This window comes from Acinetobacter sp. 102 (genome assembly GCF_037028485.1).
Lineage (GTDB): Bacteria > Pseudomonadota > Gammaproteobacteria > Pseudomonadales > Moraxellaceae > Acinetobacter > Acinetobacter higginsii.
On sequence record NZ_JAZEZK010000017.1, the window covers coordinates 1 to 96315 of the forward strand.

At 41.6% G+C, this 96315-nt stretch carries 91 protein-coding genes, 6 tRNA genes, 1 other RNA gene, 2 pseudogenes and 1 riboswitch; of the genes and pseudogenes, 49 read left to right on the forward strand and 51 right to left on the reverse strand.

What is annotated here, in order from left to right; genetic code table 11:
• Positions 1–104: 104 nt before the first annotated feature.
• The 4 genes from fusA to WA352_RS16010 all read right to left on the reverse strand — a co-directional run bounded on the left by fusA (position 105) and on the right by WA352_RS16010 (position 4917).
• Positions 105–2243 (reverse strand): elongation factor G, encoded by a 2139-nt coding sequence (gene fusA, locus WA352_RS15995; protein WP_005205454.1) that lies wholly within the window; start codon positions 2241–2243, stop codon positions 105–107.
• 177 nt (positions 2244–2420) lie between these two features.
• The gene (gene rpsG, locus WA352_RS16000; RefSeq protein ID WP_004655203.1) at positions 2421–2891 is read right to left on the reverse strand and encodes a 30S ribosomal protein S7; all 471 of its coding nucleotides are present in this window, start codon (positions 2889–2891) and stop codon (positions 2421–2423) included.
• A gap of 159 nt (positions 2892–3050) precedes the next feature.
• Positions 3051–3425 carry a 30S ribosomal protein S12 gene (gene rpsL, locus WA352_RS16005; protein ID WP_004648013.1) on the reverse strand — a complete coding sequence of 125 codons (375 nt, stop codon included), beginning with the start codon at positions 3423–3425 and terminating at the stop codon, positions 3051–3053.
• Between the two features lie 160 nt (positions 3426–3585).
• Positions 3586–4917: an EcsC family protein gene (locus WA352_RS16010; RefSeq protein WP_005321425.1), complete on the reverse strand. Its 1332-nt coding sequence runs from the start codon at positions 4915–4917 to the stop codon at positions 3586–3588.
• A 291-nt stretch (positions 4918–5208) separates the two neighbouring features.
• Between WA352_RS16010 and WA352_RS16015 the strand changes: the two genes are divergently transcribed.
• On the forward strand, positions 5209–6438 hold the full coding sequence (locus WA352_RS16015) for a beta-ketoacyl-ACP synthase II (protein WP_004805136.1): 1230 nt from the start codon (positions 5209–5211) through the stop codon (positions 6436–6438).
• A 21-nt stretch (positions 6439–6459) separates the two neighbouring features.
• Positions 6460–6912 carry a protoporphyrinogen oxidase HemJ gene (gene hemJ / locus WA352_RS16020; protein WP_004805133.1) on the forward strand — a complete coding sequence of 151 codons (453 nt, stop codon included), beginning with the start codon at positions 6460–6462 and terminating at the stop codon, positions 6910–6912.
• Positions 6913–6991: 79 nt separating this feature from the next.
• Here hemJ and WA352_RS16025 read toward each other — a convergent pair whose 3' ends face one another.
• Both WA352_RS16025 and WA352_RS16030 read right to left on the reverse strand, forming a co-directional pair.
• The gene (locus tag WA352_RS16025; protein WP_033134442.1) at positions 6992–7387 is read right to left on the reverse strand and encodes a hypothetical protein; all 396 of its coding nucleotides are present in this window, start codon (positions 7385–7387) and stop codon (positions 6992–6994) included.
• Positions 7388–7442: 55 nt separating this feature from the next.
• On the reverse strand, positions 7443–8168 hold the full coding sequence (locus tag WA352_RS16030; RefSeq protein WP_033134441.1) for a tetratricopeptide repeat protein: 726 nt from the start codon (positions 8166–8168) through the stop codon (positions 7443–7445).
• Positions 8169–8245: 77 nt separating this feature from the next.
• Between WA352_RS16030 and WA352_RS16035 the strand changes: the two genes are divergently transcribed.
• Positions 8246–8782 carry a hypothetical protein gene (locus WA352_RS16035; RefSeq protein WP_005321396.1) on the forward strand — a complete coding sequence of 179 codons (537 nt, stop codon included), beginning with the start codon at positions 8246–8248 and terminating at the stop codon, positions 8780–8782.
• A 44-nt stretch (positions 8783–8826) separates the two neighbouring features.
• Here WA352_RS16035 and WA352_RS16040 read toward each other — a convergent pair whose 3' ends face one another.
• Complete coding sequence (locus WA352_RS16040) at positions 8827–8988, reverse strand: hypothetical protein (RefSeq protein WP_164467937.1); 162 nt, start codon at positions 8986–8988, stop codon at positions 8827–8829.
• A gap of 863 nt (positions 8989–9851) precedes the next feature.
• On the opposite strand from WA352_RS16040, the gene WA352_RS16045 reads away from it, so the two are divergent.
• Both WA352_RS16045 and WA352_RS16050 read left to right on the forward strand, forming a co-directional pair.
• Positions 9852–11477, forward strand: coding sequence for an NAD+ synthase (locus WA352_RS16045; protein ID WP_033134440.1), 1626 nt, complete (start codon positions 9852–9854; stop codon positions 11475–11477).
• On the forward strand, positions 11470–12501 hold the full coding sequence (locus WA352_RS16050; RefSeq protein WP_033134439.1) for a hypothetical protein: 1032 nt from the start codon (positions 11470–11472) through the stop codon (positions 12499–12501). Before WA352_RS16045 ends, WA352_RS16050 begins: the two co-directional genes overlap by 8 nt.
• Before the next feature lie 114 nt (positions 12502–12615).
• On the opposite strand, the gene WA352_RS16055 is transcribed toward WA352_RS16050, so the two are convergent.
• The 5 genes from WA352_RS16055 to coaD form a co-directional block, all read right to left on the reverse strand.
• Positions 12616–12692 (reverse strand) — tRNA-Met (locus WA352_RS16055).
• A gap of 263 nt (positions 12693–12955) precedes the next feature.
• Positions 12956–13032: transfer RNA gene (locus WA352_RS16060), tRNA-Met, on the reverse strand.
• A 61-nt stretch (positions 13033–13093) separates the two neighbouring features.
• Positions 13094–13449: RNase P RNA component class A (rnpB, locus tag WA352_RS16065), an RNA gene on the reverse strand.
• Between the two features lie 26 nt (positions 13450–13475).
• A complete protein-coding gene (locus tag WA352_RS16070; RefSeq protein WP_005321387.1) occupies positions 13476–13739 on the reverse strand; it encodes a YfhL family 4Fe-4S dicluster ferredoxin in 264 nt (87 codons plus the stop codon).
• 1 nt (position 13740) lies between these two features.
• Positions 13741–14232, reverse strand: coding sequence for a pantetheine-phosphate adenylyltransferase (gene coaD, locus WA352_RS16075; RefSeq protein WP_004805114.1), 492 nt, complete (start codon positions 14230–14232; stop codon positions 13741–13743).
• A 129-nt stretch (positions 14233–14361) separates the two neighbouring features.
• Here coaD and smpB point away from each other — a divergent pair, with 129 nt between their 5' ends.
• Complete coding sequence (gene smpB / locus WA352_RS16080) at positions 14362–14838, forward strand: SsrA-binding protein SmpB (protein ID WP_005210928.1); 477 nt, start codon at positions 14362–14364, stop codon at positions 14836–14838.
• A gap of 39 nt (positions 14839–14877) precedes the next feature.
• On the opposite strand, the gene WA352_RS16085 is transcribed toward smpB, so the two are convergent.
• The 3 genes from WA352_RS16085 to rluD form a co-directional block, all read right to left on the reverse strand.
• Positions 14878–15450 (reverse strand): flavodoxin family protein, encoded by a 573-nt coding sequence (locus WA352_RS16085; protein ID WP_005312685.1) that lies wholly within the window; start codon positions 15448–15450, stop codon positions 14878–14880.
• Positions 15451–15533: 83 nt separating this feature from the next.
• Positions 15534–16274 (reverse strand): peptidoglycan editing factor PgeF, encoded by a 741-nt coding sequence (gene pgeF, locus WA352_RS16090; RefSeq protein WP_033134438.1) that lies wholly within the window; start codon positions 16272–16274, stop codon positions 15534–15536.
• Positions 16275–16346: 72 nt separating this feature from the next.
• Positions 16347–17396, reverse strand: a complete 1050-nt coding sequence (gene rluD / locus WA352_RS16095; protein WP_026057564.1) for a 23S rRNA pseudouridine(1911/1915/1917) synthase RluD — start codon at positions 17394–17396, stop codon at positions 16347–16349.
• A gap of 71 nt (positions 17397–17467) precedes the next feature.
• Between rluD and WA352_RS16100 the strand changes: the two genes are divergently transcribed.
• Positions 17468–18571 carry an outer membrane protein assembly factor BamD gene (locus WA352_RS16100; protein WP_004804977.1) on the forward strand — a complete coding sequence of 368 codons (1104 nt, stop codon included), beginning with the start codon at positions 17468–17470 and terminating at the stop codon, positions 18569–18571.
• 127 nt (positions 18572–18698) lie between these two features.
• On the forward strand, positions 18699–20585 hold the full coding sequence (locus WA352_RS16105) for a DNA primase (protein WP_033134437.1): 1887 nt from the start codon (positions 18699–18701) through the stop codon (positions 20583–20585).
• Positions 20586–20592: 7 nt separating this feature from the next.
• Here WA352_RS16105 and hemA read toward each other — a convergent pair whose 3' ends face one another.
• Complete coding sequence (hemA, locus tag WA352_RS16110) at positions 20593–21876, reverse strand: glutamyl-tRNA reductase (protein ID WP_004804973.1); 1284 nt, start codon at positions 21874–21876, stop codon at positions 20593–20595.
• Between the two features lie 79 nt (positions 21877–21955).
• On the opposite strand from hemA, the gene WA352_RS16115 reads away from it, so the two are divergent.
• From WA352_RS16115 to WA352_RS16170, 12 genes are all read left to right on the forward strand, one after another.
• On the forward strand, positions 21956–23674 hold the full coding sequence (locus tag WA352_RS16115; RefSeq protein WP_033134436.1) for a tetratricopeptide repeat protein: 1719 nt from the start codon (positions 21956–21958) through the stop codon (positions 23672–23674).
• 4 nt (positions 23675–23678) lie between these two features.
• Positions 23679–24260: a lipoprotein insertase outer membrane protein LolB gene (gene lolB, locus WA352_RS16120; RefSeq protein ID WP_033134435.1), complete on the forward strand. Its 582-nt coding sequence runs from the start codon at positions 23679–23681 to the stop codon at positions 24258–24260.
• A 14-nt stretch (positions 24261–24274) separates the two neighbouring features.
• Positions 24275–25108, forward strand: coding sequence for a 4-(cytidine 5'-diphospho)-2-C-methyl-D-erythritol kinase (gene ispE, locus WA352_RS16125; RefSeq protein ID WP_033134434.1), 834 nt, complete (start codon positions 24275–24277; stop codon positions 25106–25108).
• Positions 25107–25181 (forward strand) — tRNA-Gln (locus WA352_RS16130). The genes ispE and WA352_RS16130 overlap by 2 nt, the downstream gene beginning before the upstream one ends.
• Before the next feature lie 29 nt (positions 25182–25210).
• A tRNA-Gln gene (locus tag WA352_RS16135) sits at positions 25211–25285 on the forward strand.
• Between the two features lie 18 nt (positions 25286–25303).
• Positions 25304–25378, forward strand: a tRNA-Gln gene (locus WA352_RS16140).
• 84 nt (positions 25379–25462) lie between these two features.
• Positions 25463–25537 (forward strand) — tRNA-Gln (locus WA352_RS16145).
• Positions 25538–25574: 37 nt separating this feature from the next.
• Positions 25575–26528 (forward strand): ribose-phosphate pyrophosphokinase, encoded by a 954-nt coding sequence (locus WA352_RS16150; RefSeq protein WP_004804966.1) that lies wholly within the window; start codon positions 25575–25577, stop codon positions 26526–26528.
• A 97-nt stretch (positions 26529–26625) separates the two neighbouring features.
• The gene (gene rplY / locus WA352_RS16155; protein WP_004663523.1) at positions 26626–26922 is read left to right on the forward strand and encodes a 50S ribosomal protein L25; all 297 of its coding nucleotides are present in this window, start codon (positions 26626–26628) and stop codon (positions 26920–26922) included.
• 19 nt (positions 26923–26941) lie between these two features.
• Positions 26942–27523, forward strand: coding sequence for an aminoacyl-tRNA hydrolase (gene pth, locus WA352_RS16160; protein WP_004804964.1), 582 nt, complete (start codon positions 26942–26944; stop codon positions 27521–27523).
• A gap of 139 nt (positions 27524–27662) precedes the next feature.
• A complete protein-coding gene (panD, locus tag WA352_RS16165; protein ID WP_004655255.1) occupies positions 27663–28043 on the forward strand; it encodes an aspartate 1-decarboxylase in 381 nt (126 codons plus the stop codon).
• A gap of 188 nt (positions 28044–28231) precedes the next feature.
• Positions 28232–30022, forward strand: coding sequence for a patatin-like phospholipase family protein (locus WA352_RS16170; RefSeq protein ID WP_005312665.1), 1791 nt, complete (start codon positions 28232–28234; stop codon positions 30020–30022).
• Here the strand turns inward: WA352_RS16170 and WA352_RS16175 are convergent.
• A complete protein-coding gene (locus tag WA352_RS16175; RefSeq protein ID WP_004804960.1) occupies positions 30019–31191 on the reverse strand; it encodes a hypothetical protein in 1173 nt (390 codons plus the stop codon). The genes WA352_RS16170 and WA352_RS16175 overlap by 4 nt on opposite strands.
• Position 31192: 1 nt before the next feature.
• The gene (locus WA352_RS16180) at positions 31193–31417 is read right to left on the reverse strand and encodes a hypothetical protein (protein WP_004804958.1); all 225 of its coding nucleotides are present in this window, start codon (positions 31415–31417) and stop codon (positions 31193–31195) included.
• Positions 31418–31602: 185 nt separating this feature from the next.
• Positions 31603–31760: riboswitch (FMN riboswitch) on the forward strand.
• A 98-nt stretch (positions 31761–31858) separates the two neighbouring features.
• Between WA352_RS16180 and ribB the strand changes: the two genes are divergently transcribed.
• Positions 31859–32518 carry a 3,4-dihydroxy-2-butanone-4-phosphate synthase gene (gene ribB, locus WA352_RS16185; protein WP_005205490.1) on the forward strand — a complete coding sequence of 220 codons (660 nt, stop codon included), beginning with the start codon at positions 31859–31861 and terminating at the stop codon, positions 32516–32518.
• Positions 32519–32565: 47 nt separating this feature from the next.
• On the opposite strand, the gene WA352_RS16190 is transcribed toward ribB, so the two are convergent.
• Entirely contained in the window at positions 32566–33240 is a 675-nt protein-coding gene (locus WA352_RS16190) for an HAD-IA family hydrolase (RefSeq protein WP_033134433.1), read from the reverse strand.
• Between the two features lie 93 nt (positions 33241–33333).
• Here WA352_RS16190 and WA352_RS16195 point away from each other — a divergent pair, with 93 nt between their 5' ends.
• The gene (locus WA352_RS16195; RefSeq protein WP_033134432.1) at positions 33334–34101 is read left to right on the forward strand and encodes a hydroxymethylpyrimidine/phosphomethylpyrimidine kinase; all 768 of its coding nucleotides are present in this window, start codon (positions 33334–33336) and stop codon (positions 34099–34101) included.
• 67 nt (positions 34102–34168) lie between these two features.
• On the opposite strand, the gene lysM is transcribed toward WA352_RS16195, so the two are convergent.
• The 6 genes from lysM to WA352_RS16225 all read right to left on the reverse strand — a co-directional run bounded on the left by lysM (position 34169) and on the right by WA352_RS16225 (position 37907).
• Positions 34169–34642, reverse strand: a complete 474-nt coding sequence (gene lysM / locus WA352_RS16200) for a peptidoglycan-binding protein LysM (RefSeq protein WP_004804950.1) — start codon at positions 34640–34642, stop codon at positions 34169–34171.
• Positions 34643–34848: 206 nt separating this feature from the next.
• A complete protein-coding gene (gene acpP, locus WA352_RS16205) occupies positions 34849–35085 on the reverse strand; it encodes an acyl carrier protein (protein WP_004655272.1) in 237 nt (78 codons plus the stop codon).
• 86 nt (positions 35086–35171) lie between these two features.
• Entirely contained in the window at positions 35172–35906 is a 735-nt protein-coding gene (gene fabG, locus WA352_RS16210; protein WP_033134431.1) for a 3-oxoacyl-ACP reductase FabG, read from the reverse strand.
• Complete coding sequence (gene fabD / locus WA352_RS16215; RefSeq protein WP_033134430.1) at positions 35903–36889, reverse strand: ACP S-malonyltransferase; 987 nt, start codon at positions 36887–36889, stop codon at positions 35903–35905. Before fabD ends, fabG begins: the two co-directional genes overlap by 4 nt.
• Before the next feature lie 197 nt (positions 36890–37086).
• Positions 37087–37272: a 50S ribosomal protein L32 gene (gene rpmF, locus WA352_RS16220; protein WP_004638135.1), complete on the reverse strand. Its 186-nt coding sequence runs from the start codon at positions 37270–37272 to the stop codon at positions 37087–37089.
• A gap of 74 nt (positions 37273–37346) precedes the next feature.
• Complete coding sequence (locus WA352_RS16225) at positions 37347–37907, reverse strand: YceD family protein (RefSeq protein WP_005312651.1); 561 nt, start codon at positions 37905–37907, stop codon at positions 37347–37349.
• Between the two features lie 96 nt (positions 37908–38003).
• Here WA352_RS16225 and WA352_RS16230 point away from each other — a divergent pair, with 96 nt between their 5' ends.
• Both WA352_RS16230 and WA352_RS16235 read left to right on the forward strand, forming a co-directional pair.
• On the forward strand, positions 38004–38666 hold the full coding sequence (locus tag WA352_RS16230; RefSeq protein WP_005205499.1) for an elongation factor P hydroxylase: 663 nt from the start codon (positions 38004–38006) through the stop codon (positions 38664–38666).
• Between the two features lie 88 nt (positions 38667–38754).
• Complete coding sequence (locus tag WA352_RS16235; RefSeq protein ID WP_004804938.1) at positions 38755–39372, forward strand: L-threonylcarbamoyladenylate synthase; 618 nt, start codon at positions 38755–38757, stop codon at positions 39370–39372.
• Positions 39373–39484: 112 nt separating this feature from the next.
• Here the strand turns inward: WA352_RS16235 and WA352_RS16240 are convergent, their stop codons facing one another.
• Positions 39485–39982 carry a hypothetical protein gene (locus tag WA352_RS16240; RefSeq protein ID WP_033134429.1) on the reverse strand — a complete coding sequence of 166 codons (498 nt, stop codon included), beginning with the start codon at positions 39980–39982 and terminating at the stop codon, positions 39485–39487.
• A gap of 192 nt (positions 39983–40174) precedes the next feature.
• Positions 40175–40891, reverse strand: a complete 717-nt coding sequence (locus tag WA352_RS16245) for a GNAT family N-acetyltransferase (protein ID WP_033134428.1) — start codon at positions 40889–40891, stop codon at positions 40175–40177.
• Between the two features lie 246 nt (positions 40892–41137).
• On the opposite strand from WA352_RS16245, the gene WA352_RS16250 reads away from it, so the two are divergent.
• From WA352_RS16250 to rluB, 3 genes are read left to right on the forward strand one after another with little or no spacing between them, the layout of a single operon-like run.
• Entirely contained in the window at positions 41138–41932 is a 795-nt protein-coding gene (locus tag WA352_RS16250; RefSeq protein ID WP_004804932.1) for a segregation and condensation protein A, read from the forward strand.
• On the forward strand, positions 41929–42528 hold the full coding sequence (gene scpB, locus WA352_RS16255) for an SMC-Scp complex subunit ScpB (RefSeq protein WP_005205502.1): 600 nt from the start codon (positions 41929–41931) through the stop codon (positions 42526–42528). The genes WA352_RS16250 and scpB overlap by 4 nt, the downstream gene beginning before the upstream one ends.
• A 42-nt stretch (positions 42529–42570) precedes the next feature.
• Positions 42571–43518: a 23S rRNA pseudouridine(2605) synthase RluB gene (rluB, locus tag WA352_RS16260; protein ID WP_004804930.1), complete on the forward strand. Its 948-nt coding sequence runs from the start codon at positions 42571–42573 to the stop codon at positions 43516–43518.
• Positions 43519–43572: 54 nt separating this feature from the next.
• On the opposite strand, the gene WA352_RS16265 is transcribed toward rluB, so the two are convergent.
• The 6 genes from WA352_RS16265 to WA352_RS16290 are packed head-to-tail and all read right to left on the reverse strand — an operon-like array spanning position 43573 to position 53081.
• On the reverse strand, positions 43573–45306 hold the full coding sequence (locus WA352_RS16265) for an ABC transporter ATP-binding protein (protein WP_033134427.1): 1734 nt from the start codon (positions 45304–45306) through the stop codon (positions 43573–43575).
• Between the two features lie 12 nt (positions 45307–45318).
• Complete coding sequence (locus WA352_RS16270; RefSeq protein ID WP_005205504.1) at positions 45319–46461, reverse strand: ABC transporter permease; 1143 nt, start codon at positions 46459–46461, stop codon at positions 45319–45321.
• A gap of 10 nt (positions 46462–46471) precedes the next feature.
• Positions 46472–47410: an ABC transporter permease gene (locus WA352_RS16275; RefSeq protein ID WP_004804925.1), complete on the reverse strand. Its 939-nt coding sequence runs from the start codon at positions 47408–47410 to the stop codon at positions 46472–46474.
• A 12-nt stretch (positions 47411–47422) separates the two neighbouring features.
• Positions 47423–49441 carry a M3 family metallopeptidase gene (locus WA352_RS16280; RefSeq protein ID WP_336143277.1) on the reverse strand — a complete coding sequence of 673 codons (2019 nt, stop codon included), beginning with the start codon at positions 49439–49441 and terminating at the stop codon, positions 47423–47425.
• A gap of 26 nt (positions 49442–49467) precedes the next feature.
• Positions 49468–51285 carry an ABC transporter substrate-binding protein gene (locus WA352_RS16285; protein WP_442892282.1) on the reverse strand — a complete coding sequence of 606 codons (1818 nt, stop codon included), beginning with the start codon at positions 51283–51285 and terminating at the stop codon, positions 49468–49470.
• Between the two features lie 11 nt (positions 51286–51296).
• A complete protein-coding gene (locus tag WA352_RS16290; protein WP_005312633.1) occupies positions 51297–53081 on the reverse strand; it encodes an ABC transporter substrate-binding protein in 1785 nt (594 codons plus the stop codon).
• Positions 53082–53739: 658 nt separating this feature from the next.
• On the opposite strand from WA352_RS16290, the gene WA352_RS16295 reads away from it, so the two are divergent.
• From WA352_RS16295 to WA352_RS16315, 5 genes are all read left to right on the forward strand, one after another.
• Positions 53740–56424 (forward strand): TonB-dependent receptor, encoded by a 2685-nt coding sequence (locus WA352_RS16295; RefSeq protein ID WP_171248676.1) that lies wholly within the window; start codon positions 53740–53742, stop codon positions 56422–56424.
• 153 nt (positions 56425–56577) lie between these two features.
• Positions 56578–57291 carry a TonB family protein gene (locus tag WA352_RS16300; RefSeq protein WP_004804915.1) on the forward strand — a complete coding sequence of 238 codons (714 nt, stop codon included), beginning with the start codon at positions 56578–56580 and terminating at the stop codon, positions 57289–57291.
• 40 nt (positions 57292–57331) lie between these two features.
• Positions 57332–58207: a MotA/TolQ/ExbB proton channel family protein gene (locus WA352_RS16305; protein ID WP_004804913.1), complete on the forward strand. Its 876-nt coding sequence runs from the start codon at positions 57332–57334 to the stop codon at positions 58205–58207.
• An 11-nt stretch (positions 58208–58218) separates the two neighbouring features.
• The gene (locus tag WA352_RS16310; RefSeq protein ID WP_004804911.1) at positions 58219–58647 is read left to right on the forward strand and encodes an ExbD/TolR family protein; all 429 of its coding nucleotides are present in this window, start codon (positions 58219–58221) and stop codon (positions 58645–58647) included.
• A gap of 14 nt (positions 58648–58661) precedes the next feature.
• Positions 58662–59081, forward strand: a complete 420-nt coding sequence (locus WA352_RS16315; RefSeq protein WP_004655303.1) for an ExbD/TolR family protein — start codon at positions 58662–58664, stop codon at positions 59079–59081.
• A gap of 74 nt (positions 59082–59155) precedes the next feature.
• Here WA352_RS16315 and WA352_RS16320 read toward each other — a convergent pair whose 3' ends face one another.
• The 7 genes from WA352_RS16320 to WA352_RS16350 all read right to left on the reverse strand — a co-directional run bounded on the left by WA352_RS16320 (position 59156) and on the right by WA352_RS16350 (position 65341).
• Positions 59156–59821, reverse strand: coding sequence for a hypothetical protein (locus WA352_RS16320; protein ID WP_033134423.1), 666 nt, complete (start codon positions 59819–59821; stop codon positions 59156–59158).
• 235 nt (positions 59822–60056) lie between these two features.
• Positions 60057–60698, reverse strand: a complete 642-nt coding sequence (bioD, locus tag WA352_RS16325) for a dethiobiotin synthase (protein WP_033134419.1) — start codon at positions 60696–60698, stop codon at positions 60057–60059.
• On the reverse strand, positions 60695–61483 hold the full coding sequence (bioC, locus tag WA352_RS16330; protein ID WP_033134422.1) for a malonyl-ACP O-methyltransferase BioC: 789 nt from the start codon (positions 61481–61483) through the stop codon (positions 60695–60697). Before bioC ends, bioD begins: the two co-directional genes overlap by 4 nt.
• Entirely contained in the window at positions 61480–62634 is a 1155-nt protein-coding gene (locus WA352_RS16335) for an 8-amino-7-oxononanoate synthase (protein WP_033134418.1), read from the reverse strand. The genes bioC and WA352_RS16335 overlap by 4 nt, the downstream gene beginning before the upstream one ends.
• A complete protein-coding gene (bioA, locus tag WA352_RS16340; RefSeq protein WP_033134417.1) occupies positions 62621–63916 on the reverse strand; it encodes an adenosylmethionine--8-amino-7-oxononanoate transaminase in 1296 nt (431 codons plus the stop codon). Before bioA ends, WA352_RS16335 begins: the two co-directional genes overlap by 14 nt.
• Before the next feature lie 330 nt (positions 63917–64246).
• Positions 64247–64969, reverse strand: coding sequence for a hydrolase (locus WA352_RS16345; protein WP_033134421.1), 723 nt, complete (start codon positions 64967–64969; stop codon positions 64247–64249).
• A 42-nt stretch (positions 64970–65011) separates the two neighbouring features.
• Positions 65012–65341, reverse strand: a complete 330-nt coding sequence (locus tag WA352_RS16350; RefSeq protein WP_033134416.1) for a DUF6176 family protein — start codon at positions 65339–65341, stop codon at positions 65012–65014.
• A gap of 134 nt (positions 65342–65475) precedes the next feature.
• On the opposite strand from WA352_RS16350, the gene WA352_RS16355 reads away from it, so the two are divergent.
• Positions 65476–66051, forward strand: coding sequence for a peroxiredoxin (locus WA352_RS16355; protein WP_005312598.1), 576 nt, complete (start codon positions 65476–65478; stop codon positions 66049–66051).
• 78 nt (positions 66052–66129) lie between these two features.
• On the opposite strand, the gene WA352_RS16360 is transcribed toward WA352_RS16355, so the two are convergent.
• A complete protein-coding gene (locus tag WA352_RS16360; protein ID WP_005205529.1) occupies positions 66130–67089 on the reverse strand; it encodes a LysR family transcriptional regulator in 960 nt (319 codons plus the stop codon).
• A 249-nt stretch (positions 67090–67338) separates the two neighbouring features.
• On the opposite strand from WA352_RS16360, the gene benA reads away from it, so the two are divergent.
• From benA to WA352_RS16405, 9 genes and pseudogenes are all read left to right on the forward strand, one after another.
• Entirely contained in the window at positions 67339–68721 is a 1383-nt protein-coding gene (gene benA / locus WA352_RS16365) for a benzoate 1,2-dioxygenase large subunit (RefSeq protein WP_005191113.1), read from the forward strand.
• Positions 68718–69218, forward strand: a complete 501-nt coding sequence (gene benB / locus WA352_RS16370; RefSeq protein ID WP_033134415.1) for a benzoate 1,2-dioxygenase small subunit — start codon at positions 68718–68720, stop codon at positions 69216–69218. Before benA ends, benB begins: the two co-directional genes overlap by 4 nt.
• 73 nt (positions 69219–69291) lie before the next feature.
• Positions 69292–69396: pseudogene (locus WA352_RS16375) on the forward strand (benzoate 1,2-dioxygenase electron transfer component BenC); the annotation flags it as partial.
• Positions 69397–69444: 48 nt separating this feature from the next.
• Entirely contained in the window at positions 69445–70122 is a 678-nt protein-coding gene (locus tag WA352_RS16380) for an IS1595 family transposase (RefSeq protein WP_005202474.1), read from the forward strand.
• A gap of 13 nt (positions 70123–70135) precedes the next feature.
• Positions 70136–71053 (forward strand): annotated as a pseudogene (benC, locus tag WA352_RS16385) (benzoate 1,2-dioxygenase electron transfer component BenC); the annotation flags it as partial.
• A 21-nt stretch (positions 71054–71074) separates the two neighbouring features.
• Entirely contained in the window at positions 71075–71860 is a 786-nt protein-coding gene (gene benD / locus WA352_RS16390; RefSeq protein ID WP_033134413.1) for a benzoate diol dehydrogenase BenD, read from the forward strand.
• 56 nt (positions 71861–71916) lie between these two features.
• Positions 71917–73110 carry a benzoate/H(+) symporter BenE gene (benE, locus tag WA352_RS16395; protein WP_033134412.1) on the forward strand — a complete coding sequence of 398 codons (1194 nt, stop codon included), beginning with the start codon at positions 71917–71919 and terminating at the stop codon, positions 73108–73110.
• A gap of 480 nt (positions 73111–73590) precedes the next feature.
• Positions 73591–74949 (forward strand): aromatic acid/H+ symport family MFS transporter, encoded by a 1359-nt coding sequence (locus WA352_RS16400; protein WP_033134411.1) that lies wholly within the window; start codon positions 73591–73593, stop codon positions 74947–74949.
• A gap of 45 nt (positions 74950–74994) precedes the next feature.
• Entirely contained in the window at positions 74995–76263 is a 1269-nt protein-coding gene (locus WA352_RS16405) for an OprD family outer membrane porin (protein ID WP_033134410.1), read from the forward strand.
• A 102-nt stretch (positions 76264–76365) separates the two neighbouring features.
• Here WA352_RS16405 and ftn read toward each other — a convergent pair whose 3' ends face one another.
• Complete coding sequence (gene ftn, locus WA352_RS16410) at positions 76366–76830, reverse strand: heteropolymeric bacterioferritin subunit Ftn (RefSeq protein ID WP_033134409.1); 465 nt, start codon at positions 76828–76830, stop codon at positions 76366–76368.
• 353 nt (positions 76831–77183) lie between these two features.
• Here ftn and WA352_RS16415 point away from each other — a divergent pair, with 353 nt between their 5' ends.
• On the forward strand, positions 77184–78239 hold the full coding sequence (locus tag WA352_RS16415; RefSeq protein WP_033134408.1) for an SDR family oxidoreductase: 1056 nt from the start codon (positions 77184–77186) through the stop codon (positions 78237–78239).
• 70 nt (positions 78240–78309) lie between these two features.
• Here the strand turns inward: WA352_RS16415 and ligA are convergent, their stop codons facing one another.
• The 4 genes from ligA to WA352_RS16435 form a co-directional block, all read right to left on the reverse strand.
• Positions 78310–80337, reverse strand: a complete 2028-nt coding sequence (ligA, locus tag WA352_RS16420) for an NAD-dependent DNA ligase LigA (RefSeq protein ID WP_005312571.1) — start codon at positions 80335–80337, stop codon at positions 78310–78312.
• Between the two features lie 72 nt (positions 80338–80409).
• Positions 80410–81411: a cell division protein ZipA C-terminal FtsZ-binding domain-containing protein gene (locus WA352_RS16425; RefSeq protein ID WP_033134407.1), complete on the reverse strand. Its 1002-nt coding sequence runs from the start codon at positions 81409–81411 to the stop codon at positions 80410–80412.
• A 1-nt stretch (position 81412) separates the two neighbouring features.
• Positions 81413–84916, reverse strand: a complete 3504-nt coding sequence (gene smc, locus WA352_RS16430) for a chromosome segregation protein SMC (protein ID WP_033134406.1) — start codon at positions 84914–84916, stop codon at positions 81413–81415.
• A gap of 10 nt (positions 84917–84926) precedes the next feature.
• A complete protein-coding gene (locus WA352_RS16435) occupies positions 84927–85622 on the reverse strand; it encodes a GntR family transcriptional regulator (RefSeq protein ID WP_004804879.1) in 696 nt (231 codons plus the stop codon).
• A gap of 352 nt (positions 85623–85974) precedes the next feature.
• On the opposite strand from WA352_RS16435, the gene WA352_RS16440 reads away from it, so the two are divergent.
• Together WA352_RS16440 and WA352_RS16445 are read left to right on the forward strand one after the other, a co-directional pair.
• Positions 85975–86940 carry a hypothetical protein gene (locus tag WA352_RS16440; protein ID WP_033134405.1) on the forward strand — a complete coding sequence of 322 codons (966 nt, stop codon included), beginning with the start codon at positions 85975–85977 and terminating at the stop codon, positions 86938–86940.
• Between the two features lie 14 nt (positions 86941–86954).
• Positions 86955–87497, forward strand: a complete 543-nt coding sequence (locus tag WA352_RS16445) for a GTP-binding protein (RefSeq protein ID WP_033134404.1) — start codon at positions 86955–86957, stop codon at positions 87495–87497.
• Positions 87498–87507: 10 nt separating this feature from the next.
• On the opposite strand, the gene WA352_RS16450 is transcribed toward WA352_RS16445, so the two are convergent.
• Positions 87508–88308, reverse strand: coding sequence for a sulfite exporter TauE/SafE family protein (locus tag WA352_RS16450; protein ID WP_004804875.1), 801 nt, complete (start codon positions 88306–88308; stop codon positions 87508–87510).
• A 6-nt stretch (positions 88309–88314) separates the two neighbouring features.
• On the opposite strand from WA352_RS16450, the gene WA352_RS16455 reads away from it, so the two are divergent.
• Both WA352_RS16455 and WA352_RS16460 read left to right on the forward strand, forming a co-directional pair.
• A complete protein-coding gene (locus WA352_RS16455; RefSeq protein WP_033134403.1) occupies positions 88315–89091 on the forward strand; it encodes a biotin--[acetyl-CoA-carboxylase] ligase in 777 nt (258 codons plus the stop codon).
• Positions 89092–89106: 15 nt separating this feature from the next.
• Positions 89107–89850: a pantothenate kinase gene (locus WA352_RS16460; protein WP_033134402.1), complete on the forward strand. Its 744-nt coding sequence runs from the start codon at positions 89107–89109 to the stop codon at positions 89848–89850.
• Here WA352_RS16460 and WA352_RS16465 read toward each other — a convergent pair.
• Both WA352_RS16465 and ffh read right to left on the reverse strand, forming a co-directional pair.
• On the reverse strand, positions 89820–90407 hold the full coding sequence (locus tag WA352_RS16465; RefSeq protein WP_033134401.1) for an RBBP9/YdeN family alpha/beta hydrolase: 588 nt from the start codon (positions 90405–90407) through the stop codon (positions 89820–89822). The genes WA352_RS16460 and WA352_RS16465 overlap by 31 nt on opposite strands.
• 150 nt (positions 90408–90557) lie before the next feature.
• A complete protein-coding gene (ffh, locus tag WA352_RS16470) occupies positions 90558–91970 on the reverse strand; it encodes a signal recognition particle protein (RefSeq protein ID WP_005205566.1) in 1413 nt (470 codons plus the stop codon).
• 147 nt (positions 91971–92117) lie between these two features.
• On the opposite strand from ffh, the gene WA352_RS16475 reads away from it, so the two are divergent.
• Together WA352_RS16475 and WA352_RS16480 are read left to right on the forward strand one after the other, a co-directional pair.
• Positions 92118–92927, forward strand: coding sequence for a cytochrome C assembly family protein (locus WA352_RS16475; RefSeq protein ID WP_005205568.1), 810 nt, complete (start codon positions 92118–92120; stop codon positions 92925–92927).
• A 79-nt stretch (positions 92928–93006) separates the two neighbouring features.
• Positions 93007–93936 carry a tRNA dihydrouridine synthase gene (locus WA352_RS16480; protein WP_033134400.1) on the forward strand — a complete coding sequence of 310 codons (930 nt, stop codon included), beginning with the start codon at positions 93007–93009 and terminating at the stop codon, positions 93934–93936.
• Positions 93937–94012: 76 nt separating this feature from the next.
• On the opposite strand, the gene WA352_RS16485 is transcribed toward WA352_RS16480, so the two are convergent.
• Complete coding sequence (locus WA352_RS16485; protein ID WP_033134399.1) at positions 94013–95032, reverse strand: DUF6160 family protein; 1020 nt, start codon at positions 95030–95032, stop codon at positions 94013–94015.
• Positions 95033–95115: 83 nt separating this feature from the next.
• Positions 95116–96315, reverse strand: a 1200-nt coding sequence (locus tag WA352_RS16490; protein WP_336143292.1) for a tryptophan 7-halogenase, incomplete at its 5' end; no start/stop codon positions are given.

A 96315-nucleotide genomic window follows, 5' to 3' on the forward strand; every position in this document is an offset into this window, starting at 1 on the left:
GGCTTTAGCCATGATGATCTTCCTTTATAAACTGCTCATGAGGGTCGCCCATGAGCACTTGGTTTTTTAACTAAATTTAGTTGGGTAATATAGTAATCGAAAGATTACTCGTCGTCACCTTTTTTACCGCCAGCTTGGAACTTAGCGATGATGCCTTCAGCCACGTTACGTGGTGTTTCAGCGTATTTAGCGAATTCCATAGAATACGTCGCACGACCTTGAGACATAGAACGCATTTGAGTCGCGTAACCAAACATCTCAGCCAATGGAACTTCTGCTTTAATTGCTTTTGTTCCACCAGGAAGATCGTCCATACCTTGAACCATACCACGACGACGGTTTAAGTCACCCATGATATCGCCCATGTAGTCTTCTGGAGTTTCTACTTCAACTTTCATGATTGGTTCAAGAAGGATAGGATCAGCTTTCATGAAACCGTCACGGAAAGCGTATGAACCAGCCATTTTGAACGATAATTCGTCAGAGTCGACATCGTGGTAAGAACCGTCGAATAATGTCGCTTTGATACCCACAACAGGGTAACCAGCCAATACACCATTCTTCATACGTTCTTGAATACCTTTATCAACCGCACCAAAGAATTCTTTAGGTACTGTACCGCCGACAACTTCTTCAGCGAATTGGTATTCTTTACCAGCTTCTTCAACATCCATAGGCTCTAAACGAACATATACATGACCGAATTTACCTTTACCACCTGTTTGACGAACAAACTTACCTTCTTGCTCAACAGACTTTTTGATCGTTTCACGGTAAGCAACCATTGGTTTACCAATGTTCGCTTCAACACCGAATTCACGCTTCATACGGTCAACGATGATGTCAAGGTGAAGCTCACCCATACCAGCAATAATTGTTTGACCAGATTCTTCGTCTGTACGAACGCGGAACGATGGATCTTCTTTCGCCAAACGACCTAAAGCAATTGACATTTTTTCTTGGTCAGCTTTAGTTTTTGGTTCAACAGCCAATGAAATTACTGGCTCTGGGAATTCCATACGCTCAAGAGTAATGATGTTTTTCTCATCACATAATGTATCACCCGTAGTAACGTCTTTAAGACCTACACACGCTGCGATATCACCTGCACGGATTTCTTCAAGATCTTGACGTTCGTTCGCGTGCATTTGCACGATACGACCGATACGTTCACGCTTAGATTTAACTGGGTTATAAACCGGATCACCTTGTTTAAGAACACCAGAATAAACACGTACGAATGTTAAGTTACCTACGAACTTATCGTTCATGATTTTGAACGCAAGTGCAGAGAACGGCGCTTCGTCAGATGCTTCACGAGATGCTTTAGTTTCATCTTTGTCGTCAAGAATACCTTCAATCGCTTTAACTTCTGTAGGAGAAGGCAAGAATTGAATTACAGCATCCAACATACGTTGAACACCTTTGTTCTTGAACGCTGAACCACAAAGCATAACTTGGATTTCAGAAGCCAATGTACGTGTACGAAGACCAGCGATGATTTCTTCTTTAGAAAGATCACCTTCTTCCAAGTACTTGTCCATTAGCTCTTCAGATGCTTCAGCCGCAGCTTCAACCATCTTAGTACGCCATTCTTGAGAAATCTCAACGAGGTCAGCAGGAATATCACCGTATTCGAACTTCATACCTTGAGATGCTTCATCCCAGATAATCGCTTTCATTTCGATAAGGTCAACAACACCTGTGAACGTATCTTCTGCACCGATTGGCACAACGATAGGCACAGGATTACCACCTAAACGAGTTTTAACTTGCTCAACAGCACGGAAGAAGTTTGCACCAGTACGGTCCATCTTGTTCACGAATGCTAAACGAGGCACTTTATATTTGTTCGCTTGACGCCATACAGTTTCAGACTGAGGCTGTACACCACCAACTGCACAGTAAACCATGCACGCACCGTCAAGAACACGCATAGAACGTTCAACTTCGATTGTGAAGTCTACGTGTCCCGGTGTATCAATTACGTTGATACGGTGTTGTTGGAATTGGTTAGCCATACCAGACCAGAAACAAGTTGTAGCAGCAGAGGTAATTGTAATACCACGCTCTTGCTCTTGTTCCATCCAGTCCATTGTTGCTGCACCATCGTGTACTTCACCAATTTTGTGAGATACACCTGTGTAGAACAAAATACGTTCAGTTGTAGTTGTTTTACCTGCGTCAATGTGCGCAGAAATACCGATGTTACGGTAATTACTAATTGGGGTTTGGCGAGCCATGATGTCTACATTCCTAAATGTTATATTTAAAACAGGACGCACCAATTAAATTGATGCGCACGAATATCCAAGCAGGCAACTTAAATACCCGCAAAGCCCCCACTTTGGTAAAGAGCGATGTTGAATCGAGCCGCGGTACGCATGAATATTCTCCTGATTAGGGACTGTTTTATCCGCTTAGAAACGGTAGTGAGAGAAGGCTTTGTTGGCTTCAGCCATACGATGCACGTCTTCACGTTTTTTGATCGCTGCACCTTTACCTTCAGCTGCATCAAGCAACTCACCAGCAAGACGTAAAGCCATCGTTTTTTCAGAACGCTTAGCAGCAGCATCTACTAACCAACGCATAGCTAGAGCAGTACGACGGGATGGGCGTACTTCCATAGGTACTTGATAAGTAGCACCACCAACACGGCGTGCTTTTACTTCAACCATAGGACGAACTTTTTCAAGAGTAGTCTCGAAAAATTCAACCGGGTCTACTTTGTTTTTTTCTTGAACGCGGTCTAAAGCACCGTAAACGATACTTTCAGCAATAGATTTTTTACCATCTTGCATTACGTGGTTCATGAATTTAGCGATTGTTTGGCTGCTAAATTTTGGATCTGGAAGGATCTCACGAGCAGCGACTACGCGACGTCTTGGCATTTTAATACACCTAATAATATGACACTTCAGGATAATCCAGCAGTTTGTACGAGTGTCATGTACTTTCGCTGGCCTTACTATACGTCGCTTGAATTACAAAACTATGAAGAATTCAAACAAGCGAAACGCTAAAGGGTTATTTGGACTAGTTTCCTAGAATTACTTCTTAGGACGCTTAGTACCGTATTTAGAACGTGACTGGTTACGATCTTTAACGCCAGCACAGTCTAAAGAACCACGAACGGTATGGTAACGTACACCTGGTAAGTCTTTAACACGACCACCACGGATAAGAACAACACTGTGCTCTTGTAGGTTATGACCTTCACCACCGATATAGCTAGATACTTCAAAACCTGAAGTTAAGCGAACACGGCAAACCTTACGCATTGCTGAGTTAGGTTTTTTAGGTGTAGTAGTATAAACACGTGTACATACACCACGACGTTGTGGACAAGCCTTCAACGCAGGAACTTTAGATTTTTCAATCAAAGTTGTACGACCCTTACGGATCAACTGATTTGTTGTTGCCATTTGGCAATTCTCCCGTTATTAAACAACCTTAAAAAAAGGAAAGAACCTCTTTTTAAGGGCACATAATTGTAAGCTAAGAAGTAAAAATGGTCAACATTTGAAGTGTCGACCATTTCTGATGTTTGTTGTGTTTTTTATGTCTAAAACATTACAGCCAGATTTAGCTATGTTTTGTTGAGGCAGGTTCTATATCAATTGATTTTTGCTCAGCCTCAATATCCTCAAAAGTTTCATCTTGCTGTACTTTTAATGCTGGCTGTTGTTCCGCATGGGGATGTTCAACCACATGTTGTTCTGCAAGCTGCTGAATTCCCTCTTCTACCTTGTCACCCACAGCGACTGTCGAAGCTTTATTTGCTTTCACTTGAACCGTCACTTTAGTAATCACATCATTCTGTTCATCTGATGCTGTGGTTTTGTTGGCTTCTGCCGCTGCACTTAATAAACGTGGGCTCGCCTTTTTCAATAAAGCTTCCGCCTTAAAATATGCATCTAGTGGCGAAATTTTTTCATGGGGATGTTCATTAATATAGAAGCGAGCTGCACCAAAAATAGATTGCGATTTGTGCCCAACATCCTCTAATAGTCTCCAACTATAGAAACCACCTAGCGCTGCACCTGCAACAGGTGTCAATTTACTAAGCACAGAAGCTTGAGGAATCCGATTGAGCCAGTTCCATTTAAACTCACCACTTTCATCCACTAACCATTTTTTCACCAACTCAATATCATTATTTGAACCTAACAATTGCTGAAACTGTTGCAAATCATGCGTTTCCAACATGGATTTCAACGCTTTTAACGCAACTAACAAGGTTTGTTTTTCCGCAACTAAACTCAAATCAATTTCTTTAAAGATGAAAGCAACAATTTCTTGATCTGTATCCTCAGATAAATCAAAACCATGTGAACGACCAGTTTGATAAATCGTTCTCAAGGTCAAAACAATAGATGCTGGAATATCGATCGCTGCACCCCAGACTCCCGTTGCACCTGTAATCGCTCCTTGTGCTGCAGCCAATAATTTATTTTGCTCAATTAATGCCTGACTTAGGCGCTGTGAACGTCCTGTATCTGTGGTCAGTTCCATAATATCTTTGACCCCTGCTTCCTCAAGGATTTTTTCAGTCAAAGAACTATTTGAACTAAACTCATTTAACCATTGGAATAAATAGTCTGAGACCTTATCGCCCAAATCTGGTGATACAAACGAAGCCACACTATTCACTCGGTTATAATGACGACCTAACAATTGATGAGATAGTTTTGGAAATTGTTGACGTAGCATTTGCTGAGGATTTTCGTATTTTTCGACCTCAAATGGACTTTTGAAACGTGCTTTTCCTTCAACAATATTGGATGAATTCGCGAGTTCCGCACCCGATGTGGTTGGGGCAACTTGAAATTTCTGCAATTCTGAACTGAGCTTTTTAGCCACTCCAAAGGCTTGTGCAAATAAACCTGAAGATTGCTTGTTTTTAGATTTTGTCATCAAGTACCTCTGTTGTGTAATCTGTGCATTTCTAGGTAAATACTAGGTTGAATGCAGATTTATCTCAACTTTTATCTGTGTTCTTTCTTTACGTTTCGTCACAACATCGCGAATATTTACGAATATTTACACAACTGGAAATAGGCATAAGATTTGCCATAAGAAATAAAAAACCTTTCTGCTATCATGGTGTCATTCACTCATAAGCCATTTTAATCGTTATTTTTCTCCTGATCTGTATTCATAGCGAGATGCACAGGGCTTAAGTATTACCATAAAAGGGATCTGTAAATGAAACGTGTTGTAATCACTGGTATGGGCATTAACTCATGTATCGGTAACTCTTTAGAAGAGGTCACTCATTCTTTAAAAAATGGAATCTCAGGCACACGTTTAAATCCAACTTATGCAGAACTGAATTTCAAAAGCCATGTCAGCGCTGCAGCTGAACAGGATTTTGATGGTATTGATCGCAAACTGAAACGCTTTATGGGCGTCTGTGCGATGTATGCGTATAACGCAGCTGTCGCAGCTGTTGAACATGCTGGACTGAAACAAGAAGATTTGGCAAACAATCCACGTTACGGTATCGCTGGCGGTTCTGGTGGTAACTCAACTGCATCTGTTGCAGAAATGATCAAACTATTAGAGGAAAAAGGTGCGCGTAAAATCGGTCCTTTCTTTGTACCTCGTAATATGAGTAACACCATTACCGCGAACGTTGGCGTTGCATTCAAACTGCAAGGCGTAGCGCACTCGATTACCAGTGCATGTGCAACGTCTGCCGATGCGATTGGTTATGCCTACAACCTGATTCAATTGGGTAAACAAGATTTAATGCTTGCTGGCGGTGGTGAAGAAGATCACTGGTCACAAAGCTTATTGTTTGATGCGATGGGCGCATTGTGTTCAAAATACAATGACACACCTGAAACTGCATCACGCCCATACTCAAAAGACCGTGACGGTTTCGTGATTGCTGGTGGTGGTGGTTTCGTGGTGCTTGAGTCACTTGAACATGCGCAAGCACGTGGCGCGAATATCCTCGCTGAAGTGATTGGCTATGCTGCAAACAGTGATGGTGCTGACATGGTTGCGCCAAGTGGCGAAGGTGCAACACGTTGTATCATCATGGCGTTGGATGAAGCAAAACAGCATGGTGTAGAGCAAATTGACTATGTCAACACACACGGTACTTCAACACCAGCGGGTGACGTAACTGAGCTTAAAGCAATGGAACGTGCATTTGGTGAAGGACAAGTTCCTCCACTCAGCTCGACCAAATCGATGACGGGTCATAGCTTAGGTGCTGCGGGCGTTCAGGAAGCAATTTATTCTGTCTTGATGATGCAAAATGACTTTATTGCGCCAAACATCAACGTGACTGAGCTTGATGAAGGCGCACAAGGTTTCGATATTGTACTTGAAAAACGTGATGCAAAACTGAATACTGTCATGAGTAACAGTTTTGGCTTTGGCGGTGTTAACGCCTGCCTTATTTTCAAGAAGTGGGACGCATAATCCCATTTAGCAGGATTATCGATGGATGCACCTTCTGATGCTTTCTTATGGGTAAAAGCATTACATATTATTGCTGTGGTTTGCTGGTTCGCTGCATTGTTCTACTTACCACGCCTTTATGTCTACCATGCCATGAGTGAAGATGCAGTTAGCCATCAACGCTTTGAAGTCATGGAACGTAAGTTGTATCGCGGTATTATGTGGCCGTCTATGATTGCCACACTTATTACCGCCCACTTTCTGGTTGATTGGGGCGATGCAACCCGACATTATCATGAAGCTTTATGGTTCTACCTTAAAGTCGGTCTAGTCGGTTTATTGGTGATTTACCATTTTGTTTGTGGTTATTACCGTAAAAAACTGATTGGCAATGCTCACTATAAATCACACAAGTTTTGGCGCTTCTTTAATGAGATGCCGACCTTGATCTTATTTGCAGTGGTGATTTTAGTCGTAGTAAAACCTCAGTTCTAAGACAACAAGTCTTGTTTTCTAATGCTGTAATTTTCTTCAAAAACAATTACAGCATTCGTTTCCGATCTAGGCATCCAGACTACAAACAGCTTATCCCCTTCAAATTCAAAGACACTTGCTCAAAATGTGTCTCTTTTTTTGTTTTCAGATTACGATAACTTACACCATAAAGAATATAGCCCTGCGACACAAAGGTATATTGCCCTGTCACTTTGCCATCAATCAGCTCATTCATGGTCTTATAAACTTCGGGCTGAGCGACTTCACCCATCTCAACCTCTTCAATATAGACTGGCTCAGAAAGCTTGATATCTTTGAGATAGGGATAATACTTAATCGTTTGTGTCTTTTGATATTGTGGTGAAACCAATAAAATTGATTTTTTGCCATTAGCAAAACAGTAATATTCATTACTTGCATAGGCCTGTACACACACAGATAAAAACAGGCACAACCATAAAGTTTGTTTCATCATTCATTTCATCTCTTGCTGCAAATGATTGATCTGTATTTCTGCGCTCGCCATCAGATCATAAATATTTTTTTATTCTTAACGGGACTTTGTTGGATAAGCCCAACTTTTTCATTTGATCAGCATACATCATGTAATTTTTTCTGGCTTGACCTATATTTTTTAAAGCTAAATAAGCATCCGCTCGATTTAAGTAAGCCACAGTTCTATTCGGATCTAATTTTATGACATGGTTTAAAAATCTTAATGAAGCATCATAATAACCCAATTGATAAAGGAAAAATGCAGAATCGTTTAGTTCTGCTGCATCCTGTTTTCTATAGGTAGATAATTGGCAATCAATGCTCCCAACAATTTGCTGTATCTCAGAAACATCTCTTTTATTGAGTTGCTTTAACTGTTCCGAAGCTAAGTAGTGAAAGTAGTTAACCCCATCTTTTCCCCCACCAATATCAGCCATCCAAACCGGTGTATGACTTTGTTTATCCCATTGTCCACTGCAACTGTTAGAAATCATGCTGGGTATGGTATCTAAAATCACGTTTCGGTTTTGATCAACAATAAAACACTGCGTCATTTCAGTTTCAGATGCATCCAAGATTGCAGCATAGTTGTATTGATTATTTTTATAAGCATCAATGGTTAAGAAAAAAAGCGTGCTATTAGCTTGTAACGCTTTCAATGGTGATCCCGTACAATTTGTATAGTGCTGTATGTCTAAATTTGCAAAAGCTGCGCAGCTCATCCAACAGAGTGAAAAAACCATTAATTTAATGCTTCGCATACCAAAATTCACCCTGTTTAGTTTGCTTTTATTCTAGAATAAACTAGATCTTCACGTTTTTCAGATGCCTAGTTCAGATGAACAAACCAATACAGCATGCTCTACCAAAATTGAAAGCTCGATTCATTGCCAGCCTAATCTTTTACCTCAAAATGAATCAATTCCAATATCGTGGTTTGACGTCTGGTGAAATCGAAATGGCACGCCCTGTCTTTGGCGATCTTATCGATTATGCACAAATAAAGATTTTTAATATTCCCTACCTACCTTGGCAACCTACTAATATTTTTATGGCACCCAATGGCAATCTATTTGTGCATCAGAAATACTTTAGCCCTGACTATTCAACATGCTCCACATCCTTGCAGGGAATCTTTATTCACGAACTAGCGCATATTTTACAGTTTCAGCAAGGAATCAATGTGGTTGTTAAAGGTGCAATCCTTCAAGTTGGCTATTACCTCAGTTTTAAGCAATACAATCCATATCGATATCAATTTATAAAAAACAAAGCCTTTTCTAGTTATAACATCGAACAACAAGGTGATATTGCACGAGATGTGTTTTTCCACAAAATCCCCAACATTATTCTAAAAAATAAAAAAGCCCTGTAAGTTTTAACTACAGAGCTTTTTAAGTAAGCATTGTGCAAGAAAAATTATGCAGCAGTGCCTTTTTGAGTTTCATTATTAAGTTCATGACTATCATCCATATCAGTCGTAAAATCTACACGCATCGCATCCTTAACAATGGTACCAATACGCCCAACACCAATAGCGAATACCAAGGCGATTACAGGCAATAAAATTGTTGAAGTCATAATTTCGCACCTCTTTATTTAAAATGACTATTTAAAAACTAGGTTAGGCCTGCTGATCTTGTTCGCGAAACATTACTGTTCCAATACGACCAACAACCACAGCTAAACCAAAAGCAATTACCGGAAATAATAAAACTGACATTGTTCGTTACCTCATCAAAAATGAATCAAAATTTAATGATCAATTAAACTTGTTGATCTTTTTCTTGGAACATTACTGTACCCACACGACCAACGACTACAGCCAAACCAAAAGCAATTACAGGAAATAATAAAACTGACATTGTTGTTACCTCTTCATTTTACGTGCTTGGTTACACTTGATGAGTATCAAAGTGCACATCCGTTCACATTAATTAGGATAATAGCAGTGCACAAATGTACACTCAAGTGTCGCAAAGATATTCCCGATAAACGGTATAAAAAACACACAATATAATTTTAAATTATTGAACAATAACATCTTTCAAAAAAGTACAACTGTTTTAAATATTTTTAAATGTAAAGTAAAAACCTAAAGTTGTTCTTTTTTCTCAATTTTTTATTGTTTGTTGATCTTGTAATTAGGGTGTCATGCTTACATGCGAAAATGACATGAAAAAAACTTTATATGACTCTATTCAATTTATTTATAATCATGCACCATAATCACGCAAACATTGAGAAATGTTGCTGTTTTATACAGAAAAACTTGTTATTTTTACGCAGAAAAATGTGCATTTAGTATATATTAGTAAACTTGTCATTTTTCTTTAAGATATAAAATGTTTGGCGCCATGATATACACTTGTTTTAAATAATTATACCCATATAAATCAACAACTTGTATATCAGAACTTGTTAAGACTTAGGATTAGGTTTGAATGAAAAATTTTAAAGTTGCCCTTGCTCAATTCTCTCCGCACATTGGCAATATTGATGCAAATACTCAAAAGATGGTTGAGCAAGCAAATTTAGCGAAACAACAACAGGCTGATTTGATCATCTTCCCTGAACTTTCTACGCTTGGTTACCCTGCTGAAGACCTATTACTCCGACCAAATCTACAAAAGCGCACTCAAAAAGCGTTTGCCCAATTAAGCGAAGTAAAAGATATCTTGATGGTATTCGGTTTTGTGCACCAAACTGAGGATGGTCATCGCTATAACTCCGCTGCTGTCATGAAAGACGGGCAAGTTTTAGGTGTTTATAACAAACAAAACCTGCCAAATTATGGCGTGTTCGATGAGAAACGCTATTTCCAAGAAGGTCATCAACATCTTGTTTTTGAATATCTAGGCCATAAATTCGGTGTCTTGATTTGTGAAGATGTTTGGTCACTGAATACCGTTAAACAACTCAGTCAATTGAATGTTGAAACAGTTCTGGTCTTAAATGCTTCACCGTATGAAGTGGGCAAACCACAACACCGCATTCAAACCCTCAATGAACTTGCAAAACAATTGAGTCTAAATATTGTCTATGTCAACCAAGTGGGTGGACAAGACGACCTTATTTTTGATGGTTCAAGCTTTGTCAGCAATAATAGCGGCCAACTTGCACTGCAAGTACCAAGCTTTCAAGAAGCGCTTGCTTACGCTGAATATGATGCAGAACAAAAACAGTTCAAAGCAACTGATGCGATTCCTACATTAGAAACTTTTGCCGAGATTTATCAAGCTTTAGTGATGGCAACACGTGACTACGTGCAACGCTCTGGCTTCCCAGGTGTGATTCTTGGCTTATCTGGCGGAATCGATTCAGCTTTAACATTGGCCATTGCGGTTGATGCCATTGGTGCAGATAAAGTACAGGCTGTAATGATGCCTTATACCTACACCTCACAAATGAGTGTAGAAGATGCAACTGAACAAGCACGTCGTATGGGCGTCACCTTTGGTATTGCCGAGATTCACCCAATCGTAAATAGCTTCATGCAAACCTTGTTCCCATTCTTTGGTAATACCCCTGCTGATGCAACTGAAGAAAATTTACAAGCACGTACTCGCGGTACTTTACTGATGGGTTTATCTAATAAATTTGGTAATCTCGTGCTATCTACAGGCAACAAGTCTGAAATCTCGGTAGGCTATTGCACCCTCTATGGCGATATGGTTGGTGGTTTTTCAGTGCTGAAAGACGTGTATAAAACCATTGTATTTGAATTAGCAAAATACCGTAACACGCTTGAAGAAACACCTGTGATTCCAGAGCGTGTGATTACTCGTCCACCATCAGCAGAACTTCGTCCAGATCAAAAAGACCAAGATTCATTACCTGCTTATGATGTACTTGATGCCATCTTATATGCTTATATTGAAGAAGATCTCAGCCAAGCAGATATTATCGCCAAAGGCTACGAAGCTGAAGTGGTCGAAAAAGTCATTCGCTTGGTAGATCGTAATGAATACAAGCGTCGTCAGGGTGCGATTGGACCACGTATTAGTTCACGTGCCTTCAGTCGTGAGCGACGCTACCCGATCGTCAATGGATGGACCGCGAATGACTGAAAAAATTGTTTCTGAAAAGTCACAATTACTTGCTCAAGCTTTAATGCTTGAGCAAGTTTCATTTTATAAAAATCAACTCACCACTCAACTTTCTGCTGATTTTTTCCAGCAATTTATTCAACTTTTTCTCCAACATGCACCTAATATTCAGCTCAAGGAAGTGGTTGAATTAGAACAAATTCAGGCGGTTGTAAAACGCTATGCATTTGAAATGCAACTCGGTGCAGGTCTGTTAGAATTTATTGGAGAAATTGCACAAAGACTGCATGTCTTTTCTTTACAGTCATCTGCACAGTTACAAGACGTATTCTCAGATCACCAGTTTGAAATGTGGCTATCCAAGTTTTTAGAGCTGGAAAATATTCGCCATTATTTAAATCAGTTTTTAAAAGAAAGCCCTTCGATTCAGCAGTTGTGCCAATACATCGCCACCACAACACTACAAAACAAATTACCAAAATTATTTGCTCAGTCAGATGAAGCGCATATTTCTGAAAGCAAATACGAATGGCAACAAAAACTAAAAAGCTTTTCGCATCGCCAACAGCAGCGTATTGAACAAAAGATTGAAGAAAGTATTGGTCGATTCATTCAAGAACAACTGGTTGATCTCAGCTTGCTTTCAAATGATGACCTTGAGAGCCTTGCGCGCAATATCTGGGACGACAACAAAGCCCAGCCTTTATCAGAATACACCAAACAAGTGACACCACTGGATGTAGAAGAGTTCTTCGTGATGATTTACGAGTACTGGAAAGAATTACGCCAGTCCACGTTCATACAAGATTTGATTTTATACGGTGTTAAGGTGTTTTATGACTTCTATAAAGATGAAAGTCTGGAAGATGTTTTTGCTGCAATTGGCTTAGAAGAAACTGACCTGCTGAATGAGGCTGTGCGATTCTATCCAAAAGTTGTGAAAGCATTAGATGAGCACGGCGTATTAGAACCGATTATTACGCTGATCCTAAAACCGTTCTATGAAAGCCCACAAACCCTCGCCAGCATCGAAAAGCATCTATAAAAAATAAAGCCTGTAAATGAATAACTCATTTACAGGCTTTTGCATATCTGATGCATTATTTTTTCGAGCAAAATCCAGACAAAAAGAAACCACGCAGGAGCGTGGTTTTTAAAATGGTGGCTATGACGAGACTTGAACTTGTGACCCCCGCATTATGAGTGCGGTGCTCTAACCAACTGAGCTACATAGCCGTAAACTGTGTGCGCATTATCTAGTTTTCGATTCAGTTGGTCAAGTCTATGACCTTGAAAATATAGAACATATGAACAGTTTTTATGCTATCAGCCATCAATTGATCAAATTTCAACAGATCTCTGCGTCAACGACAAAATTGAGTCATGAATGAGCTTTTATTCAATTAAAAATAACCAGAGAATCTAGTGTCAAAAGATTATTTTGAAGATTACAAAAACTACAGACAAAAAGAGACCACGCAGGAGCGTGGTCTATAAAATGGTGGCTATGACGAGACTTGAACTTGTGACCCCCGCATTATGAGTGCGGTGCTCTAACCAACTGAGCTACATAGCCGAAAACTGTGGGCGCATTATCTTAACTTTCAATACACACGTCAAGCACAATTTTAAAAAATTTGAGAAGTGGGCCTATAAGCCGGGTTCTGTCGAGGACGATCATTCCTCTAGGCGTACAATCACTCATACGCTCAAGCGACCTACCCGAATCCAGCACGGGCCGTGCCTCAGGATTCCTATTTGGTCTTGCTTCTGGTGGGGTTTACCTTGCCGTGAACTGTTACCAGACACGCGGTGCGCTCTTACCGCACCCTTTCACCCTTACCTCACGAATGAGGCGGTCTACTCTCTGCTGCACTTGCCGTCGGCTTTCGCCGCCCAGGCGTTACCTGGCACCTTGCCCTATGAAGCCCGGACTTTCCTCCCCTGTTTCAGTCACGGAGACCTCCACAGCAGCGACCGTCCAGCCCACTTCGTGGCGCATCTTATCAAAGATCGAAATTAATTGCTCGCATTTTTTTGCGCAGTTAACTTTTTGTATTTCGCCATCAAGTCATCATGCGATTCGACATGTTGCGGATCGAGCGGAATACAATCAACTGGACAAAACAACTGACACTGTGGCTGATCATGATGACCGATGCATTCTGTACAGAGTGCAGGATCGATCTCATAAATCAGCTCACCCATATAAATGGCTTCATTGGGACAAACAGGTTCACAGACATCACAGTTAATGCATTCATCTGTAATATATAAAGACACGCTACCAACCTTGTTGATGTTTACGTTCAAAGGCCTCAACCACAATGGCAGGCACAAATTTGGTCACATCACCTTTTAAACGAGCAATTTCTCTTACCAATGTCGATGAGATAAATGAATATTGCTCAGAGGGAGTTAAAAAGACTGATTCAAAATGTGGATCAAGTTGACGGTTCATATTCGCCAATTGAAATTCATATTCAAAATCAGAAATTGCTCTTAAACCACGGAGTACGGCTGTTGCACGCTGTTCACGGAAGAAATTAACCAGTAAACCATCAAAACCAACAAACTCAACATTGGTCAAATGACTCAATGATGCTTTGGCTAATTCAACACGCTCTTCTAAACTAAACACAGGATTCTTATGATGACCAATCGCGATTGCAACCACAACTTCATCAAACATTTTTGATGCTCTTGCAACCAAATCAACATGTCCATTGGTAATTGGATCAAAAGTCCCCGGATAAATCACACGTGTTTTAGACATGCGTTGTACTCTAGTTAATGAGATAAGGAGCGTATTTTAACAAATCTTGGCTCTAAACGCGAAATTCCTAAACATTGGAAAAAGGTTGCGTTTTACGGCACAATAGCTGTAATTGTGGAAGTTTGAATTATGGCGCAAGCAACAGTTGTAAAAAAACATAATGGTGGCACGATTGCTCAAAATAAAAGAGCGCGTCACGATTACTTTATCGAAGAAAAATTTGAAGCAGGCATGTCCCTCCAAGGCTGGGAAGTAAAGTCTTTGCGTGCAGGACGTATGACCCTCACTGAAAGCTATGTGATTTTTAAAAATGGCGAAGCTTTTTTGCTGGGCTCACAAATTCAGCCGTTATTGTCTGCATCAACCCATGTGGTTCCAGAAGCAACACGTACGCGTAAGTTGCTACTCTCTCGTCGTGAGCTAGAAAAGCTTTTGGGTGCAGTGAATCAAAAAGGCTATTCATGTGTGCCGTTGGCTTGTTACTGGAAAGGCCGTTTGGTTAAGTTGGAAATTGCGCTGGTGAAAGGTAAGCAATTACACGACAAACGTGCCACAGAAAAAGACCGTGATTGGCAACGTGATAAATCTCGTCTGCTGTATAAATGAAAAAAACCTCCAATTATTGGAGGTTTTTTTCATTCAAGATTAAACTGGGATATGCGTCAATCTTAATTCAGCTAAATATTTTCCGAACTTGCGTGCAGTTTCCAAATCACCTTCAGGTGGAGTAATTTCAACACTGGCATTATCTGACTGAGTCATTAAGCCCAGAAAGCTCGACATACGGTTAATATCTAAAGCGCTTCTTCCCGTTGGCATAAATGGCAAACCAGCCCACACCATGCCATGTTGCATCGCAAATAAGTTAATTTGCTGCAATACCGCCAATTTATCGCCACTAAGACCGCCCCCATTGGTAAAACCAGCAGCCAGTTTGCCTTGCCATGCCCGTGCCAACCAGCGTTTAGATGAATCTTCCATAAACTGTTTCAATGCAGCTGTGAGACTGCCCATATAGGTTGGACAACCAATAACAATCACATCTGCTTGGTCTAATAAGTCCCACTGTGGCGCAGCCACAGAAATGAGATGCACCTCTGCACCCGCCTGCTCGGCACCCTGAGTAATATATTGCGCAACTTTGGCCGTATGCCCATAAGGGCTATGATAAACCACACAAACTTTAACTTGGGGAGTAATTTGCTCAATAACAGACATGGAGAATTTTAAAAACCAATGAATTAGATCAAGTTTAACATTTTCACTACGACATGGCGAATCAACAACACAAGGGATGCAATTTATTGCATGAATACAAAAGTTGCCATTCGTCCTGTTTTTGTATCACGACGATAAGAAAAATAATCTTCGGCTTGTTGATAAGAGCACTGATCTCCGCCTAAAACAGTTTCCACGCCCAAACGGTTTAAAATAAAGCGAGCAATCGCATAAAGATCCGCATGATATTTACCCATCACTTGACCAGCAACAAAAGCAGTTTCGAGTTCAGGATATTTTTCACAAAAAGCGGCTTTGACTTCTGCACCTATTTCAAAACACGGTTGGCTAATCGCAGCACCCAACCATGCCCAACTCGGCTGAGACTGCAATTCAGCGACTGTATTTTCGATAATCCCATTAGCCAAGCCACGCCAACCAGCATGTAGATTGGCAACCTCAGTCCCTTCGGCATTGCCCAAGACTACAGGCAGGCAATCAGCTGTCATCATCATTAAAGCATGACCTGCTTTTTGTGTAACCAAGCCATCGCCTTCAAGCGCAATAAATGGAATTTGTTCATTTACGGTATGACAAATCGTGCTATGGGTTTGCGTCATCCATGTGATTTTATCTACACCAAATACAGATAACTGATTCAACAAGACCATACGATGCTGCTGAACACGTTGTGCATCATCATTGACATGCAACGCCAGATTAAACCCAGACAGATTTTCATTTGCTGTTGCAATGGTTTGAGCATGTTCAATTCGTGTTTGCCCAACATAAACACCATTAGGCAGACCTTTTACAAATTCCATAAAATCCCTCCCAACCTCCCTTTTCAAAGGGAGGATCTGAACAAATCATCCTTTATTAAAAAGGAACTTTACTTAATACGCTTCATTTTCACTACGTAGGACTTCAAGCAACTGAGTAAAATCTTCAGGCCAAGGCGCTTCAAACATCATTTCTTCACCTGTACGTGGATGTACCAAACCGAGTTTGGCTGCATGTAGAGCTTGACGCTTAAAGCTACGTAACTTATCGGTTAATGTTTCTGATGCACCTGCTGGGAAACGCACGCGATTGACATAAACAGGATCGCCAACCAAACCATGCCCAAGATAACTAAAGTGCACACGAATTTGATGGGTACGCCCTGTTTCAAGTTGTGCCTGAATACGGGTAAAGTCACGGAAGCGTTCTTTCACATTATAATGTGTTACCGCATCACGCCCACCCGGTAAGATCGCCATTTTGACACGGTCTACAGGATGACGCTTAATCGGTTCATCAATGGTGCCACCCGCAATGACATTACCATACACAACTAAATCATAAACGCGATAAACGGTTTTCTTGGCTAACTGCTTGCTCAGAGAAAATTGAGCTTCCAGATTTTTTGCAACCACCAATAGACCACTGGTGTCTTTATCAATACGGTGTACCAAGCCTGCACGAGACAGCTCTGCCAATTTTGGCGCATGATAAAGTAACGCATTCACTAAGGTTCCAGTTGGATTGCCTGCGCCTGGATGAACGACCATCCCCACTTCTTTATTGATTACAATAATATCGTCATCTTCATAGACAATATTTAATGGAATATTTTCAGGTTGGCTCGAAGTTTGTGTCTCAAGTTCAACTTCAAGCGTAAGCAGCTCATTGCCTTCACAACGGTACTTCGGTTTAACAATGTTACCATTTACCAACAGATGACCGTCTTTCATCCATTGCTTGAGTTTTTCACGAGAAAACTCGCTCCAAACCAATGCGGCAACCTGATCAATACGTTGACCTAAATAGTTTTCATCAAGTTGAATTTGCAACGATAAACGTGTTGCAGTTGAGTCGGAATTATGATTATCTGCATCCACAGAATCTTCGAGTAAGAAATCTGTTTCAGAGATGTTTGAATTGGAAGATTGTGCTGAAGTCATTTGATGATCGGTACAAAAATGGTTTAATAGCACCATTGTAGCTCATTGCCCAGAATAACAGAGGAGTTTTTATGTCGCTACCACGTTATAAAATTACGGTGCTTGCACTATCTTTAGGTGTAGCGTCTGCATTTGTGGGCTGTAGCAGCAATCCAAGTAAGAAAGATGTGGTGGATAAAGGACCACAATCAAGTGAACAAGTTTATTTTGAAAAAGCCATAAAATCGCTTGAACGCAATCAATATACCGATGCAGTAAAGTCACTTGAAGCTTTAGACACGTACTATCCAACTGGGCAATATACGCAACAAGCTCAACTTGAGCTGCTTTATGCAAAATTCAAGCAAAAAGATTATGAAGGTACGATTGCACTTGCAGATCGTTTCATTCGATTAAATCCTCAACATCCAAATGTTGATTATGCCTACTATGTTCGTGGCGTAGCCAACATGGAAATGAATTACGACAGTTTGATTCGCTATACTTCTTTACAGCAATCACACCGTGATGTGAGCTATGTCAAAGTTGCTTATCAAAACTTCGTAGAACTGATTCGTCGCTTCCCAAGTAGCCAATATTCTGTTGATGCTGCACAGCGTATGAAGTTTATTGGTCAAGAACTGGCTGAAAGCGAAATGAACGCAGCGCGTTTCAACATTGAACGTAAAGCATGGCTTGCTGCTGCTGAGCGCGCGCAATGGGTGATTGAACACTATCCGCAAACACCACAAACGCCTGAAGCATTAGCGACTTTGGCTTATAGCTATCAAAAACTTGGCGATAATGCGACCTCTCAGCAATATATTGATATCTTAAAACTCAACTATCCAAATCTCGTAAAATCGAATGGTGAAGTGAATTTACGTGCTGCACGTAAAGAAGGTAGTTGGGTGAATCGTGCAACTTTAGGTTTATTGGGTCGCGAATCTAAAACGGTTCAAACGAAAAAAGATGAAGTAAGCAGCGATACTGAACAACGCAGCTTAACCAACCGTTTAAGCTTCGGTTTGTTTGATAAACCTGAAACTGAACAAGCCACACCTGCTCCAGTGGTAGCACCTGAAGCACCAGCAGCAACCACGGAAAATAAACCGAGTTGGAAAAACCGTTTAAGCTTTGGCCTACTCGATAAGCCAGAAGCGAGCAATACATCTGAGGACGATGCTGCAAACTAATTTGCAATCATCTGATACATCAAACAGGCAAGTCTCCCTTGCCTGTTTTTTATTTTATGCAACAATGATTCCTGACATTTTGCAGTGCAACAATGTTCTACTCCCAGTCTTAAATGGTTAAACACACATGGCAATTCCACAACATACGATTGATCAAATTTTAGATCGAACCGACATTGTCGATCTGATCGGTCAACGTGTGAAGTTAAAAAAGACGGGACGTACTTATTCGGGTTGCTGTCCTTTCCATCAGGAAAAGTCACCTTCATTCCATGTTTATCGAGATAAGCAGTACTATCATTGCTTCGGTTGCCAAGCCAATGGCAATGCCATTCGCTTTTTGATGGACATTGATAGCCGTAACTTTGTCGATGTAATGAAAGATTTATCTAATCAGACAGGCATCGAATTACCCAAAGATAATCACGACAATAAAAAATTATCCTATAAACGCAGCCCACAACAGGCTGTAGCTCCGCAAATCACACAAACCCCGCAAGAGCAATCAACAGCACCAGCTCCTTCTATCCAGGAAGCGCTGGACGATCATTTTGTTGATATGGATCACTATATGGATGATCCTTTTGCGCAGTTTGATCCTTCATTTAACATTCAAGAACAAGTACAAGAAGGTAATCTCTACGACTTGTTAGAAAATGTCGCCCAATTTTATGAACGCCAACTCCCTAATAGTCAAAAGGCACAAAACTATTTTAAACAACGTGGCTTATCCCCACAAACCATTCAATTTTGGCGTTTGGGTTATGCCCCAGAAGACTGGCAACATTTAGAAAAAGCCTTCCCACAAGATATTGAAGGGTTAAAACAACTGGGCTTAATTCGTTCCAGTGATAGCGGTCGAGATTTCGATTTATTGCGTGAACGAGTGATTTTCCCGATCCGTGATCATAAAGGACGTGTAGTAGGTTTTGGTGGTCGTGCCTTAAACGATGAGATTAAACCCAAATATATCAACTCACCTGATTCTGAAGTATTCCATAAAAACCAGCTGCTCTATGGTCTATACGAAGGTCGTAAACTCAAAGCCAATGATTGGTTGATGGTCGAAGGTTATATGGACGTCATTGCCTTACAGCAATATGGGATCAATGGTGCAGTGGCGACACTGGGAACGGCCAGTAATGCCGATCATTTAACCACCCTGTTTAAACAAAATTCTCGAATTACGATTGCCTTTGATGGAGATGCCGCAGGTCAAAAAGCAGCTCGACGCACCTTGGAAATTGCATTGCCACTACTCAATGATGGTCGTGAACTAAAATTCTTTGTGCTTCCGAATGAGCACGATCCAGACTCGCTGATTCGTCGTGAAGGCTTAGAAAATTTCCAAAAATTATTACAGCAAGCACCACTGTTATCAGACTTTGTGTTTGCCCATTTAACAGGACAGCATGACGTCAGTACACCCGAAGGTAAAAGTCTGGTCATGGGTGAACTGCGTGAATTAACAGAACTACTACCCAAACATGGTTCATTTCGTTATCTACTGAGTCAGTCTTTCCGTGAAAAACTCGGTCTAGGCAAACGCTTCACGCCACAAATCAGCCACGATGCCTCTTTATCTTTTAATATTCAGACCAAGGATGAAGATTTTGCAGTGGCAATTTTAATGCACCACCCCTTCCTGTATATTCATTTTGAAGAGCTACGCGCGGTGATTGATCAAAATGAATTATTGGCGAAGATTTTAGCGGCACTGAATATTGTATTTGATGATCTTCCTGATGATCAGGAACTTGCAACCTATTATGTGCTGGGCGCTTGTAGTAGTTATAGCCATGAACTGGCGGATATTATGCAGCGTACCAATATCCAATCCTTAACCCAAGCACCTGAAGTTGCCGATAAACTTGCAAAAGAATATGCGCTAGGGCTACAAGAGAAGTATTTGCGCTTAAAGCTCAAATCGCCAATTTCTTTAATTGAATCGCGTAATTTACGTCAACAACTGAATGAATTGACCAAACAGATTAGTTTGCGTTTATTGTCTTAATTGTCCATTACTGGCGTGGCTTACGCTCATGTTCAAACACATCTTGTAGATGTTGCTGTAGCCATTCAAAGTAATCTGGATTTTCAGCTTTAGCTGCTTCTCTAAGTAAAATTGAGGTTGGGTGCATCAACTTTTGGGTCAGACGATGTGCAAACTCTTGTAAGACCTGTTCAGCAGTATTTCCATGTTGCAACGATTCTAAAGCATGCGCCAATTCTTTTTGACTGACTTCTTCACTATGTTGACGATAAGCTTGAATGGTACCACTGGCTTCTTTGACCTTTTGTTGGGTCATTAATTGGGTTGCCAATTGATTGACCATGATTTCAGCTTCAACTGCGGCCTGACGACGTTGCGCTAGGTTTTCATCAATTACACTTTGTAAGTCATCAACACCATACAAATACACGTTATCCAATGATTCCACTTTCGGATCAATGTCACGCGGAACAGCTAAATCGACCATCAACATTTGTTGATAGCGACGCTTTTTTAATGCAGCTTTAACGTCTGAATATTCAATCACTTGATGCAAACTACCTGTACAGCTAGAGACGACATCCGCTCTATGCAAGTTTTGTGCAAGCTCAGCAAAGGGAATAATTTCCACATCAACTTGATGGGCAATTTCTTGTGCCAACAGATCTGCACGTTCGCGGCTACGGTTACAAATCAGGATTTTAGCAACCCCCATTTCGGCCAAATGTTTGGCAACCAAGGTGTTCATCTCGCCTGCCGCGACCACCATCACTGTGAGTTTTTCCGTGTGGCTAAACACTTGTGAGGCCAGTTGCGCAACCGCATAACCCATTGAAACAGCATGACTTCCTACCGAGGTTTCAGAACGGACGCGCTTTGCTGCATAAAAGGCATATTCAAAGACACTATTCAATTCAGGCGAAACAGTTTCTGCATCTTTTGACAGCGCCAATGCACTTTTCACTTGCCCTAAAATTTGCGGCTCACCCAGCATCAGCGAGTCTAAACCACTGGCAACACGCATTAAATGTGTAACTGCTTGGGCATTTTCGTAACGATAAACATGATGAATTAACTGTTTTACATCAATATTATTCACTTGGGCCAGCCAACTCAGGACGCTATCCGCATCCTCAGTCATGGCATACACTTCGGTACGATTGCAGGTCGACACCACCACTAAATCATTCAGTGATGCATGTTGGTTTTGCTCAAGCAATAGCGCAGCTAATCGCTCTGCATTGAAAGCAATTTGTTCGCGAAGTTCAACAGAGGCTGTTTGATGGTTGACGCCCAATGCAAAGAAAGACATATCAGATCATCATTTCGCTAAATTTATGTTATTGTGCAACATCGGTGTCATAAAAAGCATTACTTTGGATCAATAAAAATTGCGTCAGCTATATCGCCGTACCCTTTTTAGCGGCAAGACGATTAGACGGTATTCTACCACAATCTTGTTGTTAGGTAGCATGAGCTCTTATGTCTCTGCACAAGCAATACACGACATGTATGCAGATAAGAGCTTTGAGCATGCACTGCAACAGAGCATGATTGCTGAATTTTCTCTTGCTTATGACGATATTGCAACGGCACTACATAATTATACTGTGCTTGCGATTCGTAGTAACTCAACCACCATTAAACAACGTGCCTTAGACATTGCTTTAGAATACAATGATTTACAAGCTGCTTTAAATATTGCCACGCATTGGGTTGAACAAGAACCCAAAGATGTTCCAGCCCTGTTCTATTTGTCTCATATCGCGTTAAAAACACATGAATATGAGTTAGCAGCCAAGACGCTGGATAAGATTCTCAATATTGATCCTACTGCCGATCTTGAACAGATTTTGGCGGGTATTGCACCTGAACAAGCACAAGATCGTGAGATTCTACTCAATGCGCTCCGTGCCAGTGAGGAGCGCAACAATCCCTCTATTCTCGCTTTAATTGCAGGTTTAGAAGCGCAAGATGGTTTGTATGAACAAGCACTGAATAATATTAATCGTGCATTACGCAAGCGTTCAAAATCAACCAGTTTTATTCTAATGAAAGCCAACCTATTAATGGCTTTGCAGAATGATGAAGAAACCAAACAATGGTTTGAAAAAGCTAGTCGCAAAAACAAGAACAATATTGATGTTCGCATGGCAGAAGCACGTTATTACATTCAAATTAATCAGCAACAAGAAGCCTTGGATAAACTTGAAGATATTATTAAAGATCATCCCAAGGCAGAAGAAGCGCTCTTTATTGCAGGCTTGACCAGTATTGACTTAAAGCAATACGAAAAAGCCGAACAATATCTGGTTGAATTGCGCTCATCGGCAAAATACCAAAATGAGGCTTATTATTACCTTGCGATCAATGCACAACGTAAACAACATTATGAAACTGCAAAAGCATACTATCGCCTAGTCGATGGTAGTTTATATATCGTTTCTCGACGCAATATGATTGCGATCTTTGAAAAACAAGGTCAACTGAATGATGCCTTACGCTTCTTGACCCAAGAACGAGTCAACTATCCACAACATGCCAGTTTCTTATATCAAGCACAGGCCGATATTTTAAAGAAGATGGATAATAAAAAGGCGGCTTTGGCCTTACTGGATGAAGCAATTAAGAGTCTACCCGACGATCCTGAATTGATTTATGCCGAAGTATTATTACTCGACCCATATACCGATCGAGATAAATTAGACAAAACATTAAAGCAACTCTTAATAATTGAGCCCAATAGCCCAACCTATCTCAATGCTTATGCCTATACACTGGCACTACAAAACCGTCGCCTTAAAGAAGCACGTAAATATGCAGAACTAGCGTTAGATTTTGCCCCAGAACAGGCATCTATCCTAGACACCTTAGGCTATATCGCCTTTTTACAAAATGATTTCGATACCGCATCCAAAGTCTTGGGCCAAGCGTATTCGCTGAGTGAGAATGTCAATATTGGTATTCGTTATGCTAAAGCCCTATATATGCAAGGCGCACTCACGCAATTTAGCGAGGTGTTACAGCAATTGAAACAAAAACATGCCAATGCCCCACAATTACAACAACTTGATAGCTTAATCTTACCCATCACCGTAAAAAAGAGTTAAATTCATGCGCTTGTTTTCAAAATTATGCATCACCGTTTGTAGTAGTAGCGTTCTATTTTTAACTGGTTGCCAACATTTAAGTCAGCCAAATAAAGTGATTGCATCACCACAAGTTCAAGATGAAAATAATTTTAGCTTACAAGGTAAAATCGGTGTCCGCACACCACAACAATCTGGCAGTGCTTTTTTCACATGGGTTCAACAACAGGATCAGTTTGATATTGAACTCACTGGAATTTTAGGAGTTGGTAAAACCCAGATCGAAGGTAAACCGGGTGAAGTGACATTAAACAGTGCCAAAACAGGTCTAATTACGGCTGAAACACCTGAAGAGTTACTTGAGAAAGCAACTGGTTGGCAAGCACCGATTATGCATCTCGCTTATTGGGTACAAGCTAAGCCTGCGACTCAAGATGCACAAGTGAATAAAGATGAAAATAATCGTCTAAAGCAGTTAGTTGAAGATGGCTGGACGGTTGATTTTAGCTATAACGATGCGCAAACCCTTCCCAATAAACTTTTATTGAAGCAAGCACTTGTCGATAACAAAGAAAACCGTATTACAATGGTGATTCAAAACCGATGATTTAGATTGTTTTTATGATTAGAGTGCCTTCCCCTGCAAAATTGAACTTGTTTCTGCATATTACAGGTCGTCGTGACAATGGTTATCATGAATTACAGACTATTTTTCAACTGATTGATCTATATGACTGGATGACTTTTGAGCAATGCTCAGAGCAAATCATTCAAATTGAGGGTCTGAACGAAGTCACTCTTGAACAAAACTTAATCTATCGTGCTGCACAGCTACTCAAACCACATGCAAAAAAAATCTGTGGGCTAACTATCAGCATTGAAAAAAACATTCCAATGGGCGCTGGTCTCGGTGGTGGTTCATCCAATGCAGCAACCACACTGATTGTACTGAATCAGCTCTGGCAATGCGGCTTAGATGAACAGCAATTAGCCGATTATGGCGTACAGCTTGGGGCAGATGTTCCGATCTTTGTTTTAGGTCGTAATGCATGGGCAGAAGGCATCGGTGAACATTTATCATTCATAGACTTAGCTCAAAAAAAATTCATAATCTTAAAACCTGACTGTTTTATCAGCACTCAACAGCTTTTTTCACAAAAAACATTGACAAGAGATTCTAAGATCACTACATTTTGCGCCTATCAGTTACAACCTTCTAATTTTGGAAATAACTTTGAACCTCTGGCTCGACAGTTATACCCTGAAGTAGATGAAGCAATGCAATATTTAGATCAATTTGGTCTAGCAAAGCTTACAGGTACAGGTGCTTGTGTTTTTACTGAAGTAACCGATGAAATGAATATAGAGCAAATTTTGCAAAACGCGCCTTGTAAAGCTTACTTGGTCAACAGTTTAGCAGAATCACCTCTAAGACATTTTGAAGTTACCTGTTAGGGGCGTCGCCAAGTGGTAAGGCACCGGGTTTTGATCTCGGCATCCGTTGGTTCGAATCCAGCCGCCCCTGCCAATTTTCATCTGTAGATACATGTAATATTTAGGGGCGTCGCCAAGTGGTAAGGCACCGGGTTTTGATCTCGGCATCCGTTGGTTCGAATCCAGCCGCCCCTGCCATTACATAGTATCGAATTTAGGGGCGTCGCCAAGTGGTAAGGCACCGGGTTTTGATCTCGGCATCCGTTGGTTCGAATCCAGCCGCCCCTGCCATATCTTAGACAGACTTGTTTTATATTGATATTTGCTCAAATATATTGACATTATCTTTTAAAACCTTTAAAGTTCTGCCGCATTAGGGGCGTCGCCAAGTGGTAAGGCACCGGGTTTTGATCTCGGCATCCGTTGGTTCGAATCCAGCCGCCCCTGCCATCCAAATTCATTATAAGCCAACCGCCAAGGGTGCTTCATGCCCAATCTTGTCGTTTTTAGTGGAAGTGCTCATCCACATTTCGCTCAAAAAGTCGTAAGCCATTTACATATTCCTTTAGGTGCTGCTTCTGTTAGCAAGTTCTCTGATGGTGAAATTTCAGTTGAAATTACTGAGAATGTTCGTGGTAAAGACGTTTTTGTCGTCCAGTCTACTTGTGCCCCTACCAATGATAACCTAATGGAAATCTTGGTGATGGCTGATGCTTTGCGTCGTGCAAGTGCTGGTCGTATCACTGCTGTCATTCCTTACTTTGGTTATGCTCGCCAAGATCGTCGTCCACGCTCTGCTCGTGTACCGATTACTGCGAAAGTTGTTGCAGACATGCTGACAACTGTTGGTATTGACCGTGTAGTAATGATTGACTTGCACGCAGACCAAATTCAAGGTTTCTTCGATATCCCTGTTGATAACATCTATGGTACGCCAGCATTACTCGCTGACCTACGCCAGCAACAACACCACAATCTTGTGGTTGTTTCACCTGACGTTGGTGGTGTGGTTCGTGCCCGTGCTGTTGCTAAACAAATGGGTGATATCGATTTGGCTATCATTGATAAACGTCGTCAAAAAGCAAATGAATCACAAGTGATGCATTTGATTGGTGATGTTAAAGATCGCGACTGTGTGATCGTCGATGACATGGTAGATACAGCAGGTACGCTTTGCAAAGCGGCCGATGCACTAAAACAATTTGGTGCTCGTCGTGTTGTTGCTTATGCAACTCACCCTGTTTTATCTGGCAAAGCCATTGATAACCTTCGTAACTCTGTCATTGATGAACTTGTTGTTACTGACACAATTCCTCTTTCAGATGAAGCACTAAGCTTAGGTAAAATTCGCCAAGTTTCTGTTGCTAGCATGGTTGCTGAAACAATTCGTCGTATCAATAACGAAGAATCTATTAGCGCAATGTTCGATAGTTATCTATAATAGCCCAGCTTTTTTTCTTAAACCCTAGCTCGCTAGGGTTTTTCTATCACTAAACTGGTCGCAAGTTTAGTTACTCAAACTCAATGAGGATATGCCCATGGCAAACTTCGTATTAAACGCTCAAGCACGTGAAGTAGCACAACAAGGGAAAGGTTCGAGCCGCCGCCTTCGCCACGCTGCTCAAATCCCAGCAATCATCTATGGTGGTAGCGCTGAGCCTGTAGCCGTTACTTTAGAGCTTCGTGAAATCGTTAAAGCTTTAGAAAACAACGCTTTCTTCGAAGAAGTTATCGAAATCAAAATCGGTGACAAAGTTGAAAACGTTAAAATCCAAGCGTTACAACGCCACCCTGCTAAAAACACGCCTATGCACGCTGACTTCAAACGCGCATAAGTGTTAAAGGCGTAAATTAGTGTCAAATATTTCGCTAATTGTTGGTTTGGGCAATCCTGGAAAGGAATATGCCCAAACCCGCCATAATGCAGGTTTCTGGTTCGTTGAACAGCTTGCAGATCGTTATGGCATTTCTTTAAAAGCTGATCCAAAGTTTCATGGATACAGTGGTCGTGGCCAAATCGAAGGTCATGATGTCCGTTTATTACTTCCTACCACTTTTATGAACCGTTCTGGTCAAAGTGTTGTCCCTTTCGCTAAATTTTATCAAGTTGCACCTGAAGCAATCCTGATTGCGCATGATGAACTGGATATGAATCCTGGCATTATTCGCTTGAAAACAGGTGGCGGACACGGTGGACATAATGGTCTCCGCGATATCGTCCCGCATATCGGTGCTAATTTCCATCGTCTACGTATTGGAATTGGTCATCCGGGTGCCAAAGAACGCGTTTCTGGTCATGTGCTTGGTAAAGCACCTAGCAGTGAACAAGGCTTAATGGATGCAGCCATTGACCATGCCCTATCTCAAGTGAAAATGCTTGTTGATGGACAAGTGTCACAGGCAATGAATCAAATTAACGCTTACAAACCCGCTTAAACTGAATTGTTGATCAATCCCGCTTGCCATATTGCATTTTTAAGCGCAAAATGCGCATCAAACCGCCTATAGCCCGCGGAAAACGTGACAAGTCAACCATAAGATAATCATCTTAGGTCTTACTCAGGAGACGCTAGCCATGCTATCTCGTTTATTAAAATGTAAAATTCACCGTGCAGTTGTGACTCATGCAGAGCTTCATTATGAAGGTTCTTGTGCAATTGATGGCGTATTAATGGACTTAGCAGGGATTCGTGAATACGAAGAAATCCACGTATGGAACGTCACTAACGGCAAACGTTTCACCACCTATGCAATCCGTGGTGAAGATGACTCAGGTATTATTTCAGTGAATGGTGGCGCAGCCCATCAAGCTGATGTTGGTGATTTAGTGATTATTGCGACTTTCGGTGACTTTACTGAAGTCGAAGCCAATCTTCACAAACCACGTTTAGTTTATGCAAACCCAGACAATACAGTGAACCACACTGCAAACTGTATTCCTGTACAAATTGCATAAGACCTATAAAGATTCTCAAAAAGCCAGTCAATATGAACTGGCTTTTTTATTGCACAAACACAGCCCATTCATCCTCTAGGGCAAAATACAAAAACACTGAAAAATAAGGCCAAGTTTTACGCAAGCAAACTTGTAAAACAGCACCAAAATTTGTTCAATAAGAAGACAATAATGATAATTTGAACAATATGGATATTACTCATCTTCTTAGCAAAGTTAGCCTCTTTGCTGATTCCGATCACACCACCCTAGAAAGCTTGGTGCCTCACTGTCATATTCGTCATTTACAAACAGGACAGCAGCTTTATTGTGCACATGATATTGCCGATTATGTGTATATTGTTGCTTATGGTCGGGTCAAATTGACCACTTCGGCAGGCTTACTGACGTATTTTGGTCGCCATGATATTGTTGGCGAAACAGGTGTCATTTCCAATCAACCTCATCAAGGTACAGTCAATGCAGTCCGTGACACTGCTCTACTCGGTATTCCACAACAACAATTTCTAGATTTCATTCACCAACACCCCAAAGTGTTATTTGCTTTATCTCGACTCATCATTCACCGCTCGCAACCCGAATTACAACATTGTCATGCAATGGGACACAGTCGTACACTTTCAGTAATTCCTGTATCCGCACATATCCCTGCCACACATCTGGCAGAAAAACTGACCGAGCACTTACAACGTTGGCCTCAAGTTCGTTTAGTCACTGCTGCACATATTGATGCGTTATTTGGGGTAGGTTTTAGCCAAACCCCATTAGATTACAGTAGTGAAGATTTAAAACTACGCCAATGGCTGGCCAATTTAGAGGAAAAACACTGTTATGTACTCTATGCTGCGGATTGCAGTGATGATGAATGGTCGAAACGCTGTTTACATCAAGCTGATCGAATATTGATTTTGGCGGAGGCCAACCAAACACCCACTCAAACCAGACTATCGGATGTATTGAATCAGCATGATTGGCAAAGTCCAATTGAATTGGTTTTACTGCGTTCCGAAGGAGACCCATCTCCGCATACATTGATTTGGAAACAGCTCTATCATGCCCGCGCCCACTACTTTATTCACCCATGGGCACAGGCCGATATCTGCGCCGTCGCTCGTCAGATCTCCAGCCAAGGCGTTGGCTTGGTACTTGGTGGTGGTGGTGCACGTGGCTTTGCCCATATTGGTTTAATTCGTGCGCTTGAACAACTACATATCCCGATTGATATTGTTGGGGGCACCAGTATGGGGGCATTTGTGGCGGCGCTAGTCGCCTGTGGTTTTGATAGTGTGGAAATGACCCATATTGCTTATGAAACTTTTGTCGCACGAAATTACCTCAATGATTACACCATGCCTCGCGTTTCACTGATTCGTGGGCAACGTTTCCATACCCGATTACAGGCCATCTTTGGAAGTCGCAGAATTGAAGAGCTCAGACAGACCTATTACTGTATTTCAACCAACCTTACGACAGGTCAAGCGGTGATTCATGATCAAGGTGAACTGGCGACTTGGGTTGGAACCAGCATGAGTGTGCCGGGTGTTGCTCCTCCTGTTGCTTGGCATGAAAACCTGCTCTGTGATGGCGGTGTAATTAACAATCTCCCCACAGATGTTATGCAAAACTTAGAGCGAGGCACCATTATTGCTAGCAATGTCAGCTTGCATGATGATATTCGAGTCCCAGGAATTGGTTTAGAAGAACCAGATCAAAGTGCATTATTGAACTGGAATAAAATCATCAAAGATAAGCTTCTACATGCACCACGTTTGGCAGAGATTTTGATGCGTACCGCGACCCTTGCGAGTGATACCATGATACAAACAGCGGCAATTGAACGCGCCAATTTACATATCCGCATGCCCATTGAAGGTATCGGTATGTTTGACTGGCATAAATTAGATGAACTAATCGAACGCGGCTATGAGCATGCTCTAGAAACCTTATTGCCAATTCGAGAAACGTTGCCTAGTGCTTAAGCCGAATGAATCTGATAACGATCCAATAGCCCATCTAAATATTGATAAGTTTCTGGATCTAATTGCTGCATATAACCATCTAGAATACGATGACATAGCTGCTGCTTGTCGATTGGCATACGTCGCATAATATCGAAAGTAACTTCCCATTGTGAGCGTAATAATGATGCATAGGCAATATGATGCAGGACCTGCTCATCAATTTGGGCAATCGCCGTGGCAACAACCTCCCTTGCCTCATCTTGCATATAATTCACAATAACCAACATATCCGTCCATAAATCACAACGATCAGCCGCCTCTACAATACTCCGAATAATCTCTACTCTTCTTAATGTCGGTAAATTAGCAACAAAGCTCTGTGCTTGCGCCGACAAACAGGCCACGACAGGCAACATGTCTTCCCACAATTGGTCTTCCTGTGTGGCTTGAATAATCGCATTCACAACGGATTCCCCTTGCTGAACCGCTAAATCACCAAGCTCCTGCTTAAGTCCATAACTGATATAACTCATTAAAGCCAAAACTTTAGGCCATACCAGTCGCTGGGCTGGATCACCCACAATCAATAAGGCTTGCTCAATGCGCTGCTTGGGCAAAACATGCACCAGATGATCGATTTGCTCTCGGGACTCAATATAAAAAGCTATTTCTAACAGATCACTTTCACTCTCGACCACTTGCGCCACATCTTGTAATACCGCATCTGACAACATACTGACAAAACGACCAATTGTCACAAAGTCCCGCTGCTCCAATAGAACTTGAGTAATGTCGGTAATTTGATGTGTAGTAAGATAACCAAGTAGTTCTCTTGCCAATCGAGGATCTAAATAAACAGCAATTGCAGCTATGGTTTTTGCAGGTAAATGCTTCGCTATTCGATAAGAATTTTCTGTAGATAAATACACTGCAATCTGGGCGACAATAAAGGGTTCTAAAAAGTGTTTAACCATAAAAACACTTACCCAACGTGGTAACCAACTCACCCATGCTGCTAGGTAACGGAAACGCTTTTTCTGACGATTTTGTAGTCGTTCTAATATCGCAAACCGAAACTGTCTAAGGTTTTCAGGGGCCAAAAACTGCATAAACTCTAATTCTTGCTCTGAGACCTGCAAAATGCGAGCGAGCTTAATCAGCTCTGCCTGTACTGCCAATCGAGTCATGCTATTCCCTCATTTTATTTTTTCGAAACAGCCAACGAAGGAAAAAAGGTGTTTGGTACACACTACGATTCATTTTCTGATCCTCATTTTTGATGGCCTGTTGTAATTGTTGATTGAGCCAAGCCAAATCATGATTAGAAAGTTGTGAAAATGGTTGAAGACTCATCACAGGCCGACGTAATTGTTGTGCCAATCGTTCTAATTCTGTCTTATCTGCTTGCTCCATTTATCGACTCCTTGAATTATTGTTATTTTATCTTTCGAGTGTATGCTCAATTTAAATCCATTGCCAGTTTCACAGATCGATAGAAAAACTAGAGCTACTTCTCAGCAAATTTTTTCATTTTTATAGAACGATTCATTCTATAAAAAGTTGCCTTTTCTCATAAAAATCCGACTATAATCGAAGCACATCGCTTCAGGGCGGGGTGAAATTCCCCACCGGTGGTAAGTTAGGCATTCTAATCAAATGACCTAATCAGCCCACGAGCCTGTATATATTTTTATATACTCGCAGATTTGGTGAGAGACCAAAGCCGACGGTATAGTCCGGATGAAAGAAGACGAAACCACTGAAATACGCTTTTTGCGTTGTTTTTGTGCACGCTTATTTTTTACATCAGTCCTGAAATGTTCAACCGTATCCAATTTACGAGAGCGTTTCATTATGTCTAGTTTAATCCAACCCGAACTTTTCTTTTCAGCCCTTTCCCCTGCTGAACAACGTATTCAACAAGCTTTAGAAGATATCCGCCAAGGCAAACCTGTATTGGTGATGGATGATTTTGATCGTGAAAACGAAGCTGACTTGATTATTGCTGCTGAAACTTTAACTGTCGAAACCATGGCGCAAATGATTCGTGATGGTTCAGGTATTGTTTGCTTATGCTTAACAGAAGCCTTAGCTGATCATTTAGAACTTCCACCCATGGTCGTCGACAATTCCAGCCAATTTAAAACAGCATTTACAGTAACGATTGAAGCGGCACAAGGTGTAACCACAGGCGTGTCTGCCAAAGACCGTGTCACCACAGTTTTAGCTGCAACCAAAGATGGCGCAGTAGCGAGTGACTTAAGCCGTCCAGGTCATGTATTTCCTTTACGTGCGCGTGAAGGCGGTGTGTTAAGCCGTCGTGGTCACACGGAAGGTACAATTGATTTAGCACGTCTAGCAGGTTTAAAACCATCTGGGGTATTGTGTGAATTGACCAATCCTGATGGCTCTATGGCTTCTGGTATTCAAGTGCTTGCTTATGCACAAACCCATGGTTTAACTGTGATTAGCATTGAAGAACTGGTGCAATACCGCTTAAAACACAATGTCTAATTAGAGATAAAAAAGCCTCGAATCATCGAGGCTTTTTACAATTCGTTTTATGAAACTTTTCGCTCGGCGTTCAATTCAGCAACAGCTTCAATCAACTGACTAAATTGCGAAATTTGGATCACAGGTTGTGCTTGAGCCAACTCTTCTGCCGTGCCATAACCATAATTCACAGCAATGGTTTCAATCTCATTGGCACGTGCACCAATAATGTCATATTGGCGATCACCCACCATAATACATTGCTGTGCATCTAACTGCTGTTGTTCCAGAATATAAGCGATTAAATCCGCCTTATTGGTTCTCTCACCAGTCAATTCACTGCCATACATTTCGGTAAAATACCGAGCTAGATCAAAATGAATCAAAATTTGCTTCGCATAAACTGTAGGCTTTGCTGTCGCCAAAAACAAAGCATAGCCTTGTGATTGCAATTGCTGCAACGTCTCAACGACCGTTGGATATACTTCATTTTCAAATAAACCAGTCACTGAGAAACGCTCACGATAAGCCAGCAATGCCTGCTCAGCCAGATCATCATCTTGAGTATTGAGTAATTTTGCCAGAGATGCTTTTAAAGGTGGGCCAATCGTCCAATCCAAATTTATGTCATTTGCCAAAGGTTGACCTAATTTTTCTAGCGCAAAACGAATTGAACCATGAATCCCAGCTTTAGGGTCTGTTAAGGTTCCATCTAAATCGATGAGAATATTTTTGATCGTCATTCGTTCAATCTCTTACAGTCTTACACAACGCAGTCGAGAGTTTCTCGAAACTTCCCTATACTACCGTAGATTGCAGAATAAAAGGAAATTGCAGTGCGTCCGACCGTACTTTGTTTTTCAGGACTAGATCCATCTGGTGGTGCTGGCTTACAAGCAGATATTGAAGCAATTGGGCAAAGTGGTGCGCATGCTGCCATTGCATGTACCGCGCTGACGATTCAAAACTCACAGCAAGTATTTGGTTTTGAAGCCACTTCAAAGGAATTATTGCTGGCACAAGCCAATGCCGTGGTCAGCGACTTACCGATTAAATGTGTAAAGTCAGGCATGTTAGGCACAACTGATAATATTGCTGCATTAGCCGAGTTTTTACGAGAACATCCAGATTATTTATATGTCCTAGATCCCGTTTTAGTGGCAAATAGCGGCGGTTCATTGGGTGACCAAGCAACCTTGGTCAAAGCCTTCGTGGAGTTGATTCCTTTAGCAACGGTGATTACCCCCAATACGGTTGAGTTAAGAGCCTTAACAGGTCTTGATGATATTGAACAGGCCACACATAAACTGTTTAAAATGGGTGCAAAAGCAGTATTGGTCAAAGGTGGGCACGAAGATACGCCTGATCATATCCGCAACGTGCTCTATGCTGATGGCAAAATGCTTGCAGAAAGCCGCTGCCCACGCTTAGAAGGTCAATACCACGGTTCAGGTTGTTCATTGGCAAGCTTTATTGCAGGACGTTTAGCACTCGGTGATTCGCTTAAAATTGCGGTTCAACATGCTGAAACATGGTTATTTGGAGTGTTAAAACATGCTGAGACACCTGTACCAAATGGGCAAAAGATTCCAAAACGTTTTTAAATCATCCCTGAACAAATGAATCTTCAATAAAAAAGGCGCATCTCGCGCCTTTTTTATTTCGGATCAATTACTGTGGAATACGGAGTACTTGACCAGGGAAAATATCATCTGCATTTTTGAGTAATGGACGATTGGCTTCAAAAATTTTATTGTACTGGTTTGGATCACCATAATACTCTTTTGAAATCTTAGACAGATTGTCTCCTGATTTCACGGTATAAAACTTACTTTCTGGCTCAGGTGTTTCCACGGTAAGTTGATCATCAACTTGTGCAACATGATCAATGTTTCCGACAGCAAGTACGATCTTTTCTTTATCTGCTTGGGTTTTAACCTGCCCTTTAATGGTTGCTGTATCGGTATTGCCATTATATGTGACCGATAAACCATCAATCGGAAGACCTAAACTTTTAATCAAACCTAATAATTTATTCGCAATCTCTTGAGCTGATGGTTCAGCTGGCGTTGCTGGTGCAGCTTGCGGTTCAGCTGGTGCTGTATTTTTCTTACCAATACCTTTAACAAAATCAAAAAGACCCATTGTTATTTCCTCTGTAATTATTAATGCATAATAGTCAAAATAGACCTACATCTAGTTATACAGAAAAAATAAAACACTCGAGTTTCAATTTAACGCGGTCTTGTAAATATATGTATATTCGATAGAACTTAATGAAAAACATTCTGTTGCAAAACGTACAAACACAAAAAAGCCACCTTGCGGTGGCTTTTGATCATGCAAGATGATTAACCAAGTTTCTTAGTTACGTAATCGATTGCAGATTGAACAGTTGTGATTTCATTTGAATCTTCATCTGGAATCGTGATGTCAAAATCATTTTCAAAAGACATTACAAGTTCAACCAAATCTAAAGAGTCAGCACCTAAGTCATCCATGAAAGATGCTTCGTTTTTAATCTCTTCAGCACGCATACCTAATTGTTCAGCTACTGCTTGTTTGATGCGTTGTTCGATATCGCTCACAGGAATTCTCCTCATTGCTTGTGGCGTTTTAATTTGCCACTAGTTTAATTGAATATAAGATTTTTTAAAAGTTTATACATCGCCACTTAGGCCATGTATAGACCACCATTTACGTGTAAAACTGTACCAGTAATGTAACTAGCCTTATCGCTCGCCAAGAAACTCACTGCATTTGCAATATCTTGAGGTTCACCTAGACGATTTAAAGCTACTTGATCAATCATTTTTTTACGAATATCTTCGCTTAACTGATCAGTCATTTCAGTGGCAATGAAACCAGGTGCAACACTGTTCACTGTAATCTGACGACTACCCATCTCTTTGGCTAAACTACGACTGAATGCTTCAATCCCTGCTTTTGCTGCCGAGTAGTTCGCTTGCCCAGGGTTGGCAAAATGTGCAACCACTGAACTAATATTAATAATGCGGCCAAAACGTGCTTTGGTCATACCTTTCAATACACGCTTAGACAAACGATAAACCGCTTTTAGATGAATATTGAGAATATCGTCCCAATCATCTTCTGACATACGCAGCAGCAAGTTGTCTTTGGTAATGCCTGCATTGTTGACCAAGATCAACACTGAGCCATATTTTTGCTCGATGTCTGAAACCAGTGCATCAATCGCTTCGCCATTGCGAACATCAAGTACAGCACCTGTCCCATGTTCAGCAAAGCTTTCTGTCAGCTTTTGCGCGCCTGCTTCAGAAGTTGCGGTACCAACCACAAAAAAACCGTCTTGAATGAGTTGCTGTGCAATTGCTGCGCCAATGCCTCGGCTTGCTCCTGTCACTAACGCAACTTTTCGTTGTTGTGTCATGCAATTTTTCCTTCTGCCACTAACACTGCGTTTAGGGCATCTTCCATACGTGCTTTGCTATCAAGGGCAAATGCTTTTTCTATGTTCGGTAATCGCTTAGCAAGATTACTCAGTACCGTACCCGGGCCACATTCAACCACGTACTGGATACCCTGATCTTGCAGATATTGCATCGTACGCGTCCATTGTACTGATTGGTACAATTGAGCGGTTAACGCCTGACGTAATTGAGCAACATCTGTCGCGATTTCCGCGTTGACATTTTGTATTACAGGAAGGCATGGTAGCTCAATGGCAGTTTGTTCCAAAGCTTCGGCAAACTTTTCCGCCGCTGGTTTCATTAATGTGCAATGAGAGGGAACAGAAACAGGCAATGCAATTGCTTTCCCTGATTGTTCTTTTGCTTCTGCCATTACCTGCTGAACCAATGCTGTACTACCGGCGATTACGACTTGGCCTTGAGCATTATAATTTGCGGCTTCAACTGAACCTTGACCTGTAGCAGAAGCATTTTTACAAAGCTCGACCACTTTCTCATCAGCCAAACCGAGAATTGCAGCCATTGCACCTTCACCTGAAGGAACAGCACTCTGCATCAGTTTGCCACGTAAATGAACCAGTTTAACTGCATCAGCCAAGCTCATTGCTTCCGCTGCAACAAGCGCACTGTATTCTCCCAAAGAGTGTCCAGCCAAGTATTTCGGCACAATACCACCCAGCTCTAACCATACACGCCATAGCGCGATACTTGCGGTCAGTAACACAGGTTGGGTATTTTCAGTTTGGTCCAAGCCTTCACCCGTTTGGGCAATCTGCCAAAGGTCAAAACCTAGTGCAGCTGATGCCTCAGCAAATGTATCTTGAACGACACTAAACTGCTCTGCAAGTTCAGCCAGCATACCTGCTTTTTGAGAACCCTGACCAGGAAAAACAAATGCTGTTTTTGTTGCTTGAGCAGCCTGCTCAAGTCGTTTAGTCGACATATAAAAATCCTTAAATTAGTCTACCGCCAATTTTATCAATACTCATAATTCTACATGAGAATGACAATAGACTCTTTAGCGATGCGGCAATTTAACACTGATTAATTCTTTTTATAATTGCGAAAAACAACAAAAAAGGGAGCTTTCGCTCCCATTTTTTCTATACTTTAAGCTAACGCTTAATGCATATAGTTCAATTATTCAGCATCAGCTGCTTTAGCGAATAATTGACGACCACGGTAAATACCGTCTTTAGTCACGTGGTGACGACGATGAGTTTCACCAGTAGTTTGGTCTACAGATAATGCATTCTCGGTTAAAGCGTCATGTGAACGGCGCATGTCACGGCGAGAGCGACTTTTACGGTTTTGCTGAACGGCCATGATGGCTCCTTACAAAGATCGAAAAAATGGATCAGAACAAATTCAGTTGTCTTAACTCAACATTATAACATAAATTATGAGTTAAGTTTACCCTTCAGACCTGCCAAAACATCAAACGGATTATCCCGTTTCTCTTCGACAACATCTGGAGTGGTAGGTTGATGCTTATGCTCACAAGCATCATGCTTAGGAGATAAAGGCACCAACAATAACAGCTCATCTTCTAATAGTGCGAGCAAATCTATCACTGCTGGTGCATCAAAATCACCTTTTTTTGAAGATTCACTTTCACCTAGAACGATGAAATCAGCATCCTCATCCAATCGCTCTATCAGTGACTCATCATCAATCAAAGCTAAATGAAAATCTGAAACCAATTCAATTTCAACGGCTTCCAAACAACGTTGGCACACCATTGGAACTTTTGCTTCAGTATGTCCATCTAACCATACAATACGATGATAGATATCCATTGATAGCTTACAGTCTATGTTGATCAATTGATCATCAATTGAACCAACAGCTTCTCGAGCAATACGAGCAAAGCGAGACAATGGCAGTGTTCCTGACCATGTAAAGCCCTGTTCAGCCCATTTAAATGGCTCGATTTGGCTTGGAAAAGTATTTGCTGACATAATTAAGGCGGCAATTCTACAAATTCATCGGTACTCTGTCAAAGATTAAGATACAATTTTGTACTTCTTTAGACAGAACTCGGGGTAAATTAAGCAATGTACCTGTTGCAGCCGCAACTTGAAGTAACATCTTCATTACTTGTTAGCACCCATTCAACCTCTGTTCCTGTGTTAGCGCTAGATCAAGTGCAACGTTCATCTTGGCAAAAGTTAACAACAGAACCAGAACAGGTCGATTGGCTTATTTTACACTTTAATCACTGGTTTTCCCACCATAATGTCACACTTGTTAAAGGTGATTTTGAACCAGAATATTTCCCAGCCACTTCTGAGCAGCCTGCAAAGATCCAATTTGCCCATGGTTTCTTCAATAGTGCTCTACATGAAATCAGCCATTGGAGCATTGCTGGTGAGCAACGCCGCCTACTTTCCGACCTTGGCTATTGGTATGCACCTGATGGGCGAAGTTCAGAACAACAGGCCCTGTTTGAACAAGTTGAAATTAAACCTCAAGCCATAGAATGGCTATTTGCGACTGCCTTTGGTCGGAAATTTCGTGTGTCACTGGATAACTTAACAGGCGATGGCGGTAATGGAGATCAATTTAAAGATCATGTCTTTGCGCAAGTACAACGTTATTTTTCTGGGGAAGCAAAATTACCCCGCGATGCCGCACATTTCATTCATTACATCTGCGTGTCTACCCGCAATGGAACACCATTACAACTCGATGAATTTAAACGTGAATACCTTGATTAAATGACAAAATTATCACATCTAAGACTTGCAACATGCCCCTAACAAGTTTCATACTGAATTTAGCCGTATAAATCAGGGAGTTAAAATAATGTTGCATTTACATATTCATCCTGAAAATCCACAGGCTCGCTTAATTACACAAGCAGTAGAACGTATTCGTGCTGGTGATGTTGTGGTCTATCCAACAGATGCTGCATACGCGATCGGTTGTCAAATCGGAAATAAGAGCGCAATGGAACGGATTGCACAAATTCGTGGTCTGGGACCAAAGCACCAGTATGCGATTATGTGTTGTGATTTATCCGATATTGCGACCTATGCCAAAGTCGATAACGCGATGTATCGTCTATTAAAAAATAATACACCAGCGGTTACGACTTTTATTTTGCCCGCGACCAGCGAAGTACCAAAACGTTTAATGCATCCTAAGAAAAAAACCATTGGTCTACGTATTCCAAGTAATCCCGTTGCACAGGCTTTATTAAAAGAACTTGGTGAACCATTGTTAACCAGTACCTTAATTTTGCCTGATCAAAAAGATCCGTTGGATGATCCATTTGATATTGAAAACCAGTTGGGTAAACGTATTGATGTGTTTATCGATAGTGGATTCGGAACCTTATCCACCACCAGTATCGTAGATTTATCTGGAGAAAACCCTGAAGTCGTACGTCGTGGTGTCGGTGATGTCAGTGCTTTTGAGTAAATGTTGTATAAAACGCAGCTTGGGTGCAGAAAGCGTCGTAAGCTGCTAGAGGTCTCCAACAGAAAACGCAGCGTCTGCCTATAGTCATATTCAATTCACTTAAATCAAAATGCTATACAATAGTTTGTTTTAATTTTAAAAACTCAGAACACTCTGAAAGTATCTGTTTTTTTTCATACAACACATTGCCATCATAAGTTTTAAAAAAATAAGTTGTGGCTGGCTGATCCTCTTCTATAACTTTCACAACCCCTTTGCCAATATCTTTATATTTGTCGCTGGCTTCTTTTTCCTGAATATAATCAAAATAACCGCATGTCATTTGATGATGTGCTTTTTCCATTTCCCCTCTTAGATCATCTCTATTTACGTTTTCTGTCATTGGTTCAGTTAAAGTGACATAAACTAAAATATGAGGGTATTGATTGAGTGCATCCACTTTAATCGGGTAGCCCGCTCGACGCATAGCCTCATTCATTTGCTGTACAAAAGCCATACTTTTGAAATGGTTTCTGGCCTGCTGTTCAAACTGCTTAGCCCAATATATCTCAGTCCCCCAAAATAGAGCACCAATAATTATTAGGCCCGTTGCAACAAATTTAATATTCATATTAGCCCTCATTATTTAATTTTATAGTCTATGAGTTCTCACTCATTTAATAATCGAGCTATTATTTATAAATATTTATTAAATTCAACAAAATAAATCAAAAAACCTTACTTTCCGATGACTAGAAAATCAACGGTTGCTTTATGATGAATTATTTTAAAAAAGGCATAAGCGAATTTTAATAATCGCTCATTAGCCTTCAAAAAAGTCAGACAATCGCTGTTTTTGAAAACCTTGCGCATCAAAATTATCAGGACTGAGCCATTGTTGATAGATTTTTTCTAAATCAGGCCATTCTTCATCAATGATTGAAAACCATGCAGTATTACGGTTATGCCCTTTAGTCATCCGATCTTGACGAAATAAACCTTCATACTGAAAACCAAAACGTAAGGCTGCGGCTTTAGACGGTGCATTACAATCATCACATTTCCACTCTACACGCCTAAAACCATGGGCAAAGCATCGTTGTAACAGTAAAAAGATTACCTCCGTTGATGCTTTGGACTTTTTCATTCGATGGGAAAAGTAAACATTGCCTATTTCGATCGCGCCCTGTTCCAGCCTTGGATTTAACAAAGCAATCCAACCTTGGGTCTCGCCATCAATTTCAATTAAAAAATGAGTTGAGCCTTTAAAACCAAATAGATTTTGCAAATCCTGTTTTAACAAAAATTGGCTTTGCGGTGCGGCATAAGGCAAATACGTCCAGCAGGCCGCATCCTTTTCCGTTGCAACAGCATCCCAAATTTGATTCGCAGCCTGATCAGAAATTTCACCAGCAATATGAATCAATTTGACAGATTGCCCATCTAAATTATGTTTAATCGGTTGATTGGGTTGATGATCAATGGCAAAGCCTACGGTTTGCCCAAACTGGTTCTGTTGTGTTTTTAAATAATGTTTCATGATGATTTATAATTGAAAAAAAGAATGATTTCCGTTGCTAATTTAAGCATAAGTTTTTTCTATGACCTATGGAATCTTGCATAAATACAGAAAATACCCTGAGAACTTTAAGGTTTTTGTAAGTAGGTAATTTATTAAATTGGCAATTTCGATTAGAATAGAGCTGCTCTTGGTAGCATGTGCCTCTCTTTGCACAAAAAATTATATCTTTCATGCTTTTGAAAATTCGCGTGGCTTATAACGGTAATGAACCAAATTCTCCCCCAAACTTTGGAGTCCACTCCTTCCATTCGCGTGCTTGACGAGTGGCAGGAAGTCATACCTGAAGATTTATATATACCGCCCGCCGCGTTTGAAATCTTACTGGAACAATTTGAAGGCCCGTTAGACTTTCTGATTTACCTGATTCAAAAAAATGGCTTTGATTTATTACAGGTCGATATTTCTCCGATTGCCACTCAATATCTGTCCTATATGGATAGTATGAAATCACTGAATATTGAGCTCACGGCTGATTATATGGTCATGGCAGCATTACTTGCAGATTTGAAATCGCGTTTACTGCTCCCGAAACCAGTCGCTGTTGATCAATTTGAAAAAGATCCAAAACAAGAGTTAATTGACCGTTTAGAAACCTATCTACGTATAAAGCAAGCTGCGGAACGATTGGGACAGATGCCAATCTTCGAACGCGATACTTTTAGCGCTAACGTGAGTATTGGTCACATTGCCCCTATTTATGAAGGCTATGATGTTGAAGCCTTGCATGATGCTTTATTTTGCGTATTCAACCGCCCTGAGCCCATCACTCATGTTGTGGCACAAGAGCCTGTATTATTGGAAGAACGTATAGCCTTTATTGAAAGCCAACTTGCGTCAGGTGAGGCATTGAGTTTTATTGAATTATTAAATCCCATGCAAGGTCGTATGGGGATGGTGGTCACTTTTATGGCGGTGCTTGAACTGACACGTCAGCAAAGAATTCAGATTATCCATACAGGTATTGAAGCTCCTTTAACCATTCAAGGAGTTGCTGCATGAGTTTAGATCAATTTGAGCAAAATGAAGGTATGTCGTTTGAGGACATTCATCATGAGGTTTTATTGCAACTTGAAGCGATTTTATTCGCCAGTGACTCACCAGTCTCTCTTGCACGTCTAAAAGAGGCTTTTCAAAACCAATATAATAAGCAGCAATTACGCACATTTTTACAGCAACTGGCGATGTTACAGCATGGCCGTTCAATCGAATTAATTGAAACTGCGCAAGGTTTTCGATTTCAAGTACGTGCCAAATATCGAAATGTTATTGCACAGGTTTGGCCAGAGCGCCCAACCAAGTTGTCACCCTCTTTACTCGAAACTGTCGCAGTGATTGCTTACCATCAACCAGTCACACGTGCCGATATTGAGCAGATTCGTGGTGTATCCAACAATAGCCAGAATTTAAGAACGCTTTTTGACTGGAACTGGATTAAAGAATCTGGTTTCAGAGATTTACCCGGAAGACCTGCGTTGTTAGTCACAACGCCCCAATTTTTAAATGCATTTGGTTTAGCTTCGCTAGGTCAATTGCCTCCCCTGCAGAACGCCAAGGAAGCATTCATGACACTCGACGCACATGCGCCGAAGTCCTGAGAAAGGTGAACTGTTGATCATTATGTCTAAGGTTGTGCTGTCATGAGTGAAAAATTACAAAAGGTTTTAGCGAGAGTCGGGTTAGGCTCGCGTCGCTATATGGAGGAAGTCATTGCTGCTGGTCGTGTCAGTATCAATGGTCAGATTGCCCAAGTTGGCGAACGTATCGAACCAGGTGATGAACTTCGTATCGATGGTCGTAAAGTACAATTCCAAATTGAAGATGAAATTCGCCGCCGCGTATTAATTTACTATAAACCAGAAGGTGAAATCTGTTCACGTAATGACCCTGAAAAGCGTCCTACGGTATTTGATCATTTGCCTCAAATTGCCAACGACCGTTGGGTCATGGTGGGTCGTCTGGATATTAACAGTACTGGCTTATTGTTATTCACCAATGATGGTGAACTTGCCAACCGTTTAATGCACCCTTCAAACGAAGTTGAGCGTGAATATGCTGTTCGCGTGATGGGCGAAGTAACCCCACAAATTCGCAATAATATGCTGAAAGGTGTTGAGCTTGAAGATGGTCCAGCCAAGTTTGAATCATTCTCAGAAATTGGTGGCGATGGTATTAACCGTTGGTATCAAGTGGTGGTTAAAGAAGGTCGTAACCGTGAAGTCCGTCGTATCTTTGAATCACAAAGCTTAAAAGTCAGCCGCTTATTGCGTACTCGTTACGGCACTGTCATTTTGCCACGCGAGTTACGTACAGGTCGTTGGATGGAATTGGATAAAAGCGATATCGATAACTTGGCAAAATCAGTGGAATTAAAACCACGTCAAGGTACAGGTCTATTTGGTATGGCAAAACGCCGTACTGAACGTATGTCTGAAAAGCCAATGGCAGCACGTCGTGGCGGTTACTTACGCCAACAACGTCGTGATGATGAACAAGATCAGTCACAGCAACAACGTCCAAGTGGCAATGCCAATAATAACAATGGTCGTAAAACCATTGGTTTCAATAAAGGCTTTAAGAAGTTCTAATTCTTGATCCTAAAAAATAAAAAAACGCTCTAATAAGAGCGTTTTTTATTGGCTTTAACTATGCTGAACAATGCCTTGCGGGATCGCATTCAGCAGTTTTTTGGTATATTCATGCTGTGGATGTAAATACAGTTCGTCCGAGTTAGCAATCTCAACTAATTCGCCATGATTCATGACCATGACTTGATCAGAAATGTATTTCACGACAGATAAATCATGTGAAATAAAGATATAACTCAGACCAAACTCGTCCTGTAAATCCTGCAACAAATTCAACACCTGCGCCTGTACCGAAACATCCAGTGCAGAAACAGACTCATCGCAGATTAAAATCTCAGGTTTCAAGGTTAAACAACGTGCGATCGCAATCCTCTGTCGTTGACCACCAGAAAACTCATGTGGATAACGGTCATAGGCTTGAACAGGCAAACTGACGCGCTCTAACAATTCGAATGCCATCTTTTTACGCTCAGCATCATTTTGACCTATGCCATGAATCCGCATCGGTTCCAATAAAATCTGCCCGATAGTAAAGCGTGGATTGAGTGAAGCATAAGGGTTCTGGAAAATGATTTGAATTTTGCGCTGGTACTGACAAAACTCTTTCTCACTCATGGCCAGAATATCTTTTCCACCAATCAAGGCTTGCCCGCCTGTGGCTTCATGTAAGCGCATCAATAGCAGACCAATCGTGGTTTTACCTGAACCCGACTCGCCAACTAGGCCCAAGGTTTTACCTTTGGCCAATTGAAAAGAGACACCTTTAACCGCTTGAAATTCGTCTTGTCCCCACAAACCCTTACGACTATAAAATGACTTTTTCAGATCTTTTACATCGAGCACAATCGGCTCATCGCCAGTCAGACCACGGACACGTTGTTTCAGGTTTAAATCAGACAGATTGGTGGCTTCGATCAGTTGTCCATTTTCGTCCTGCTGCATAAAATCACTGGTCACAGGCAAACGGTATGGACGAGTCGCCAACTGTGGACGACAATGCAGCAAAGCACGCGTATACACATCTTGTGGTTGTTCCAGCACCTGTTCAACAGGGCCACTTTCCCGAATCTCACCATGACGCATCACAATCACTTCATCTGCAATTTCACCCACCAAGGCTAAATCATGGGTAATAAACAGCATCGACATTTCATGGCGTTGTCGTAATGACTCTAATAAATCAATGATCTGCTTTTGGATGGTGACATCTAAGGCTGTGGTTGGCTCATCGGCAATCAGCAACTTCGGCTCACAGGCAATTGCCATCGCAATCATGACCCGTTGTTGTTGCCCACCTGAAAGCTGACTCGGATAAGCATCGATCTTGGTTTCTGGTGCAGGAATACCAACTTCTTTCAGCAACTCAAGTACCCGTGCTCTGGCCTGCTTACGTCCCATGCCTAAATGAATACATAACACCTCAGCAATTTGATCCCCCACGGTAAAGACAGGATTCAACGAGGACATCGGTTCCTGAAAAATCATGGCAATGTCTTTACCACAAATTTTGCGAATCTCTTTGGCCGATAAGTTGAGTAAGTCTTTACCTTCAAAGCAAATTTGACTCTGTTCGGCAATTTGACTTTGCCCTTTTGGCAACAGCCCCATCACCGCTAGGGAAGTGACCGATTTACCACTGCCCGACTCACCAACCAGTGCTACAGTTTTATTTTTAGGAATTGAAAATGAAATCCCTTTGACTGTTTCAATCCACTGCTTATTTTCACCCTTAAAGCTGACACGGAGATCATCGACACGTAATAGCGTTGTTTCATTCTGATATTGCATTTTATCTCTCCGCTATTTCAACTTAGGATCTAAAGCATCACGTAAGGCATCTGTAAACATCGAGAATGCAGTGACTAACACCGCCATTGCGATAGATGCCGCAGCCAATTGCCACCATTTACCTAAGATCAGCTCACTTTGCGCTTCATTCAACATACTGCCCCAAGACACCACGCCGACAGGTACACCAAAACCAAGGAAGCTCAGAATGACTTCAGATTTAATGAATGACACCACCAAAATCGAAATCTGTACCAAGGCAATATGACTCACGTTTGGGAAGATATGTACAAACATACGACGTAGATGACTCACTCCAATGGCTTTGGCTGCCAGAACATATTCGCGCGATTTATGTTTCATATATTCGGCACGAATCAGACGGAACACCCCCGTCCAACCAGTTAAACCCAAGATCAACACAATCGACAGAATGCCTTTTTGTTGCAGGACAGCCGCAATGGCCAACACCAACAACAGATAAGGAATCGAGGTAAAAATGTTATAGAACCAGTTCAAAACATCATCAACCCAGCCACCAAAATAACCTGCAATTGCACCCAAAAAAGTACCAATCACCACCGCCAATAGCGCAGACAATAAACCGACCAGAATTGAAGTTTCAGCACCTTTGATGGTTTTTAGCAACACATCTTGTCCCCACTTATCCGCCCCAAAAGGCAAAGTGGTTTTGAGCTCTTGCTTTTGATCGAGTAAATGCCCACCGAGTTGCTGATCAATCTGCTGCATATCCTCAGCCAAAGGATCAACCACGCCATAATTATCAATGACTGAGCCACCTTGCTGTTCAGCTTGAATTTCCGCATTCAGCTGCTGAATCACGTCTTTCAGAGGATCAACAGGATTTTCAGGCAAAGTTGCTGTGTTTTCTGTAGTTGCCTTAATTTGATCTGACTCTGTATCCGCACCCAAGAAAGTGGGTGGTGCATAACTGACTGCAACTTCTTTATTCCAATTAGAGGCTATTACCCCTGTCATCGATAAAGCGAGCAGGATGAAATAAAATAAAACCACCAAAAAAGACACCACGGCGATTCGATCTGACTTCAATCGATTCAAGGCCAAATGCCACAATCCTGTTGACGCAGAAGATTCATTCGAGGCAGCTTTGCTTTTAAAAATTGTACTGAGCATCGTCATCCTCCTATTTCAACTGCACACGAGGATCGAGGAGCTTATAAATCAGATCGGCGATCAAGTTAAAAATCATGGTGACTGCAGCGATATATACGGTGATGGCTTTAATCACAGGAAAATCACTGCGTTCAACCGCAATAATAATTTCTCGACCAATGCCCGGAATACCAAAGAAACGTTCAATCAGGAAAGCACCAATCAATAAGGCAGGCAGACTGGCCATCACTTCGGTGACAATGGGAATCGAAGCATTACGCAATACATGCACACCCAGTACCCGAGACTCCCCCACACCTTTAGCACGCGCAGTCCGCACATAATCTTGGTTAATTTCATCTAAGACGAAGCTTCGATATAAACGTAGCGTTGGAGCAATACTGACCACCAACATGATTAAGATCGGCAACAAGGCATAATGGAATAAATTTTGACTAAAACTATCACTCCAGCCTTGTACGGGGAACCAACTTAACTGATAGGCCAAAACATATTGGAAGATGATGATATACACCAAGATACTGATCGACATGCCAATGGTACACAGCATCATCACCATACGATCGGTCAATGAACCACGCACTGATGCAACCGCTAGTGCCAAGATGATTGAGATCACAGTTTGTAAAATGGTTAGAGGAATCAATAAAGTTAGTGAGGGCCCTAAACGAGTCAAGATAATCTGTGAGACAGATTCGCCTGTACTCCAACTGGCACCATAATCAAAAGTCAGAATCTGTTTAATAAAAATCCACAACTGCACATAATAAGGTTGATCAACCCCCAACTGTTTACGGATGTTTTCAATTTGCTCAGGGTTGGACATTTTTCCTGCCAAGATATATGCAGGATCGCCCCCCACCCAGTTAAACAAGAAGAAAATCAGCAAAATGACACCCAACATGGTCGGGATCATTTGCCATAGTCTACGCACGACATAAGCAAGCATAATGGCAAATCCTTATTTGACCCGTTGACCTGTAATTTCATTAAAGAAGGCTTTGTTATCTGGTTCTCTGCCTAAGAAGTCTTTAACCAGTTGTGCTGCATTCTTTTGACTGCCTTGTGACAAAATCGCCTGACGGTAGCGTTGTCCTACTTCTGGATTATTCAGGTTATCGCCAAAAGCCGACAACATATCTAAGGCTAAGACTTCAGACCACATATAGCCATAATAGCCCGCTTGATAACCCATCAGATGGCCAAACTGTCCAGGGAACTCGGTGTTCGGTACATAGCCTAATGCGGTTGCCGATTCCATTTTTTTCCAGACATCCATCGGCTGTACTTTCAGCGCATCCGCACCGTGTAAAGCCATGTCATATTGTGCATATAGGGTTTGACGTGCATAACGCAAACCACGTCCATAGTTATGTACCGATTTAAGGCGTGCAATTAGGGCATCGTCTACACGTGGACAAGCTGGATTACAATAATCGGCCACTTTAGACAAGGTTTCCTTACGACGCGCCCACTCTTCATACATTTGTGATGGTGCTTCGACAAAGTCGCGCTCTACCGATGTACCCGACTGTCCCGAATAACGGGTTTTCGATAAAATGCCATGTAGGGCATGACCAAACTCATGTACAAAGGTTTCCAGCTCGTCACTATTTAAACCTTTGCGGTTAAAGTTGGTGACCAACACTGAAATTGGTTTACGCTTGCTCAGCGTACTGCCACCATATACTCCCCAGACCGCTGCATGTCCATACTTGCCTTCACGTGGAAATTTATCCATGTATAGACCACCGAGAACTTCACCTGTTTTTTTGTCAGTGACATCATAATATTCAACTTCATCTTGCCATGCATCGACTTTGGCTGGCTTAAATTCAATCCCATAAAGATCAGATGAAATCGCAAATAACCACTTTTGTGCCGCTAAGGTCGGGAAATAATCACGCAGTTTTTCTTGGTCTATCTGGTATTTGTCTTTACGGAGTTTTTCACTCCAATAGTTCACATTCCAACGGTTAATTTCAGCTTTTTCTAAAGTTGTGTTCAAGGTTTTGGCTTTAAATGCACGGAGTTCTTCCACTTCTTTTTGCTCAAGTGGTGCAACAACGTTGTGTACATCAGCCAAGAAGGTGTTAACCGTTTTTGGCGTTTTCGCCATACGTTTTTTTAACGCCCAATCGGCATAGCTTGGTTGACCAAACAGCTGCGCCAATTCATAACGTAAGTCAATAATCTGTTTAAGCAAGACTAAGTTCTTTTCTGTACCACGACGTGTAAATGCAGTTTGATAACGTTTGCGTGCATCATCACTGTCGGCCAACTCCATAAACGGTTGGTACTCTGGATATTCAAACCCTAATAAATAATTGCCTTTGTCATTTTTCTTTAGGCCTGAAATATAACTATCTGGTAAGCCTTTTAGCTCGGCAGGCGTAAATTCTAATTTTTCTGGGTTATCAGGAATATTGCGGGAGAATTCTTGCGAAAGTTTGGTCAACTCATCAAAAATTGTTTTGACCCGTGCTCTTTTTTCGGGTGAAAGTTGTACCCCTGTATCTTCAAAGGCATCAAGAATATCTTGGCGGTACTTAGTATCAATTGCATCGTTGGCTTTGGTGTTTTTAAAACGTTGGTATAACTTCGGATTCTGATAAATTTCGGTTTGTAGTTGATTCAACTTAACTTCGCAATCTTCAGCAGCTTGGCGTAATTTAGCATCTGGATCAACATTGCTATACAGGCTAATCGGCCCAGCAAAATTCTCGAAAGTTGCCATTAATTGATCCCACTCTGCCAACACAGGTGCAGCATCGGATTGCGGTTTAATGCTTTGTTTTTCCAGTTGAGAAATACGCTGCTTTAAAGTCTGTAAATTAGCATCGCACCATTGTGCGCTTTCACTGCTTTTTAAAATCGGTAACGTGGTTCGTGTGCTTTCAGCCCAAATGCCTTGACTCATCCCCGTGACTGCCATCGATAACAGTCCCAGTGTCGACAACTTCAATATTCTTTTCGCCATGCGCTTTCTCCAATTTAATCTGTTTGTTATTTCTTGTCTTGAATATCGATATACATCCACTCTGCTGGCAGAACAGGATGTTTTTTATAACCAATCACACGTGGTTGAGCGACCACGGTACGGTAACGCGTCGACATAAATTGTACGGGCGAATAAAACTCTAACAACCGTGACATTTTGCGGTACAGCATATCGCGCTCAGGGCCATCCTCAAGTCTCAATGATTGCTCATAGAGACGGTCATATTCGGGTAATTTGAAGCAGGTATGATTGGTTGCATGAATATTTTTGCCATAGAACAACTGCACAAAATTATCTGCGTCAGGATAATCTGCAATCCAAGCCGAAGCCTTAAACATGGTTTTACATTGTTTCTCCGCTTTTAAACCTTCTGCGAAAGGAACAGGCTTCGAGACCATATTAATTTTAATATTGGTTAAATCTTTCTTGAGTAACTCGGCCATTTGCATACTTCGTGCACTGCTGGTCGATGGCATAAATTCAATCACTAAAGGCTTTCCGTCAGGTAAAGTTCGCCAACCATCTTTACCTACTTTGTAGTTGTAGCGATCCAATAGCAAATTGGCTGCCTTTACAGAATAAGGAATACTGCTTTTATAATTTGGATCATGCCCTGCTACACCATATGGAATCGGTGATTCTAATTTTTGGGCATTGCCTTTGGCCAAGACCGCGATAAATTTTTCTTTAGAAACTGCCATGGACATCGCGCGGCGCAATGCAATCTTATCTTTACTAAAACCACCGACCACAGGGTTTTGGATATTCCAATACAAATAATCAATCGAAGGATCTGAAATACGAGACAGTTGGATGCCCTTCTGAGCAAGTTCAGGTTTTAATGAACCATCGGATTGCAAAGCCTGTGCAGGTAATTCACCATCAAGTGTAAATAAATCCAAACCATCTTTTTGGAATGACAGCCAACCCGATTGTGATTCTTCAATGACTTGAATATCGACCACACCGATTTGTGGCATTTTTTTGCCTTGCATCTGTTGTACGATTTTTTGATCTTCAGGAGTGCTGGCCTTAAAGTCCCATGTAAAACCACGATAATCTGGATTTGCCTTCAATATAATCCGTGAACCTGGTGTCCAATGTGACAGCATATAAGGACCTGTTCCCACAGGACGTCCCATCACATAGCCCGCCTTATCACGATATTTTTCAATCACTTCACGTGCCACTGCACCCGTGGGTTGATGCGCCAACAGCATCGGAAAATTATGATTCGGTTCTTTTAAACGAATCACCAAAGTATAACGATCAGGCGTTTGTAGTCCCGCGATCGGCTGATCATAATTAAACTTTCCTGTTTTACTGGCTTGTTGAATAAGTGGTTCAATGCCCACAATTTTATCTTCAAATAACCAGCTGTTAGGAGAATGCAGATTTGGATCAAGTAAGCGTTTAAATGAATACGCATAATCAGCAGTGGTGAGTTCACGTGACTTGCCTTTAAATGCAGGATCAGGTGTGAAATAAATCCCTTTCTGAATCCGAATGGTATAGGTCAACCCATCCGCACTCACTTCAGGTAATGCCACTGCCGTTTTTGGCACCAACTTGGCAGGCGAAGCTAAATAATCGTAGGTATAGAGCGTTTCAAAAATAGAATATAAGACATGAGCCGAATACAGGTCTTGTGTCGCTACGGGATCAAATCCCGTTTCTGCCACTGGAAAGGCATAACGTAAGACTTTTTTTGAATCGGCAGGGCTTTTCGCTTCTGTAATCGTTACCCCTAGACTTAATGTTGTCCCCAATAACAGCGCCAGACTAGTCCGTTGCATCGAAAGTTTAAAATTTTGCTTCATCATAAAAACATCACTTATTTTTGATTTGGTGAAACAATATCTAAGTATTGCCAGTTGGTATTCATAATTGGATGAGCTTTAAATCCCTGCACCTCAGGTTGAATCAACCAGTTCCGAATCCGTGTATCTTGTAAAATCCACGTTCCATCTGCTTCAATTTGACGACTCATTTTTTCATAGAATGGCATACGTTTTTCAGGGGCTTGCTGCATCGCCTGTTTATATAAATTGTCATAAGCAGCTGACTGATAACAGGATTGATTACCACGACCAACATTCGGACCATAAAGCAATTGCGTGAAATTTTCACCCTCTGGATAATCCGCATGCCATGCGCCACTCCACATCATGTATTGACACTGGGTTGCGGCTTTTAAGTTATCGGCAAAATTACTGACTTTAAAGTCTGCCCGAATCCCGATTGCATCTAGATTTTTCTTCCACAATTCAGAATACATCACGGAAGATGTCCCACTCTCGGTATTTATTTTTAAGGTTAAAGGCTTGCCATTGGGCAGATTACGATAGCCATCTGGGCCTTTTTTATAGCCGAAATGATCCAATAATTTATTGGCTAAAACAGGATTGTAACCAATGCTACTGCGATAATTCGGGTTATGACCATTAATGCCTGCAGGTACCAGCATTTCAGCCTTAACCGCCTGACCTTTTCTTAAGATGCGAATATATTCATTGACATTAAAAGACATCGCAATTGCACGTCTTAACGCAATTTTATCTAAGCTATTACCACCAACAACAGGATCACGCATATTCAACATTGAATAAGTGATCTCTGCCTCTTTATTGGCATACAGACGTATACCCTGCTTTTGCATTTCTGCTTTTAACTGATTATTTTGATCAAGCACTTTAGGAATTGCACTGGAAGTGACCTTATCAAAATCCAGTTGTTTGGACTGAAAAGCGAGCCAACGTGATTGTTCTTCTTCGATAATGCTAATATTGACTTTGCCAATTTGCGGCATTTGCTTGCCACTCATTTCTTTAACCAGCTGGTTATCCCATGCCGTGCCTGTCGATTTAAAATTCCAGACAAAACCGCGATAATCAGGATTTGCAACTAATTCGATCTTGCTGCGGGGTACATATTTGCTCAGCATATAAGGCCCTGTTCCCACAGGATGCATGGCTAATCGATCTTTATAGTATTCAACCACTTCCCGTGCAGTCGCACCAAAGGTGCTATAGGCCAAAATATAAGGGAAATTATAATCAGGTTGCGTCAGGGTAAATTGAATCGTATATTTATCCAGTGCTTTAACGCCGTCAATCTTGGCATCATAGTTAAATGTGCCCGTTTTTTTGGCTTGGTCCACCAGTGCATTTGCACCCACAATTTTATTATCAATAAAAGAAAATGCTGAGGCATGATTTTTAGGATCTAATATCCGCTTAATGGAATAGACATAATCCTCTGCAACCAGCTCTCTGCGTTTACCTTTAAATGCAGGATCATCGGTAAAATAAATCCCTGGCTTTATTTTAAATATATAAACCTGACCATTTTTTTCAATCACAGGTAGGCTTTCTGCTGTAGATGGAACCAATTTTACTGGGTTAGCGAGATAATCGTATTGAAGCAATCTTTCAAAAATTACATCGGCGACATTTCCGCTGTAAAAATTAAAAGTTTTAACCATATCAAAACCATCATCTGGGGCTTCAAAAGCAACACGGAGTACTTTATCTGCCTGAGCAGGTGTTTTTGCATACCCCATCGGCATAAATGCAATAACGGTTGATAATACAGTGACCGTAAAAAAAGTTGACTTCAAATCAGTGCTCACATCATCGTTTTTTAATAAATACTAGACTTTTGCATAGCATTCAACACTACAACCGTTTCCCTTTCAGCGTGTCTCATTCCAACTTTTTATTAAAAAATCATTTATTTAATGATGTTTTACCAGTTGGAAAAATTAAGTTAAAAGAAAAACCCCTTAAAGATTGAAAATTACCTTGCTAATTTCATGCCACTTTTCAAATAAAAAAATTATGTTTATTTTTTAATCAAAACGTATTCTTAGCAGATCTAGTTTTCACGCATCTTAAATAAAAGTAACTTTATGCCAAATCATATTTTTATATATTATTTTCCATTTCAATGAAATAAAAATAATAAACCATATGTTTTATAACAACAAAAGATGATTTGCACCACAAAAAAGCAAAAATAAAACTTTATGATTCATTTTAATGCATTACAAAAACATACCTTATTTGGAACTTTATGTTAACCAATCCACATTTAAAATTATTTCAATATTTTTAATATTTAGTAAAAATATGAAAAGCTTATATATAAAAACTAAAACACTTTTACACATTTTATTCTACATTAAGCGAAATCTAAAAATAGGGTTTGGCACAGCTCTTGCTAAAACGGATTTATTGAATTTTTAGAGTGGCAATCCATTAGGGGTTAAATAATCAATGAAAAAAGCCAACTTCGCTCAACCAAGTGCTCTGCCAAAAGCGGGCAAAACCATACTCAAACTCAGTACGCTTAGTTTAAGTATGTTGTGTTTAACCATGGCTCACGCTGCAGAGGCAGAATCACCATCCGAGGAAAAAGCAGCCAAAGTCGTAAAAGTTGCGGTTACAGGTTCATCCATCAAAGGCGTTGCAGCACAGAGTGCTTCACCGATTACCATTGTCAAAGTGGATGAAATTCTAAAACAAGGGGTCACAACAACCGAAGAAGCACTCTCAAAAATTACAGCCAATCAATCAAATTTTGTCACGGCTTCAAATGTAGGAACCAGTAAAACACAGGGATCTGCTGCAAATTTAAGGGGAATTGGTGCCAACAAGACCTTGGTTTTGCTCAATGGTCGTCGTTTGGCAGCCAATGCCTATGACAGCGGTGTGACCAATTTAAATATCATTCCACTGGCGATGCTTGATCGTATTGAAGTGCTGAAAGATGGTGCATCAGCGATCTATGGTACCGATGCGATTGGCGGTGTAGTCAACTTTATTACTAAAAAACAATTTAGCGGTTTAAATTTCAGTGCCGACTATCAAAAACCAGAACAAACAGGTGGCGAGCAACAAAACTATTCCATTTTTGGTGGTTATGGTGATTTAGAAGAAAATGGATTCAATGTTTTCGGGGTTGTTGATTATCGACATGGTGATGAAGTCATGGCAAAAGACCGTAAGGTCAGCCGTCGTGGGGGTGTATTACCCGAATTAGGTGTCAATCGAACCAGTAGTGGTTCTTTCCCGGCAAATTTATACGATACAGAGACAGGTACATTCGGCAGTCCTTATGCCAAAACAGGATGTGGCGATAATCCGCTATTCTTCAGTAATGATGGAGTGACCTGCCGTTATAACAGTCAAGCTGTGATTGGCATTATTCCTAAAACAGAGGACGTTTCTGTCATGGGTCGTGTAACCGCAAAAATTAATGATCATTTCAATGCGATTGGTGAGTACGTTTACGCACGTAGTGAAGTGACTACATCCGTTGCACCTGACGTATTTTTTGACTTACCGATGAACCCATCAAGCAAATATTATCCTGGGAATGGTATTACACCTGCCATGGATAATGTCAGTGGCCCACTAGAATTATATTTACGTTCACAAGCAGGTAATCGTATCAGCAATAGCGTAAATGATTCACACCGGATTTTTGCTGGTCTTGAAGGTGATGCGTATGGTTGGGATATTAATACTGGCGTAACCTATGCCCGTAGTAATGCTGCCGATAACGTTCTAAATGGTTATCTTAATTACAATAAAACCGCTGCAGCATTATTAGATGGCACTCTCAATCCCTTTGGTGCACAAAGCTCAGCCGATGGTGATGTATGGAATGGCTTAAGCGTTAAAGGTAAATATCTAGATGCTAAATTAGACTCAACCACAGTCGATTTCACTGCAAGCCGCCCGATCTATACTTTACCTGCTGGTGATGTCGGTTTTGCTGTTGGTGCAAGTTATCGCCGTGATGATTGGCAATCAAAAACACTGGCTGAAATTGCAAGTGTTGCACCAAGTACTGGGGTAGATCCGAATGAGCCAGTAAATGAAGGCTCGCGCAATATCAAAGCTGTCTTCACAGAACTACATATCCCTTTGCATAAGACTTTAGAAGCTCAACTTGCAGCTCGATACGATGATTACAGTGATTTTGGAGATACATTTAATCCAAAAGTGTCGCTTCGTTGGGAACCAATTAAACAGGTCATGTTTAGAACCAGCTATACCAAAGGTTTTAGAGCACCGACATTACAAGAAATGCATTCACCTAAATCCGTCACCAATACAGCTGCAACGTATAATGATCCGCTACTTTGCCCTGGTGGTGTTCCAGCAGCGGGTGCATTACCTGCACGTGACTGTGGTATGCAATTTGATCGACAAAATGGTGGTAACCAAAACCTAGAGCCTGAAAAATCAGATTCATTTACCGCTGGCATGGTATTTGAGCCCATCAAAAACTTGGTCTTCACGCTCGATTATTTCGATATCAAAGTCAAAAATCAGATTACCACCATTTCAGAGACTGCCATTTTTGCTGACCCAGTGAAATATGCAGATAAATTCATCCGTAATGCAGATGGATCGCTGAACTATATCAATACAACCAATCAAAATTTAGGTGGTATCAAAACCTCAGGATTTGATGTCGGTGCAGCTTGGCGCTCTCCAATGACCAGCACAGGCCAATTTGGTCTCAGTATTGATGGTACTTATGTAACAGATTACCAATACCAAGAAAACAAAGGCATGCCATGGATTGGTGTTGCTGGAAGCTATGCAGGCTTGGATTATCAGGCAATCGTTTTACGCTGGAAACATACAGCTAATTTAGATTGGCGCTATGAGAACTGGGCACTCAACTTACAGCAAAACTTCTCTAAAGGTTATAAAGACCAAAACTCTAATGGGCAAGACCATTCCGTAGGCGACTATACCACTTATAACCTTTCAGGCACTTATAAAGGTTTCAAGAACCTAGAACTCACACTTGGTCTTAAAAATATATTTGATGCTGAACCACCGGCTTCAAATGTCGTCGATAACTTCCAAATGGGTTATGACCCGCGTTATGCAGATGCTGTTGGTCGTAGCTATTTCGTTCGCGGTACCTATAAATTTTAATGCGTTTCATCACTACGGCATGAATATTGTTCTGTCGTAGTGATTCACCGTAATCCTCTGTTTCATCACATTCCAAGCGGTTGTTGTCAGTCTAAATCGATATAAGCCGCCCCTAATGGATATGAATTACTGATTACAATTTCAGGAGTATTTATGGGCATCCCCTTTTCTGAGAGTGAAAATCAACCAGCCAAACGCCTTGTCGGTATTGGTCTGGTGTTATTTCTACATCTCATTATCGCCTATATTCTGATGACAAGTTTAGCGACCGACTTTAGCAAGCCTGTCGATAAGCCTGTAGAACTACAGATTATTCAGGACATCAAACCACCACCGCCTCCAAAACCAGAGGAACCAAAACCTAAAGAAAAGCCACCCGAGCCACCGAAAATGGTCGAAAAAGTGGCCAAGATGCCTGACCCACCTAAACAGGTGGAGAAAGTCACACCTGTGCAAAAACCAGCACCTGCTCAACCGACCAAAACGGCTGTTGCGACACCAACACCTACGCCTGCTGCAGCAAGTCCGAGCCCTGTTGCTGCTCCAACAGCGCCAGCCGCACCTGCGACTCCAGCAAAACCCGCAGGAATTTCACGCGGTGTTTCTGAAGGAGAAGCGGGCTGCCAAAAACCTGAATACCCTCGTGAAGCCTTGATGAATGAAGAAGAAGGTACAGTGCGTATTCGTGTGCTGGTTGATGGTTCAGGCAAAGTGATCGACTCAAAAGTTAAAAAATCGAGTGGTAGTAAAAGCCTAGATAAAGCAGCTGTCAAAGCCTATAGCCTGTGCACATTTAAACCTGCAATGAAAGACGGTGTACCACAACAAGAATGGTACGAAATCGAATATCCATTCACGATTTCCTAATTAAATACATTGAACAAACAAGTTTTTGGAGAATTTAAAGATGACAAACACAGCAAAACGTATTTCTCGAATCGCAGCAATTGGCCTCATCGCAGGAACGACCTTACTTCCAGTTGCAACCGTGTGGGCGGATGAAACCACGCAAACCACAGCCGTAACGACGGTAGCGACTGATGCCGCAGCACAAGCAGCACCAACCCCGCCTCCATTACCTGCAACTGTTGAAAAAGTACATAACCCTTATGGTTTAGAAGCCCTATGGCGCGAAGGTGACTTGGTCGCAAAATCAACATTATTTATCTTGGTACTAATGTCGATTGGAACGTGGTACATCATTCTGTCGAAAGTGTTCCAACAAAGTAAGATCAAACGCCATGGCACAGAAGCTGAACGCCATTTTTGGGAAGCGGAGTCTTTAAATAGCGCTGCAGAAAGTTTAAATAGCAATAGTAGCTACCGTTATATTGCTGAAAAAGGCATTCGCTCAACCAAACATCACGATGGCACCTTATTAGAACGTATTGATTTCAACACATGGGTGACGATCTCAATCCAACGTGCAATCGAAAAAGTGCAAAGTCACTTAAGCAATGGTTTAGCCTTCCTTGCTACTGTGGGTTCAACCGCGCCATTTGTCGGCTTATTTGGAACAGTTTGGGGGATTTATCACGCGCTTACTGCGATCGGTATTTCAGGCCAAGCATCAATTGATAAAGTTGCTGGACCTGTGGGTGAAGCACTGATTATGACCGCAATTGGCCTTGCAGTCGCGGTTCCTGCTGTACTTGGTTATAACTGGTTAACCCGTCGCAATAAAGCGGTGATGGACAATGTCCGTTCATTTGGTTCAGACCTACATGCCGTACTCCTCAGCGGTGACCTAAACAGTAATCACCCAAACCGTGATTCTAAATAAGGAACACCATTATGGGCATGATGATTAATTCAGATCAAAGTGACGATGATGTCATCGGGACGATTAACACGACTCCGCTGGTCGACATCATGCTGGTGCTGCTGATTATCTTTTTAATCACAGTTCCAGTGGTCACACACACTGTTCCGGTAAAACTACCTGAAGAAAAAAATACACCTTATGCCACCACACCACAAAATATCCAGCTTTCCGTCAATAAAACGGGGGATATTTTTTGGAATGAACAACACGTTGCAAATAAAGAAACGTTACTTGCCCGTTTACAAGCTGAAGCGCAAAAACGTCCACAGCCTGAGGTTCATATTCGTGGCGATCAACAGACACATTATGAAGCGATAGATCAGGTGATCAGCACAACACAGCAAGCAGGGATTGGCAAAATCGCTTTTGTTACGACTCCCCCTGCTTCTACACCATAATAGGAGAATCACACATGGGTATGAATGTGGGTTCAAAAAATGATGAAGAAGATGTGATGCTTGACGTCAACATGACACCGCTGATTGATGTCATGTTGGTGCTGCTGATTATGTTCATTATCACCATCCCGATTCCAAACAATGCCATTAACATTAATTTGCCAAATGGCACACCACCACCGCCAACAGATCAGAAGCCCCCCGAAACTATTAATTTACGGGTTGATGCGCAAGGGCATATTTTTTGGAATGATCAAGCGGTTGCTGATCGTTCAGCCTTAAAAGCCTTGTTTGATTCGGTTGCTCAAAAAGCTGATCAGGATCAGATTAAGTTTAAGCCTGATGCACAGGCTGAATATAAGAATATCGCGATGGTGATGGCACTCGCTCAACAGAGCAATATCACCAAAATCGGTATCGTCAGTAATAACTAAATAATAAAAACAAAAAATTAATCAGATAACTACAATTTTACTCCTGAGCTAACAAGTTCGCTTGTTAGCTTTTTTTATTTTATTTCATTGATGACAACAGGAATAAGCTTACTGCTCACCTTATAACCTTGTGGTTTGTTATTACAGGCATCCCCTGTCACGGTGGTTCGAATGACATAAGGAGAATAAGGCATCACATTTAAATAGCCCGAATTATCTCGGCCAGTACGACAGTCTTCTGCCCCCATTTTTTCATCATAGCGACCGTCATAAGAAGATTCCTCTACTTCTGCAATCAGTTTGCTGGTCCACTGAGTGAAATAAACCAAACTTTTACTCGACTCGACCGTCCCCTGTCCTGAACCTGCACTTTCAATTTCGATCAGTTGAATCGGTTTACCTTTATAAACGGTTGAATGCACTTTAAAGCTATTCGATTGACCACCAAACTCTTTTAGGATTCGCGCCTGCTTTAATTTTGGACGGGTTAACACATAGCCAGCCCAAAAATTACGTCCTGCATTTTCAAAACTCACACCCGATAAATAGGCTTCTTCTCCTGAGATCAGTTTTACTGCTTCGGTAGAATCGATCTGAATGGCTTGGGGTGGATTGGCATTTGAATCTTGTAAGTTAGTGATCCAACTGATAATGGTTTTATCTGGAGGTACAGCAGCATGAGTAGTCGAGATTAGACCTGACAGGCAGAGGGTTATAAAAATAAAATTCTTTTTATTCATTGTTAGTCACCTTAAATTTATTAATTAAATGGCTTCCAAAATCTATTAGCTATCGTGACGGCGGCATGGATGCCGCCCGTAGGGCTGCGGTATAAGGATATACCGTCAGCCCTACAAAGGATTTTTGTTACTTTTCATCCCTGAAAAGTAAGATAATGTGGTATTCATTTGAGAAAACTCGGGAAGACGCTGTGGTTCACCCTATTGAATAAGATTCTAAATTTAATGAATTAAATTAGAATTTTTCCAACTCAACCCATTCTGCTTCTGGAAAATGCTTTGCCAAATAAGCTTTTAAATAATCTGCGGTATCTTTCGAAATAAGTGGATCTTTCGACTCATCCCTTAAGTTATACACCAAAGCATGCAAACTCAAACCACGCTGCTTTAAAGCCTCTAAACTCAACAAAGTATGATTAATACTTCCTAAACGCCCAGAAGTCACTAAAATCACAGGAAATTGATGCTGAACGATATAATCAATCGTCAACAACTCTGTAGTTAAAGGCACCATCAAACCACCAGCACCTTCTAACAACACCACCTCAAACCGCTGAGCCAACTCTTTGGTTGCAGCTTCGATCTTGGCAAAATTCAGATCACGTCCATCCAAACGTGTAGCTAAATGCGGCGAGGCCGGATAAGTAAAAATTTCAGGCATAGTCAGCTTTTCATGATCTTCCTGAAACCAACCACTGCCCATAATTTCACGATGTTTTTCGATATCTTCGGAGATATCTACATTCCCCGTTTGTACTAATTTTTGGGTAATGACACGCTGTCCCTGTTCGGTCCAAAGTTTGGCGAGATAACCAGTGGCATAAGTTTTACCAATTTCAGTATCGATACCACTGACAAAATAAATTGCTGCACTCATGCTGTTCTCCGTGCAATCACATAAATCGGATGATAAGTCAGACGAAACCCCTGCTCATCATAAAACTGTTGATAATCTAAATAAAACTGCTGCAAGGATTGCTTGGTCCAACGATGTGATTGAGCTGTTGCGGTCACGCCTGTGGCTTTTAAATGCTGCAATACAGATTTTGGATGATCAAAATAAACCTGCTTATGATCTTGATGTATCAATAGAATTTCAAAGCCTTGCTGTTCAAGCTGTCGCTTTAAAGATTCTAAGTCAACATAAGTTAAACCTTGTCCTGTTAACTGCTTAATTTCAGTCAAATTGTCAGGCCCAAAAGTAGAAAAACCGAAAAATGCATTGGGTTTTAATGCCGCATAAATTCGCTGCAATAAAGCAGGTAGGTCAATCATCCACTGTAATGCTGAACTGGAAATCACTGCATCCAAACATTGCGGTAACATCAGTTGCTCAATATCACCGATCAACCAATCAACCTTAGGTCTCCCCTTAACAAAGGGGAGATTTAGAGGGGATTTAAAATTTGAAAAATGCTGATCGACATCTGCATATAAATCATTTAAGAACAGTTGCTCAACCTGAAAATAAGACTCACATAAATAGGTGAGATTGCCTGAACCACAGCCAATCTCTAGGACTGAATCCAAGTTTTGCGGACAATACTCTTTAAGGTATTCAAATAACTGCGCACTAATCTGTTTCTGTACCACAGCATGCTCGACATAGCTTTGCCCTGCTTTGGCAAAACGTTGGGCCACCAGTGCTTTATTGATGCTCACAAACACTCCACCAATTGTTCCAATTCATTTTTTTGCACCAAAGAAGTTAATGAAATACGCAGGCGTGAACTATTCTGTGGCACTGTTGGTGGGCGTACTGGCATGGCATAAAAACCTTGTTGTTGTACATAGCGTGCTTTTTCAATCGCAGCTTGGCTTTCACCCAAGATAATCGGAATGATATGACTGCTAGATGGGCTCGAGAAACCTTTTGCAATCACAGCCTGTTGTAAATATTGACTGATCTTAGCCAGATGCTGACGCTGTTGCTGCATGCTCAGCACTTTATTAAAAATAAAATCTGACCATGCTATCGAAATCGGTGGTAAAGCGGTACTAAAAATCAATGGGCGCATTTTATTGATCAGATAATCACGAATGATTGAATCACAAATGATATAGCCGCCTACCGAGGCAATTGCTTTACCAAAGGTACCCACCAAGAAATCAATCTGATCCAACACCCCATATTGTTCAGCACAACCCAGACCTTGCTCACCCCTGACGCCGATCGCATGGGCTTCATCGACATACAACATGGTTTTGGCAAAGCGTTGCTTTAACTGCGCCAATGCAGCTAAATCCGTCTCGTCCCCATCCATACTAAAAATACTTTCGGTCACCACAAGAATGCGTTCAACTTGCTCATCTTGATGATACTTTTGCAATAACTGTTCCAGATGCTGCAAATCATTATGGCGATAACGTACATATTGAGCAGTCGAAAGTCGAATGCCATCAATCATACTGGCATGTACCAGTTTATCGGCCAGAATCACGGTTTTGCTATCACATAAAGCAGGCAAAATACCGATATTCATGTGGTAGCCACTATTAAAGAGTAAGGCAGCACGACCAAAGGCTTTGCTTAGGCTATTTTCAAATTGTTCATATTCTGCAAAATTACCCGTCAGCAAGCGTGAAGAAGATGAACTAAAGAGCGCTCGTTCGATTTTCAACGTATCAAGAAATTCTTCTCTTAAAGTTAAATCAGCGGCCAAACCTAAATAATCATTGGATGCGAGATTCAACATGGCTCGATCTTGAATCGTGATCCATCGTCCAGATTGCTCATTTGCAGTGAATTTACGGAAATTACCCTGTTGCTTAAGTAAGTCAAGCTGCTCGGCATAATGATCAAGCAAGGACATTGGCATTTACTCCTTGCATATTTTTTACCACTTCACTCATCTGTGCTAATAAATAATGGAGTTCATCATCGCTAATCACATACGGCGGCATCACGTAGACCAATTTTCCAAATGGTCGTACCCAAATCCCCCGTTCAACAAACTGTTGCTGTAAGGTTTTCATGTCGACATTGGTGGTTAACTCAACCACGCCAATCGCCCCTAAAACCCGTACATCAGCAACATGATCGAGCTGTGCTAAATCCGTTAACTGTTCAGCCAGAATCTGTTCAATTCGTTGAATATTGGCTTGCCAATCCTGTTCCACCAGCAGTTGTGTACTTCTTAATGCAACCGCACAGGCCAGTGGATTCGCCATAAAGGTTGGGCCATGCATAAACACGCCTGCTTCACCACGACTAATGCTTTCAGCCACTTGCTTGGTGGTTAAGGTCGCAGACAATGTCATATAACCACCTGTTAAGCCCTTACCAATACACATGATATCGGGTTCGACCTGCGCGTGTTCCCATGCAAACATTTTGCCTGTACGTCCAAAACCCGTGGCAATCTCATCAAAGATCAGCAATAAATTGTATTCCTCACACAATGCTTTGGCTTGACGTAAATATTCAGGATGATAAAAACGCATCCCACCTGCACCCTGAACAATTGGCTCGATAATCAATGCAGCAATACTGTGATGATGCTGTTCAATCTGCTGTTTGAGTTGCTGAATATCTTGCGGATTCCATTCGCCATCAAAACGGCTTTGTGGCGCGGGTACAAAAATTCGATTCGGTAAACTTGTACCAAAAATTTGATGCATCCCCGTGACTGGGTCACAGACAGACATCGCATTCCAGGTATCGCCATGATAGCCAGAACGGGTGGTAATAAAATTGGTTTTTTCTGGTTTGTTTAATGCAGCCCAATATTGAACTGCCATTTTTAACGCTACTTCTACGGCAACCGAACCTGAGTCTGCGTAGAAAATCTTATCTAAATTCGGCGGCGTGATTTTTAATAATAATTTGCCTAATTCAATTGCAGGTTCATGGGTCAGACCGCCAAACATGATATGCGCCATGTTCTGCAATTGATCTGTAACCGCTTGGTTGAGTTCAGGATGGTTATAGCCATGAATCGCACACCACCATGACGACATGCCATCAACCAAAGCTCGACCATCTTCCAGTTCGATGGTTGCGCCATAAGCACGTTTGACTTTAAAGGTTGGCAGTGGATTTAACATCGAAGTATAGGGATGCCATATATGTTCTAAATCAAATGGGTCTGTCATCCTTTACCTCTGTAAATTCAATATTTAATGATGTGCTGTACAGTGTCATTCCGAGTACTCATCCAATTTCAGGATAAGCCTTCAGCTGGACCTACTTTTCTTTCGGGAAAAGTAGGCAAAACCATTCGTCATCCACAAAACCTGTTCACTTCTTGATCCCATCCAAGTATATCTACTCATCCATATTCATCACTTTTACGATAACCACGCAGGTTGTGGATGACCTTACCGAGTATCAATTTTTTGGAAAATTCATACAGAAGAACTTGTGAACATCTTAAACGTGTCAAAATCTAAAATATATTGCGAGAACTTTCAATTCAAGCAAGATTAAACCGTCTGTTGAATAAAATCTTCAATTATTTGCACAGTCTGCTCAACCATAAAACATGGAAAACCATGTGAAGCTCCATCGATCGAAACAACAGATAGATTCTTTGCAGCTAAATCTTCAGTTTTTTGCACAATTTGGTAAGGAACTAAAGCATCATACTCAGCAAAGACATGCAACTGCCTACCCTGATAATTTTTATACAACTCAACCAAGTTTAATTGCTCCAGCAACTGTAACCCATCTCTAAGCAATGCAATCGGTTGTGGACGAATCAATTTCTGCATAGCTACGAAATCTTTCTTTGCCGAACTTGCACCCTGACACACCAATAAACCAAACCGTTTTAGCGTGGTAATTGCATCCTGTTCAAATGATTGTTTAAACTGGATAAAGGTTTCAACAGGCATCGCAGTTGTCCAATCTGCTTTAACCACAAAACATGGATTCGACGCTAAAGTGATTAAAACTTTCGGTTCAGCATATTGTTGTTGAATTTGATCGACCAGTAAGGTTGCCAGTTGTCCACCAAGCGACCATCCAATAATCACATCAAACTTCACTGCAAGTTCGACATGCTGTTGCAATATCTCATCATCCAGCGCATTAAAGATATTAAGCCGCTCAACGCTATGTCCCTTTTGTTCTAAAGCCTCATGTAAAGGTTTTAATAATTCGGCACCACCGCCCCATCCTGTGATAAGTAGAATCTTATAGGTCACGTGCTTGCTCATTTCCAAAAACATCAACGCAGTATACCCTGATTAACACTCCTCATTATTTTCCAAATCTACCAAAAGATGCGCTGGAATCACTTGCTCCCAATGTTGCTTGAACTGTCGATGAACTTGATCAATATCCAAGCAACTATTTCTCGCCACCTGCTGAGCATGAGCAATATCTTTGGCACGCATATAGGCGAGCAAATAATGATCGCCATTCAATTCAAGTTGAAACCAAGATTCAACGGTTACCCCTTCTGCTTGAAGTGTTTGAATGGCTTCTACTTTGCGTTGTTGAATTTCTCGCTGCCAAGCCTCGACCTCAGCCTGCCTATTTGCTTTTAATTTAATCAGAACTGCACCAACATCCATTGATTTTCCTTTTCTTTTTCTAAATCGCTATTCAATTGAAATATATAAAGCAGAGCAAAACCCTGTAAAGAATTTTCTACCCCATCCAATCTCTAAATTTGCTAAAGTAGCTGCTATTACACTTTGAGATCAACATGATGAATACGATAAAGTCCAAAGTTCTCGTTTTATGTAGTTCACTTTTTTTACTCAGCTCACCAACACTTAGTAGCGCACAAAGTACCTTATTTTCAAAGCAAGATACCGCTCAAAAAGAATGGGTTGGGCAATCTGCACCAGACTTTAAACTGCAAGATCAAACTGGCAAATGGCATACCTTAAATCAATATAAAGGCAAATGGGTGGTACTTTATTTCTATCCTAAAGACAACACTGCAGGCTGTACCCAAGAAGCTAATCAATTTAAATCACTGTATCCACAATTTACCAAATCAAATGCTGTGGTACTGGGTGTCAGTCTGGATGATGTTGCATCACATCAAAAATTCTCAGAAAAACTTGGCCTACCGTTCCCAATTCTTGCAGATGATCAGGGTGAACTAGCCACTAAATTTGGCATCGTACGAAACTTGGGTATTACTAAAATTGCCAAACGTGAGAGTTTTTTGATTAATCCTCAAGGCGCGGTGATGTATCACTACACCAGCGTGAATACTCAAACTCATGCCGATCAAGTGTTGAAAGATTTAAAAACCTTACAAAGCAAATAATCGCTTTGAAGATTCTGAGTCAAGTTATCGAGTGATCATCTGCCTAGCTGTTTGAAGTCTAGGCATTTTTATACATGTTTAATAATCAATGCCATTGGAATCATCAATCGGGTTCTGATCCAGTGTAAACACGGTACGTTGATACGGAATACCTTCCAGATCATAGACCTGATAAACACAATCAAATAACAGCTGTAGGTCTTCACTGCGATCCATTGCCCGTGCAGTCAGAAAAATTGGGCTGACGGCGCCATTGTCTAAAATCGGAATATAGTTCAAATGAGGAAAGCGAATGGTATCGGCACTGGCAGGAATCACACACAAGCCTTCACCTGCGGCTACCAACCCTAAGGCCAGTTGAATTTCCCGTACTTCATGCATATTTTTTGGCACGAGGCTATGCTCGGCAAAGATATTCAAAAGCTGCGTCGAAAAATTAGGCTTCGGCGAAGTGGGATACATAAACATCTTTTCATCAATTAGATCTGCCAGATAAACCCCTTCCGTCCGCTGTGCAATGGGATGACTGGTATGCGCCGCCACAACCAATCGCTCCTTCCGCAATAAAATCCGTCTGACCGCAGGATCACTAATCCTCAAGCGTCCAAAGCCCACATCAATGCGTCCTTCCTTTAAAGCTTGCAGTTGTTCTGTGGTGCTCATTTCAACCAGTTGAATATTGAGATGTGGCTGCTGTTGTCTGAATAAATAGATGATCCGTGGCAAAAGACCATAAAGCAGCGACCCGACAAAACCGATGGTGACACTGCGTTCAATCAGCCCAATCCGTTTTGCCATACTTTTAATTTCTTCAGCATTAGACAAAAGTTTAATCGCGTGCTGATAAAAGAAATGTCCCGCAGGTGTGGTTTGTAGAGGTCGACTACCCCGCTCAAACAGTTGAATACCCAACTCACTTTCCAAGTTTTGAATCTGTCGACTCAAAGGGGGTTGAGCAATAAATAGTTTTTCTGCGGCCTTGGTGAAGCTCTGTTCTTCAACAACTGCAACAAAATACCGTAAATGACGTAATTCCATGAGGTTTCCATACCTTTAAGATATATAAAAATATAAATTCGGTCTTAGACAGAGTTTACTCATTCTTTTAAGGTATAGACAAGAGATAAACCGATGAAGTTATGAATCGCTTCCGCTAGATTCCAGCTGCCCACATTCATCCTTATCGGTTCAAGCCACAACACTCGCCACATTCAACTTATTAGGATATCGAGACGCTTTTAGCGCAACTCGATGACTTCCACAGTTTTGGAAAGTCGGAGAACGGACATGCCACGTATTCCTGTAATCAATACCAGCCATCTTGACCGCATTGATGAATTACTGGTCGATAATATCGACACGGGTGAATTTAAACTGCATCGCTCAGTATTTACCGATCAAGCCCTATTTGATCTCGAAATGAAATACATTTTCGAAGGCAATTGGGTGTATCTTGCGCACGAAAGCCAAATCCCCAATAACAACGATTTCTACACCACACATATTGGTCGTCAACCAGTCATCATCGCGCGCAACCGTAACGGCGAGCTGAATGCCATGATCAATGCTTGTTCACATCGTGGTGCCCAACTTTGTCGTCATAAACGCGGTAACAAAGCCACTTACACTTGCCCTTTCCATGGTTGGACCTTTAACAACTCAGGCAAACTCCTCAAAGTTAAAGACCCAAGTGAAGCAGGTTATTCAGATTGCTTTAACCAAGACGGTTCGCATGATCTGAAAAAAGTCGCACGGTTTGAGAACTACAAAGGTTTCTTGTTTGGCAGCCTCAATCCAGATGTACCGTCGCTTGAAGAATTTTTGGGTGAAACCAGCAAAATTATCGACATGATTGTTGATCAATCCGAGCATGGTTTAGAAGTTCTGCGCGGCACCTCCTCTTATACCTATGAAGGGAACTGGAAACTCACGGCTGAAAATGGGGCTGATGGTTATCACGTTTCAGCGGTGCACTGGAACTATGCCGCAACCACACAACATCGCAAAGAAACACAAGCTGCCGATAATATTCGTGCCATGAGCGCTGGGTCTTGGGGCAAGCAAGGTGGTGGTTCTTATGGTTTTGAAAATGGTCATATGTTGCTATGGACACAATGGGCCAATCCAGAAGATCGTCCAAACTTCCCGAAAGCAGATGAATATACCGAGAAATATGGTGCAGCCATGTCGAAATGGATGATCGAACGTTCGCGCAATCTCTGTCTCTATCCAAACGTCTATTTAATGGATCAGTTCGGTTCACAAATTCGGGTGTTACGTCCTATCTCAGTCGATCGCACTGAAGTCACGATTTACTGTATTGCACCGAAAGGGGAAGCCCCAGAGGCACGTGCGCGTCGTATTCGTCAATACGAAGACTTCTTCAATGCCTCTGGTATGGCGACACCCGATGACCTAGAAGAATTCCGTGCTTGTCAGGCTGGTTATGCAGGTATCGCGCTGGAATGGAATGACATGTGCCGTGGTTCAAAACACTGGATTTATGGCCCTGATGATGCAGCCAATGAAATTGGGCTTAAACCGATGTTAAGCGGAATTAAAACCGAAGATGAAGGCCTCTATCTGGCACAACATCAGTACTGGTTGCATACCATGAAACACGCCATTGTCGCTGAGAAGCAAATTGCTGCTCAAGGAGAAAACGCATGAGTATTCAAGATAAAAGCAGCTTGGAAAATATTGCCCAATTCCTCTATCGCGAAGCACGCTTTTTAGATGATGAACAATGGGATGATTGGCTGAGTTGCTATGCGCCTGAAGCCAGTTTTTGGATGCCAGCGTGGGATGACAATGATCAGCTCACCGAAGATCCACAGTCTGAAATTTCCCTGATTTATTATCCAGATCGCCAAGGTTTAGAAGATCGTGTGTTCCGAATCAAAACCGAACGCTCTTCTGCCACCATGCCTGATACCCGTACTTGCCACAATATTGCCAATATTGAAGTGATTGAACGCGACGGCGATAAACTCACGGTTCGCTTCAACTGGAATACCTTGAGCTTCCGCTACAAAACCACCTATAGCTACTTTGGCATGTCACGTTATGTGATTGATTGTTCGGGTGATGAACCGAAAATCCTGAGCAAATATGTGGTGCTTAAAAATGACTATATTAATCAAGTGATTGATATCTACCACCTGTAAAAAATAGGTCACCTCAGCCAAATGGACTGTTGGTTGGGGCCCCAAATTTAAATTATTTTGTAGGATACGTCTCATGTCAAACCACAATGTAGCACTTCAATTTGAAGATGGTGTGACACGTTTTATCAGTGTTACTCAAGGCGAAACCCTGTCTGATGCAGCTTATCGTCAAAAAATTAGGGGCTTAGGAAGTTAAGCATATTAAAAAGTATGGTAACTTCCTTATATGAAAGCAAAAAATAGATACTATTCCCGTTCAAGAATCACAGAAGCAAAATTCAGGCAGATCATTCGCTTTTTTGCCATGGATTTTACTGCTTCAGATACCGCTAAACTCACCAATATTTCTGTACGTTCTATCAATACAATTTATATCAAATTGCGTAAAAAGATTGCTATCCAATGTGAAGAAATATCTCCCTTCAATGGTATCGTTGAATTGGATGAATCTTACTTTGGTGCTCGTCGTGTTCGTGGTAAACGAGGTCGTGGGGCGTCAGGAAAGACCATTGTATTTGGTTTGCTTAAACGAGATGGAAATGTATACACAGAAATTGTACCAGATTGCTCCAAAGCTACGCTACAAGGCATTATCCGTGGGCATATAGAACTTGATTCAGTCATTAATACAGATGGATGGCGGGGATATGATGGTTTAGTAGATATTGGCTTTGATAAGCACTTAAGAGTAAATCATGGTGACAATGAATTTGCCTGTGGAGAGCGTCATATCAACGGTATAGAATCATTCTGGGGCTATGCTAAGAAAAGGCTTATTAAGTTTAATGGGATTGACAAAAAGATGTTTTATCTACATCTTAAAGAAACGGAGTATCGCTTCAATCATCGGCATAGTAATTTATACCTCGATTTGCTGAAACTACTCCGCAATGATCCTCTTTAACTTCCTAAGCCCCAAAATTAATATCCCGTTGGACTGTCGTGATGGTGCCTGTGGTACTTGCCGTGCATTCTGCGAATCTGGCAGTTATGACATGCCAGAAGAAAGCTATATCGAAGATGCCCTTACCCCAGAAGAAGCAGAGCAAGGTTATATTTTGGCGTGCCAATGTCGTCCAAGCTCAGATGCTGTATTCCAAATTCAGGCGTCATCAGATGTCTGTAAAACCGAAATTCATTCTTTCCAAGGCACATTGGCTCGGGTCGAAAATCTTTCTGACTCAACCATCACTTTTGATATTCAACTGGATGAAGGTCAACCCGATATTCATTTCCTTGCAGGGCAGTATGTCAATGTCGCTATTCCTGAAACAGGCGAAACCCGTTCATATTCATTTAGCTCAAAGCCGGGCAACCGCCTCACTGGCTTTGTTGTGCGTAATGTTCCAAATGGCAAAATGAGCGATTTCTTAAGCAAGGCTGCGCAGGCAGGCGACAAGATGAGCTTTACCGGACCATTCGGCAGTTTCTATCTGCGTAATGTCACTCGTCCTGTGCTGATGCTGGCAGGTGGAACAGGCATTGCTCCTTTTATGTCCATGCTGCAGGTACTGGAAGAAAAAGGTTCAACCCAACCTGTACGTTTAGTGTTTGGCGTGACCAACGATTTTGATCTGGTGGCTTTGGAAAAATTAGCCGAATTACAGGCGAAATTCCCTTGGTTTGAATATCGAACAGTCGTTGCACATCCTGACAGTCAGCATGCACGTAAAGGCTATGTCACAGGACATATCGAATCTGAATGGCTAAACAGTGGCGATGTTGATGTTTATCTGTGTGGCCCCGTACCGATGGTCGAAGCCGTTCGTGGCTGGTTAGATGCTGAACAGATCAAACCAGCCAATTTCCTGTTCGAAAAGTTCTCTGCGAATTAATAGCTACAGGAAAACCAAGCCATGTCTCAAACTCAAAGATTTAAGCATAAAGTGGTAATTGTCACAGGCAGTGCTCAGGGCATTGGTCGTGGTGTTGCACTACGACTGGCGGCAGAAGGTGCGCAACTGGTTCTGGCTGATCTTTCCGATTATGTGCAAGAGGTACTAGCCGAAGTCAAAGCCTTAGGGGCTGATGCCATGACCATTCAAGCCGATCTGGAAAGCTTTGCAGGTGCGCAAAGTATGGTTGCCAAAACCATTGAACAGTTTGGCCGAGTTGATGTGCTGATCAACAATGTCGGTGGTGCAATCTGGATGAAACCTTTTCAGGAATTTTCTGAACAGGAAATTATCAAGGAAGTGAATCGCTCTTTGTTTCCAACTTTATGGTGCTGTCGAGCCGTCTTGCCTGCAATGATTCAACAACAGGCAGGCGTGATCGTCAATGTTTCATCGATTGCGACTCGCGGAATTAACCGTATTCCCTACTCTGCAGCCAAAGGTGGCGTTAATGCACTGACGGCATCGCTGGCCTTTGAACATGCCAAAGATGGAATTCGCGTCAATGCCATTGCCACAGGCGGAACCGAAGCCCCACCACGTAAAGTGCCGCGTAATAGCAACCCACTCAGTCAAAATGAAAAAGACTGGATGCAACAAGTGGTGGATCAAACCATAGATCGCACCTTCATGGGACGTTATGGCAGTATTGAGGAACAGGTCAAAGCGATTGTCTTTATTGCATCCGATGATGCCTCCTATATCACAGGCAGCGTCATCCCAGTTGGAGGTGGAGATCAGGGTTAGCCCTGATCTTTTGCATTTCAGATAAAGTACAGGATGTGCATGGAGGCCATCACCCAATGACAACTTTATTCAAAACATTAAAACAAGATTGGTCAATTTCGGCCACGATTGCGGGTTTTCTTGCGGTGCTGATTTCCTATTCAGGGCCACTGATTATTTTCTTTCAGGCGGCACAACGTGCCCATGTCTCAACAGAGATGATGGTGTCATGGATTTGGGGCATTTCAATAGGTGCGGCAGTTGCAGGGATTTATCTCTCCATTAAATATAAAACCCCCGTCATTACCGCGTGGTCTGCCCCAGGAACGGCGTTATTGGTCACGCTATTTCCTGATATTTCGCTAAATGAAGCAGTCGCCGCTTATATCACTTCTGCGATTGTGATTTTTCTGATCGGGATTACAGGCTGTTTTGACAAACTACTGAAATGGATTCCTCAAGATGTTGCCGCAGGTATGATGGCAGGCATCTTGTTCCAATTTGGCATTAATCTGTTTACAGCCACAGATAGCATGCCACTGATTGTGTTTAGCATGTTGATTGTGTTTCTGATCGCTAAACGGCTGATGCCTCGCTACACCATGATTTGGGTATTGGCTGCTGGAATTTTTTTGAGCTTGGTTCTGGGTAAAATGAATCCTGTTGAAATCAGTTTTAACCTTGCCATTCCACAATGGATCAGCCCTGAATGGACATGGGGTTCGACCTTGAATCTGGCACTGCCCTTGATTTTGGTGAGTCTAACAGGTCAATTTTTACCGGGTATGGCGATTATGAAACTGAGTGGCTATGACACGCCTGCCAAACCAATTATTGCTGCAACCAGTATTGCCTCTTTAGCCGTGGCTTGTGTTGGCGGTATTACCATTGTACTCGCTTCCATTACAGCAGCATTATGTATGGGTAAAGATGCGCATGAACTGAAAGAAAAACGCTATATCGCAGGGATTGCCAATGGAATTTTCTATATTCTCGGTGGGCTGTTTGCGGGCAGTATTGTGATGCTGTTTAGCTTACTGCCGAAAGAATTGGTTGCTGCGTTAGCAGGCTTGGCTTTGTTGGGTGCAATTTCCACCAATATTGCCGTTGCTATGAAAAATGACCAACAGCGCGATGCCGCACTGATTACCTTTCTTGCCACAGCTTCAGGGATGCATTTTTTAGGATTAAGCTCAGTGTTTTGGGGCATTTGTATTGGGGTGATTGCTCATTTCATTCTCACCCAGCGTAAGCCAACACAATCTGCATAAGAAAAAAGAGAACAACTCCCTCGACTCTCCGCCTTACTCTCGAATAACAGACTGCTTTGCCCACTAAAGCTAAGCAATCAAAATTCAGTAAGGCAATTTTAAAAATCTCACTTTAAAGTCTCCCCCTCATTCAACTTAATTAAATGCTCATCATTATTTTTATTATTTTAACCAATAGGTAAAATAAAATAATCTGACTTATTTTAATCACGCTATAAGTTTATTTAGTGATTTTTCAATTGCAAAAATGAGATTTAAACATCATAAAATAGTTAAAATTCTCACCATTTAATATTTCACCCATATTTAAAAATAAATTAAAACAAAAACAATAAATTCATAAATTTCAATATATTAATCAAATAAAGTCACAATACCTTAAAGACATAAAGATATATCAATTAGGTTTTTGACTCTCACCCAATAACAAAATAGCTTAATAAAAAATAACTCGGTACTTCACAAATTGGAGGTGAAGCAATGGATACACATAAGGTCAATATTAATGACATTATTGATAAAGCCCGTTTTACGGCATTCCACTGGAAAGTATTAATCTGGTGTCTCATCATTATTATTTTTGACGGTTATGATCTGGTGATTTACGGGGTAGCTCTACCCTTGTTGATGCAGCAATGGTCACTGACTGCAGTGCAAGCGGGATTGCTTGCCAGCGCAGCTTTGTTCGGGATGATGTTTGGTGCCATGATTTTTGGCACGCTTTCAGACAAACTGGGGCGTAAAAAAACCATTATGATCTGTGTCACTTTATTTAGTGGCTTTACCTTCTTGGGTGCTTTTGCGAAAAGCCCCACTGAATTTGCCATTTTACGATTTATCGCAGGGCTTGGCATTGGTGGTGTAATGCCGAATGTCGTGGCTCTGATGACTGAATATGCGCCGAAAAAAATCCGCAGTACCTTAGTCGCACTGATGTTTAGTGGCTATGCCATAGGCGGGATGAGTTCTGCCTTACTGGGTGCATGGTTAGTCAAAGATATGGGTTGGCAGATCATGTTTTTAATTGCGGGCATTCCGCTGTTACTGTTGCCTGTGATCTGGAAATTTCTGCCTGAATCACTGGCTTTCTTAGTGAAATCGAATCATCACGATCAAGCCAAAATGATTGTCAGTAAAATCGCACCCGAAACTGAATTAAGCAATCATTCTGAACTGGTTCTAAATGAAACTACCACGACTGATGCGCCCGTTCGCGCCCTATTCCAACAAGGTCGTAGTTTCAGCACCTTTATGTTTTGGGTAGCCTTCTTTATGTGTCTGTTGATGGTCTATGCATTAGGTAGTTGGTTACCAAAACTGATGTTACAGGCGGGTTATTCTTTAGGTGCCAGTATGCTGTTCCTGTTTGCACTGAATATTGGAGGTATGGTTGGCGCGATTGGCGGTGGTGCATTAGCGGATAAATTCCACTTAAAACCCGTGATTACCAGCATGTTTGTGATCGGCGCGGCTGCCCTGATCTTACTTGGTTTTAATAGCCCACAATTTATTTTATACAGCCTGATTGCAATCGCAGGCGCAGCTACGATTGGCTCACAGATTCTGCTCTATACCTTTGTGGCGCAATTCTACCCAACCGCAGTACGTTCAACTGGGATGGGATGGGCTTCGGGTATTGGCCGAATCGGTGCCATCATCGGCCCTGTCCTAACTGGTGCTCTGCTGACCTTTGAATTGCCTCATCAAATGAATTTTCTCGCCATCGCGATTCCCGGCATTATTGCGGCTCTCGCCATCTTCTTGGTGAATTTAAAAGTCTCGGTAGCGGCTCAACCTGCGACGAGCTTTAACCCACAATCTTCACTGACTCAGCAATAAAACCATGTGCGCCGAGGACTGGCGCACTGACTTCGGATATGGACTATGAAATTATTACAGCGCTTTTCCCCTACGCGTTTAACGGTTGCAACCCTATTGGCAATGGGTAGCTGGTCTAGCTCGGTTGCTTTGGCTGCGGAGACAGCTCAGCCAACTCAAGATCAATGGAAATTCACACTTAAAAATGCCTATATTAATCGTGACTATGACAATCCAAGCCTGAAAGATACCGGTAGCTGGTCACAGGCAGCGTCTTTATTCTACAAATCAAATATGCAGGATACTCCCCTACAAATCGCAGACAAAGCAATCACCATCGGGGCGGATGCTTCGGTGCAATATGCAGTACGTTTAAGCAAAGACAAGCATGTGGCGGATACGGTGTTGCCCTTTGATCCCCAAACCCAATCACAAGCATCTGACTATTTAAAATATGGCGCGACCCTCAAACTGGGTTACGACAAAACACTGCTCAGTGTCGGTGAACTCTGGCTGGATCTTCCTGTGACGGCGGTGGATGCCAGTCGCCAGTTGTTGGCATCATATTGGGGGACTAATTTAAAGTCACAGCTTTCTGATCAGCTCTATGCCGAAATAGGCCGAGTGACCAAAGTGTCACCGCGTAATGAAGAAGATTTTAAGAAATTTTCTTTTACTGCCAATGGCAAAACTGAATATTCTGATGGTTTGAATTATCTGGATCTGCGTTATCAACTCACGCCATCGCTGAAGGCCGAATACTACTTTGGTAATTTAGAAGACCTCTACAATAAACACTACCTTGGGCTAGACCATACATGGAAACAAGCCAACTTCACGCTGAATTCTAAGTTTAAATATTTCAATGCCAAAAATGACGGTAGCAACTTTGATATTGATGCGCAAAATATTGGAATCTTGGAAATGCTGAAAGTGAATAATCAGTCTTTTGGTTTGGGCTATCAACAGATTATCGGAGAGTCTGCCTATCCGTTACCTGATGGTTTCCTGCCTGAAACCTATTTTATCAACTGGAATGCCACAGGCTTCTTCAAAAAAAATGAAAAGTCTTATCACCTGATCTATGGCTATGATTTTAAGGACTATGTGCCTGGGCTAAATGCGATGGTGAAATATGTCTATGGTCATGATTTTAAGGCAGCCAATGGTGACAAAAATCATGAAACCGAGTCCAATATTATTGTGAACTATACTTTTCAGCAGCCTTATCTCAAAGGTTTTGCACTACAGTACATTCGCATTGACTATGATGTGAAACATGGCAATGACTTTGGCGAAGATCGTTTATTCGTGAACTATAGTAAAAAATTCTAAGTCTTAGTCTGACAGTAGAGTAAACAATTTATCCCCCCTAAAATAAAAAGAGAACTCCATTTGAAGTTCTCTTTTTATGCATCACAATTTCAATCTAATCGATTAAATTTGTGATTGAATATAGTTCTGCAAACCAATCAATTCAATTAAACGTAATTGCTTTTCTAACCAATAGGTATGATCTTCTTCTGTGTCAGAAAGTTGCTGACGCAACATATCACGGCTGATAAAGTCGCCTTTTTCTTCACACAGTTTGATACCTGTCGCAAGTTTTTCACGTACATGATATTCAAGTGCCAAATCCGCTTTTAAGCAACTAACAACATCGTTGCCGACATTAATATCTTCACGATTCATGTTCGGTTGAGCACCTAAGAACAACACACGACGAATGATTGAATCCGCATGAGATGCTTCTTCTTGCATTTCATGGTCAATACGCTCGTAGATTTTGCTCAGGCCCCAATCTTCGTACATTCTTGAATGAATTAAATATTGATCACGAGCAGCCAATTCACCGCCAATGAGCATATTTAAATAGTCGATGACTTCGGGATTGCCACGCATAATACTTACTCCTATCGAATGACAATATTATGGCCAAGTTACAATAGAATTGCAAAAATAAAAGTGTGTAAGTTTATGATTTTTATAAAATTAAAATGAGAAACATACGCATTTACAGTTCTAATTAGCCCAATTTATCTAAATAAAATAAGCCCTTGCATATCATTTATCACTTTAAAAAGAGATAATTCCATTGAAAATCATTTGTTTGATTTTTTGTAACGATTAGCAATGCTTCTTATTTCGCCGATGTTTTGATCAAAAAAGCATAAAAAATGACTGCTCAGCTGTTGTTTGTTTAAGCAAAATTCGGTAAATAACAGCAATCACAAAAACATAATGTGGAAACCACAATGGATAAAAGCAAACCAATTTTGGTCACTGGCGCGACGGGTTATATTGCAGGCTGGATTATTGAACGTCTGTTGAATCAAGGCTATACGGTTCATGCTACAGTGCGTGACCCATCAAAGAAAAATAAGATTCAGCATTTATATAATCTGGCAGATCAATCTTCTGGGAAGATTGAATTTTTTAAAGCAGATTTGCTTGAACCGCGTTCATTTGATGATGCAATGCAAGATTGTGAAATCGTGATTCATACCGCATCTCCATTTGTGGTGACCAATTATAAAGATGCAGTCAAAGACATTATTGAGCCTGCGGTGAAAGGCACAGAAAACGTATTAGACAGTGTCAATCGCACTGAATCGGTCAAACGTGTGGTGCTGACATCAAGCATTGCTTCAACCTATGGCGATGCAGTTGAGATTCAAAATACCGCCAATAATGAATTTGATGAGAGCCATTGGAACAATACCAGTAGTGAAACCCATCAGCCCTACCCTTATTCAAAAGTTGCTGCTGAGCGCAAAGCATGGGAAATGGCTGAACAACAAAGTCGTTGGGATTTAGTCTGTATTAATCCCGCCTTAGTGATGGGGCCTTCCCTCACCGATGCGAGCCAGTCAGGTAGTATTGAAGTATTACAACAGTTTGGTAATGGCACCACCTTATTTGGTGTACCGCCGATGTGGAATGGTATTGTCGATGTACGTGATGTTGCGGATGCACATGTGGCGGCAGCACTGAATCCAAAAGCACAAGGCCGTTATATTATTTGTGGTGGCACACTCAGCTTATTGGATATGGGCAAAGCACTCACACAAAAGTTTGGTTATAAATTCCCATTGCCACACTTTACTGTGCCAAAGACCGCTTTTGCTTTTGTGGCGCCAATCCTCGGTCATTCACGTGAGTTTGTAAAATTAAATATGGGTTATCCAATCTATTTTAATGCGCAACGTAGCGTCAAAGAACTCGGCATTGAATATCGCGATGTGCGTGAGAGTGTCTGTGAGCATTTCCAGCAATTGCTGGATGATGGCATTGTGAAAAAATATATTTAATATCAGAAAAAGGCGGCATAAATGCCGCCTTTTTTATCAGTTCGTGTTGACTCAAAATTTAGATAGAGAATCAGACTTCATACTGCTGCAAAAACTCTAAAAACTCTTGCTCATTCAACACTCGAATTTCAAGTTTTTGCGCTTTATCCAGCTTACTACCTGCTTTCTCACCAGCAACCACACATTTGGTTTTACTAGACACACTACCACTGACACGCGCACCCAAGGCTTGAAGTTTCTGCGTTGCTTCGTCACGCCCCATACTTTCCAATGTACCTGTGACCACCCAACTCTCACCATTCAAAGGCTGACGCGTTGGTGCAGTCGGTGCATCCCAATGAATGCCTGCTGCCATCAAACGATCCAACACTTCGATGTTATGCGGTGCTTGGAAAAAGTCGGCAATCCATTCTGCAGTAATATCACCGACATCAGGGGTTTTCTTGAGGGCTTCAATATCCGCAGCTTTCAACGCTTCAAGCGTCTGGAAGGTATTGGCCAACATACGTGCTGTGGTTTCACCAACACCACGAATCCCCAAGGCATAGATAAAACGCGCCAAAGTGGTTTTCTTGCTCGCTTCAATCGCATCAATCAAGTTCTGAACTGATTTCTCACCCATTTTTTCGATGGTCAATAAGGTGTCACGATGCTCGTGTAAATGATAAATATCAGCCACATCTTTGAGCAAGTCGAGATGCAAAAGTGACTCGACCCAACGATCACCCAAGCCCTCAATATCCAGCGCTTTACGTGAAACAAAGTGACGAATGGCTTCGATCCGTTGTGCTGCACAATACAGGCCACCTGAACAACGTGCTAAGGCCTCACCTTCTGGCATCACCACGGGTGAATCACAAACTGGACAATTGGTCGGAAGATGAACCATCTCCGCATCGGCAGGTCGGAACTCAGCCCAAACTTTCTCAACTTTTGGAATCACATCACCGGTACGGTAGACACTCACAGTATCGCCAACACGCACATCTAAACGATGGATTTCACCAATATTATGCAAGGTCACATTTGATACGGTTACCCCACCAACAAAGACGGGTGCTAAACGCGCGACAGGTGTTAGTGTGCCTGTACGCCCCACTTGCCAATCAATATTTTCAACTTTGGTGAGTGCAGCCTGAGCTGGGAATTTATAGGCCGTTGCCCAACGCGGTTCACGACTCAGAAAGCCGAGCTGTTGTTGCTGTTTAAGGCTGTCCACCTTAATCACCATACCGTCAATTTCAACCTTGAGGTCTGGGCGTTCTTGCTGAATCTGTTCATAACGTTGTTGTACTTCTTCAATCGAAGCACACAGAAATTGACGTTCTGCAATTTCAAAACCAAATCGGGTTAACCAGTGCAAACTGTCATGCATGGTTTCAAGACCATGATTCGGTACACACTGCGCAATTCCATAAGCATAGAACGCCAATGGACGTGAAGCTGCAATATTTGGATCAAGCTGACGCAAGCTTCCTGCTGCAGCGTTACGCGGATTGGCAAAGGTCTTGTCACCTTTGGCTTCCTGATCAGCATTGAGCTTTTCAAAGCCTTGCTTTGGCATCAATACTTCACCACGAACCTCCAGAAACTCTGGAATCGCTTGATGTTGACTGGATAATACTTTCGGCAAATTCCGAATGGTTTTAACATTCTGGGTAATATCCTCGCCTGTCTCACCGTCACCACGAGTGACACCACGAACCAAGACACCATTTTCATACCACAGTGAAATCGCTAAACCATCGAGTTTCAGTTCAACGTCATACTGGACTTTTTGATTCGGTAAACGTTCATCAATACGGCGCGCAAAGGCAAACAGATCTTCCTGATTAAAGACATTGCCCAATGACAGCATTGGCACCGCATGAGTCACACTTTCAAATTTTGACAGCGCTTGACCACCGACTTTATTGGTCGGTGTATCCGCCTGAATACATTCTGGATGTTGTTGTTCTAAGGCTTTCAGTTGATGAAATAAATGGTCATATTCACTATCAGAAATGGAGGGTTGATCCATCACATAGTAAGCATGATTGTGTTTTGCAATCAGTTGAATCAACTGACGCATTTGCTCAATGACTGAGTTGTGTTCCATTTAAATTTCACCATATAAAAGGGCGGAAAAACCGCCCTATAACTTTTCACTGAATTTATTATAAAAGATTCATTAAGCTGTTGCTTGATTTGGACGATAATCAATCACGTGATGACGCCAATGTTCTTTTAACTGCGGCGTAAATTCCAGATTATTTTCATCATAGACCTTACCATCGACTTCACGCGCAATTAAACCCGCAATACTGGTCATCATGTCATAACCCGTAACCGCCTTGCTGTTTGGTAATGCCAAGAAGAATGCAAGACCTTGCACCTGCTCACCAGATAAGGTTTCCAGATCAAAACCAGCTGGGCCATTATCCGTCATACGCAATACTGAGAACATCAAGGCACTTGGTTCATCGGTATTTTCATAACGATGGAAACATGACATTTCACCGAAACGTAAACCGTATTTCAATAATACTTTAAGTGCTTTATCACCTGACAAGGCACGGCGTGGATTCGGATAAACATTCAGGGCAATGATTTGCTCTGCAGTTGCTAAAGCACTTTCATCATCATAGCGTTGCTGTTCATGTAAATGCACATCCAGAATATTACTTTCGCCATCAAACTCTTCAATCGCGACGGTTTCAATATTTGGATTTAAGCTCAGCTCAGCTTCCGCTTTGCTTTCCTCTGCTTTCTCTGTAGCTTCTACATTTTCAGAGACGATTGCTGTTTCTGCTTCGGCTGCTACTGTCTCATCTTTTCGAGCCGCTTCCAGCTCTGCTACAGCTTCAACAGCCTCATCTGCTTTAGCAGTTTCTACTTCCGTCGTTTTGGTTTCAACACTAGTTGCATCAACGGCTTGCTCTGCCACATGCTCCGATACAATTGCTTCAGTATTTAAACTTGGCTCAACACGCTCAGTTGTGGTCACTACTTCATTTTGTAAAAGCTGGTCACGTACGTGACGTGGGATCACAGGTTGCTGACTTTCAGGATTAATATGTAACTCTGCTTCTAATGACGGCTCAACTGGTTTTGGTTTTCTTAAAATCATGATTAAACCAACGAGCATAATCGCAACGGCGGCAACAATGCCTATTATTGTATTCATTTCCATACTAAGACTCCGCAACTAACCCGTATTCTTTTGCCTGTTCTAAATCGACAGTCACTAATTTTGATGTACCTGGCTCTGGCATGGTGACTCCAAGTAAATCAGTTGCCATTGTCATCGCCAATTTATTATGTGTAATGTAAATGAATTGCACTTGTTCAGAAAGCTCTTTTACCAAATTACAATACCGTTGTACATTGGCATCATCAAGTGGCGCATCAACTTCGTCCAGTACGCAGAACGGTGCAGGGTTCAATCTAAAGATTGCAAACACCAAAGCCAAAGCGGTTAAGGTCTTTTCACCACCTGAAAGCAAGGCCAAGGAACTGTTACGCTTGCCGGGTGGACGCGCCATCAGTTTGACCCCAGACTGCCAATCATCTTCAAGGCTTAGAGTCGCTTCACCACCACCAAACACCTTTGGAAATAGCAGTTGTAACTCTTGATTGACCTGATCAAAAGTCGTCATAAACAGTTTACGGGTTTCCTGATCAATGCTTTTCATCGCATCTTTGAGCTGATCAACCGTAATTTGTAGATCCTGCATCTGATGACTCAACTCATCAAAACGTTGCGACACTTCCTCATATTCCAATGAAGCCGCCAAATTGACTGCACCGATTTTCTCGAATTGCTGCTGGGCTTTTTCCAGTTTCTGCTGATGATCTTTAATTTCAATTGACAGATCAGATAAAGCTTCCGCATTAAGTTCTTTCAACTGTTCCAGATAATGTTCACGATCTGATTTCGCCGCCTGCCAAGCCAAGCGCTTTTGTTCCAGCTGCTCGCGCACCTGCTCATCTTTTTGTTGGGCTAGATGGCGTTGTTCCGTCAGTTGCTGCTGTTTCTCTTGCACTTGATTGAGTTCAAGTTGCCATTCATTCCAGGTTTTTTGCAGCTTTTCGGTTTGCTGGAATTGCTGTTGGAATTGCGATTCCAAGTTTGGTAGCTCAAGCTGAATCGGATCAACAAACTTCTTGGCCTGCTCGATTTGTTCAATGATTTGACGATATTGCGTTTTCAGGAACGAGATATCTTTCTCTAACAATTCAATTTGTTGATTGGCTTGCGAGGTTTGACGACGTAAAGCTTCACGTTGCTGCTGTTGCTGACTCAACTGCTGTTGTTGCTCATCCAACTGTTCATTCAAGTTTTCAACCTGAAATTGCAAAGTTTTATAATTCGGCAATACAGCTTCTAATTTGATTGCTAATGCATGCAGATCAATTTCTAGATCATCACGCTGCATGGCATCTTCTTCAAGCTGCGCATCAAGTTGTTTCAGTTGATCTGCCAATTGCTGTTGCTGCAACACAAAGGCCTGTGCCGTACTTTGCAGTTTGGCAATTTGCACATCCAGCTGTTGTAACTCTTTTTGCTTTTGTTTCAAACTCTGCTGTTGTTGCTGCAAAGTCTGCTGCTTCTGTTGCAACGTTTGCTGCTGTTGAGAAAACTGATGTTCCAAATCAAGCAACTGCGGTTGTTGCTGTGCCAGTTGCTGTTCAATTTCTTCTAAACGGACTCGATGACTGAGCATGCCCTGCGCAGTTTGACTGTCTTCATCATAGTGCAGCGCAATCACCCAATCGGCGCCGACATGATAACCATCAAGCGTTAAAATGGATTGTGTATGCTGGAGATCCGCTTGACGTTCCAACGCAATCGCTAAATTCTCTGCAACGGCTACATTGGCCCAGAGTGAAGATTGTGGGGCTTCGATCCAATCTGATAGATATTTTAAATCTCCCCTAACCCCTCTTTGAGAAAGAGGGAAACTCCTCCCTTTATCAAAGGGATGAGGAACGGTTGTAGTTCCGCAAGAGGGATTCTTTAACTGTCGAGCCACACCTTCCTGAAATGACTGTTCACCATCCAGTAAATGCGCTTGCAGCCACTTGGCCAAGAACTTCTCAATAATGTTTGCATGCGCTTTAGCTTGAGTGCTTAAACGTAGGCTTTGCATCAATCGAACTGCATTTTGATCATGCTTCAGACTTTGCTTTGCGACGAGCTGAGTTAAGTTCTTTTGTTCAGACAATAAAACCTGAATCTCGGTTTTCAGACTCTGCACATCAGCCTTCTGCAACTGTTGTTGATCTTGCTGGGTCTGAACATCCTGCTGTAATTGCTCAATCGCGGTTTCTAACGCAATTATTTCCTGTTGCAGTTGCTGCTGTAATTGTTCTAACTGCGCCTGTTCATCATCCTGAACCTGAGCACGAATCTGAGTGCTTTGCGTTTGCAAGGTCTGCTTTTGCTGCTCAATCCGCAGAACATTCTTACCCAACTGCTCAATTTGCGCTGCCATCTGCAACTTTTTCTGTTGTTGCTGATCGACTTGGGCTTTCAGTTGTTCAAATTGCTGTTGTGCTTGCTTGTGCTGTGCCTGAACATCAGTAAAATTTTGCTCAGCCGTTTGTGTCTGCTGCTCTAAGGCAAGCAAGCTTTCATTTTGCTCATCAAATTGAGTGCTTAAGGTTTCAACCTGTAATTCAGAGAGTTGCAGACGATCTTTGGTTTGTACTTTCTGCTGTTCAAGTTGCAGCAAGCTGGTACTGTTTTGCTGGAATAAACTCTGTTTTTGTTCCAAGGTCATTTTTAATTCAGACAGTTTTTTCTCGGCCTGTTGCCATTCATGCTGCAAGGGTGAAGACTGCTGAATTAAGCGTTGGAATAAAGCACTGGTGGCTTCAAGATCGTGTTCAATTGTTTGAGATTCTGAACGAACTAACTTAAAGTTTTCACCCAATGCCGTCATTTCAACGGTATATTCTTGTTGTAGCTTTTGACTTTGATTGGCTTGGAACGAAAGAATTTCAATTTTTAAAGTTCGAATCTGCCCTTCTAAGGTCTTATATTGAATTGCGGCTTCAGACTGGCGCTTTAAGCTTCTCAGTTGGGATTTTAGTTCAGCAGCAATATCGTCTAAACGCGCCAGATTTTGCTCAGTATGCTCTAAGTGCTGCAAGGTTTCACGACGACGCGCCTGATACCGAGACACTCCTGCCGCTTCTTCAATAAACACGCGCATTTCTTCAGGCTTGGCATCGACCAGACGGTTAATCATGCCCTGCTCAATCACCGCATAAGAGCGCGGCCCTAAACCTGTACCCAAGAAAATATCAGTGATATCACGACGACGGCAACGTGTGCCATTTAAGAAATATTCAGATTTACCTTCACGGGTGACTTGGCGACGGACAGCCAGCTCGCTATAAGCATTATAAGCACCACCTAATTTGCCATAGGTATTGTCAAAACGAAGTTCAACACTGGCAACCCCGACAGGTTTGCGTTTGGCTGTTCCGGTAAAAATGACATCCTGCATACTGCCACCGCGCAATTGACGTGCGTTGGACTCGCCCATAACCCAGCGAATTGCATCGATGACATTTGATTTACCACAACCGTTCGGCCCAACCACTGCAGTACGGTTGGCCTTAAAATGTAATGTTGTACTATCGGCGAAAGATTTAAAGCCTGAAAGTTTTAAACTGCTTAAACGCATACTGCCCTAACTAGCGGCGTGAGCGTCTAGCCCAAGCCAATTCAATCTGTTTCATACGTGTCAGAGATTCCAACACAAGGTTGCGCAAGTGTCGACAAAAATCTTCCATAAATAAAGCAGCTTGTTGTGATTTTCGGATCAAAATAGCATCAATCACTAACTTAAACAGGGTAAACGATTCTTGTAGCTCTCGACGTGAAGTATTTAAGGTCAAAAAATAGCTACGGCGTAACGATGGCAGTAGTTCTTTATAGAATTGCATCAAATAGGGATTCGCCACCATTTCATGCTGGTCTGCCAGATATTTAAAGATTGCATCGTAAAATTTTTCGATATCGCCCGCACGAACAAACTCGACCAGTTGATCCAATAACGCTTGCAGTTGCTCCGCCTCATTGACTCGCCAGGTTTCGCTAATCCGCTGCACAATATGCCCGAGTACCATCACATTGGTATCAAATAGAGCTTTGACCTGTTGCGCTGACATTTCAGAGACGATCGCGCCACGACGTGGAAAAATTTCAATTAAATAAGTCCGCTCCAGTAACAACAGTGCTTCGCGAACCGAGCCTCGACTGACATCTAATTCTTTGGCAATGCGCAACTCTTGAATGCGTTCGCCTTCAACCAGCTCACCACTAATAATTTGTTCACTAATATACTTTGCAATCTGTTCAGAAAGACTATCAGCCTCTTCGAGATTCATGAGCCCCTCGCTATCTTTGTTATACGCATTGATTCAATGCTGTTTGCGCTTTTTTGTTTTAACTGATCTCGCCCCATAAATTCTATATCATTGTCTGACAATTTTATTGCTTTTTAAGCCAATTGCGCTAAAAAATCGCAATATAATTCTCAATATGTACTAAACACTCAGTTTTTCTATATTGAATATCAAATATTTATGCTTGCGCCTGATATTTAACCACACATCTGAAAAGACATTCTCTTATCGCTTTTTAATTGATACATGTCACAAAAAATAATATTTTCATTAATGGTATCGCATTTTAAATCTCCTACTGAATTGCTCAGTACATACATAGATGAGTCATAACATGGGTGTTCATCAAGCCGTCAATATTGCCATTTTTGGACTCAGTCTCAGAGCCTTGAATGAGTTAAAACAACAAGTTCAAACGGCTGTGCCGCAGCATGTCCAAATCAATTGGAGCAATATTGCCGAGCCACAACTTGATATTCTCATGATTCACCAAGTATTTTTTGACTCACCCAATATCAAGAGCCTACTGCAAAACAATAAAATCAATGTGCTGAAAATTGCCAATGATGCTGATAAAAATAGCGCCATCGAAGATGACACCCTATTTCTGCCCTTGAACCATCTTCATTCCTTGCATCACTGGCTGAGCCTTCATCTGGATGAACGCTTAAATCAAGCATCAGAAAATATCGAAACTGAAGATGTGCCAATCTTTCATCGCAAACAAATTAAAGACGTGTTGCAAGAAATTCAAAATCCTAAGAATGGCAAGATTCAGCTGTTTGATAACCAAGGACTACTCGCCATTGCCGACCCACGCAATCAATGGCTGTGGCAACATCCTGAATTTCATTCCTTTCAAACCGACCCAAGCCTGAACTATACCTATGCCACACAGAATAATTTGCATTGGATTGCAGATGCAGCTCAGCAAGACTTACAACAATGGCTTTGGCATTTACTTTGGACCTCTATGGATTTTGAGGAACTCTGTCCAACCTTTGCCTCAAGTTTTTATCTGCAATTCTGGCCACAACCCAAAAACAAACATGATCGCCAAGATATCTTGCGGATGGCAGCCTGTTTTGCACAAGGTGCACAGATCAGCATAGTTGCCCAACAACTTAACCTCCCCGAACAGAAAGTCAGACACTTTGTTGCAGCATGCTTGGGTGCACAGTGTGGAACGCTAATTAAAGATCAACAGGCAAAATATCGCCCGCAAACTCAGCAAAGTGAAACAGAACAGCATTTTATGAAAAAACTATTTGGTCGCTTACGCCATCGTTTAGGCTTTTAATCGAGGATACTTCTATGATTCTACATCAATATAAAATTGTCTTCGGTGGCACCATGGGTTCAGGTAAATCCACGGCGATCAAAGCGTTGTCTGAAATTGAGGTACTCAGTACCGAAGCATTGAACACCGATACCGAGTCCCATGACAAATTACTGACCACTGTTGGCATTGATTATGGTGAGCTAACGTTGGACGATGGTGTTAAGGTTGGTTTATATGGTACGCCTGGGCAAGACCGCTTTGATTTTATTTGGGCAGTGATCTGTAAGGGCGCAATCGGAACAATCGTCATGATTGACCATGCTGCTGAAAATCCTTTACTGGATTTAGAGCAATATCTTCAAGCATTTCAGCCCTTTGGTCATAATATTGTGATTGCAATTACCCATATTGACCGTATGCCAGAACGCACCTTATCCATGTATCGTGATTGGCTGGCAGCCAGAGAACTGAATTATCCGCTATTCTTTATCGATGCACGCCAGCAAGATGATGTACTTCTTCTGGTCGAAACCTTGATTGCCACCATTGAAGTACATTATGGCCTTACTCAATAAAAAAATTAGATCAGATCAGGCCTTTATAAATAAAATAGCTGCCAACCACCACCAATAGACCTGCAAAACATTTTTTCAGCATGGCTGGCGACAAACGATGTGCAACTTTGGCGCCAAATTTTGCGGTGATAAAACTCATCACACTAATACCCAAGAAAGCATAGATATGCACATAACCAATCGTGTTCGGCACTTCAATCTGCTCTTTGGCACCAAACCACATAAAGCCAATTGCTCCCGCAACTGCGATGGGTAAGCCACAGGCTGCGGAGGTCGCCACTGCCTTTTGCATCACCACACCATGTCGATTGAGATAAGGTACGGTGAGGCTACCCCCACCAATGCCAAAAATCGCGGATGCCACCCCAATGCCACCACCCGCGGCAAGTTGTAAAGGCGCTGACGGTAAATGACGATTTGGATCAACCACTGCATTTGCACCTCTAAACATCTTGTAAGCCATCCAGACGGCGAAGACACCAATCACCAACTGTAAATGCTGTCCTGACATCAGATCAGCCACACCCGCCCCCAGAAACGAACCGAGCACCAAGCCTGGTGCTAAATTGCGGAACACAGGCCATAACACTGCCCCTTTTTTATGATGTGCCATCACCGAACTGATCGAGGTCACAATAATGGTTGCCAATGAAGTTCCAACTGCAATATGCATAATCACATTCGGGTCATAATTCATTTGGGTAAAGACAATATATAAAATTGGCACAATAATTAAGCCACCACCCACACCGAATAGCCCCGCAGCAAATCCAGCAATTGCGCCAATCAGCAAATATATGATTAACTCCATAAACACATGACCACTCTACTTGTAAAAATGATGGATGATTTCGCAACCCGCCAGCTTCAGCAATTATTGAACGCAAAAAATCAATATCCAGAAGTGGTGCTACTCAAAACAACCACAACCTCGACCAATGATGATATGCGTGAAATTGCGCAAAAAGGCATAACGACAGGATTGGTCTGCAGTGCACTACAAACACAAGGTCGAGGTCAACACCAACGACAATGGGCCTCTCCTGAAGGCAATATTTATTTAAGCACACTGATTCAAAGCAAAACTGCACTGGATGGTCGCCTTGCCCTTGAAGTTGCTCTGAATATTTTACAGATGCCAAGCTTGCATGGCTTAACATTACAAGTCAAATGGCCAAATGATTTATATAGCCCACAAGGAAAATGGGGCGGAATTCTGGTTGAACCGCTTTCCCCTCATCAAGCAATTGTCGGTGTCGGCATTAACCTAAACACGCCCCCTGTGGAAAATGCAGATCAACCGATTAGCTCTTTGGAGATGCTCGGTTTAGCCAACATTGATCGTTTAACCCTGATTGCTGAACTGTATACCGCAATCCAGCAGGCAGCACAGTGGTTTGAACACGGTAGTTATAATTTAGCTGAACGTTTTAATCATCATGCGATTTGGCTGAATCAACAAGTTGAATTTGAATATACCCAAGGTAAAGTTCAGGGACTTTTTCAAGGAATTTCCAATGATGGTGCGGTACTGATCAAAACGGATCAAACCCAACAATTCTATCAAGGTCGTTTACGTCTCGCTTCGATTTGAGGAAATGATTATTCTATGAAAAGTTTATGGCTGGATATCGGCAATACCCGCTTAAAATATTGGATCACTGCACATGATCAAGTCATTGAACATGCGGCCGAATTACACCTGCAATCCCCTGCAGATTTATTGCTCGGCTTGATTCAGCACTTCCGCCATCAAAATTTAAGTCGTGTCGGGATTTCTTCGGTTCTGGATTCGGAAAATAACCAACGTATTCACATAATTCTAGATATTTTGGATATTCCGATTATTTTTGCCAAAGTCCATGCTGAATATGCAGGTTTAAAGTGTGGCTATGATGTTCCAAGTCAACTGGGGATTGACCGCTGGTTACAAGTCTTGGCCATGGCAAAGCCAGATGCAAACTTTTGTGTGATTGGCTGTGGCACTGCCCTGACCATTGATCTAGTCGAAGGATTGCAACATCTGGGTGGTTATATTCTACCCAACTTGTATCTGCAACGAGACTCGCTGATTCAAAATACCAAAGGCATTAAGATTCCTGACTCTGCCTTTGATAATTTAAAACCTGGACATAATACGGTGGATGCGGTGCATCATGGTATTTTGCTGGGCTTGATCAGTACCATTGATCAAATTATGCAGCAATCCCCTAAAAAGCTGATTTTGACTGGCGGTGATGCTACTTTATTCGCCAAGTTCCTCAGCCATTATCAGCCCCAAGTTGAATCCGATTTATTGCTCAAGGGCTTACGTCACTATGTTCAACTAAACTCAGCTTTGAGCAAAGTTTGAAGTACCTGTAGTAATTGTGGAAACTCACTAAAACCATCTTCTGCCCGAAAATGCCCAGCTTGAGCCACCTCAATCAGTTGGGCATTGAGTAAATTAGAAAATTTAAAAGTCAGTGGTACAGGCACAATGGGATCATTACTGGAAAAGAAAACCAAACGTCTTTGAATATTGGCACGCAATACACCACTCTCAAAAGTTGAATGTTCAATAAAGGTATTGAACTCAGAATCTCGTGAAATCGGATCATTAAAAGCTGCGATAAACACCCCTGCTTTCAAGGTAGTTTGCTTCAGTTTCTTTGCTAGAAATCGAGCTACCGCAACACAGGACAAACCATGTGCCACCACAATACTCTGCTCATTTAGCGCTTTTAACTGTGCATCCAAACAGGTTTGCCAAATCTCCGCTTCAGGGTGACTCGCATCAGCCAGAAAAATCCGCTCAACCGCAACTGCTTCACTTTTCAATTGCTGTTCTAGCCAGTGATACCAATGTTGTTCTGGATCTGCATGCTCACAATGTATAATAAACACCTTATTTTTTGAATTATGTGACATATTCAACACTACTTTTCAATGTAAAACATAGACTTATTTTTAATTTTCTTCCTTTTAAAGCAGCTTGAATGTTGATGTTTTGTATTAAATTTATACAGCACGCTCGCATTAAAAAAGGCGCATCAAGCGCCTTTTTAGGATGTATAGAGCTTACTTTTTCTGGTCATTACTGCCAAACAAAGGCCCCATATTACCGCCACCACCACCAAATTGTTTTTGCATATTGCCTAATGATTTCAGCATTTTGCTCATACCCGATGGATTGGCAAATTTCTTCATCATCTTCGCCATTTGCGCTTGTTGCTTGATCAACTTATTGACCTCAGCCACATCCATACCACAACCGGCTGCAATACGTTTTTTACGGCTTGGATTCATCAAATCAGGATTACGACGCTCTTTGATCGTCATCGACTGAATGATGGCTTCCATACGCTTAACTTGTTTTTCAGGGTTGGCTTTTTCAATCGCATCCTGAATACCCGCATTGCTCATACCAGGCAACTTGTCCAAGAAGCCCATCATGCCGCCCATTTTGCTCATTTGCTCAAATTGCATCAGCATATCTTCAAAGTTGAAGGTTCCGCCTTTCTGCAATTTCTTCGCCATTTTTTCGGCTTTTTCTTTGTCGATTTTGCGTTCAACTTCTTCGACCAAAGAAAGGACGTCACCCATGCCCAAGATACGTTGTGCAACACGATCTGGATGGAATGGCTCAAGTGCATCTAGCTTTTCACCAATCCCTAAGAATTTAATTGGCTTGCCTGTGATGGCACGAACAGAAAGTGCCGCACCACCGCGTGCATCACCATCCGTTTTAGTCAGGATCACACCAGTTAAAGCTAAAGCATCATTAAAGGCTTTCGCTGTATTGGCCGCATCCTGACCTGTCATCGCATCGACAACAAATAAGGTCTCAGTTGGTTTAACCGCAGCATGTAATTCTTTGATCTCGTCCATCATGTCTTCATCGACATGCAGACGGCCTGCAGTATCGACAATCAAAACATCAGCGAATTGGATTTTCGCTTGTTCAATGGCACGATTCACAATATCAATTGGCTTTTCAGTTGCTTCTGAAGCAATAAAACCCACACCAACTTCATTGGATACAGTTTCTAACTGCTTGATCGCTGCTGGACGATACACGTCAGCAGAAACAGTCATGACTTTTTTCTTTTGGCGTTCTTTTAGGAAGCGCGCTAATTTTGCAGCCGTTGTGGTTTTACCCGCACCTTGCAAACCTGCAAGCAGAACAACAACAGGTGGTTTTGCACTTAAATCTAGTGTTTCATTGGCCTCACCCATCATCTTGGTGAGTTCATCATAGACAATCTTTACAAATGCCTGACCAGGGGAAAGCTGAGTCATCACCTCTTGACCGAGCGCTTCTTCCTTAACCTTCGCGATAAATTCACGAGTTACAGGTAACGCCACATCGGCTTCAAGAAGTGCCATACGTACTTCACGTAAGGTATCTTTAATATTGTCTTCGGTCAGCTGCCCTGAGCCAGTAACATTTCTTAAACTCTGTGTGAGTCGTTCTGTTAAGGTATCAAACATTGCGAAATCCGCTTAAAATGGCTAGTTGCAAAAAAATCTTTCTTAAAATAGAAAATTTATGCGTAAGATGCTATAGGATACTGTAGTTCGAAGCGAATTTATATCTTATATGGTGAATATTATTCATCCTCCTGCAAAAGGTTTGACATGATCAGTCTCCCCTTGGTTTACACAATTTTGGCACTCATCGCCTATACCAGTTCATTTTGGTATTTGTTTATTCGATTGATGTCAAAACGTAGTCCAAATCTTTGGTGTTATGGTCTTATGGTTGGACTAGGGTTAGTACTGCATAGTACTGTGCTCTACCAAGACATGATGACACCGATTGGGGTGAATTATGATGTCTTTAACCTGATGTCATTTACTTCAGGACTGATGTTAGCGCTGAGTTTGATTTTGAGCCTGATCCGCCCAATTCTGCCACTCAACCTGATCGGTACACCTGTTGCCGCTTTTGGTTTAATCTTAGGTTTTGCCTTTAGCCAACCGAATCAAATTATTGAACAACATAGCTTAGGCTTAGATTTACATATTATTCTGTCATTATCGGCCTATGCAGTTTTGCTCATGGCAACCATTCATGCTGTGTTGCTCTGGTTCCAAGATCGGGAACTAAAAAAGAAGCAAAAACGACGGATTTGGGTGAACTTACTGCCGCCATTTCAAGTGATGGAGTCCCTGTTATTTGACTTGATTATCACAGGTTTTGGTCTACTGACAGCAGCCTTGTTATTTGGTTTCTTCACCATTGATAATTTCTTTGCTCAGCATCTGGCACATAAAACCGCCTTTAGTATTATTTCATGGTTCTTATACGGCGCCTTGCTCATCGGGCATTACAAATTTGGCTGGCGTGGCCGTAAAGCCATTCGTTTTACCATTACTGGTTTTGTCCTGCTCGCCATTGGTTTTATGGGCAGTAAATTTGTTTTAGAAATGATTTTAGGACGCTAGTTCTTACATTTTAATAAAAACTAGACAGCCTATCTGAAAATGCGTATAACGCTGTTTTCGCTTATCTAGGTAAAAAATCGTGAAACTTGTACTCGCTCCAATGGAAGGTCTGACTGATCCGATCATGCGTGACGTGCTCACTCATGTTGGCAGTTTTGATTGGTGCGTGACTGAGTTTATCCGTATTACCGATAGCATCCTGCCAGATCATATCTACGATAGTTTTTGCCCTGAATTAAAAAATGGAGGCAAAACTGCAGCAGGTACACCTGTACATGTACAGTTTCTTGGTAACAACCCCGATATGCTCGCTGCCAATGCCGCCAAAGTCGTGGAACTGGGCGCACCCGCTATTGATCTGAATTTTGGTTGTCCAGCCAAAACAGTGAATCGCCATCGTGGTGGTTCTGTTCTACTGGATGAGCCTGAAACCGTACATCAATTGGTCAAAGCTGTTCGTGATGCAGTGCCTGGACACATTCCTGTTTCAGCCAAAATGCGTTTGGGCTATCTGGATGAAAATCATACTTTGGATAATGCACATGCGATTGAAGATGCAGGTGCAAGTTGGCTCACGGTTCATGCACGGACTAAGGCTGATGGCTATACCCCACCAGCCTACTGGGAAAAAATTCAGCCCATTACAGAAGCATTAAACATCAATGTGATTGCCAACGGCGAGATCTGGAACAATGCTGATGCGAAAGCCTGTTTAGCGCAATCACATTGCCAAGATCTCATGATCGGACGTGGTGCTGTGACGACCCCTGATTTAACCTTGTGTGTACGTCAAGATATGGATCAAGCATTGCTGTCTTGGCCAGATTTGGTGGAATTACAACTTCGCTTCTTAAGTGGTCAATATAAGACTGAAATTGGCATGGTAGGACGCTACAAGCAGTGGCTAGGGATGATGACCAAAGCCTATCCTGAAGCACAAGCCCTGTGGGGGCAAGTGAAAAAAATCAAGCAATTAGACGAGATTATCCAATTTTTAAAACAAAGCTAAAGTTAGAGTTATCCCTATGTAATAAAAAAGCGGCCTAAGCCGCTTTAAAATTTATTTTATGATCTAAGCGATGTAACTACATCCCGCTCACTTTCATTTGTAGATTTGTTACAGAGGCACCTGTTACACCAATATTACCAATAGAAGCATTGGGTAAATTATTAAAAGTACCTGCTTGTTGAGCACCACTTGTACCTAACAGAACATTATTTAACTGTAAATCGAACTTATTACTTGTTCCTGTATTTCCAAAAATCACGCCACCTTTATCCGTTGTCCCTGTTGGACCATAAATTCCAGCATAGAATCCTTTTAAACCAAAAGGATTACCATTATTTCCAGTCAATTTAAAGTTAAAACTCGCCCCAACAGGCGCCGTAGTCGAATTTCCAGACGTTGCATAGTCCGAGACTAGCATAATATTACAGCCAGTACCTGTGCCACAAATTGACTCGATTGCGCCATCAAACATCACCATATGGCCTTGTGGAGCCGCACCCATTTGAATATTTATACTTGGCTTATTCGATGCAAAAACAATATCAATGCCGCCAACACGAAGTAATTCTTTTACATCACTTTTAAGTAGTGTACCTGAACTAAAAATAGAATTGCGCGTATAGGTACTTCCACTCGAATTAGAAAGCGAACCTGATCCAACGGTATAAATAGAAAAGGGAGAAATTCGAATCCCTGTTACATTGTTATTCAAACCCAATGCAATATTGGCAAAAGCGCCACCTGTGGCAGCGGTTCCTGCATCAGTATCAACAAGTGCCTTAAAGCCTAATGTCGTTTCAGTGGTACCATTTAAAGCAGTTACCTTAACAGGCATTGCTGTCGCTTGTCCCGCCACACCTGCAATGACCAAACCTGCTCGATTGGTATAAGATGGTGAAGTATAACCGCCATATGATAAGCCATCATTATCAATGATCGCCAACTGATTGAATTGAACATTCGCCTGAACACCAATGGTTAAGCCATTCTGTCCAGTCATGGCAGAAAGACTTTGGTCATCCATCGGTTGCATTGCCATAGTCAATGGACTTAATAACAATAACGACAAACATCCTAATTTTTTGTTTTTATTCATTGTCCTCATCCATAGACAAATGTTTAAAATATATACAAAACTTAGTCTAACATAAATTCTATAAATCACAATATTAAATCATGCTAACTTAACTTTTGCTTCATCTTATGTAAATGTTGGGCTAATTTTCTCTTTTGATCTATAGATAAAGCATACAACTCAGCTGCCGTTGATTCAGGTTTTATAACTCCTGTTCCAACTCCAACAGCAAACCAATTTGGTACACCAAACATAAGTGTTCCACTTAAACTATATTCAGCAAAATCTATCAATCGAGGTGTTCGATGTTTCCAACACTCTTTTAATTCTTTATATTCAGGTGAGATTGGCACATTTTTCATCTCTTTCCAAAAAGGTGTATCCTCTCTTGGGGTATCATAATGCATACGAATGAAATCCCCAATCCCACGCCAATATTGTCCATTCTGCTTATTAAAATAATTTATATTTTGTTCAGAAATAACCCCATGATTGTGTAGGATAAAGTTTGATAATGTTTCTAACTGTGTGACCATTTGTCCAATAGAGGTCGCCTCTAGAGGCTCTACAAAACCAGAAGCTAGGCCAAGAGCCACAACATTTTTGACCCATACCTTTTGAAAATATCCTGCCTCAAATTTAATTACACGTATTGGATCAATTTTTTCCCCTAGCCATTTTTCAACTTCATCATGAGCTTGATCATCTGACAAAAATTGGTCATTAAATACATAGCCAGCTCCTATTCTTTCCTGTAATGGAATTTGCCAAACCCAGCCAGAACTTAAAGCAGTTGCTCGTGTTACTAACTCTATTTCTTTTTTATGTGATAAATGAAAAGGCAGTGCTCTATTCATAATTAATGTATCTGCAAAGGATATCCAATCAGTCTTAAACTTCCCCCCAATTAAAAGTCTAGAAAATCCTGAAGCATCTATTACAAAATCGCAATCAATTTTTCTATTTTGACACTGAATTGAAGTTACAGAACCCTTTTCAGCATCTAAACAAAAATCCTCTACCTTATCTTCAACATGAATAATACTTCTTTGTAATGCAATTTCTTTAAGATATTGCCCAACTTTAAAAGTATCAAAATGTAAAGAAGCTGTGAAATTATGATTCCCCGAAATTAATAAATCAATGACTTTGTTAAAAGGTACTTTATTCTCACATAATTCCAATGCTTCCATATAGCTATTAATATTTAAGCCATTATTTAACAATAGAGATAAAAAGGGATAATATCTATTTTCATCCCACATTTCTGGTGTATCGATATTTGGAAAAAGATGGTAATAGTA

What these genes read in the sequence shown, in the direction of transcription:
- fusA (WP_005205454.1), bottom strand. Translation starts at nt 2,243, where the DNA reads ATGGCTCGCCAAACCCCAATTAGTAATTACCGTAACATCGGTATTTCT.
- rpsG (WP_004655203.1), bottom strand. Translation starts at nt 2,891, where the DNA reads ATGCCAAGACGTCGCGTAGTCGCTGCTCGTGAGATCCTTCCAGATCCA.
- rpsL (WP_004648013.1), bottom strand. Translation starts at nt 3,425, where the DNA reads ATGGCAACAACAAATCAGTTGATCCGTAAGGGTCGTACAACTTTGATT.
- WA352_RS16010 (WP_005321425.1), bottom strand. Translation starts at nt 4,917, where the DNA reads ATGACAAAATCTAAAAACAAGCAATCTTCAGGTTTATTTGCACAAGCC.
- WA352_RS16015 (WP_004805136.1), top strand. Translation starts at nt 5,209, where the DNA reads ATGAAACGTGTTGTAATCACTGGTATGGGCATTAACTCATGTATCGGT.
- hemJ (WP_004805133.1), top strand. Translation starts at nt 6,460, where the DNA reads ATGGATGCACCTTCTGATGCTTTCTTATGGGTAAAAGCATTACATATT.
- WA352_RS16025 (WP_033134442.1), bottom strand. Translation starts at nt 7,387, where the DNA reads ATGATGAAACAAACTTTATGGTTGTGCCTGTTTTTATCTGTGTGTGTA.
- WA352_RS16030 (WP_033134441.1), bottom strand. Translation starts at nt 8,168, where the DNA reads ATGCGAAGCATTAAATTAATGGTTTTTTCACTCTGTTGGATGAGCTGC.
- WA352_RS16035 (WP_005321396.1), top strand. Translation starts at nt 8,246, where the DNA reads ATGAACAAACCAATACAGCATGCTCTACCAAAATTGAAAGCTCGATTC.
- WA352_RS16040 (WP_164467937.1), bottom strand. Translation starts at nt 8,988, where the DNA reads ATGACTTCAACAATTTTATTGCCTGTAATCGCCTTGGTATTCGCTATT.
- WA352_RS16045 (WP_033134440.1), top strand. Translation starts at nt 9,852, where the DNA reads ATGAAAAATTTTAAAGTTGCCCTTGCTCAATTCTCTCCGCACATTGGC.
- WA352_RS16050 (WP_033134439.1), top strand. Translation starts at nt 11,470, where the DNA reads ATGACTGAAAAAATTGTTTCTGAAAAGTCACAATTACTTGCTCAAGCT.
- coaD (WP_004805114.1), bottom strand. Translation starts at nt 14,232, where the DNA reads ATGTCTAAAACACGTGTGATTTATCCGGGGACTTTTGATCCAATTACC.
- smpB (WP_005210928.1), top strand. Translation starts at nt 14,362, where the DNA reads ATGGCGCAAGCAACAGTTGTAAAAAAACATAATGGTGGCACGATTGCT.
- WA352_RS16085 (WP_005312685.1), bottom strand. Translation starts at nt 15,450, where the DNA reads ATGTCTGTTATTGAGCAAATTACTCCCCAAGTTAAAGTTTGTGTGGTT.
- pgeF (WP_033134438.1), bottom strand. Translation starts at nt 16,274, where the DNA reads ATGGAATTTGTAAAAGGTCTGCCTAATGGTGTTTATGTTGGGCAAACA.
- rluD (WP_026057564.1), bottom strand. Translation starts at nt 17,396, where the DNA reads ATGACTTCAGCACAATCTTCCAATTCAAACATCTCTGAAACAGATTTC.
- WA352_RS16100 (WP_004804977.1), top strand. Translation starts at nt 17,468, where the DNA reads ATGTCGCTACCACGTTATAAAATTACGGTGCTTGCACTATCTTTAGGT.
- WA352_RS16105 (WP_033134437.1), top strand. Translation starts at nt 18,699, where the DNA reads ATGGCAATTCCACAACATACGATTGATCAAATTTTAGATCGAACCGAC.
- hemA (WP_004804973.1), bottom strand. Translation starts at nt 21,876, where the DNA reads ATGTCTTTCTTTGCATTGGGCGTCAACCATCAAACAGCCTCTGTTGAA.
- lolB (WP_033134435.1), top strand. Translation starts at nt 23,679, where the DNA reads ATGCGCTTGTTTTCAAAATTATGCATCACCGTTTGTAGTAGTAGCGTT.
- ispE (WP_033134434.1), top strand. Translation starts at nt 24,275, where the DNA reads ATGATTAGAGTGCCTTCCCCTGCAAAATTGAACTTGTTTCTGCATATT.
- WA352_RS16150 (WP_004804966.1), top strand. Translation starts at nt 25,575, where the DNA reads ATGCCCAATCTTGTCGTTTTTAGTGGAAGTGCTCATCCACATTTCGCT.
- rplY (WP_004663523.1), top strand. Translation starts at nt 26,626, where the DNA reads ATGGCAAACTTCGTATTAAACGCTCAAGCACGTGAAGTAGCACAACAA.
- panD (WP_004655255.1), top strand. Translation starts at nt 27,663, where the DNA reads ATGCTATCTCGTTTATTAAAATGTAAAATTCACCGTGCAGTTGTGACT.
- WA352_RS16170 (WP_005312665.1), top strand. Translation starts at nt 28,232, where the DNA reads ATGGATATTACTCATCTTCTTAGCAAAGTTAGCCTCTTTGCTGATTCC.
- WA352_RS16175 (WP_004804960.1), bottom strand. Translation starts at nt 31,191, where the DNA reads ATGACTCGATTGGCAGTACAGGCAGAGCTGATTAAGCTCGCTCGCATT.
- WA352_RS16180 (WP_004804958.1), bottom strand. Translation starts at nt 31,417, where the DNA reads ATGGAGCAAGCAGATAAGACAGAATTAGAACGATTGGCACAACAATTA.
- ribB (WP_005205490.1), top strand. Translation starts at nt 31,859, where the DNA reads ATGTCTAGTTTAATCCAACCCGAACTTTTCTTTTCAGCCCTTTCCCCT.
- WA352_RS16190 (WP_033134433.1), bottom strand. Translation starts at nt 33,240, where the DNA reads ATGACGATCAAAAATATTCTCATCGATTTAGATGGAACCTTAACAGAC.
- lysM (WP_004804950.1), bottom strand. Translation starts at nt 34,642, where the DNA reads ATGGGTCTTTTTGATTTTGTTAAAGGTATTGGTAAGAAAAATACAGCA.
- fabG (WP_033134431.1), bottom strand. Translation starts at nt 35,906, where the DNA reads ATGACACAACAACGAAAAGTTGCGTTAGTGACAGGAGCAAGCCGAGGC.
- fabD (WP_033134430.1), bottom strand. Translation starts at nt 36,889, where the DNA reads ATGTCGACTAAACGACTTGAGCAGGCTGCTCAAGCAACAAAAACAGCA.
- rpmF (WP_004638135.1), bottom strand. Translation starts at nt 37,272, where the DNA reads ATGGCCGTTCAGCAAAACCGTAAAAGTCGCTCTCGCCGTGACATGCGC.
- WA352_RS16225 (WP_005312651.1), bottom strand. Translation starts at nt 37,907, where the DNA reads ATGTCAGCAAATACTTTTCCAAGCCAAATCGAGCCATTTAAATGGGCT.
- WA352_RS16230 (WP_005205499.1), top strand. Translation starts at nt 38,004, where the DNA reads ATGTACCTGTTGCAGCCGCAACTTGAAGTAACATCTTCATTACTTGTT.
- WA352_RS16235 (WP_004804938.1), top strand. Translation starts at nt 38,755, where the DNA reads ATGTTGCATTTACATATTCATCCTGAAAATCCACAGGCTCGCTTAATT.
- WA352_RS16240 (WP_033134429.1), bottom strand. Translation starts at nt 39,982, where the DNA reads ATGAATATTAAATTTGTTGCAACGGGCCTAATAATTATTGGTGCTCTA.
- WA352_RS16245 (WP_033134428.1), bottom strand. Translation starts at nt 40,891, where the DNA reads ATGAAACATTATTTAAAAACACAACAGAACCAGTTTGGGCAAACCGTA.
- WA352_RS16250 (WP_004804932.1), top strand. Translation starts at nt 41,138, where the DNA reads ATGAACCAAATTCTCCCCCAAACTTTGGAGTCCACTCCTTCCATTCGC.
- scpB (WP_005205502.1), top strand. Translation starts at nt 41,929, where the DNA reads ATGAGTTTAGATCAATTTGAGCAAAATGAAGGTATGTCGTTTGAGGAC.
- rluB (WP_004804930.1), top strand. Translation starts at nt 42,571, where the DNA reads ATGAGTGAAAAATTACAAAAGGTTTTAGCGAGAGTCGGGTTAGGCTCG.
- WA352_RS16265 (WP_033134427.1), bottom strand. Translation starts at nt 45,306, where the DNA reads ATGCAATATCAGAATGAAACAACGCTATTACGTGTCGATGATCTCCGT.
- WA352_RS16270 (WP_005205504.1), bottom strand. Translation starts at nt 46,461, where the DNA reads ATGCTCAGTACAATTTTTAAAAGCAAAGCTGCCTCGAATGAATCTTCT.
- WA352_RS16275 (WP_004804925.1), bottom strand. Translation starts at nt 47,410, where the DNA reads ATGCTTGCTTATGTCGTGCGTAGACTATGGCAAATGATCCCGACCATG.
- WA352_RS16280 (WP_336143277.1), bottom strand. Translation starts at nt 49,441, where the DNA reads ATGGCGAAAAGAATATTGAAGTTGTCGACACTGGGACTGTTATCGATG.
- WA352_RS16285 (WP_442892282.1), bottom strand. Translation starts at nt 51,285, where the DNA reads ATGATGAAGCAAAATTTTAAACTTTCGATGCAACGGACTAGTCTGGCG.
- WA352_RS16295 (WP_171248676.1), top strand. Translation starts at nt 53,740, where the DNA reads ATGAAAAAAGCCAACTTCGCTCAACCAAGTGCTCTGCCAAAAGCGGGC.
- WA352_RS16300 (WP_004804915.1), top strand. Translation starts at nt 56,578, where the DNA reads ATGGGCATCCCCTTTTCTGAGAGTGAAAATCAACCAGCCAAACGCCTT.
- WA352_RS16305 (WP_004804913.1), top strand. Translation starts at nt 57,332, where the DNA reads ATGACAAACACAGCAAAACGTATTTCTCGAATCGCAGCAATTGGCCTC.
- WA352_RS16310 (WP_004804911.1), top strand. Translation starts at nt 58,219, where the DNA reads ATGGGCATGATGATTAATTCAGATCAAAGTGACGATGATGTCATCGGG.
- WA352_RS16315 (WP_004655303.1), top strand. Translation starts at nt 58,662, where the DNA reads ATGGGTATGAATGTGGGTTCAAAAAATGATGAAGAAGATGTGATGCTT.
- WA352_RS16320 (WP_033134423.1), bottom strand. Translation starts at nt 59,821, where the DNA reads ATGAATAAAAAGAATTTTATTTTTATAACCCTCTGCCTGTCAGGTCTA.
- bioD (WP_033134419.1), bottom strand. Translation starts at nt 60,698, where the DNA reads ATGAGTGCAGCAATTTATTTTGTCAGTGGTATCGATACTGAAATTGGT.
- WA352_RS16335 (WP_033134418.1), bottom strand. Translation starts at nt 62,634, where the DNA reads ATGTCCTTGCTTGATCATTATGCCGAGCAGCTTGACTTACTTAAGCAA.
- bioA (WP_033134417.1), bottom strand. Translation starts at nt 63,916, where the DNA reads ATGACAGACCCATTTGATTTAGAACATATATGGCATCCCTATACTTCG.
- WA352_RS16350 (WP_033134416.1), bottom strand. Translation starts at nt 65,341, where the DNA reads ATGGATGTTGGTGCAGTTCTGATTAAATTAAAAGCAAATAGGCAGGCT.
- WA352_RS16355 (WP_005312598.1), top strand. Translation starts at nt 65,476, where the DNA reads ATGATGAATACGATAAAGTCCAAAGTTCTCGTTTTATGTAGTTCACTT.
- WA352_RS16360 (WP_005205529.1), bottom strand. Translation starts at nt 67,089, where the DNA reads ATGGAATTACGTCATTTACGGTATTTTGTTGCAGTTGTTGAAGAACAG.
- benA (WP_005191113.1), top strand. Translation starts at nt 67,339, where the DNA reads ATGCCACGTATTCCTGTAATCAATACCAGCCATCTTGACCGCATTGAT.
- benB (WP_033134415.1), top strand. Translation starts at nt 68,718, where the DNA reads ATGAGTATTCAAGATAAAAGCAGCTTGGAAAATATTGCCCAATTCCTC.
- WA352_RS16380 (WP_005202474.1), top strand. Translation starts at nt 69,445, where the DNA reads ATGAAAGCAAAAAATAGATACTATTCCCGTTCAAGAATCACAGAAGCA.
- benD (WP_033134413.1), top strand. Translation starts at nt 71,075, where the DNA reads ATGTCTCAAACTCAAAGATTTAAGCATAAAGTGGTAATTGTCACAGGC.
- benE (WP_033134412.1), top strand. Translation starts at nt 71,917, where the DNA reads ATGACAACTTTATTCAAAACATTAAAACAAGATTGGTCAATTTCGGCC.
- WA352_RS16400 (WP_033134411.1), top strand. Translation starts at nt 73,591, where the DNA reads ATGGATACACATAAGGTCAATATTAATGACATTATTGATAAAGCCCGT.
- WA352_RS16405 (WP_033134410.1), top strand. Translation starts at nt 74,995, where the DNA reads ATGAAATTATTACAGCGCTTTTCCCCTACGCGTTTAACGGTTGCAACC.
- ftn (WP_033134409.1), bottom strand. Translation starts at nt 76,830, where the DNA reads ATGCGTGGCAATCCCGAAGTCATCGACTATTTAAATATGCTCATTGGC.
- WA352_RS16415 (WP_033134408.1), top strand. Translation starts at nt 77,184, where the DNA reads ATGGATAAAAGCAAACCAATTTTGGTCACTGGCGCGACGGGTTATATT.
- ligA (WP_005312571.1), bottom strand. Translation starts at nt 80,337, where the DNA reads ATGGAACACAACTCAGTCATTGAGCAAATGCGTCAGTTGATTCAACTG.
- WA352_RS16425 (WP_033134407.1), bottom strand. Translation starts at nt 81,411, where the DNA reads ATGGAAATGAATACAATAATAGGCATTGTTGCCGCCGTTGCGATTATG.
- smc (WP_033134406.1), bottom strand. Translation starts at nt 84,916, where the DNA reads ATGCGTTTAAGCAGTTTAAAACTTTCAGGCTTTAAATCTTTCGCCGAT.
- WA352_RS16435 (WP_004804879.1), bottom strand. Translation starts at nt 85,622, where the DNA reads ATGAATCTCGAAGAGGCTGATAGTCTTTCTGAACAGATTGCAAAGTAT.
- WA352_RS16440 (WP_033134405.1), top strand. Translation starts at nt 85,975, where the DNA reads ATGGGTGTTCATCAAGCCGTCAATATTGCCATTTTTGGACTCAGTCTC.
- WA352_RS16445 (WP_033134404.1), top strand. Translation starts at nt 86,955, where the DNA reads ATGATTCTACATCAATATAAAATTGTCTTCGGTGGCACCATGGGTTCA.
- WA352_RS16450 (WP_004804875.1), bottom strand. Translation starts at nt 88,308, where the DNA reads ATGGAGTTAATCATATATTTGCTGATTGGCGCAATTGCTGGATTTGCT.
- WA352_RS16455 (WP_033134403.1), top strand. Translation starts at nt 88,315, where the DNA reads ATGACCACTCTACTTGTAAAAATGATGGATGATTTCGCAACCCGCCAG.
- WA352_RS16460 (WP_033134402.1), top strand. Translation starts at nt 89,107, where the DNA reads ATGAAAAGTTTATGGCTGGATATCGGCAATACCCGCTTAAAATATTGG.
- WA352_RS16465 (WP_033134401.1), bottom strand. Translation starts at nt 90,407, where the DNA reads ATGTCACATAATTCAAAAAATAAGGTGTTTATTATACATTGTGAGCAT.
- ffh (WP_005205566.1), bottom strand. Translation starts at nt 91,970, where the DNA reads ATGTTTGATACCTTAACAGAACGACTCACACAGAGTTTAAGAAATGTT.
- WA352_RS16475 (WP_005205568.1), top strand. Translation starts at nt 92,118, where the DNA reads ATGATCAGTCTCCCCTTGGTTTACACAATTTTGGCACTCATCGCCTAT.
- WA352_RS16485 (WP_033134399.1), bottom strand. Translation starts at nt 95,032, where the DNA reads ATGAATAAAAACAAAAAATTAGGATGTTTGTCGTTATTGTTATTAAGT.